Genomic DNA, 115343 nt, shown 5'->3' with positions numbered 1-115343 from the left:
CAATCCGTCGTATTACGAGGCGGCCGTTATTGACGGAGCTAACCGTTACCATATGATGCGGTACATTACGCTGCCTGCCATCTCCTATGTCATCGTTCTGCTTGGGGTGCTAAGCCTGGGCAATGTGCTCAATGCGGGCTTTGACCAAATCTTCAATCTGTATAGTCCGCAGGTATACGAGAGCGGCGATATTTTGGACACCTTTGTATACCGATTCGGACTAATGGACGCACAATTTGGTCCGGCTACCGCCGTAGGATTATTTAAATCGGTTGTTTCCTTTGTTTTTATTACGGTGTCCTATTGGATTGCCGTGCGCTTCGCTAACTATCGCATCTTCTAACGGGAAGGGAGGAAACTCCAATGAACCTATTCAGCCGAAAAAAGCTAAAAGCTTTCGATGTATTCAACGGGTTGTTTCTAACGGCGGCGGTGCTGCTATGCGTATTGCCATTCGTTCATATATTGGCCGTCTCGCTTAGCTCGAGCACGGCTGCTACGAAAGGAGTCGTCACTTTTTGGCCGGTCGAATTCAATTTGTATGCCTATAAATTCGTATTAGGCCGAGTCGACTTTTGGAGGGCCATGTACGTATCCTTAGAGCGTATATTGATTGCCGTGCCGATCTGCATGCTGCTTACTGTTCTTGTGGCGTATCCGTTATCTAAGGATCACTCCATCTTGAAATCGCGTTCGGCATATGTCTGGTTTTTCTTCTTCACGACCATATTTAACGGGGGCCTTATTCCCACTTACTTCATTGTCAAAGAGACGGGACTTATGGATTCCGTTTGGTCGCTCGTATTGCCGGGCGCGGTGCCTGTATTCAACATCATCGTATTGCTTAACTTCTTCCGTCAGTTGCCGAAGGAGATGGACGAAGCTGCCGTCATGGATGGAGCGGGACACTGGACCGTGCTGTGGAAAATATACGTCCCTACCTCGATGCCGTCGCTCGCGACGCTGCTGTTGTTCGTCATCGTATTTCATTGGAATTCCTGGTTTGACGGGATGATCTATATGAACGATCCGATGCATTTTCCAATGCAAACGTATTTAAGGACCGTCGTCACGATGCCGGATCTAAGAAACGTAACGCTCGAAGATTTGGAGAATTTGAAAAACCTATCGGAGCGGACGGTCAAAGCATCGCAAATTCTTGTAGGCGCGCTACCGGTATTGATTACTTATCCGTTCCTGCAACGGTATTTTGTAAAAGGCATGGTTATCGGCAGTGTTAAAGGGTAATCAAACGCCGTCTTAAACGAAAAGCGGGGGGAGAAATCTAAGCAATGATTCTATCTAATTTATTAGTGCAATATTTGGAAAATCCAATCGGCCTGGAGAGCAAGAATCCTTTGCTTAGCTATACGCTGACGTCGGACGTCTCTCATCAAGCGCAAACGGCTTATCGCATTCTAGCCGCTTCGACACAGGAGCATCTACGGCAAGAAGTTGGCGATGTATGGGATTCCGGGAAAGTATTCGATTCAAGACCTTTCGCGATCGAATATGCGGGCAAACCGCTGATGTCCAGACAACGAGTGTTTTGGACAGTGAAAGTATGGGATAAGGACGACATCGAGTCCGAGTGGAGCGAGATCGCGGTTTGGGAAATGGGACTGCTTGATGAGTCGGATTGGACCGCTAACTGGATCGGGCATGGGGACGGCATGAACGCGAATCCGTCCGCGGCGCCGCAGGTTGCGTATGACTTCGAGCTGAAGAGCGAACGGAAGATTGCTCACGCGCGTGCCTATATAAGCGGTTTGGGACTATTCCATGCCACGTTAAACGGCCAGCGGCTGGACGATGCATTCTTTCATCCTGGCGAAAGCGATTATTCGCAGACCGTTTATTATGAAACCTTCGATGTGACGAACATGCTTCGACGCGGCTCGAATGCGATAGGCATCGTCATCGGCAACGGACAATACGTCAATTTCAAGATAAATCCGGTCATGACGCTTGAGGATGGGACGGAAGCGCCCGAGCATCGGTATCAGAAAAGTGACAGCGGCTATACGAGGGAAGGGATCTACGGGGAGAAGAAGGTGCTCGCTCAATTGGAGGTCACCTACGACGACGGGGTGGTCGAGATCGTTGCGGCAACGGACGAGAGTTGGAAGCTGACGGACAGTCCGATTACGTTCAATAACTGGTATGGCGGCGAAGATTACGATGCCACGGCAGAATTGGAAGGCTGGGACTTACCGGGCATGGACCGAAGCGGTTGGAATGATGCGGTCATCATGAAGAAGCCTCTGGGGACATTAAGGGGAAGAGAATTTCTTCCTATAAGGATGATAGAGAAGTTTCCCGCCGCTTCCGTTACGAAGCTGGATAACGGCAATTGGCTCGTCGATATGGGGAGAAACGTAGCCGGATTTCCGGAGCTCGTTCTCCGCGGTACGACTGCGGGCGATCACGGGACCGTTATCTCCATGTATCCGGCGGAGATGCTGAACGAGGAAGGAACAGGCGTCGATCAAGCTTCTTGTACGCAAAGCGAGTCAAAGAAATATAACTGCAGCATTATAAATCGGTATACCGTGAAAGGCGTTGGAGAGGAAGCTTGGCATCCGATCTTTTGTTATCAGGGCTTTCAATTTGTAGAAGTATCGGGATTTCCAGGTGAAGCAACCATAGATAACTTCAATTGCTGCGTACTAAGAGCGGCCAACGAGAAGACGGGGACGTTCGAGACTTCCGATTCGGTTTTGAACAGGATTCATGAATTAACGGAGCGTTCGATTGAAAGCAACATGTATTTTTCATTTACGGACTGCCCGCAAATCGAGAAGTTAGGTTGGCTGGAGACGTCGCATCTCATGTTTCGTTCGATTACTTCCGGGTACGATATCCGGACATGGATTCCAAAGATTACGCAGGATATGATTGATGCGCAAACGACCGAGGAAGATAATCGTAACGGAGATCCGGAAGGCAAGGGGTATGTACCTGCCATAGCGCCCGAATATTATCGGATCGTCGGACTTCACAGAGACCCGAACTGGGGCGGCGCTTGTATTCTGACCCCGTGGGAGTACTATCAAATTTACGGTGACGTCACCCTGTTAAGAAGAGCTTACAAGACGATGACAACGTATCTGGATTATTTGGAAACACATACGCAAGATTCGCTTCTGATCGGTTATGCGCAGATGGGGGATTGGGGGCAGTTGAACGAAAGCACTCCGACCGTATTGGTGGAAAACTGCGCCTATTACTACATGTTAAGCATCATGGTTCGCATCGCGGAGCTGACCGGGCATCACGAGGATACGGCGATTTACCGGTTGAAAGCGGATGAGGTTCAGCGTAAATTCCACAGCCACGCAGATTGTTATCAACCGGAAAGCCGACATTACGGAAATGACAGTCAAGCGAGCTACGGCTGTGTTCTCTTCAGCGGCATCGTATGGAAGGAAAATATTGATACTGCCGTGACGTTTCTGAAAGAAGCGGTTCGGCGCAGGGATGATCATCTCTCCTCTGGGGAAGTGGGATTGAAACAGGTATTCGCCACGTTAGGCCGTTATGGTGCAAGCGATGTCGTCTATCGCATGGTCACGAATGATACGCAGCCAAGCTACAAATACTTTGTCGATAACGGATTAACCACGCTTCCGGAATATTGGAATTATCAAGAATTATGGCACGGCACGATGGTCCGCTCCAGAAATCACGCGATGATGGGGCATGTGAAGGAATGGCTGACCTCTTATGTTCTGGGCATCCGGCCAGAGGAGCCGGGGTATCGGAGGTTGATTATTGAACCGTCGTTAACCGACCTCATCGAAACAGTGAAAGGCAGCATATGGAGTCCTTATGGTCTTATTCGCGTGGAATGCGTTCGCAATGATGCCGGTATAACGTTAGATGTTGAGATTCCGGTTGGAGCGACGGCCGAGATTAGACTGCCTTTCATTCCAGCGGAGCAGTCAGCGATAGGGTCAGGAAAGTTCCGGTTCTCCATCAAGACCGATGGGGTAACGAACAGTTCCTTATTATAAGCAGTCAAACGAGGAGTCTAGGGGATTAGCTGCCTTCTTCATCGTGAAAAAATAAGAGAACGACCAAGCAGACGAGAGGGACCTTGTTCCTCTCGTCTGTTTTTTTGATCTACCTGTTTTGTCAATAGAGGTTGCGCCATGCTGGACAAGGGGCGTCCTTCAGTCATCTATCGATGATTTTTTGGGACAGCCCCTTTGTATTAGGGGGGATCATGACTGAAAATTAAAAGAAAAATGTCGGATTGATGATAGTGAGCGACTTGCGGTTTAGGTATGATGTATGAATAAAGAAACGTAAGGGGAAAGATTTAATAATTGGCAGATCGTAGCGTTCAATACGAGGATGGGCTGCTACTTGTATTTGTTACTAGGTTTAGGAGGCAAAAGAAATGTTTCGGTTATTGATCGTAGATGATGAAGCCATTATCGCAAACGGCATCAAGTCCAGCGTCGAATGGAGAAAGCTGGGCATTGACAGAGTAGAGACGGCTTATAATATGCGTCAAGCGAAAGAGGCTTTTGATTCGGAATCGTTCGACGTGATGATCTGCGATATCGAGATGCCGCAAGGTACGGGCTTCGACTTGTTTTCTTGGGTACGAGAGAATCATCCGAAGACGGAGTGTATTTTTCTTACATGTCACGCGGAATTTGCCTATGCTAAGAGGGCGGTACAGCTTGGAAGCCTGGATTATCTCTTGAAGCCGGTTCCTAGGGAGGAATTGGAAAAGACGATAGACAAGGCGCTTGAGAAAATTCGTCGGGTACGGAATGATGCCGCTAAATTGCTGGAACATTTTTGGTCTGAGGTACTTCGTCAGGAAATACCGGCACGCGTAGATCAAATCTTGGAGCAAGCAAAACGGCACCACCTCCCCTATACAGAAAAAACGATGTTACTGCCTGTGCTTTTCCATCTTGATTATTGGGACAAAAAGCTTGGTCCGCGCGATGAACATATTATGTTTTATGCATTACGGAACGCCTTGGAGGAGCTCGTTTTGATTCATTACGAAGGCTCCCAAGCGGTCTACTTAGGTGATGGCGTCATCGCTGTTATTGTCCCGTCTGAAAGCAAATCGGATCTTCTTGAGGAAGGATTTCGTTTGGGAATACAGGAACGTTGCGCAGCTTATATACAAGCTTGCAATATGTACTTCTATTGCCATCTTTCGTGTTATGTAGGCGATGTAGCCACCATAGATCGGTTGGCCGTCATGTACAATTTGCTCGCCGAAACCCAGCGTAACAAACTGAATACGACCGATCGGGTGCTGGTCCTTAACGAGATGCCGGAAAAGGAGCTGGAGATTTCAAGTCCGAATATGAAGGTTTGGTCTGAGATGCTTCGGAGGTTGGAGAAAGAGCGGATGCTCCAAGCCATGCTGGCGCATTTGGAGGTATGGAAGAACCTTGATCATTTAGATGTGAAGCGGGTTCAATTTTTTTACCAGGGCGTCCTTCAGTTGGTGCTTCACACGTTGCAGGAGACAGGCTTAAGAGCAGAGGATATTTTACACGAGCATCTGGCACCCGAAAGGGCGATGGTCGCGACACGTTCGGTCAGAGATTTGCAACATTGGGTAAGCGAGGTCATCGAAATCGCCGTATCCAGCATGGAAGCTCTGGAATCGAATGAAACGATCGTAGAAAGGATACGACGGTATATTGCGCTGCACTTGGACGAGGAGCTCTCCAGGCAGTATATTGCGGACCATGTCGGGTTAAGTCCCGATTATGTCGTTAAACTATTCAAGAAGGAAGTGGGTTTGTCGATCACAGACTATATTTTAAAGGAGCGTCTGTCTCGGGCGAAAGAGCTTCTGCTGAGATCGGATATGTCGATAAGCGATGTTGCGTTGTCGGTCGGCTACCCGAATTTTTCATATTTCTCGACGCTGTTCCGCAAAGAATCATCGATGACGCCTCAGGAATTTCGCAAGCAGAATACCTGACGGGAATTATGGAATTTGGAATTTTGAGAGCGTTTCGCACTCCTAATAGTGGACTAAGGAGAAGCATTATGTGTTACTCTATTGAACACTTTTACGGGTGCTTTTTGCGTTGACGATCAAGGGAGGAGAAAGACATATGAACAAGAAGACGGGCAAACCCTTTGTCAATTCGATTCGATTTAAGCTGATTGCCGGATTAATCATTTTAATGCTCCCGATTGTGACGTACCTTATCTATAACAACGTTTACTCCATCAAAGTGGTCAGAAACCAGGTCGCCGCTTCGATTAGCAGCACCGTGAGCTTATATATTAATATCGTGGATCAAACTTTGGATTCCGTTGATGATTATTTAGTACGGTTAATTATGGAGGAGAGAGGTTTTCTGCCGCTTGAGAAGGCCGCTTCCAAGGACCTTGATACCTATCAATTGGAAAAATACCGCGTATTCAAAAAGATGGATGATGATATGGTTTATAATCAAGCGCTTGATTTTACCTTTATCTATAATACGTCTAACGACGATATGTTGTTTGTACCGAATCGGCAAAAGGCAAGAACGGATACGCCAAATTGGGATGAGGTACGGAATCCCTTAACCGAGATGACCCGTTCGCACCCGCTGGAGGAGGCGTTCGGGAATTCATGGTTCGACATTAAACTCGGAGATGACTTCTATGTCATGCGCGTGATGAGGTCAGGCAAGCAATATATAGGAATGGGGATTAATATCGATCTCCTGCTAAGCCCAATGGACCTATTGAATCTTGAGGGCGGAGCGCAAGTCGTATTCACCAACGAGCGGAATGTGCCTCTTGGGGATGAGCGGTTTTTTACTGAACATGATATAGATTTAGCTTTCCAAAGCAAAGAATATAGGCTAACCGGGGAAAATAAGAATTATCTCATCGTTGGGGATACATCTTCCAAAGGTCCCTTTCATTTGGTGACGTTAGTGCCGGATGATCTGATTCTTGAACAGCTGCCCTATTTATTGCGAATCACCTACTTGATTGCCGGTGTTTCTATATTAAGCATCGCTTTTGCTCTATATGCGCTGCGAAAGGTTGTACTGTTGCCGATTCATCGGACTCTCGTTGCCATGCGCAAGGTTAAGGAAGGTTTCTTGGATGCACGGATACCCTCCGTTCGTTCTTCCAACGAGTTCGAGTCGATGGGCGATACCTTCAACGGGATGGTAGCTGAAATTCAACAGTTGAAGTTCGACATTTACGAGGAGCAGCTCATGAAACAGAAAGCGGAGCTTCGGCAGCTTCAACTGCAAATTAACCCTCACTTTTTTTTGAATTCCCTTAATATCGTTTACTATCTGGCCTTGGATAAGAAGTTTTCTTTAATCCAAGAGCTTTCTTTGTTATTGATTCAATATTTTCGATTTATGTTTCAAAGCGGCGCGGACTTCGTTTCTCTTCAGGACGAAATCAAGCATACCGTCAATTACTTGCGAATTCAAAGTTTTCGTTTCCCCGGCAGCCTGACCTATGAAGTGGATTTGCCGGAGAAGCTGAATTCCGTTTCTTTGCCGCCCCTTGTCATTCAGACGTTTGTTGAGAATTCAATAAAGTATGCAATCGATACCGATCGGCAAACACATATCGAAATTTCAATCCGGGAATCCTCACACGATGAAATGAGTATCCGAGTTAGGGATACAGGTCCTGGATTTCCAGTGGAGTGGCTTAACAAGCTGCAGCAAAATATAAATCCGATGTCCGATCAAGGGGAACAGATCGGGATATGGAACGTGAAACGCAGGCTTGAATTGCTTTACAACGATCGAGCAACGATTCATTTCAGCAACCAAGACGGAGCGATTGTAGAACTTACTATGCCAATGAAGAAAGTGTAGTAATCACCTCCTGTCTACGCTAATTCGATAATAACGGATAATCAAAAGAACAATGTCGGGTTAGTGAAAGTAAGCCCAACGCGGTTCCGTTATGATGGATTCATGACGAGGCTTACATGAGTAGGATTAGGAGGCGAGAGCGATGCGAATTGGTGCTATTGAAGCAGGAGGAACAAAGTTTATCTGCGGAGTAGGCAACGAAAGAGGAGACATTCTCGAAAAAATCAGTTTCCCGACTACAAGTCCTGAAGAGACTCTTGGTCGAACTGTCGATTACTTGAAAACGCGGCAGGTTGAAGCGATTGGCGTGGGGTCATTCGGTCCAATCAATCTGCAAAAAAGCAGTCCCAAATACGGCTTTATTACCACGACGCCCAAATCAGGATGGTCCGATTGCAATGTGATAGGCATGTTAAGCCATCATTTTAAGGTCCCTTTCGGTTGGGATACGGATGTGAATGCGGCAGCCTTGGGGGAAGCCACGTGGGGAGCGGCAAAGGGATTAAATAACTGTGTTTATTACACGATCGGCACGGGGATTGGTTTAGGTGTTTATATAGAAGACCGTCTTGTTCACGGATTAATGCATCCGGAAGGCGGGCATATTGCCATAAAACGTCACGAGTCGGATTCTTTCAACGGGAACTGTCCGTATCATCAAGACTGTTTGGAGGGAATGGCGGCAGGACCTGCTATCGAGGCAAGATGGAACCGAAAGGCCGAACAATTACCCGAAGATCATGCCGCTTGGGATATGGAAGCTTATTATATTGCTCAGGCCCTTGTAAATATGATCTTAACATTGTCGCCAGAGAAAATAATTTTGGGCGGCGGAGTGATGAAGCAATCGCAACTTTTTGCTTCGATTCATAAACATGTACAACATATGCTTAACGGGTATTTAAATATCGACGCGATTGCTTCCGGGATTGATCGGTATATTGTTCCGCCTGGACTGAAGGAGAATGCCGGTATATGCGGCGCCCTGGCTCTAGGCATTCAAGCTTTAAAGGATGCAAATAAATGAAGCAATGAACTTTATAATTCATAGAACTGAAAATCAAAAGTCGCATAGCTGAATATTGAAAGCGCGTACCTCCCCTAATAGCGGACAATGGAGTGGCAACAAGCGGTCCAATTGAAAACTTATGGAGGAGGTTAAGGGTCGACAACGCGGTCATGCAAGAGCAAGCATTGGACTGGTGAAATTCAACTTTTAGAGGGGGATGAAAAAGATGTTAAAAAAGACATTATCTTATTCGGTTGCCATAGTCATGTTGGTTGTGGTTCTTGCGGGTTGCGCGGGGAATGCCAAAAACGATGGGAAGACTTCTGACGGGGATGGTTCTTCCAAGGACGTATATACGGTCAATTTCGCCTATCATGCGCCGAAGGAGGGCAACCAGCAAGAAGTTAACGAGCTCATCAACGAGTTAACGATGAAAGATTTGAATATGAAAGTGAATCTAATCCCGCTCAGCTGGGATACCTACAACTCGAAATTGCCTATGATGCTTGCGTCGGGTGAACCCATCGATATTTCATTTGCCTTTTCGTTCAGCATGCCAAGCTTCCTCGACGGCGGGTACATTGTAGATGCATCCGATTACGAGGAATATACCAAGGGCATTTACGAGTTGCTCGGCGATGAGGTGAATGCCGGTTATATCGGCGATCAGCTTGCGGGCTTCCCAATGATGAATTCGCGAGCGACTCCTTCCGGAATCTTTGTAAGAAAAGATATCTTTGACGCCCTCGGCTATAAAGTGTCCGACTTTAATGTAACGACAGACGACTATTCCAGCTTTGATAAGATCACGGAAATGTTCGCTAAAGTAAAAGAACAATATCCCGACATGATACCATTCGACGGGTATCGGACATTTGGTTTGAATGCATTAACGTACGTGGATGGATTGGGTGACAGCTTCGGTATCTTGGAGAACTACGGCCAGACGACGACCGTAACGAACTGGTACGAATCGGAGCAGTTCTTGCAATTCGCCAAGCTGAATAGAAAATGGTATTCGGAAGGATACTCGTCCAAGGATATCGCGGTGAATAAAGAATTAGGACAATCCAAAATGAAAGCAGGAAAAACGTTCGCGATTTTTGCTTCATACGGTCCTAACGTCATTACGGAGTTGAAATCGCAAACGGGCTACGATGCCGTTATGATTCCGGTTTCCAATAAAATGAAATCCTCATTGGCGGTCAGCGGCGCAATGAACGTTGTACTGAGTACGTCCAAAGACAAGGCGAAAGCGTTCCAATTTCTGAATTGGGCGTACACGAATGCCGAGTTCAACGATCTCCTCAACTGGGGAGTTCCAGGAAAAGATTGGATCATTAATGACAAAGGACAGGCGGATTACCCGTCGGGCGTTACTTCACAGACTGTCAATTACCATTCGGACTACGGCTTTATATATCCGAATCAGTATTTGATGCATCCGTGGGCTGGAAGTCCGGAGGGAATCTGGGAAACTTACAAAAATTTCGACAGCGATGCATTGATTTCAAAGGCATTCGGATTTACGTTCGACGCAGCTCCTGTGGCCATGGAGGTATCTCAGTTGAATTCGGTTCTTGCCAAATATGAGAATCCGATCAGCTTCGGTGCAGTCGATCCGGAGGCCAATCTTAAAAAGCTAAATGACGAGCTATACGCCGCAGGCTTGCAAAAGGTTATGGATGAAAAACAAAAACAGCTAGATGCTTGGTTGGCCAAGCAATAGGGACCACATTACACGATTCGGAGGCTGCTTCTATCGGAATCAGCCCCGAATCGGTTAAGGGGATATCGATCAACTATGAACAAAAAACTCGCCAACCTTAGAGAATATACGCCGCTCTATATCATGATGTTGCCCTGTGTCATTTATCTTATTATTAACAATTACATTCCGATGGTGGGAATCGTATCCGCATTTAAAAAGTTCCGCAGTTCGGATGGGTTACTTGGCAGTCCGTGGGTTGGTCTGCAAAACTTCGAATACTTGTTTCGCTCAAGCGACTTAGCCATCATTATACGAAATACGATCCTTTATAACGGCGCGTTTATTATCGTAAATACGGTCGTTGGTCTCATTGTAGCCATTTTAATTACAGAAATTAAGAACAAAAGAATGAGAAAACTATATCAAAGCTCCATTCTGTTGCCTTTCACGATGTCGATGGTCGTCATTAGTTATATCGTCTTTGCTTTTCTTAGTCACCAAAACGGCATGCTCAATAATAGTGTTTTCACAACAAATCCCGTTGAATGGTATAGCAATCCGACATGGTGGCCTCTGATTCTGATCGTAGTCGAGTGCTGGAAAAGTGTTGGATATGGCGCTCTGATTTATATTGCGGGCATTACGACTATCGATCGATCCTTAAATGAAGCGGCAGCTATTGACGGCGCGGGTAAATGGAAACAGATTACGAATGTTACGTTGCCTGCGTTGGTTCCTTCGATCATTACGATGTTCCTATTAAGTGTCAGCAAAATCGCTTATTCGGACTTTGGGCTGTTCTATTTAATTCCTCAAAATTCCGGAAGCTTATTCAATGTTACGGCAACGATCGATACGTATGTGTATAGCATGCTGATGGCTCCCGGCGGTATTGGGCGCTCGGCTGCAACAGGATTGCTGCAAGCCGTGGTCGGATTGGTATTGATTATTTCGGCGAACGCGCTTGTCCGCAAATTTAGCTCCAAAGACGCTATTTTTTAGAAGGGGGGCCATACCCGTATGATTGAAAACAAAGGTTACCAGATTTTATTCAACGTTATCCTTTTGATAGTCGCATTGTTCATGATTCTACCATTGCTATTGCTATTCATATCCTCTATCACGGACGAAAATACGTTGATTGCCAATGGCTACTCTTTCTTTCCATCCCGATTGAGTCTTGGCGCCTATGAATATATGGTTTCGAATTCTTCTACCATCTTGCGTGCGTACGGAATTACGATTCTCACAACTGCGCTTGGCACGATCCTTGGCCTTACGATTACGGCTATGATGAGTTTCGGGTTATCGATCAAGGGCTTGCCGGGGAATCGGATCATCAGCTTTTTCATATTTTTCACCATGCTCTTTAACGGCGGGTTAGTGCCGACCTATATCTTGTGGACTAGCTTGGGAGTTGTCAACACGTTAGGGGCCTATGTGTTCCCGTTGTTGTTGACGAATGCCTTCAGTATTATTTTGGTTCGGTCCTACTTAGCGTCGAACATTCCGAATGAATTATACGAATCGGCCAAAATCGACGGCGCCGGTTATTTCAGAATCTTTTTCCAGATGGTTATTCCTCTAGGGAAACCGATTTTGGCTACGATCGGACTTTTCTCGTGCCTGCTCTACTGGAATGATTGGCAGAACGCCCTATATTTTATCACGGATCCGGATCAGCTCAGTATTCAGGCATTGCTGAATAAGATGAATCAGAACATTCAGTCCGTCATCTCGAATTCCGTCTCGTCAAGCACAAGCGCTGTCACTAATTTGCCTCAAGCCTCCATACGGATGGCGATCGCTTTCATAGCGATTCTCCCGATCCTTGTCCTATATCCGTTCCTGCAAAGATACTTTGCAAGCGGAATTATGGGGGGAGCTGTGAAAGGCTAACATTTCGCAAATATCGCTTAAGAGGTGGTTGAAATGGAAAAGAAATTGGCTATTGCTCCAGGAACGCCTAACGATAACAACAGGGAGTATTTGCCTGAAGCCATCAGGAATTCGGATATGGTCGTGAACGAGAATGGCAACAACTCGAAGGTATATCCCGACAGACTGAAGGAGTATACCGATTCATTGGCAGACGGGGTACCGGATACCTGGTATGAATATGTCCCGGCTTCTTATGACGGAACCCGCAAGGTGCCTCTGGTCTTGTCGATGCATGGAGGATTGATGACCGGATGGGGGCAGGCGATCTACTCCTCATGGACGCTCGTAGCGGATAGGGAAGGGTTTATTGTCGTGTTCCCTAACGCTCACGAAAGACGAATATGGATGCTTGAAGTCGAGAAGAAAACGTTCGAGGTGCTAGGTGCGCCAAACCCGAGTGGTTTTTACATGCATACGCCTCCGGAACAGCCGGAAGATAACCATGATTTGAACTTCATGCTTGCTTTGATCAAGAGAATGTCGGACAAGTATAACATTGATGAGTCAAGAATTTTCATGCAGGGCATGTCCATGGGGGAAATCATGACGAATCAGTTCGCCCGGTATCACGGCCAATTGCTGGCGGGGCAAGCAGGGGCTGCCGGCATAACATGGCCGGAGGTGATTTTCGACGAGCAAGGGGACGTCATCAATCGCGCTGGTCCGCTGGCCGTCTGGCAGTCTCGCGTCGAGCATGAGAGCATACCGCTGCATGAAGATGAGACGGAGGCGTTTGTCACAAGAAATCGCGACTATTGGAAGCAAATGAATGGCTGCCAACAATACCCGGAAATCAAAATCGTAGGCGAGGACAACTTTGCTTTCTACAAAGGCGAGCACGCGGACTTCGTATTTCGAGACGTTAAGAATAGAGACCATGGGCAAACCCTGGATGACGCGGAGGTTGTATGGGATTACCTGTTCTCGGGCATTCGGCGCGGGGAGAACGGCGAAATCGTGAACGGCGAACCCTTATGTCCAAGGAGAGGGGATGCTTATGGCATCGCCTTGGCGAAGGGCAGCGCGAATGCGTACGTCAACAATCGCCTGATTAGGATGAGCGGACCAACAAGGAAACATCAAAAGCTGAAATATCACGGCCTGGACGGCGACGCAATCGTAAGAGGCGAGTACTTCATGGTGCCGGTCTCGTTCGTCGGCGAGATTTTTGAAGCGACGTATAGTCCTGCCGATGAAGGGCTTTCCGCCGAATTGGCGCTGAAGGACGGGAGAAGGCTGCAATTTGCCCGAGGCAGCATCGGCTGCGTCGTAGATAACCGCGTTCATTCCATGTATTGCGAAGCAGTATGTAATAACGGGGAACTTTTTGTTCCGATCGAATGGATTTGCAAGAGACTGTTTAACAACCACGTCACTTGCTTCGAAGACGTGCTGTACATTACCGATCACGATGCAGAGCTTTCCTTGAATATGGCCCTTCTTATCCGTGACGAAATTCTAGCATAAAGCGGGTAGGAGGACTCTATGAAAGACCTAAATAAAGAAAGCGTTTCTGACGAAGCAGTCCAAACGGTGTGGAACAAGGCATTTATTAATGTATTTGTCATGAACGTCTTCCTCATGCTGGGACTGTTCATGACAAATGCGCTTGTCCCAACGTATGCCGAGCATGTCGGGGCAACGGCCGCGATCGTAGGCGTAGTAACGAGTATGTTTGCGGTCACCGCACTTGCGGTTCGCCCTATAGTGGGACCATCAACGAGCTATTTTCGGAATAATCGATTACTTGCGGCCGCTATCGTTGTTACGATAGCCGCATTCGTTTGTTATGGATTCTCGGAGAGCGTTTCGATGATCATTGTGGGAAGACTTCTGCACGGAATCGGGATGGGTTTTTTTGCGCCTGTAAGCATGGCTCTTGTCAGCGACACGTTGCCAAGTCGCAAGCTCGCCTCGGGAATCGGGATATTTTCATTAGGGCAGGCAATCGCTACCGCCATCGGTCCAGCTGTTGGACTGGAACTGGTCCAACAATTCGGATATCGGGGAACGTTCTTCATAGGAGCTTTAATTATGGGGTTTGTGCTGGTACTCTCGTTACGGCTGAAATCGGATCCCCCGGAAAAGAAGAACGGCTTCAAGATAAGGCTGGTCGACATTGTTGCCCGTGAATTAACGATTCCTGCGACCATGATGTTTTTTTTAGCAAGTGCTTACTCTTGCATTAACGCTTTTATCCTTATTTACGGCGGGGCGGCAGGCGTCAAAGAAATCGGTCTGTTTTTCACAGCATACGCCGTTTGTTTATTCATTTCCAGACCGATTAGCGGAAGGCTGTCGGACAAGTACGGGGTGGATAAAATTCTTATTCCGGGAATGATTATGTTTGCCCTGTCTTTCCTGTTGCTTAGTTATTCCCGTGCGATTCCAATGTTCTTAATATCGGGTGCCGTGTCGGCTTTCGGCTATGGGATTTGTCAGCCTGCCCTTCAGACGCTTTGCATCCAGATGGTCTCCAAAGAACGGCGCGGCGTGGCTGGGAATACAATCTTCATTGGCGTCGATACCGGATACTTGATAGCGCCATCTGTCGCGGGCTTGATTGTAACGTATATACAAAGCCAAGGCGGAAGCGAGATAGCGGGATATGCTGTCATGTTTCAGTTCATGACCATACCGATTCTTATTGCGCTCATGCTTTTTTTATGGAAACGAAAAAATATCCTTTCAAAAATAAAAGATAGGAATTAATAATCAGGAGGCAACTTCAAATGTCTATCGCAACCTTGAATTTCGAGAGCGAGTACTTGAAATCGAATCATGAAATCAGCATTATTTTGCCCAACAAGCCGCGGGACATTTCCGCCAAGGACTATTACGAAAGCCAAAAGAAGTACAAGGTACTATGGCTTCTCCACGGCACGTACGGCGACCATACGGATTGGCTTCGAAGGACGAACATAGAATTGTACGCTTGCGAGAAAGACCTCATTGTCGTGATGCCGAGCGCCCTTAACAGCAATTATTCGAACTGGGATAGCAGCATGCTTGGATTCGGCATGTACGATTATTTGACCAAGGAGCTCATGCCATTGGTTTACAACTGGTTTCCGGCCTCAGACAAGCGCGAGGACAATTTTATTGCGGGCCTGTCCATGGGTGGACGCGGCACCATAAAATTCGCCGCAAACCATCCTGATAAATTCGCGGCTGCGGCCGTATTATCCGCTGCTCCCGTCAATTTTCAGAGCTTGACGGAAGAGGATTTGCTCAAAGACGACTTTTTTGCCAATCGGATGCGCGGTATGGTGCAAAATGCGGGAGGATTGGATGCATTTAGAAACTCCTCCGAAAATGTGTGGGATATATTGGACTCCCACGCGGGAAGCGGCAGACTGCCCCGGCTTTTATTCGCCTGCGGCACCGATGATGCGATGATATACGAAAACCTGCTTCTCTTTCAAAAACATGCCGATGAAATGAAGCTTGGAGCCGAGTTTTGGACACTGGAAGGGTACGGACATGAATGGAGATTTTGGGACTTGGCCATTCAGCGTGCGCTTGAATTTTTCGGTCTTGAGGATTCTGGGGCAAGCCCATATTAGAGCGAGTAAGAAAGGATCGTGACCACATGAATCAGAAAATCGTCATTATTCCCGGAACGCCAAACGATGAAAATCGCGATTATCTCCCCGAGTTGATCAAAAGCACGGATATGGTCGTGAATGAGAACGGAAACAATTCCCAGGTTTACCCTGCGAGATTGTCCGAATATACGGATGTTGTGTTGGACGGCATGGAACATACGTGGTACGAATACGTTCCGGCATCCTATGACGGAACGAGGGACGTGCCGCTAATCCTATCGATGCACGGAGGATTAATGACAGGCTGGGGGCAAGCCGTCTATACTTCATGGACGCTTGTCGCGGAGCGCGAAGGTTTTATCGTTCTTTTCCCGAATGCCGGCAGAGACAAATTTTGGGTTGTTGAAACGGAGAAGGAAAAAATCGAAGCAGCGCTTGCCTTTAAAGTGGAAGGGAAATCGATGCATGTGCCTCCTGAGAATCCCGAGGACAATCAGGATATGAATATGGTTCTCGTGCTTATCGAACGGGCAAAGAACAAATACAAAATCGACGAGGGCAGAATTTTCATCCAGGGAATGTCGATGGGGAATATGATGACGAGCCAGATGGCGCGGCACCACGGCAAAGTGTTTGCGGGCAAGGCGGGATCCGGCGGGCCATCGAGCCCTGGCGTGTTATTCGATAAGAACGACGAGCTTCTGAATCAAGCAGGGCCGATTGCGGTATGGCAGACTCGGCTTGAGCATGATCAGGTTCCGCCTCACTTCCATGGCGATACGGACTATGTCGTCAAGCGAAATCGGGAGTATTGGAAGCGGATCAATCAGTGCCGAGCATTGCCGGAAATCAAAATCGCGGGAGAGGACAACTTCGCTTTCTACAAAGGCGAGCATGCGGACGTTGTATTCCGCGACGTCAAAAATCGGGACCATGGACAAACCTTCGACGACGCAGAGGTCATATGGGATTATCTATTCTCGGGCATCCGACGCGGAGAGAACGGCGAAATCGTGAATTCCGAACCATTAATACCGAGGAAGGGCGATGACTATGCCATTGCCTTGGCGGCGGGCAGCGCCAAGGCGTATGTTAACAATCGCTTGATCACGATGCGCGGACCTGTTATGAAGCATCAAAAGCTGAAGTATCATGGACTGAGCGGAGATGCCATTGTAAGAGGCGAGTACTTCATGGTGCCTGTCTCATTCCTTGCGGATGTATTCGATGCAACGTTTAGCTCTAAGCACGGCGGGCATTCCGTTGAGCTGCAGCTTAAGGACGGCATGACGATGCAATTTGCCCGTGGCAGTATCGGATGCGTCGTGGATAACCGCGTGCATTCCATGTATTGCGAAGCGGTGTTACAAGATGGGGAGCTCTATGTTCCCATCGAGTGGATATGCAAGAGACTATTCAATAATCACGTCTCTTCCTGCGGGGACGTCCTTTATATTACCGATCACGACGCCGAGCTTTCATTGAATATGGCACTTCTCATCCGGGACGAAATTTTGACAAATGGAGGAGTGTAGTCGATGGCCGTTTTAAAAATGAACTTTCTGTCTCAGGCGCTGAACATGCAAACGAATGTTACGGTTATTATGCCAACCTTCAGCTTTGCCGACAGCATGGAAGGAATCGGCGCGAGCTACGTGCCTGGAATGAAATATCAAGTCATCTATTTACTTCACGGCGGAATGGGAGACGACAGCGATTATGTGAATTTCACCAATATTGTTCGCTACGCGGATAAGCACAAATTGGCTGTCGTTATGCCTGCCGCTAATAATTCAAGCTACACGGATTATGACGGGACGGATTTTTACACGTATATCTCGGAAGAATTGCCTAAGCTTTGCGAAACGATGTTCCCTATATCTTCTCAAAGGGAGGATACGTTTATCGGAGGCCTGTCGATGGGCTCTCATGGGGCAATGAAGATCGCAATGAATCATCCGGAGAGGTTCGCGGCCGTACTATTGATGTCAGGGGCGTCCTATCGCCCTGGCGTTCCAAGCGTAGTCAAAACGGTAGACGGTAATTTTCACTTCGATGTCGACATAACAGTCCCTATAAAGAGTAGCCTTCAGACGAAGCTGGATGATCCTGAATATATTCGAGATACCGTGAATGACGTATATAGCATAGCCAGAAGAAACGCTGGGGAAGGAAAGAAACTTCCCGCTGTATTTTTCCGCGTTGGCGACAGCGATCACGCACTCTATCGTACGATTCAGGCGGAGAAGGATCTTAAAGAGTGGGGCTATGACACAAGAATGGAGATTGTACCCGGAAAGGGACATGATTGGGATTTCTGGGACGAATCGCTGCGTATCGCGATCAGCGATTGGTTGCCTCTGCGACATCAAGTCATCTATCCCCAAAACGAGAAAACGGAGGAAAACGAGTGAAGAAAATAGCAAACCAAGTCATGTTGATCACTTATGCGGACAGCATGGGCAACCATTTAAAGGATTTGTATGCCATACTGGACGAGCACTTCGACGGAGTGTTCGGCGGGGTGCATATTCTCCCCTTCTTTCCCTCCTCGGGCGACAGGGGATTTGCGGTAATCAACTATGACGAAGTCGACCCGGCATTCGGCAATTGGGATGATATCAAGACATTTTCCGAAAAGTACTATCTCATGGCAGATTTCATGATTAACCATGCTTCCATCCGAAGTGAAGAATTTAAGGATTATATGAAGAACGGTGACGGCTCGCCCTACAGCGACATGTTTATCCATTGGAACAAGTTTTGGCCGAATGGCGAGCCTACAGAAGAAGAATTGGAAGCTCTCTATCGCAGGAAGCTTCAGGGTCCTTATAAGGAGTTTACCCGCGATGACGGGAAGGTCGTCAAGATTTGGAATACGTTCTTCGAAGAACAGGTGGATATTGATCCGTGGGCTTCCTCCACACAGGAATACTACGAACGGAATTTGGGACGGATTGCCGAGTATGTCCCGCTCATCCGATTCGATGCCTTTGCCTATGCGTCCAAAAAACCGGGCACGAGCTGCTTCTTTGTCGAACCGGAGGTATGGGACGTGCTGGATATCGGCATGAAGCCGATACGGGAGCGCGGTACGGAAATGCTGCCGGAAATCCACGAGAACTATAAGATTCAGTTGAAAATGGCGGAGCAGGGGCATTGGGTATACGACTTTGCGCTGCCGATGCTCATGCTTCACGCCTTAATGACCGGACGTACGGACCGATTAGTGAATTGGATGAAGATTTGCCCTCGCAAACAATTTACGACTTTGGATACCCATGACGGCATCGGAGTCGTCGACGTGGTTGGGCTGCTCGATGATGAAGAGATTGATTTCGTGAGGGAAAGAGTAAATAAGAAAACCGAAGAGCTTCAGCAATATTACAACCTGCCAGCCGGTGTAGTGAAGATGTCGGGAGCGAAGGCAAGACAATATCAGCTTATGAGCACCTATTACTCGGCTCTCGACGAAGACGATGAAGCCTATCTTCTTGCGCGAATCGTTCAGCTGTACGCTCCCGGTATTCCTCAAGTTTACTATGTAGGAATGCTGGCCGGCGAAAATGATGTTGAATCCCTGAAACAAATAGGCGAGCCGCGGAGTGTGAACCGCCATAATTATAGCAAGGAAGAGATTGAAGAACGGTTGCAAGTTCCGATGCTGCAACGACTGCTTGAAGTTATGCGCTTCCGAAATTCCTATCCGGCCTTCGATGGCGACATTGAGATCGACGAACAGGCGGAGAACGGAACATTAGCGATCACCTGGCGGAATCAGGAGCACTGGACAGCGCTTCATGCGGATTTTGGTACCAAACAATATCAGATTACGTACGCGGACGAGAACGGAACGAAGGCTACTCTATAGGAGGCGGAGCATGGCGATTTTGCGGTACAATTTTCGCTCGGAAATATTGGGCATAAATACGAATGTCACGATATGCTATCCGACGGCTTCCTTGACGACAGGATTAGGATACCGACATCCTATGCTTAAGAGTGAAGACAAAATGCCTTATGAACCAGGCATGAAATTTCAAACGGTATACGTGCTTCACGGCGGCGGGGAAGACGACACAGTACCATACCGTTATACAAGGCTGGAGCAGTATGCCGAAAAAAACATGGTTATGCTAGTCTCTCCTTCCGTAAATGACAGCCTTTATATGAACACGACTTACGGTTACAAGTATTTTGACTATCTAACGCAAGAGCTCCCCATGGTGGTGCAATCCTTATTCGCATCCGCTGTCGGCAAAGAGAACACGTTCGTGATCGGAATGGCGATGGGCGGAAACGGAGCGCTTGGCTTAGGTCTGATGCGTCCCGATCTATATGAAGCGGTTGTCGATTTGTCCGGCGGCATCGGCGTCACGTTGGATCGTGAGGAATATGTACGGAGCCTGCATTGGCATTTCTCCAAGGTTCGCGACACCTTGCTCGGAGAGAGCGAATTCATCGGCTCGGAACATGATTTAAGATGGTTCGCAGAAAAGAATGTGGCGGATGGCGTGAAAGTTCCGCAGCTTTTTATTGGAGTAGGCGAAGAGGACTTTATCCGCGATCGAGTGCATGAAGACTATGCCATTTTGAAACAGTTAGGCTACAACGTATATTACGAAGAAGCCGAAGGCATGAAGCACGACTTCGATATGTGGGATATTTACTTGGATAAGGCGCTGACTACTTGGTTGCCTCTCAAGCGGGAACCCATCTACGAACCAAAGTAGAAATTGATCCGATAGCTAGAGGGAGAAAGAAAAGGAGGAAGGACAGATGGACTTTTTGAGCAAAGTTGATCCGGAGCTGAAACAGGGTTTGGAAGTTTTGCCGGTACTGCGATTGCCCGAGGATTTGCCTATGGCAAGGCAATTTACTCCTCCAGCAGTCGATAAATCCGATGCCGTCCTCACGATAGAGCGACATATTGCTAGTGCGGGGGAGAGCGAGATGCTGGTCAAGATCTACCAGCCGGCTCAAAGGGGGACGGATGAGCTCCCTGCGTTGCTTTGGATTCATGGCGGGGGTTATGTGCTGGGCCATCCTAGCGGAGATGATGCGCTATGCCAACAATTCGTGGAAGCTGCCGGCTGCGTTGTCATTTCCCCGGATTATCGATTGGCCCCGGACCATCCTTATCCGGCAGCCATTGAGGATTGCTACGCCGCATTGGTTTGGACTGCAAGCTCTTCCGAAGAATTGAATATCGATCGATCAAGAATTGCGGTCGGAGGAGCAAGCGCAGGCGGAGGACTGGCTGCGGCGCTAGCTTTGCTGGCTCGCGATAGAGGCGGACCTGCCATCTGTTTTCAAATGCCGTTATACCCCATGATAGACGATCGCAACGTGACTCCTTCCAGCCACGAAATTACGTATCCTCCGGTTTGGAATAGAGCGAATAACGAAGCGGCTTGGAAGTTGTATCTCGGCGAGCTCGCTCACGAAGACATTACGCCTTATGCTGCAGCCAGCCGCGCGACGGATCTGGCTGGCCTGCCTCCTATCTATACTTGCGTTGGACAATTGGATCCGTTCCGAGATGAAACAATTAGTTATATTGCACGTTTAGCGCAAGCTGGCGTCGATGTGGAATTCCATCTTTATCCTGGCGGTTACCATGCATTCGAGGTTTTCATTCCGGAGGCCGAAATCAGTAAACGGGCCAAAAATGGATATATAGATGCGCTAGCGAGAGCGTTTAATCGTTAGATCGAACAATGGCAAACGCCTTGCGAGTTTAAGCAGCCAGTCGTCGGAAATCAACCGATGACTGGTTATTTAGTTTTTGCCGGAAATGCAGCTATACGCTAGTAGGCGATGGCAACGGATTTCCGTTCATGCCGGCCGTTCTCGATAGCATCGAGGAGAAAGGCCGCAACGTCCTCGCATGAAATGCTGCGGCTAGGCTTCGGCGGCAGACCTTCGTAAGCGGATCGCCATTCGCCTTTGCCGGTTTTATCCTGAAATCCCATTGGGCGAGCAATGGTAAAGGATAAGTCTCCATCGCGCAAAGCGGTCACGGCATTGCGAAACGTCTTTATGGAATGCTCCGATTTTAACTTCCATTCGTTCAAAACCATTCGCGGCAACTCCGCTCTATGCGTATATTGCCAAGGATTATGCGATAAGGATCGGCTTGAGAGCCAGGTGCTGGCCCCGCTAACGACTTTGACGGCGATATCAAACGATCCAAGCAAAGGAATTAGCGAGGAAGCATTGGAGACAGTCGCTTTGCCCCGGCCATCTCAGCTTCCCGTCTCTTCCATTCAAGCGGCTTGCACGGTAAACGAGGCTGTGCAAGCGATTCTTAACGGAAGCGCCTTGGTAGTTATGGAGGGATTCCCTCGGCCAATGTTTATCCGTTAGACAAGAGTCCCGTACGATCTCCGGAAGAGCCTTCGGCAGAATCAACCGTAAGAGGAGCACGGGACGGATTTACGGAATCCATCGGAATCAATCTTTCGCTTCTGCGCAAGCGTATGAAAACCCCCGCATTAAAAATGAAAACGATAATAAAAGGCGAGTATACGGGGACGCTGATTTCACTTGTCTATGTTGAAGGAATCACCGACCCTGCGTTAGTCCGGGAGGTTGAAACGCGTCTTGCGGGACTAAAGCTTAAGGATGTTCTCGAGAGCAAATACATTGAAGAGGGAATCATCGATCAACGGTACTCTCCGTTTCCTCAAATGCTGGCGACGGAAAGGCCGGATGTCGTGGCCTCCAACTTAATGGAGGGGCGGTTCGGATTAGTGATAGACGGGACGCCGTGTTGTCTCGTTGCGCCGGTTAATTTTTTCACGATGCTGCAATCGCCCGAGGACTATTATGAAAATATATATATGAGTTTATTCGTTCGATGGCTAAGGTATATCTTTTATGCGAAGTCGCTGCTGCTCCCGTCCGACCTCTTCCATGGTGGTTACGAACGTATTTTGCTTGTTTCTTATCGGAGATCTTACCGACAGCTTTGCCTTTCACAAAGCAGTCATGCCACGACGCCTCAAGTCAGGGGACTTAGCTTGTATAAAGACGGCCGATATGTAAAAACCGTCAAAGAACAGCTAAGCGTCGGCGTTTTGCTACTGTCCAACGAATTGAACAATGAAAGCGGCAGCGGTTATTGGGCTCGTTCTTCTGAGTGCGGCGATCATCATCTTCGAGAAGCGTAAGGGTGGTCAAAAAAACAAGGGGAATGCCGTACGATCTCGATAGGGATAACGGCTCTGTCATTTCTTCTTGCCGTCACGTTGCTCTTCTATCCTAACTTGCCGGGTCCAACCCAACTAGTCAAGCTGATGTTCGGCAAATTTGATCAAATTATAAAGTGAGTGGACGAAGACGATAACGGCCGCGTGCGCAGACCATAGGGGGCGACGCGGCCGTTGTCGTTATGTGCTGAAGTAGATAGTTTTGTACAACAAGAAGTTAGAATTAAACCTTTATCAGGTCCATGAGGATTGCTAGGATAGAAACGAATCCTTTGAGCCAGAGAGAAAGGTAGGTTACCCATGTTAAAACTCCAATATGACTCGCCTGCAGTGCATTGGACAGAAGCGCTCCCCGTTGGCAACGGTAGACTAGGCGCCATGATATTCGGCGGTGTAGAGAGCGAGAGAATTCAGTTAAACGAGGATACGTTGTGGTCCGGGTATCCCCAGGATGGCAATAATCCCGAAGCCAAGGAGATATTGCCGAAAGTAAGGGAACTTATCGCCAAAGGCGAATACGCGGAAGCCGAGCGGCTGAGCAAGGGGATGCTTGGGCCGTATACGCAATCGTATTTGCCATTCGGGGATTTGCGACTGTTCATGGAGCACGGCAATCACGCCAGTTCGTACCTGCGAAACCTTAATCTTGAGCAAGGCATCTGTTCCGTGAATTACAAAATCGGCGATGTGGAATATTCGCGTGAAATGTTCGCCTCGCACCCCGATCAACTGATTGTGATACGTCTTCAATGCAGCCGTACGGGGTACTTAAGCTTCCGAGCGAGGCTGGATAGTCCGCTGCGATATGAAACCTCTGCTTCGGAGGAGGAATACGCTATTCACGGCTTTGCTCCGGAACATGTATCTCCGAGTTATTATTCGACTGACGCCCCGATTCGTTACGGAGATCCGGCGAAATCGGAAGCGTTGCGATTCCACGGTCGTATGTTTGTTGCTCATGAAGGCGGGGAAACTCGGGTTACTCATGACGGTATTCACGTGTCCGGCGCAACCAACGCAACCTTATATTTCAGCGCAGCCACCGACTTCGATACGCGGATTGGCATGGCCAGCGATGACTGCGACCCCGAGCAAACGTCCAAACATTATTTGCAACAAGTTAAACACAAAAGCTACGAGGACGTTCGGGGCTTGCATGTTTCGGATTTTGCCAAGCTGTTCAATAGGGTCACGCTTCGCCTTGGAGAAAGCAAGGCGCCGGAGGGCATGGCGACGGATCGAAGAATTGCCGCTTACGGCGGCAGCGATCCCGGCTTGGTTGAGCTCCTGTTTCACTACGGCCGTTATCTGATGATTTCCAGCTCGCGTCCAGGTACGCAGCCGGCGAATCTGCAAGGGATATGGAACGAGCACACCCGCGCGCCATGGAGCAGCAACTATACGCTCAATATTAATGCGGAAATGAACTATTGGCCTGTGGAATCATGCAATATGGCCGAAATGCACGAGCCTTTTCTTGACTACATCGCCCGCCTAGCGGCAAACGGCAGCAAAACCGCCGAAATCAATTACGGGGCTAAGGGATGGGTCGCGCATCATAATTCGGATTTGTGGGCCCAAACCGCCCCAGTCGGCGACTACGGTCACGGTGACCCGGTGTGGGCGTATTGGCCGATGGGGGGAGTATGGGTATCCCAGCATTTGTGGGAGCATTACGCATTCGGGCGGAATAAACAATATCTTAAGGATAAAGCCTATCCCGTTATGAAAGGCGCGGCCGAATTTTGTCTGGATTGGCTGTACGAAAATGAAGAAGGGCACTTGATTACGGCTCCATCCACTTCGCCCGAGCATAAATTCGTTCATCAAGAGGGTAAATACGGTGTCAGCGCGGCAACTACGATGGATTTGACCTTGATCTGGGATCTGTTCACGAACTGCATCGAAGCCTCCGAGGAGCTTGAGCTCGACGAAGCCTTCCGAAACGAGTTGTCGGCAGCTCTAGACAAGCTCTTGCCGCTGCAAATCGGCAAACACGGACAACTGCAGGAGTGGTCCAAAGATTTCGACGACGAAGACATTCACCATCGGCATGTCTCGCATTTGTTCGGGGTATATCCGGGACGGCAAATAACCGAGGATGCCACTCCGGAGCTTTTTGCAGCCGCCAAAAATTCCCTTGAGCGGAGAGGCGACGGCGGAACGGGCTGGAGTCTCGGCTGGAAGGTCGGATTGTGGGCCAGGTTCGGGGAAGGCAACCGAGCGCAGCAGCTCATTTCGAACTTATTGACGCTTGTTAAGGAAAACGAACCGGATAATTATCACAGCGGCGGAGTTTACGGGAATCTCTTCGATGCTCACCCGCCATTCCAAATTGATGGTAACTTTGCGGCTACAGCCGGAATCGCCGAGATGCTGCTGCAATCCCATCAAGGATATTTGGAGCTTCTTCCGGCTCTGCCCGATGCGTGGCCAAGCGGACTCGTTACTGGATTGAGAGCGCGCGGAGGATTCGAAGTGAGCGTGAAGTGGACGCAAGGGGAGCTGACCGAAGCCGAGATTATTTCGAGCCAAGATCAAACGTGCTCCATAAAATGCGGCCCAGACATCGAGGTTTGGGAAGATCAGCGTCAAATAGAGACGGTTACTGCTTCGAATGAATCGTATCTATTCCCGATGGAGACAGGGAAACGATATCGGATAACGGTAAAGTAACACGCGAGTGCAGGGGCATTATTCACGAAAGCGACACAGGTTTTTGACAGAATGATGAGGGATGGCCGTAGAACGGTACATGAACGATACATTATGGTAACCTATACTAAAAAAATGAGTTATAGGGAGTGTTATCGTCATGCGAGTACAACCCAATACGGCAAGTATCGAACAATTACCGACCTCGGTCACGAAGGTCGTCTTCGAAACGATAAAGATTGGCATCATCAAGTCTAACCTCATCGCTATGATTGCCGGGCTAAGCATGGCGTTGTTCGTCCATGACTTGTCGTTCTTCGACAAGATCGGCAATATCGTGCTGGCTTTGGTAGGTTCTGCCCTTGTTATCGGAGCGGCCGGCGTCTTCAATAATTTATATGATCGCGATATCGACAGCATTATGGAGCGGACGAAAAACAGGCCGACCGTATCCGGAATCGTTGATCTCGGAAGCGGGCTGTTCATTGGAACTTGGATCGCGCTCGGCGGTTTGGTCGCGTTGTATATAGCTTCTCCGCTTTCCGCGTTCTTAGGCTTTCTGGGGCTGTTCCTTTATGTCGTGCCTTACACGATGTGGACGAAGCGCAGAACGATCTATAATACGGAGGTTGGAAGCTTGTCTGGCGCAATGCCGCCATTGATCGGCTGGGCCGCGATTTCGCCCGATATTTTGCATCCCGGAGCCATTGCGTTGTTTCTGTTAATGGTAATTTGGCAAATGCCTCATTTTTACGCGATCGGGATTCGCCGCATGGAGCAATACCGGGCGGCCAACATCCCGATGCTGCCGGTCGTCAAGGGGATTCGGCGGACGTACTTGCAGATGAACTTGTATCTGGTAGCGTTGTTCCTATGCAGCATCTTGTTCTGGTCGTTCAATCCGTTCATCGCCGTGGCGAATGCGCTCCTGACCTTGGGCTGGTTGATCTTGAGCATTAACGGGTACCGTAAGAAGCCGGAGGATAAGTGGGCTCGTTCGATGTTCATTTTCTCATTGAACCACATTACGGTTCTGCTCCTGATGATCGTCGGCTATTCCATAGGTGCTCCATTGTTATAATGAGACGAAGATTTTGAAAGCCGAGAATCCTTGTGAATAAAGGATTCCCGGCTTTTTATTTCATAGAGCCAGAATATTGTACGAGAAATCGTACAATTCAGATAGTTAGTGTTCTTCAGGTAGATGATTTGTATGAATAATCGTATAATACAAGCCGGCAACTGCCGCAAGATATGATTTTAGTGATGACGTAAAATTGTTTGTGTACCAAAATTTGCACTCTAGTCAGGCACAAAAAAAGTAGGGTATTCTCGGGGTTATCGAAGCCACCAGAGAAAGGCCCCTACTCATGACTAATATACCCGAAAACATGCTCACAAATCTATTTGAAAATCTTGTTACGCAATTCGTACAGGAAAATCTCGAAAGCATCATGCGTGCAGAAATCGCAGCTTTTATGACCTCAGACGAGAGCGATCGGCACAACAGCCGCAATGGCTATTACAAGCGAACGTTGCACACGAAATTCGGTAATATTGAGGATTTGACTGTCCCACGGGATCGTAACGGTGGGTTTCAAACCCAAGTCTTCGAACCGTACCAACGCCGTGACGGTTGGCTTGAGGAGGCGGTCATCCAAATGTACAAGAGTGGCATGGGAACCCGAGACGTCGCTCGCTTCATGGAAAGCATGTTTGGTAGCCACTATTCTCCAACCACCGTCAGTAACATTATGGCTACTGTACTCGAAGACATCAAAAACTGGCAAGTACGCCCACTCTCGAAACGCTACTCCGTTATCTATTTAGATGGGTTGTACATCAAGTTAAAGCGTAGCACGGTGAGCGGCGAGGTCATCTATTTTGCTATGGGCATCGATGAAGATGGACGCCGGCAGATCCTCGGATTCTACATCGGAGGACAAGAGAGTTCAAACGGCTGGCGTGAAGTGCTAAAAGATCTTTACAGCCGCGGGGTTCAGGAAGTGTTGCTCGGTGTATTCGACGGCCTGCCTGGGCTGGAAGAGGCGTTTAGGGAGACCTATCCGAAGGCAGATGTCCAGCACTGTATCGTGCACAAGGTTCGTTTGACCTTCCCTAAGATCCGGGTCGAGCACAAGACTAATGTCATTAACGACCTGAAGACGATCTACAACGCGGACGACCATGTCCTGGCACTTGCCGCCTTTGATACGGTGAAAGCCAAGTGGGGCAAGCTTTACCCGAAAGAGATGAAATCCTGGGAAAGCCAACTGTCGACTCTGCTGACGTTCTACAAGTACCCCGCAGCAATTAAGAACGCCATCTATACTTCCAATGCCATCGAGCGCATGAATAAGGAGTTTCGCAAGCGGCTCAAGCCCATGAACAGTTTGACGAACATGGATGCAGCCGAGAAGGTCGTCTACCTGCAAATTATCGAGTACAACGAAAAGTATGCGGAACGCGTCACACCTGGATTCGGTATGCCAGAAGTCAAAGAGAAGCTTGCCGAGTTGTTCGAAGAACGCTACCCACTAACCAATCAATAATGACCAAATTGTGATGAAGAGATACCCCAGCAGCAAATTTTTAAGAACATTCAAAAATAACTCTTATCCATCATCGCGATGAATATTCCTACTGCCTTACACAAACTTCTTTACGCTACCCGTTTGCGCTCTTTTACGCTCATTAGCCTGTATGAAATCCAATCAAAGACAATTTGTGTGGGTGCTGCCCCTTCTGGGACAACTCCTTTTTTGCATGATTAGAAATGCACTAATGCGCTTGGCCGTTTTCCTTCCGGTACTCCCTGGGCGAAAGGCCCGTTTTTTTGCGAAACAGTCTGTTGAAAAAAGTGATATCTTGGTAGCCGACTGAGGAAGCGATGTCCGCGACTTTGCGTTCGGTCGTACGGAGCAATCGGCATGCTTCGTCAATCCGAACCGACTGGACGTACTCGATAAACGTCATGCCGGTTCGGCTTTTGAATTTACGATGAAATTGCCGCTCTCCAAGAGCGGACAGTTCGGCTGCTTCCTTTAAAGTAATGGGGGAATGGAACCGGTTATGGATGATATGGAGCGCTATCTCCATACCTGGCGATTCGGCACCCTGAGCAGCATTAGAAGGCTCCGCCTGATAGCGGTGAAGGTACAGCAGGAGCTCGAACACTGCCAAGTGCAGCTCGGTGTTCCAGCCAGGCCGTTTGGTTGCGTAGGCGTCATAGAGCTTCAGAAATAGCCGCCGGAATTCACCGAACGCGTCGCGGTAATGCCGCCAATCGGGCTCATCCAGCAGCGTTGCAAGCTCCGCTCCTCCGGGAAAGCTCTGCAGCAGAGGTCGAATCGATTCAACAGCCATCAAGCAGTTGTAGACGATGGGCGGGCGGCTGTCCGATGCGGCGGCAGGACGAAATACGTGGGAGACTCCGACAGGAATGAGAAAGATGTCTCCTTGATGCACTTGCAACGCCTGATCGCCGATATAATGAGTGCCTGAGCCCTCCCCGACATAGCTGATCTCCAAAAAATCATGCCGATGCTCGATCTTGTTGAAAGCTTCAATCGCCCGGTTCACAAATATGGGAACATCGGGACGAAAATAATGATCGCCTTTGGACAAGCTGATTGAACGTTGAATCGTCATCCTGATCTCTCCATGGGTCGCACGTATGATGTCCGGAATATCCAGTATAAAAGTCAGAATCGACAGGGTTTTTGGACTCAGCCTCATCTTATAATGAAAAAAATACGAATACAAGCATTACGCGAATAGGAGAAGAGGGAGTGAATAGTTTGCACCAATTAAACGCTTTAAAGAGGGAGTTCATCGCCCCGCCGGCTGAATTTAGCCCGCTGCCGTTCTGGTTCTGGAATGACGAGCTGTCAGCCGAGGAAACCATTAGACAAATCCATGACTTCCGCGCGAAGGAAGTCGACGGCTTCGTTATTCACCCGCGAATGGGCCTGCCAAAGTCGATGCCTTATTTGTCGGAGCCTTACATGGAGCTTGTCGAATTGGCGGTAGCTGAAGCGGATCAGCTGGGCATGAAGGTCATTCTTTATGACGAAGGCATGTATCCTTCCGGCTCAGCCTGCGGAATGGTCGTGAAGGAGAACGGCGATTACGCCAGCCGTGGTTTGCAAGTGAAGGAATATCCTTGCACGGCGAATGGAGAGGCTGTTCAAATCCCGGTGGTGCTGTTGCCAGAAGAAAATCTGGTTTCCGCTCTCGCGGTTCGCAAGCTTTCCGGGGTAGAGATTGACGCCGAGAGCTCGCTTGTGCTTCATCCCGAGCAGGACGGCATTCGGTTTGCCCCTCCGGATTCCCGAGATTGGTCGGTGCTTTTGTTCATCGAGACTCCTTCCAAAGGGACCGTTCGGGGGGTTCATCCCGGTCAGGACGACGGGGAGTCCGACGCTCCTTTGGCCGCCGACTTATTGAATCCCGATGCGGTCCAGACGTTCATCAGGTTGACGCATGAAACGTATTACAAGAAGCTGCGCCGCTTCTTCGGAAGCACGGTTATTGCGATGTTTACGGATGAGCCGGATTTGCTCGGGCGCAGTCATTTGAACGGATTGAAGCCTTGGACCCAAGGCTTCATGGATGAATATATAGAGAGCGGATGCCGGGAACAGGATTTGGCGGCGCTTTGGTTCGAGGCCGGAGAAACGACGGCAACGATTCGCGAAGCTTACGAAACGGTAATCCGTAATCGGCTGGCCCGGACGTATTATAAGGCGTTGGCCGATTGGTGCGAAGCCCACGGGATCGGACTGACCGGTCACCCGGCGGCGAGCAACGATATCGGGCTGTTGGAGCATTTTCATATTCCGGGACAAGATGTGGTTTGGAGATATGTTGCGCCGGAAGCAGGAAAGGCGGTGACAGGCGTGCACAGCACGATGGGCAAGTGCTCGTCTGATTCGGCGCGCCACCGCGGCAAACGAAGAAATATGAATGAAAGCTTCGGCGTCTGCGGAATCGAAGGCGGTTGGTCGCTCAGCGCCGACAATATAAAGTGGTATCTGGACTGGCTGTTCGTCAGAGGCGTCAATTTGATCGTCCCTCATGCCTTCTATTACTCCATTCGCCGGGAACGCAGGGATGAACGGCCGCCGGATGTAGGGCCCAATAATATATGGTGGCAGGATTACGCCCAATTTGCGAGATATATGAAGCGGATGAGTTGGCTGATGACCGACAGCCGAAACGGCGCGGAAACGGCGGTTATCGCCGGGGATGCCGAATTGCCATGGAGAATCGTCAAGCCGCTGTACGAAAGACAGATTGAGTTTAATTATTTGGAAGAAAGCCTGCTAGGCGGCTCCATCGAATGCAAGGATGGGGTATTGTCGATTGCCGGGTACCGCTACAAGGCGGTTTTGGTGGAGAATGGAAAGCGGCTGACGCCGGACAGTTGGCGGATGCTGCGAACCTTTGCGGATCAGGGCGGATTGGTCATCGAGCTATCCGATGACATTCAAACAACGAATGACATCGGCCAAGTTCGGGTTGGAGGCGAGGAAGAAATACCGGAGCTGCTGCTACGTAGACTGGGCCAAAAAGTTCAACTTGAGCCTGCAGTCGATTCCATCCGGATCAGCCGAATAACGAAGCGTGGCATCCTGTTCTACGTTATCGTGAATGAAGGCGAAGCCGGTTACGAAGGAACGCTAGCGATGAACCATTCCGGTTATACGGAATATTGGTTGCCTTGGACCGGAGAAGTTAGGCGGGCAAGAGTAGAGCAGGCTGAGGAAGGCCAGAGACTCCGTGTAAGAGTCGAGCGCCGGGAATGTGTGATTATCGCCGTTGACCCGAATATGGAGCAAGGCGGAATGGATTGTGAACCAGGTGAGGCCGTTGAAATTGCCGATTTATGTGCCCATTGGCGTGTCGTTGAAGGCCTAGGAAGAAATGTTGAACTACCGACTCTTTCCTCCTGGACCGAATGGGATGGTCTGAAGCACTATTCCGGTACGGTTACGTATGAGAAAAGCTTTGAGCTAAGCGATCCGTCTGCATGGGCCGAGGTTAAGCTTGATCTTGGCGAGGCTCCAGATCTGGCACGGCTGTGGGTCAACGATCGGGAAGCGGGAGTGCGCATGTGGAGCCCTTATGTATTTGACATTGGAGGTTATTTAAAGCCAGGAGTAAATGTGCTTAAGGTGGCGGTAACGAACAGCTTGGCTAACCAATACGACGGCAAGTCGTATGCATCCGGGCTGATTGGACCGGTACAGCTTAACGGTGTACGGAAGTAACGATATGGTTTGTATAGCCTCAGTAATGAATTTTTCTGAACTGGCTGGGGCTTAATTGCTCATGCTTCTTGAAGACCGAACAGAAATAAAAGGTTTCATAGGCAAGCAGGAGGTCTGTGCGTATACGCTCAGAACGGCGGAGCCTGCCTCGAGACTGCGCTTTGATGGGGAAGATATCAGACTGGCAGCCGAAGAAGGTTATCAGAAATTATTCACCGTCCGATCATTCGATAAGGAAGGGGTCCCCGTATTCCGCGAAAGCGCGAAGGTAACGTTCCAGGTTACCGGACCGGCGGAGATTATAGCCGTCGATAATGGCGATCTCTGTTCCAGCGAGCCTTATGACCGAAATTGGATGCATATGTACCGAGGCTGCGTCAGCACGATCATCCGGTTCACCGGAGAACGAGGACGCGTTGTGCTGTCGGCTGCAGCAGAAGGAATGTATCCCGCGGAGCTTGTTATTGTTATCGACTAAGGAAACACACGATAAGGATGGCCCATGATTGATCGAGAACATCGATTAATCATGGGCTTTCCTATTAAGGGGTATTAGGAAATTTACTCGGATCAAACCCTTGCGGGAATGTTTCTTCAAAGCGGTCCTTTTTGTCGTATAGGTCATACCAAGCATCTGCAATGACATCCGGATCCCCTTCTGTTCCCGCTTGTATCATGGTACCGATTGAAAGATGTCCGACAAATATGCCTTTATCTTTTAACTCATTGTGCAGGTTCGTTGCATAATTGCGAATACCCGACATAACGATTCCGCCATTACCGACAAAAGATAAAGGGAACATAGCAGATATGCCCGTTGTAAACAGAATTGCACCCGAGCTGTTATTCAACATATCTGGCAATACCTCATTGACTGACAGAACGGCAGGCAGCAAGTAGCTGTTTATTTGGTCTAATACACTTTCAGGCGTTGTTTTGAGCACATGGGTAAATGTATTCCAGCCTGCATAAGGACTGAATTCCAGCACATCGATCGTACCAAAATCTTTTTTAACAGCTTGGAGGGCTTGTTTTAATGCAGCCAAGTCCGTGACATCCGCTACATAAGATTTTGCTTCAATATTTAGCGCTTTTAGTTCACTGACGATAGCCGATAATTTCTCGGGATTACGCGAAATAGCAGCCACGATAAAGCCTTTGCTTCCGAATTTCTTTGCTAACGACAAACCTAAGCCAGGACCTGCGCCTATGATTGCAATAGTTTTCATTTTTTGTGATCTCCTCATCCGTGTTATATTAAAGGAACATGTGTTGCTTTGATGGATAATATACACCTAATGATTTGACGTCACAACCAACAAACGATGGACGAATGTTGCTATAGCAACAAAATAGATAAACTGTCGAGATATGAGGTGAAGAAAAATGGCAACAAAAGCAATGAATATCCGAATGACGCAGACGAAACAGTCTTTGATCAACGCTTTTTTTCAATTAGTATCCAAAAAGGATTTTGAAAAAATAACGGTAGCGGACATAACAAAAGGAGCACATGTTAATCGGGCTACATTTTATGCGCACTTCCATGATAAGTACGAGTTGTTGGACTATATTATGGGAGATTCCGCATCAGCTGCAATCGTAAAACGTACGAACGGCGCCGAGAAATTCGATCAAGACAGCATCGTTCAGCTCGTGTTAGCGGTATGCGATTTTTATGAACAGCCGAACATACAATGTCGCAGCAGCTATATTGGTTTTGTCGTACCGCAGTTGAAAGAAAAGATCATAAATGAGTTGAAAGCTTATTTGTCAAAAAGTTTGGATAACAGCTATGCCGATACAGAGAAAAATTTATACGTACCTATTTATGCGCAAGTCATCCATGAAGGCGCCTTTCAGTGGACTTCCGGAAACGTAATTACTAGTAAAGAGGAAGTAGCCAAAAGGGTTTCATTATTATTAATGAATGGACAATAGATCAGTGAATACCTATCATGCATCATTTACGATTACTCAATAAAATTGGAAAATAGGGTAGTGTGCTTTTCTATGGGCAACCTTTAAGAGAAACGAGGCGGCAGCAGTGAAAAAAGGCGGTACTCTATTAACCTATGTAAGCAAGGGAGACGGAGGATATTTATCTCCGGCAGATTCAAGAAGATCTGATGCTTTATATATTGCAGCGAAAGAAGCAGATTCAGATCATTACACCATTCTTAACAAGGGTAAGCCTATCCTCTATATAAAATGGACAGATTCGGTAGAAAATGAACCAAATGCACAGATGGGTTCTCCCAGCTTATTCCGAAAATCAGATGGCACTTACGGCTTGATATCATCTGAAAATAATAAAGGCACCGGCGTATATGTATGGGACTCAGACGATCTTCTTTCTTTTTACAATCAAAGATGGGTGCAGGTAAATGCTGAAGGGTTGACTGTGGAAGACCCAAAAGTGGTTTATGATGAAGTCGCCCAATCCTATCAGCTATTTTGGAGAAGCTCCAATGGCTCAGCATCCTTTGTTTCTACTTCCGAGGATCTTTTGCATTCGTTTTCCTCAACGATCGTTCATGATTATATGGATACGGGGATTGATGGCATCCTTCCAGAGAATGCCGTCGCTAGCGAGGCTTCACAATTTGAATTGTCCCAGCAGGAATATGAAAGTGTGATTAGAAAATATGCGCCTGTAACCAATACGGGCAGAGAAATGATAGATGATATGACTATTAAAGCAGGAGAAACGCTTCCTGCCTTTAAAGACCGAGTCCAGCTAACGTATAGCGACGGTTCGGAGAAAAGTCTCGGAGTTAAATGGAATCAAGAGGATATCGATGCGATTCATACGTCGAAACCCGGTACATACCAGGTAAGGGGTACTGTAGTGCAATCGGTATTTGATTACCCTTACATACCGGAAAGAGCTGATCCGTTCATTTTTTACAACGAGGATGATCATTACTATTACGCCACAGGGTCTTATTATCCCGAGTCAAATGCAGCAACATGGACCGAAAGCGCAATGGGTGAAGTAGATTATGACAGGGTCACATTGCGAAGAGCCAAGACGCTTGCCGAATTACGGACCGCAGAAGAATATGATGTGTGGATACCAAGAGGCGAGGATGGATTCACGCCTTTTCTATGGGCACCCGAGGTTCATAAGATTAAGGATACATGGTATATCCTAGTTGGTGCCGGGCAAGGCGCTGGCGGAAGAAATTGGTGCTCCACCATGGTGCTTGTTGAATATACCGGCACTATGGAAGACATTCAGCAGGGCGGTATGTTGAACAAAGAAAATTGGAAACCGAAAGCACTTCAGAACTCTCCATGCGGCTTCGACATGACCTTCGCTGAAGTAAATGGAGTCGGATATTATATTTGGCCCCAAAGCGGAAGTCTTCATATACAAAAAGTCGATCCAATCGACCCTGCCAAGCTGACGGGCCAAGCGGTAACAATAAAAAGTATAGAATGGCCCTTTGAGTATGGCAAACATAACGTAGACAACGTAGACCAAGGTATTGTTGAGGGAGCTGCAGTCTTGCAATATCAAAATAAAATATATCTTAGTTATGCGGGGGCTACCGTAGATAAATATTATTGTACAGCCGTTATGATTGCGGATGCCGGAGCGGATATGATGGACCCTGCAAGCTGGACGCACCTGACCTATGCAGCCCTAAGCTCAGAGGATGTCGTGAATGTCGAAGGGATCAATCCTCATTGCGGTCCCGGTCATAACTCGTTTGCCATAGATGAGTATGGAAATCCGATTAATATTTATCACGCAAGACCGGAACCGGATCCTCATTGTGGCATCGGTGCAGGCGGTCTTCATGATCCATGCCGTCACACCATGGTTAGAGCGGCACATGTTGCCTATGATGGCACGTTGATTCTAAATATGACGGCGGAAGAAGAGTTGGCGCCAGCCTATAAAGACATCGTTATGACGGTAAAGGTTTTGTAAGAAAATGAAGAGCGAAGGAGCGGGCGAATACCGTGAAGATAGCAAATATTAAAGAATGTCCGATCAGGTTGGAGGTCGGAGAGTCGTTAAGTCTGCCGCAACATGTCGTTGTGGAGCTGGAGGGCGGCTTCCAAGAGAAGTTTCCTGTTGAATGGGAGACAGTCGACGCGTCGCGTTTGTTGAAGCCGGGAAGCTTTACGGTTGAAGGGAAGATTAGGGAGGATAACTATCCGAACCCCTTGGTTCCGAATCGTGCTGATCCTTACGTGTATAAACATACGGACGGATACTATTATTTTACCGGGTCCGTACCCGAGTATGATCGGTTGGTTCTGCGGCGTTCCCGTACCGTCGCAGGCTTGTCTAGCGCGGAGGAAACGGTGATTTGGACGAAGCATGAAACGGGAGAAATGGGCAACCATATTTGGGCGCCGGAGCTTCATCGAATCGACGGCAAATGGTATATCCATTTTGCGGCCGGATCGGCTGAGGAGAAGTGGGCCATTCGCCCTTACGTACTGGAATGTGAGGATGAGAATCCACTAACCGGTACTTGGACGGAGAAAGGAAAGATCAAGCTCCCGGTCGAGAGCTTCTCCCTCGATGCGACGACCTTCGAACATCATGGACAAAGGTATCTAGCCTGGGCTCAAATTATGGATGCGTCTTGTCTCTATATTGCGAGGATGGATACGCCGTGGTCGATTTGCAGCGAACCGGTCAAGCTTTCGTCTCCGGAATATGACTGGGAGATTCAAGGCCATCGCGTGAACGAAGGGCCTGCCGTGCTGAAGCGGAACGGCAAGTTGTTCATGGCCTACTCTGCCAGCGCTACGGATGACCGCTACTGTATGGGATTGTTAACGGCGGACGATACGAGCGACCTGTTAGATCCAGCATCATGGACGAAATCGAAAGATCCCGTATTCGTAAGCGACGCAACTGCTTCCGAGTATGGTCCGGGGCACAACAGCTTTACGGTGTCAGAAGATGATGCTAGTGATTTGATAATTTATCATGCGCGTCCCTATAAAGAAATTGATGGCGAACCGCTCTATGATCCGAATCGGCATGCTCGTGTTCAACGGTTATTATGGAAGCCGGACGGCAGTCCGTTCTTCGGTACACCGGGGTGGAGATTGGACACAGCGGGGTACACCGCGAAAGCCGTTGTAACGATTCAATAATAAAGGCGAAAATAAATGGTGGTGCTAGGGAGGTTAACCCTGCATCGCCATTTCTGTCTTTCGGTCTATTTGCCTCCTTAAAGCGACCCAACCTTAAGAGTGATTCGATTTTATACAGGCAAATGGGATGAAGGACAAGCCGTTATTTGGCGTTATCGCGGGGGTGAAATGTCTTTATTACTGGGTAACGAAAACGATGCAATTGATATAATTGCTCTAATCGAGCTATGAAAGGATGAGAATGACATGAACAAAAAGCCAACGTGGATATGGTATCCAGGCGATTTTGAGATATACCATCATTTGCTGCTGAACACTAGACGGGAAGAACGCCATTATTACTGGCCGGCGTTTTGGCGTCTCGATGATTGCTTTCACAATGTGCGTTTCCGAAAAGAGGTGTATTGCGATACTTCTGAAGAAATGACCGTACACGCCCATGGTATCGGACATGTTGTGGTCGATGGACGGAAGTTTCCCTTTCGGCAACCGATTATCCTTTCATCCGGCCAACATGAGATTGTCATTAATATTGCCCGTACGGACGGGCTACCTTGCGTCTATGTCGATGGGGAACGGAGTGCCAGCGACTCGTCATGGGAAGCGAATGATTTCAGCTTCGATTGGCTTCCGGCAGGCTGCAACGAATTATATCCGAACCAAGAAGACGACCCTAACATTTTCGCGTTTCAATATAAGGAATTGAAGCCTCTGTCGATAGAAACAAGGCAGGATGGTATTCTATACGACTTCGGGCAAGAAACGTTTGCAGTCCTGTCGTTCGAGCATATTCAGACACCTAACGATATTCTGATATTTTACGGTGAATCGGTAGAGGAAGCTTTGGACACGGAGCACAGTATTCTGATTGATACGGTTCCGGCCGGAAGCGAAGCACATCGATGTCCTCCTCGGGCATTTCGGTATTTGTTCATCCAAGGGGCGGAGATAGAGCAATACAGTCTGACTGCCCTGTATGAATATTTGCCGTTTGACCGTAGAGGAAGCTTTGCTTGTTCCAATGAGATGATCAATCGGATTTGGGATACGGCCGAATATACGTTTCATTTGAACAGCCGGGAGTTCTTCTTGGACGGGATCAAGCGAGACCGCTGGGTATGGTCGGGTGACGCTTATCAGAGTTATTTGATCAACAACTACCTCTATTTTGACGCCGATATTACGAAACGGACGATTATTGCATTGCGCGGGAAGGATCCTATCGTTAAGCATATCAACACGATTCTCGATTACTCTTTCTACTGGATCATGAGTATTAACGAGTATTATCAAGCAACGAAGGATATCGATTTTGTTATGTTTATTTATCCACGGATGAAATCGATAATGGATTATTGTATCTCGCTTGCGGATGATGACGGTTTTATTCGAGGCAGAGAGGGAGATTGGGTGTTCATCGACTGGGCGGAAATCGACAAAACCGGTGCCGTGAGCGCCGAACAAATGCTTTTTGCGGAAAGCTTGAAGGCGACATGGGCATGCGGCGAGCTGCTTGGCCGTGGCGAAGTGCGTTATTTGGAACATTATGAGCAGTTAAAGGTACAGATTAAAGCGTCGTTCTGGGATGAAGAACGGGGGGCGTATATAGACAGCTTCGAATCCGGTAAACGCAATATTACCCGTCATGCCAATATTTTTGCGCTGTTATGGGGGTATACGGATGCTAAGCAGCGGGAGAGCATTATCGAGAACGTGCTTCTGAACGACGCCGTGCCTCGGATCAGCACCCCTTATTTTAAGTTTTACGAGCTGGAGGTCATGTGCAATATCGGCCGGCTGGATACGGTGACTGATCAAATACAGTCATATTGGGGCGGCATGCTTGAATTGGGAGCGACGACTTTCTGGGAGGAGTACAATCCGGAAGTAACCGATCTGGAGCGATACGGCATGTACGGCGAACGGTACGGCAAAAGCTTATGCCATGCTTGGGGCGCGAGTCCGATCTATTTGCTCGGGCGGTATTATCTTGGCGTATACGCCGCCTCGGCTGGATACGATACGTTCGTCGTAGAGCCTCGGCTTGGCGGATTGGAATGGATAAAAGGAACGGTTCCGGTAAACGGCGGGACGGTATCCGTGGAACTGACGCAGCAGTTTCTCGAGGTTGTCGCCGATCAAGAGGGTGGAACGGTACGCTATGATGGAATGGAGTACCCGCTCTCGAAAAATATTCCCTTCAGAATTACGATGAAGTCGGTAGTTCAATGACTTCTGCAGCCGAGAACGAATCGATACAAATGGTATATAAAATGCACCATTTGGTGATTGAGACTCGGCCAGTAACTTTGGATAATGAAGGGAAGTGCCGTATATCTCATAAATAAGTAGATGGGAGACGGGAAAGGAATGGTGACGAATGAACGATTCGAGGCCGAATTTGCTGCTGATTACTGTGGATCAAATGAGAGGCGATTGTCTGAGCATCCTTGGGCACAAGGTCGTCGAGACTCCGAATTTGGATCAATTGGCGCGCAGGGGCATGTTGTTCCGCAATGCGTATTCTTCAACGCCGACCTGCGTGCCGGCGCGGGCGGCGCTGTTTACCGGCATGAGCCCGCGTTCGCACGGGCGCGTCGGTTACGAGGAGAATATTCCTTGGAATTACGAGCACACGCTTCCTGGCGAGTTGGCGAAGGCAGGCTATCATACGCAGTGCGTGGGCAAAATGCATGTCGATCCGGCTCGCAGCTTATGCGGCTTCCATAACGTTGTGCTGCACGACGGCTATTTGCATCATAACCGTTTCAAGCATACGAACACGGTGGCGGAGTCGCATGACAGCTGCGACGATTATTTGCCGTGGCTGCGCGAACGCGCGGGGGCCGGTGCCGATCTCATCGATATCGGTCTCGACTGCAATGCCTCGACCATGGCCCGGCCCTGGCATCTGCCGGAGGCGCTCCATCCGACGAATTGGGTCGTGACGCAATCGATCGATTTCTTGCGCCGGCGCGACCCGCGGAAGCCCTTCTTCCTTTGGAGTTCATTCGTTCGGCCGCATCCGCCGTTCGATCCGCCTCAGGCGTATTGGGACCGTTATGACGGGGCGGACTTTCCGGATCCGGTCGTCGGCGAATGGGCGGCTAAGGACGATCCGGCTCGCAGCGGTCTCGACCCCGTGACTCGATCGGGCGTCGTTCCTAGAAGACGTCTAAGGCGCGCGATGGCTGCCTACTATGCGCTCATCACCCATATCGACGACCAGTTGGGGAGGCTTATGAACGCCATGGAAGAATACGGGGTACTAGACCGTACGATCATCGTCTTCACCTCAGACCACGGGGAGCTGCTCGGCGATCATCACCTGTTCCGTAAGGCGCTCCCTTACGAAGGCAGCGCGAAAGTACCGCTTATCATAGCCGATCCAGGCGGAATGCTAAATGCCCCTCAAGGAGCAACCGTCGATGCTGTCGCGGAACTGCGGGACATCATGCCGACGCTGCTTGACTGCGCGGGCGTGAACATTCCCGCGGTTGTGGACGGCCGAAGCTTGCTGCGCGCGTGGGAACTCTCTCAAGATGGCAGTTGGCGGACCTATATTCACGGGGAGCATGCATACGGCGAACAATCGCATCAATATATGACCGATGGCCGTCAGAAGTATATCTGGTTTACGCAAACGGGAGAAGAGCAGCTGTTCGATCTGGTCCTTGACCCGCAAGAGCTGACGAACAAGGCGGGAGAGGAATCGTATACCGACAGCATGCAGTTGTGGCGCGAGCGCCTCGTCCGCGAGCTGGACGGGCGTGAGGAAGGATACGTGCAAGACGGTAAAATTATCGTCGGACGAAAGCCCTTAACAGTTCTGAGTCATATTTCACCCTAATAGGATCCGAAAGCTTATGCCGGCGGAAGCGGCAGACGTACTCTTACGACGGTGCCGCTTCCGAGCTGGCTGCCCACCTCGATGCCGTAACCCTCGCCGTAATGGAGGCGAATCCGGTCATTCACGTTTTTCATGCCGATATGTTGATAAGCTGTGCGGTCTCTGGAGCGAAGGGTGCTCCTCAGCTGTGCCAATCGTTCCGGCTCGATACCTACGCCGTTGTCCGTCACGATAATTTCCATATGCCGATCTTCCCGGAGCTCTGCTTGAATGACGACCTTGCCGCCGCTCGCATGCGGCTCGAGGCCGTGGGTCAGCGCATTCTCGACAATGGGTTGAACGATCATTTTCGGGATAAGGACGTCATGCAGCCCTTCCGAGGTATACTGCTCGAACTGTATTCTTCCGGGGAACCTGCCTTGATGAATCGTAATATAGGAACCGACGACCTTCAGCTCTTCCTCCAGCCTTACTTCGTTCGACCCCTTTATGCTGTATCGCAGCATCCTGCTTAATGCAGCTGTCATTTCATAGATGTCTTGATTTCCTTTTACAATGGCGATTCCTTTGATTGCATCCAGCGTGTTGCTGAGAAAATGCGGGTTGATCTGACTCTGCAGGAACGACATCTCCGCGCGTTGCCGCTCGATATCGGCTTGGTAGAGCTCGCCTGTCGTCTCCAGCAACTGCTGCGTCAGATCGTTAATCCGGTTTAACATCGTGTTGAACTGGGTCGATATAACCTCGATCTCCGCGTAGCCCTCCAGCTCGACCTTCGTATGCAGCACTTCCAGATTGCCGCTCTTCAGCCGCTTCATGAATGCGATCAGCTTTCCGAGGGGCTTCAATATATTCATCATGAGCACGGAGTAGGGTATCGTAACGAGAAGGAGCGTAACGAACAACATCACGTAGCTTGTTTGCTTAAGCCCTTTCAGCTCCTTAATGAGATTGCCGATAGGCACCGCCGAGATGATGTTGCCTTCGATCTCCGGCAAGTCGAAGGATTGGATCGCGTATGATTTCCCGCCGATCTTCTCGTTGACAGCGCTTTCGCCGTAACCGGAATAGAGTGTCAGACGTTCTGCATCCAGATTCAGCTCCAATCCGTCAGCGTTCGCGTACACCAGATTGCCGTTCGTTCTGAGGTAGAAGCTCGTGCCCGACAGCCTAGGAAACTTTTCGATCTCCGCTTGAATGGATTTGGCGTCCAGGATGACCGTAATTAATCCGATTTTTTCACCGTACCGTGACGTGTCGCGCGATGCGAACAGATTCATGCCGAAGAGGAACGTGTCTCTGGCGAGCAAGGGGTCCGCCTTTTTGAAGCCGCCGTAATGCACGTTCCCTTCGTGATCGATCAGCTCGTCCATCATCTCCCGAGCCAAGCCGATTTTGCCGTTCAGCGAGGTGTGCTTGCCGGAAGCGTTCACGATAATGATGTCTACAATGTCGGGGTTGGTGCTTTTGATGACCCCCATTAAACTTTGCACTTTTTTCGAAAGCTCGTACGTTAGCAGATTGTCATTTTCGGCCAGAAAATCCTGAACCGTCGTATCATAACCGAGATTGACCATAATGCCCGAAATCTTGGCGTAGTTGTCCGATACCCGCTGCTTCAAATTGGACACGAGCTCCATATTGTATTGCGTATTCTGGTTCACGATGACTACGCTGGATTGCCGGAACGCCAAGATGCTGACAAGCGGGATAACGGCAAGGAGGATGGCGCCGATTGCCAGCACCTGCGTTCGGATGGAAAGTTTGCTGAATGCTCTCATTGCGCCTCCCTATACTGCGTAGGCGTCATGCCGTTCAGCCGCTTGAAGATGCGGGTAAAGTAGAAGTAGTCGTTGAAGCCGCATTTTTCGCCGATCTGGCTCACGGTCATATCCGTCTCGGCCAGCAGCCTGCATGCGTACTGAATTCGCTGACGGGACAAGTATTCCACGAAGTTTTCCCCTACTTCTTTCTTGAACAGCTGCGACAAGTAAGTGGGACTTAGGTAAAACTTCTCCGACAAGCTCTGGATCGATATTTCTTGATTGAAGTGATGATGAATGTACGTAAGGATTTCCTTGATGCGATTGTGCGTCACCCCGGCTAACCGGGAGGACAACTCGTCAGACAGATGATTCAGCGTATGCTTGACCAGGTAGTCGATCATAACGTCGGAATGGCCGTAGTCGTAGTATAGCTGGTCATAGCCTTCTAGAAACCGGGTATGCTCCTTTACGCCTTCTCGCGTGAATAAATACATGACGCTATTGAAGATCAGATAGGCGTCCTTGATCGTTAACGCATAGCGGTGGAACAACGGTCTGCAAGACTCCATGACCGACACGAACCGCATACGGTCTTTCAGCGCGAGAGCGCCGGTAAGCTCCCCCAGCAGATCGTCAATGTTCGATTCCGTAGGAGCGACCGGGCGATAGACGCCGCCTTTTCCAGTCGAGAAGGAGCCATATGCCGCCACGGATGCTGCCTCCAGCGCTGCTTCCAGCTCGGCAAGACTGGAGGAAGAGGGGCCTATTCCGACACTGTAATCCACGGCGTTGCCGGACAAGTCGGGCGGACTTAGAAATTTCTCGACCCGATGGCTGTAGACGAGGAGGCCTACGCGCCTGCTGTTCATGCGGAATCGGATATGCTGCATGTCTCCCCGGTATGGCGCCGGCGCATATCCCTGTACGACGATCGGCGTCACGGGCATGCCCGCGCTGAACGGCATGCCGGCAGATTGGAGCTTCTCCGCCAGCAACTGCTCGTTTCCGGAGCATAATATTTCGTATAGTTCTTGGGCGTCGTTCTCCGGCTCGAGCTGTGCCCGATCCTTCAGCGATTGCGCGATTTTGGCTAGCAAGCTCTCGATTTCCTCGATCTCGAAAGGCTTCAGGCAATAGCCGAAGGTGCCGTAATTCAAAGCCTTCTGGGCGTAAGCGAATTCCGCGTGCCCGCTCAGAACGGCGAAGATCGTGTGCGGTGAAATTTCCTTGCCCCGCTTGATGAGCTCAAGACCGTTAACGAGGGGCATCTTAATGTCGGTGAGCACGAAGTCCGGCCGCAGCTTCTCGATCAGCTCTAACCCTTCTTGCCCGTTCTCCGCCGATCCCGCGACTTGAAAGCCGTAATTCTCCCAGCGCACGCCGGCCTTAATGCCTTCAACAATCCAACGTTCATCATCGACGATGACTGCTTTGTACACAGCAACGCCTCCTTTACAGCAATCGTAACCGAGCATCCTTGCGGATTCGTATAGAAAAAAACAAGATAAATATGCATAAAACTATGATTTCAAAGGAAAGAAGCATTTTAATAAAAATAAACAATGAAAATACCGGTTTTATCTATACTCCGCAATCCTGATTGTTCATTATAATATGGCTGAATACATGATGGAAGAGCTTATAGGAAGATGGTCAAGCAGGTAAAAAACGGACTATGCGCTTGATCGCATGCGGACCCGTTATAAGCGCATTTGCTGTAAGCGTTCCCAAGGCGCATGCCAGGAAAGCGATTCGATAAGAGGAAGCAAGCGGTTAGCTTGGCATTCCTCTCACGACAATGACAGAGCGGAGAGTGTTTGGATGGACATTCAGATAAAGGGTTTAACGGAGGATCAACGACAAGCCATATCCGAAGCGGCAAGCGGCTTGCGCGTTGCGTTGTCGGCGGAGGGCATCTCCGTGCAATTCAAACCGGGGAGCGGCGGCATCGCCGTTCAGTACGACGGTCAAAAGGTTGTTGTCGCTTGCGGCGGAGGCTCGCAGTTTGTTCGAGCGTTCGGACTGGCCGTGGAGGGGCTTAGAAAAGGCAAACCTTTCAGCGTGCGGGAGACCCCGTGGTACGACAGTTTGGGCGTTATGATCGACTGCTCGCGCAACGCCGTCCTGCATATGGACGCGTTCAAAACGATGATCAAGCGACTGGCGCTTATGGGCTATACGACGGTTCAGTTATATACGGAAGACACCTACGAGATGAAAGCCTATCCGTACTTCGGCTATATGAGAGGGCGCTACACGCCGGAGCAATTGAAAAGCATGGACCGTTACGCGGCGCTTTTTGGCATCGAGCTGATTCCTTGCATACAGACGCTTGCGCATCTTGGACCTGCGCTGAAGTGGGGGGCCCATGCCGATCTGGTAGATTGCAACGATATATTGCTGATTGACGAGCCGGGGACCTACAAGCTGATCGAAGAGATGTTCCGGACCATGTCGGACAATCTGCGCAGCCGAAGCATTAATATCGGAATGGACGAAGCGCATATGATGGGGCTGGGCAAATATTTGGACAAGCACGGTTATCACGACCGTTCCGCGCTGATGATGAAGCATTTCGCCAAAGTGATGGACATCGCCCGTTCGTACGGATACAAGGCGATGATGTGGAGCGACATGTTCTTCAGGCTTGCGAGCGGCGGCGAATACTACGACCCCGAAAGTCCGATCAGGGCGGATATCGCATCCCATATACCGAAGGATCTGAGACTCGTTTATTGGGATTATTATACGGAAGATCGTGCGAAATACGACGGCATGATGAGCAAGCATAAACAATTGAGCGACAACATCGTATTCGCCGGCGGCGCCTGGAAGTGGACGGGATTCGCCCCGAACAACGCATTCAGCCGTCATATCGGAATCATGGCGCATGAGAGCTGCGTTGCAAGCGGGATACGCGAGACGCTCGTTACGGCATGGGGAGACAATGGGGCGGAATGCTCGCTCTACGCCGTCCTGCCGACCTTGCAGCTGTGGGCGGAGCTTTGCTATAAGAACACGGGAGACGAAGCCGTGCTGCGGGAGCGCTTCGAGACATGCGCGGGCGGCGATTACGGAGATTTCATGTCCTTGGATCTCGCCAACCTAGTTCCCGATAATCCTTCGCCGGGTCTAAGCATGGGCAATCAGGTCAATCCAAGCAAATATTTGTTGTATCAGGATGTATTATACGGGTTGATCGATAAGCATGTTCAGCCGCAAGCTTACAGGGAGCATTATGGCAGAAGCGCAGCGTTATTGGAGATTGCGGCGGCACGCAATCCGCAATGGAACGATCTGTTCGAAACGCAGGCCGCGCTGTGCGGCTTGCTTGAGCTGAAGTCGTCTGTCGGCGTCGAGATAAGAGAGGCGTACCTCGCCGGCAATAAAGAGAAGCTAGGGAAATACGCGGAGTCGTTGCTGCCGGAAATAAGCGCAAGAGCCGAGCGGTTCATGAACGCTTATAAGAAGCAGTGGATGCAGGAAAACAAAATATTCGGCCTGGATATATTCGATCTGCGTATGGGAGGACTCTTGCAGCGGATCAACACCGCGATTGATCGCATTAGCGGGTACGTGCGAGGCGAAATTTCGCATGTGGAGGAGTTGGAAGAACCTATTCTGACGTTCGACGCGAGGGAAGAAAGCGAGCAGAAAGTCATAAGCGTTGCCTTGTGGCATGCGATTGCAACGCCGTCGGTTCTTGCGGGCATATAGACCTAAAGCCATATAGACTGTTATCTGCGAAAAGGAGATGGATGCAACATGAGAATACTTTATTTGGACCTGGATTCGCTTCGTCCCGATCATCTGGGCTGCTACGGCTATCATCGCGCCACGTCGCCCAACATTGACCGCATAGCGGAAGAGGGCACCGTCTTCACCAACTATTATTGCTCCGATGCGCCGTGCATGCCTTCCCGGACGGCTCTTATGTCGGGTAGATTCGGAATCCATACAGGCGTAGCCGGCCATGGCGGCACCGCGGCGGATATGCGGCGGGACGGGGCCGCCCGGGGCTTCGAGGATCGACTTAAGCGGGAGAGCCTCCCCTTCGTATTGAGGGAAGCGGGCTATAAGACGGCGACGATCAGCACGTTCGCGGACCGGCATTCCGCATGGACCTTCAACGCCGGCTTCCATGAGGTTCATAATATCGGGGAGAACGGGTTGGAATCGGCGCATCAAGTACTCCCAACCGCGCTGAAGTGGTTAGAGGACAACGGGCGATCGGATCAATGGTTCCTGCATCTGAACTTCTGGGACCCCCATACGCCTTATCGGGTGCCGGATCAGTACGGTCATCCGTTCGCGGATGAACCGTTGCCGGAATGGCTGACGGAAGAGGTGTTCCGATCCCACCTGCATAAGGAGGGGCAGCACAGCATTGCGGATATGAACGCGCTCGCGAAGTCGCATTACGGCAAGTGGAGCAGGCACGGCGCCGAAATCGAAACCTATGAAGATATAAGACAGATTATCGATAATTACGACTGCGCGATCCGTTACATGGATGATCATATCGGACATGTGCTGTCGCTGCTTGAGCGGCTCGGGGTCTTGGAGGAGACGGCCATACTGGTCAGCGCGGACCATGGGGAGAATATGGGGGAGCTTGGCATCTATTCCGAACACGGCACGGCCGACCAGGGAACCTGCCGCATCCCGATGATCTTCCGCTGGCCGGGCGGCGCGCAAGGCGCGAGGAACGAGGGGCTGCATTACCATCTGGATCTTGCTCCCACTCTGGCCGATCTGATCGGCGCGAAACATCAGGAGCGCTGGGATGGCATCAGTTATGCGGACGGCATATCCGGGGCATCGGACCGGGGAAGGGACTACCTCGTATTGACGCAATGCGCCCATGTCTGCCAGCGGAGCGTCCGGTTCGGGGATTGGCTCTATATTCGCTCTTATCACGACGGCTATCATGGTTTTCCGAAGGAAATGCTGTTCAATCTGAAGGACGATCCTTACGAGCAGCGCAATCTGGCAGAGGAACGGCGGGACGTGTGCAAGGAAGCGGTCTACCTGCTTAACGAATGGCATGACGGCATGATGGCGACGATGGACTGCGATACCGATCCGTTATGGACGGTCATGAAGGAAGGCGGGCCGCTGCACGCCGAGGAATACAGGAGCAAGAAGGACCTATAACGGAGCAGGAGGCCGGCGCATGATGCGCCGGCTTATTTTTTTTTATTGCTGACTAATTAACCTACAACAGCATGTGCAGCCAGACTCATGGATCGTGTAAGAGCATATGTGCGCTTACAGCCTACTTTGGCAAGCTGCAGCTAGTTTCCGTGGTTACTGCGTACTAGTCTCGTTGCAGAAAGTGCAGCGGATAATCGTAATATAGCAACGAGGCTGCTTGTTGATTGCACTTTCTGTAACAGAAAAGCCCGATTAGTGGCTATGTGAGGCTGGTTAGAGCAATTCAGTTGCAGTTAATGCAATGACAGGGGCTGGAGAGTGCGGGAACTGACCAATCTGCTGCAGAAAGTGCAACAGATTCTATGTACATTTGTATGGCGGATATGTCGGATTTTGCGATTGAAAATGATTGAAAGCACTTTCATTACGGAGTCCACATAGAAGGCTGATTATGTCCATACTCCGTTTTCGCCGTCCCTTCTATACTGAAAAAGCAGACTATGATCGCCGGATTTCACAATACTAGAAAAGCAAGGAGTGACTGTTGATGCGCAGCGAGGCGAGCGTTGGAACAACTAAGAAGCTTTGGAAAACGATGCTTCAGCACAAATACTTTTATCTGATGGTTCTGCCGGTTCTTATATGGTACGCGATGTTCGCCTACGCGCCGATGTACGGCGTGACGCTGGCCTTTAAGACGTTCGACTACAGCGGCGGCATTCTAGGCAGTCCCTGGATCGGATTCGAGCATTTCCAAAAGATATGGTCCGACGCGGATTTCCAAACGGCGTTCAAAAACACGATTATCATCAGCTTGATGAAGCTGCTGATCAATTTCCCGATGCCGATCTTCCTAGCCATTCTATTAAACGAATTTTCGAGGAAAACGGCCAAACGGTTTTTCCAGACGGTCCTTACGTTCCCCCACTTCATCTCATGGGTCGTGCTTGCGGGCATCATTACGATGATCCTCAGCCGAGACGGCGTCGTGAACCAAATCATCATGGCCCTCGGATTCGAGTCCATCGCGCCGTTAACGGACAGCGAGTCCTTCCGGCCTCTGCTTTATCTGACGCATATGTGGCGGGAAGTCGGCTGGGATTCGATCATTTACCTGGCAGCGCTGGCGGGCATTAATCCCGAGCTGTACGAAGCGGCCGAGATGGACGGAGCCAACCGGTTCAAGAGACTGCTCCACATTGCATGGCCGGGCATTAAAAGCACGGTGGCGATTCTGCTTATTCTTCATGTAGGGCAGCTTCTTACGCAAGGCGCAAGCTTTGATCAAATCTTCAACCTGTACAGCTCGCCTGTCTATGAGGTGGCCGATGTCATCGATACGTATATCTATCGCACATCGTTCCAGGTAGGCGGAGACTTCGGTTATATGACGGCGGCCGGACTCATCAAGTCCGTCATCAGCCTCGTACTTCTCGTCTTGGCGAACACAATCGTGAAGCGAATGGGCGAAGAAGGACTCTATTAAATTACAGCTTGGAGGTATTCGACTGATGAAGCAAACGCACGCGAACAAAAAAACAAGAATGAGCGCGTTCGACATCGCCGTGTATATCGTGCTCGGACTATTGTCTCTCGTCACGTTTTTCCCGTTCTACAACGTCCTGATCATTTCGTTTGCCAAATTCGAGGTCATCAGCCAGTTCAATCTCTACTTGCTGCCTTTGTCCTTCGATTTAACGGCTTACAAGGTAATCCTGTCCGACGCGAAGTTTTGGAGCTCTACGGTCAATACGCTCATCGTAACCGTCGTTGGCGTAGCGTTCAGCATGACGATATCGGTTGCGGGCGCTTACGCGTTATCCAAGAAAGGGATGCCGGGGCGGAACGCCATGCTGACGCTCATCCTGTTCACGATGTTTTTCAACGGCGGGCTTATTCCGTTCTATCTGATCATCAAATCGCTGGGGCTCGTCAACAGCATATTCGTCATGATCATTCCCGCAGGGTTGAACACGTTCTACTTGATTATTATGAAAAACTACTTCGGCACGCTGCCGGAAAGCTTGGAAGAGTCCGCGAAGCTGGACGGAGCCAACGACCTGTACATTTTGCTCAAAATCATTCTTCCCATCTCCGCGCCGTTCATCGCCACCTTTGGCTTGTTCTACGCGGTAGAGCGTTGGAACGAGTGGTGGTACGCGCTCATCTTTATCAGCGACTCGGCGAAGACGCCGCTCCAGATTTACTTGCGGGAGACGCTCATCACGAGCAATCAGCTGCTCAATACGCTTGCTCAGCAAGCAGCCGACAGCAATTCCAGCAAGGTGTACACGCCTGCCTTGCAGATGGCGACCGTCGTCATCTCCAGCGTGCCTATCCTGATGGTATATCCTTTCCTGCAGAAGCACTTCGCCAAAGGGATACTAGTAGGCTCCATTAAAGGATAAGGGAATTCATATAGATGCTTGTCCTATCCTAGCAAAAGCTTCACAATGACAAAAAAGGGAGGATTCAAAAATGAAAGGAATTAAAAAGTTTGGCTTCATCATGGCCTGCTTGGCTATGATCGCGGGGTTGCTTGCGGCTTGCGGCGGCAATGGGAACGAGAAACCGTCCGAGAGCCCGGCAACGACGAATTCGAGCGCGGGAGGCGAGGACGACCCGTATAAGGACCCGATGGAAATTTCCGTTGCTTTCTGGGATGTAGAAGCGGAAGCCACCAAGATCGAGAAGGACCCGATCGTGCAGGAAATTTTGGAAAAATTCAATATTACCATTAAACCGATCAATACGACTTGGGATGACTATGGCCAAAAAATCCAGATGTGGGCCGCGTCCGGACAACTGCCCGACGTATTCGCGATCGACGCAATCGGCACGCAGTATCAACGCAAGTGGGTCGAGCAAGGCGTCGTTGCTCCTCTGCCGGACTTGGAGAAGTTTCCAAACCTAGCGAAATATTTTGAAGCTCCGGACATTGCGGGGCTGGCCGTCGATGGCAAACAATACACGATTCCGAGAAGGATGTTCCCGAGCACGGACTGGAGCGCGCTTGACCGCGTCGTCTACTACCGTTGGGATTTGGCGCAGGAGGCCGGCATTACGAAGGAGCCGGAAACTTGGGATGAGTTCAATGCAATGCTTGAAGCGATCGTGAAGGCTGATCCGGAAGGCAAGAAGATTACAGGTCTGACAGCGGCACAAGTGAAGATGCTGGGCGGATTGTTCTGGCTGTACGGCAACCCGGTTGCCACGAGCGACGGCAGCGGCGCGGATTTCAAATGGATCAAGGAAGACGGCAAGTTCATTCCGGCCGTATTCTCCAAGAATGCTCTGCCTGCCCTTCAAAACATGAAGAATATGTATGATACCGGTCTGATTGATCCGGATATTGCGCTGACAAGTCCGGATATCGCCTATGACAAATTTGCTTCGGGCAAAGCTGCGGCAATGCTTTCCGGCGGCGGATTCATCAACCTGGATTTGAACGTCAATACGAAGCGTTGGGCTGCCGGCTACCCGGATAAGGATATCTCGGAAACCGTGAAAGTATTGAAGCCTCTGCAAGGACCTGACGGAGAGCGTAATCACGCCATCTTCAAAACGTATTGGTCCGAGAGCTACTTCAGCGGAAAGATCGATCCTAAGAAGCTGGACCGCATCTTGGCGCTGTATGATTACGTGCTGTCCCCGGAGGGCAAAGATCTCCTGACTTATGGCATAGAGGGCGTGGACTACAAAGTAGAAGGCGACAAGAAGGTTATGCTGGATAAGACGCCTCATGTAGAGAAGTATCCGGCTACCGGCTTCCTGAGAGACTTGGTTGCATACGAAACATCGGACCGCTATGACGTTAGCAACCCGGCAATTGCCCATGAAGGCCTTAGAGAAGATGCCGTGGAATACATCGACTGGATTCTGAACAACACGAAAGTGCCGGAATACGACATCCGCTTGACTTACATGTCGACTCCGACCAAGGACAGCTTTACGGTGTTCGATCACGACGATTTGCTCAAAGTGATGATGTCGAAGGATCCCGTGGAGCAATCCTGGCAGAAGATCGTTGACGGCTATAAGTCCAAAGGCCTCGACAAGATGATCGAAGAAGTGAACGCGAAGGCGAAAGAGCAAGGTATCGAATAGGCTCGGCAAACAGGCCACTCGCGACGGGAATCCCGTCCTGAGTGGCCTGTTACTATGTCTACCAAGATGGCTGTCAGAACAAGACAATACCGATGACCGCCGCCCCCGCGATTACGCTGATGGGATGGACTTTATATTTGATAATGGCAAGAAAAGTGATGACGCCTATCAGCAGAGTCGCGAACGTAGACCAATGGTAGATGGCCTCGGATTGGCCTGAGAATCCGAAATGAATCGCGGCGTATACGATCAAGCCCGTAATAATGGGCCGCAAACCGTAAAAAGAGGATTTGACCCATATATTCGTATTCATTTTATAGAAGAAAGCAGCGATTAGAATCACGATGACGAGAGAAGGCAGGACCATTCCTGCCGTAGCAATGACGGAGCCCGGCAAACCTCCCGCCTGATAACCGATTAACGTTGCGCTGTTGGTTGCGACAGGTCCGGGCGACATGCCCGCAAGCGAGACGCTCCGCTGATATTGTTCGGCTGTCAGCCAGCCATATCGCTCCACTTCGTATTGAATCGTAGGAATGACAGCATAGCCGCCGCCAAAGGACAAGAGCCCGATCTTTAGAAAGGAGAGGAATAATTGCCAGTATAGCATGGAACCACCCCTAAATATAATATTCAATCATTGCCGGATTCTCGCTGGGGGATCTTTCGGTTTGAACGGATAGCCCGAGCAGCTTCTTCATGCGGATTAGGATAATGCCTGCAACCAATCCAATCAGAATCATGGCCGTTGGACTTATCCCGGTCAGCAGAAGCAGAGCTAACGAACAGACTGAAATGAGGATAGTACCCAGGTCGAACAATGCTGTTTTTCCCATTTTGAACGCTGCTACGGCGATGAGTCCGATGATTGCGCCATGTATGCCCTTGAAAGCGGCCTCTACCTTAGGCTCGGACTGGAAGGCTGCATAAAAGGCGCTAAGGAGAAAAACGATAATAAAACTGGGAAGCGTAATGCCTAGGGTCGCAGCGATTGCGCCAGGTATCTTGCCCATTCGATAACCCAGAAAGGCAGAAGCGTTCACGCCGACACCCCCTGGCGCCGCGCTCGCCAAAGACATTAAATCATTCATTTCTTGGCGGGTTATCCATTTCCGTTTATCCACCAGTTCTTTTTCAATCATCGGAATCATGGCATATCCACCGCCGAACGTTGCGGGGCCGATTTTGAGAAAAACCCAAAATAATTCATATAAGCGCGATGTACCGTGTTGTGGGCGCATCTCCATGGTTGACACCTCTTCGTACTTGCTTTTTCTTTATTATATCACCTTTATTCCAAATTGGGATAAACTATTGAGGATATCTTTATAAATAAATCTTATTGGGGAGATAAGTAGGAGATAATGAGTTTAGTTTTTGTATATTTGGAATTAAGTCATTTCGGAACATGAAAAAGGCTAAAGCACGAGAAAATGCTTTAGCCTTGTCCGATAAACGTTAATTTACATTGCGAGGTCCTTCCAAATCAGGAGTGCCGAACCTATCGCCACGGCATCCTCGCGAAGAATTCCTTTCGTGAAGCTCGGAACGTAGTCGGGATAATAATAAGTGTTTCGCTGCGCTGTATCTACTGCAGTCTGATAAAACAGTTCATTGCTGTTAATCAAGGTGCCCCCTAGAATAATGGTCTCGGGGTGAAGCACATTAATCAAGTTGGCAAGCCCGATTCCGAAATGCACGGCGGACTGGGTGAAAATTTCCTGCGCATAAGCGCTGCCTGCGTGAAGGCCGTGAAGCAGCATGTCATATGTAATTCGCTCCGGCGATATATGGGCCGCACCCGGTATATCCGTACGTCCGGATTTCGCATCGGCACGGGCACGTTTCACGAGCGCTTGAACGGAGGCGAATGCTTCCCAGGCGCCGTAGTTGCCGCGGTCATGCAAGCGGGGGCCGTCCATCTGAATGACCATTTGTCCTACAGCCCCTTCCATATCGACGGAGCCGTGAACGATATGTCCGTCCGACATCATCGCGGACCGCAGCCCGACGCCGGCATGAACGTAAAGCATATGCTGCAGATTTTCGCTGCGCATCGACCAATGTTCGCCGATCAAGGCGGCGTTCGCTCCGTTCTCTAATCGGGCGGGGATACCGGTTTTCTCCTCCAGAAGGCTGCAGATCGGCACATGGGTCCAGCCTGGGGACGGGAAGTCTGAGGGCTTGGAAATAATTCCTTTGCCGCGTTCAAGCGGTCCAACGGCTCCGACTCCGATACCGATCACTTGATTTCGTTCAATATGGTGGTCTTGCATGATGGACTTGATGCTGCGGACGACATAATCAATCAGTTCAGGAGGGGACATCGCCTCGTCCATCCGCCACCGCATAAGTGCTTTGGCATTCATCTTGGCGTCGAAGAAACCAAGCGTTGACGTACGGCGCGATATGTCCAAACCGAAGAAATAACCGTAATTCGGATTGATATCGTACAAAATCGGTTTTCTGCCTCCGCTGGATTGTCCCTGGAAAGTCAGCAATAATTTATCCGTGAGCATCTCGTCCAGCAGACGGGTCAAAGAGCTGCTTGTCATGCCGGATACGGGCATAAGCTCGGCCTTCGACGTCATGCCATGCTGGGCGACATGCATATAGATGAGCTTCTTCGGAGAAGCGATTTGGTGCGAGAATACGTTCATGCGTTAACCTCATTCCAAGTAATAGCATGGGAATCCCTTTATTATAATCGACTAGCAATTGTTTTTCTATCAACAGCGAAATTCGGTATGCTAAACTGTTTTGGAAGGTTCATGCACGCTAATTAGATGACCACTCAACTTATAGCGAAAGGGACGAGTAAACTGGAGCCTAAACAATCATGTTGTTCCGTCAGCCGAGGTCAAGCTTCGCAAACGGTTGCCATTCCAAAGAAATATGAACCCGAAGAGACGATTGTCTCCTCTCATCCCAATGACAGCTTCATCTCCTTGGAGGGAGGGGAGTTTTTTATGGGGACGGATGCAGCGGACGGATTTCCGGCAGACGGGGAAGGACCCATTCGGAAAGTGAGCGTCGATCCGTTTCGTATCTCGCCATTCGCGGTTACAAACAAACAATTCAGCGCGTTCGTTCGAGAAACCGGTTATGTAACGGAGGCGGAGAAATTCGGCTGGTCCTATGTTTTTCATTTGCTCGCATCGGAAAAAACGCGTCAGCACGTTGTGAACGTGCCGCGGCAAGTACCTTGGTGGCTTGTCGTGGAAGGTGCGTATTGGGAGAAGCCGGAAGGCCCCGATTCGTCAATCGAAGACCGGATGAACCCCCCGGTTATTCACGTTTCATGGCATGACGCCGCGGCGTATTGCGCATGGTCGGGAACTCGTTTGCCGACGGAGGCGGAATGGGAATATGCAGCCAGAGGCGGGTTAAGCAGAAAGACGTATCCATGGGGCGATCTGCTAAAGCCGGACGGCAAGCATATGTGCAACATTTGGCAGGGGAAATTTCCGGTTAAAAACAATGCAAGCGACGGCTATGTGGGTACTGCACCCGTGGACGCCTATGAACCGAACGGATATGGCCTTTATAATATGTCGGGCAATGTATGGGAGTGGTGCGCGGATTGGTTTAGTCCGCATTATCATACAAGAACGAAGGATATAAATCCTCTGTTTGACGAACCAACGGAAAATCGTTCGGTGCGGGGAGGCTCGTATTTATGCCATCGATCTTATTGCAACCGCTATCGGCTTGCGGCTAGAAGCAGCAATACACCGGACAGCTCGACGGGGAATATGGGGTTCCGTGTCGTATTGATTTGAGCTAAGCAATGAAAGCGAGTTTCGAGGTTATATAACCTTCGAGACTCGCTTTCTTTTTGAGAAACCGCCGCTATTAGATGTCATCCGCGCTCTTCCGATACTCTTTGGGTGACATTCCCGTATAGTTTTTGAATGCTCTGGAAAAATGATAAATATTCTCGTAGCCAACCAGATTAGCGACTTCGTTGATACGGACCGTTGGATCTTCAAGCACCCGCTTTGCTTTCTCCATTCTCTGTCTCGTAACGTATGCAGAAAAGGTGAGCCCCGTTTCCATTTTGAACCATGAACTGAAGTACGTATAACTCATGGCTACCAGGTTAGATACATCTGCTAGCGTGACGTCGCCGTCAGGATGCTCTTCGATGTACTGTTTGACTATACCAATTGCTGTTCTGGAGCGCACGCCAGTCTGCCGAACACCTGGATCGATGGCACTCAACTGATTAAAGAGATGAATCCGAATGTTATTGAGTGAATGATGACGATTGAATTCATCTTCGGAGCTAATCATTTCCTCTGGCAACTTATCGCTATGCCATCTGGATATTTCAGATAAGATCATTAGATACATCTGGCGGATATATGCAGAATCAATCGCCCTAAGCCGGGTAGTCTGGAACCAATCGACTATTCCTTGGCGGGCTTCGTCCAAGTTAAGCTGACGGAGATGTTCCATTAGCTGTTCGATCTCTTTTTTGTCAACGGGGAGCCTCTTTTCTTTCCCTTTGCCCTCATTCTCGTCAAGCACGAAGGAGCCTTCATGCAAGATCCGGTAGGATAAAAGATTTACAGCCTTCCTATCCGCATCCTTTACATTCGAAAGGGACCGCGCATCGCTTAGAGCAGCCATAATACGAGCTCCGGTGACTTGTGATAGTTGTTCAACCAAAGCGTGAAGATTTAATTTCAGTATTTCTGTTGAGATGCTTTCACTATGATTAATTGCCAAGATGCCGCCGTCACGATCTGTTCTTAGGATGATAGGGGTAATCGTCTTGCTTTCCCCATTTATGCTGAGCAAGGTGTTAAAGAATTCTTGTATCTTGTCCTCAGTCTGGCTATCTACTGCATCCCGGTTATCATACAGAAACCTGCATATACGCCAAGAGGTTTCTGAATAAGTGTCGTTTAGCTTGTTCACAAGCTGTGGATCAAGATCATCGCCGCTTACGATACGATTAAGCCATTGTCTGCTTTCGTTTGCGAACGAATTGGCAATAGCCGTTGATGACTGTTTAGAAGTATCAGTCGTGTATTGAAGGATGGCTTTGTTCAATTGCATTTCCAGCTCCGATAGTCGGACGGGCTTGAGGAGATAGTCGACGATCCCGTATTTGAACGCTTCCCTGACATAACCATAATCGCCATGACCGCTAAGCACGATGAACTTTACATCGGGGTTTGTTTGCGAGCACTCGCGAATAAGGGTCAAGCCATCCATGCCCGGCATCCGGATATCCGATATGACAATTTCAGGTTTATATTCGCGCAAAAACCGCTTCGCCTCTATACCGTCGGCAGCCAACATAATGTTGCCTATGGCAGGGTGCGAAATACGCGTGATTTTGGATTTGATCTCTTCGCGAATCAGCTCTTCGTCATCCACGATCATAAGATTCAACATAATGGTACCCCTCCTTTGGTTTATGGCAAGGAACGGTTAGCAAGGTTTTGGTAAAACGGCCTTCCATGCTCTCCAGCCTAATTGTATAGGAATCCCCGTAGAAGAGGCGCAGCCGGTTATTAATGTTGCCTAATCCGATACCTGTCCCCATCGAACCGAGTGAAGTCAGAGGCCCAATGACATCTTGCCCGCGTTGGAAATACTGATTCAGTTCAGTTAACCGGGCTGCTGAGATGCCTGAGCCGTTATCCATAATAACGATTACGATCTCGTTGCGATCATTTAAGTTGACGTCTACGGTAATGACCATATCCTTTCGGTTGCTCATCCCATGTGTGATGCTATTTTCCACCACTGGCTGCAAAATGAAACGGATGATTGACTGGCCGAGCAACTCGGAATCGCAAGTCCATTCCATTTGAAGCCGTTCGCCATATTTCAGCTTTTGCAGCCGGAAATAACGTAATACATGATCGATTTCCTGCTTTACTGTTGCATATTCGGACTGGCCGTTCATATTGTAACGGAGCATTTGGCCGAAATCGGCGAACGCTTCCGAGACATCATACAGACCGGCTAATTCCGTCTTGGCGCTGAATACATTGATCGTGTTGTAAATGAAATGAGGATTGATCTGGGCTTGGAGCGCTCTAAGCTGCGCGTCCTTGTGCACCGTTTCCCGCTTGATCATATCGCTTACCAGGCTGTTGATCTGAACAAGAAGCGTATTGAACTTCTCGGAAATAACGCCGATTTCATCATTTCTTTCCACGGGGATCATTTCGACAAATCCCGTGCGGATGGAATAATCCATGGAACGGATGCTAGCTTTGATTTTCACGAAAGTTGTTTTGAGCACCTGATAGAACAGAAAGATGGATAGAACTATCGCCGCAATGAAACCAGCCGTAGTCAGTAGTTGATACGATTGCAGCGAGCGGGGGAGACTCTGTGCCATCCCGACCGTTATATGAAGCCGATTCACTTGATCTTGTATATAGAGTCTCCCGTTCTGCTCGAATTGATCATCGATTAATGAACGATTCACGATTGCAGGCGATAGAAAATCCTCCGTATTGGCATACAATAACCGCTGAGCTGAATCCGCAACAAATACCCCAGAACCGTCTACAGATGTCTCATCCAAAGATGCAAGCAGGCTTTGTTTAAGAAGAGTTACACGGGTGACTCCGAGGAAATGGCCTTCCATGGTAACAATTTTTTGCAAATATTCATACGTGCCCTCCTCGGGAAGGGAGATCCAGAGAGACCTCTTCTCTGATTCAATGAAAGAATCGTACCAGCTCGTTCCCTGAACGGCCGTATCGTGATAGAAGCTTCCGAATCCTTCGGGGATGCTGTAATTGTTCATATAAACTTTAATGCTCGTTATGTCCACCTGATTGTATTGCACGCCATAAAAAACAATAGGGTTGATGAACTGGAGATATTCCTCCATGGAGCCGTTCTGATTCTCGAATGGATCCTCTAGAAAGACATGCAATCTCGCATTATAGGTAATGCTTTGGCTGACGCTCTCCACTAGATCCAGCTTTCCTTCCATGCCGCTCTTAAGAATAGAAAGCGTCTGCTTCATATTACTGGCCGTTTGTTCCTTTTGGTATGTTCGGCTTTGAATATAGGAATGCACGGATAATAGGCAGAACGGAATGAGTATGAAGATGATGTAAGAGACGGTAAGACGCTGTTTGATGCTAAGTTTATCCCAGCTATATGGCCGCATGATGTGTTCACCAAATTCCTGTCGAAGTGTTTTATTGAAGTATACAACGTTCGGAAGCGTTTTCACAGCAAACCTGAAATCAGGGTATCATTTCGAAAACTGTGATATTTTTTTGAGGACCTCTGCTGGATTATGATGATAACGAGCTTGCAAGCGGTAACATTTTAAGAATAGCAAGGAGGTGGAAATAATGAGTAGTGTGGTGAAAACGGCAAAGCAGGCCGAGAATACGGAAATACGTTCGGGAAGATGGTATCGACTGATAACGCAGTTTGAACTGCAGAGTATGGTATGGCCAGCACTCATTTTTCTTTTCGTATTCGCTTACATCCCTATGTACGGTATTTTGATCGCATTCAAGGACTATGACATGTTTCTAGGGGTGACAGGCTCTCCCTGGGTCGGACTCGATCATTTCAAAGAGTTTTTCACAGATCCAAACTTCATGCAGGTCATGCGTAATACGCTGGCTATCAACGGATTGAATTTGCTAATCGGATTTCCGGCTCCGATCATTTTTGCCCTACTGTTGAATGAAATCTCCAGTCAGAAGTTCAAACGGTTTGTGCAGACGATCTCTTATCTGCCGCACTTTGTTTCGTGGGTTGTGTTCGGGGGTCTGATTATTACGATCCTGTCGCCGTCAAACGGAATACTTAATTTCTTGCTGCTCAAGCTGGGAGTGCTGTCCGAACCGATTAACTTCCTTGGAGTTGCCGATAATTTCTGGATCATTCTTGTCGCTGGTGAAGTGCTTAAAGGGCTCGGCTGGGGAGCCATTATTTATATCGCGGCCATCTCGGGCGTAGATCAAGAAATGTATGAAGCGGCAACGATCGACGGGGCGGGACGGCTGCAGAAGATGTGGTATGTCACCATTCCAAGCATTATGGGTACGGTCGTTATTATGTTGATTTTTGCAATAAGCGCCATTCTCAATACAGGGTTTGAACAAATTCTAGTTCTACAAAACCCTTTAAATTTGGATACGAGCGAAACGATTGATACCTATGTATACAAAACCGGCATGCAGCAGATGAGATATTCGTACTCGACTGCGGTAGGCGTCGCTAAATCAATTGTTGCTGTCCTACTGCTGCTTGGCGCAAATTACGTGTCCAAAAAAATTACCGACAAAGGCTTGTTCTAAAGGAGGGACGGAAATGACCGTAAAAAGCAGTGGGGAAAAGGTATTCGAAATATTCAACGGGGTCGTAATGATCGCGATCATGGTTCTAACCATCGCTCCGTTTTGGTTCTCCTTGGTAGGCTCATTAAATGAGGGTCTTGATTACATGAGAGGCGGCGTCTACTTTTGGCCGAGGGAGTTTACGTTGGCCAACTACATAGGGGTGTTTTCCGATCCATCCATTTATAATGCCTATTTGGTTACGGCGGCGCGCACCTTGCTGGGTACATTGCTGCATGTATTATTCACGGCATTGGTGGCCTATGGCCTATCGCGTCCGAACTTAAAGGGCAAGTCGGTTTATATGATCTACATTATGATCACCATGTTTTTCGCGGGCGGTCTTGTACCTACTTATTTGCTCTATAGGGATCTCGGATTGTTGGACAACTTTCTCGTGTTTATCATACCGGGGATGTTCGGCGTGTGGGATCTGATGATCTTGTTATCGTTCTTTCGTTCCATTCCAGAGTCGATTATCGAATCGGCTAAGATCGACGGAGCCGGAGAGTATAGAATATTTTGGCGGTTTATTTTACCGCTTGCGATGCCTGCTTGTGCAGCTATCGCGCTGTTTAACGGTGTCGGTCACTGGAATTCGTATTTCGATTCTCTTATGTTCACAACGTCGGAATCGCTTCAGACGGTCCAGCTGTTTCTCATGAGGGTTGTGACGGACGCTTCTTTCGCAACCGGAATGGGCGCTCAAGCAGCCAATGCTGTGCCGGAACAGGCCAAAAAATTGAGTCCGGAGACGCTTAAACTTGCGATGATGATCGCGACGACGGCACCTATACTCGTCATTTATCCTTTCTTGCAGCGTTACTTTGTCAAAGGAATCATGATTGGCTCCATTAAAGGTTAATCTCCGCATTCCAATCAAGGGAAGCGGATTAACAAATATACAATTATACTTAGATTAAGGGGAGGCAAAAGAATGCGCAAGATGAGTAAGTCAATGACATTGATGTTAATTATGGCTTTATTCGCTACATTATTGGCGGCATGCTCGGGAGAAAAGGAAAATTCGGGTAACAACAAGGTCGCAAATGCCGGGAACGAGCAGCAGGAGGGTAATAAAACCGAAGATGAGAAGGTCGACAATACGCCGGTTAAGATCAAATGGTTCGTGGCAGCCGATTGGTACACGAAGCAATGGGACGTCGAGAACGTTCTAGTCGACAAAATGGTTACGGACGCAACAGGTGTTACTGTCGAATTTATAAGCGGCAATGAGGAAAAATTGAGCGCGATGATTGCTTCCGGCAGCATCCCCGACGTAGTGACAGTGTGGAATATCGCTCCTCAAAGAAAAGTACTGGAGAAATCGGGACTGGTCGTACCGCTGGATGAATTGATTGCGAAGTACACGCCGGACTTCAAAGTCCCGCAGTCCATTCAAGACTGGTATCGGAATGAAGATGGCCATTTCTATGGACTTCCTAACTTCTTCTACGCCAAGGAGCAGATGCAGGAGGGCGTCGATACGCTGGCGACTCACGTCGATATGGTTGCCCGCAAAGATATCATGGATCAACTCGGCATCAAGCCAGAGGATTTCAATACGAAACAAGGTACGATCGATGCATTGAAAAAAGTGAAGGATGCCGGTATCAAATATAACGGCTTTAACATGGTTCCTGCGTATCTTGATCATTACAACCTTATGCAATTTTTCGGTGCTTCGCCAGAATCGAAGGATGGCAATTGGCAGGATACGATTCGGACGCCGGAGTCGCTTGAAGCCTTTAAATTCCTGAACCAATTGTACAGGGAAGGTCTGCTGCCGCAAGACAGCTTGACATTGACGGACGAACAGAAGGTCGAGAAAGTATCGGCGGGAAGCGTATTTGCCAAGTCGGGATCGCTTCTGAAATGGGATGCGCTCTATGCGAATGACAATAATGCCGTGTATGTTCCGGTTGGACCAATGAAAGGCGATGCGGGGAACGAATGGAATTTCACGCCAAGTCCTTTGTCCGGATGGATGTTATCGTTAATCGGAAGCCAGAGCAAATATCAAGAGCGAATTGTTCGCTTGTTCGAATATTTGTCGACCGATGAAATGTCGCTTAACATCTTCTATGGACCGAAAGGCGTCGCGTGGGATTATGACGAGGATGGCAGAGTCAAATATACGGAACAACGTATCAATGATTTCGCTGCAGACGCGGATGCCGCAAAACGCAAATACGGCAACGACACGTTCGGATGGCTATTGAACTGGGTACCGATCAAACGTACGTCGCCAGCTCCGCTCAACGATTTCGATAAGCTAGTAGCCCAGCATGATCAATATTTTGAGCAATTCGCGTATGACGATCTAGCCTTCGAGGCGACGACGGTACAGGGCGGAACGACCGAAGCGGGTATTGAGGCAAAAATCAAGGATTACCGTGCAAAAATGACGGCTAAAATCATTTTGGCCAAGAGCGAAGCAGAAGTGGAGACGCTGTTCCAAGAGATGCCGGCGCAGGAAGACAAGCTCGGTTATCAACAATTGTTCGATTATAAAAACAAAGCGTTCCAGGAAGCGAAGACGAAGCTGGGTATCAAGTTCGCTTGGCCTTCCAATCAATAATAATTAGAATCCATATAGGCAACCAAGCAGGCGGGACTTCTGTTCCGCTCTGTTTGGCTATCTACTGAGAGGAGCTTCGTAATGGAATATATGATTAATGCCCCAATTACCCCTAAATCGATTTATCCATCATCGCTACGGCTTGGAGGTACGAATCCTGAAGGAGTCGGGATCGGATTTACGAATTACTACATGGAGCTTGGCGATAAACCGTTTTTTGCGATTTGCGGAGAATTCCATTACTCGCGGTATCCGGAGTCCGACTGGGGGACGGAAATCGCAAAGATGAAAATATCGGGGATCAACGTCATGGCCTTCTATATCTTCTGGAATCACCATGAAGAAACGGAAGGCAGCTTCAACTGGCAGGGAAACCGAGACTTACGTAAATTCATAAAGCTTTGCGAGCGGCACGGACTCTATGTTATTCTCAGGGTTGGTCCATTCTGTCATGGCGAAGTACGCAATGGCGGGTTGCCGGATTGGCTGTTCGGCAGGACGTTCGACGTCCGTTCCAACGATGAAGGGTATATGCATTATGTTCGCCGCTTGTTTGATGAAATCGGCAAGCAGGCGGAGGGAATGATGTACAAGGACGGAGGCCCTGTAATCGGCATTCAGCTTGAGAATGAGCTCTACGCGGCATCTGCGCTATGGGAGCTGACGGCCAAGCAAGGGGATGAGTACCTAAGCGGAGGACGCGGAGGCAGTGAAGGCAGAGAACATATGAGGCTGCTGAAACAGGTTGCGGTCGAAGCGGGCTTGGTTGCTCCGATCTATACCAGTACGGGATGGGGGGCAGCGCCGTTGTTGGAGGACGAAGTTCTGCCTCTATACGGCGGATACGCCTATACGCCTTGGAGTATTAGCGCTGATAATCCTCATCAGAAGCCTACTGGTGAGTATGTGTTCGTCAGCTATCACGACGAGGAATCCGTGAGCCGCGAGTTTCAGCCGAAGTATCCGAAATCGAAATACCCATTTGCGTGCTGCGAGATGGGCGGAGGGATGCAGACCTGGTATTTGTCGCGATTTCAGGTAGAACCAGTGAGTGTCGTCGCGATGAGCTTGGTGAAGATCGCAGGCGGCTGTAATTTCGTAGGCTACTATATGTTCCACGGCGGGACGAATCCGATCGGGAAGACCGGTTATTTGAACGAGAGCACCACCCCGCGAATCACTTACGATTTCCAGGCGCCGATCGGCGAGTTTGGCCAAATCCGGCCATCCAATGATCTGCTGCGCCCCCTGCATTATTTCCTGCATCGGTTCGGCGATCGTCTGGCACCGCTCGCTACGGTGCTCCCGGATGGAGCGGAGTCAATCACGCCGGACAATACGGACGTGCTTAGATATGCGATTCGTTCTGACGGCAATTCAGGTTATTTGTTTATTAATAATTATCAAGATCACGTCAACATGCGCACGCACGAGAATGTGCGCTTCACGGTCGGTCTCGGGGAACATAAACTTTCGTTCCCGCGCAATTCGTCGCTCGACATACGTCGGAATACTGCTATGATGCTGCCGTTCAACTTCGATCTGGACGGATTGAATTTGCAATATGCAACCGCGCAGCCTGTTACGTTCCTGGAGTCGGACCTTGCGGTGACGTTTTTCTTCGGCTTGGCGGAAGGTATAGACGGAGAGTTTACATTCGACACAGGAGACCTCGATCATATTTGTGTTGAAGGGGGCAAGGTAGAGCGTGAACCCAGTGGTACTTCTACCGTGGTCGTAGAGCGCGACTCTTCCGGCTTGATTCGTATCACGCGTGAGGGCAAACGGGAAATAAGGCTTTACGTTATGTCGGCCAAGGAAGCCGCTGCACTGTGGGAAACAGAAGTGGCTGGGAAGCGGCGTGTTTTCTTCTCCGAGGTTCCGCTAATCGCAAATGGATCGACACTGGAGTTCCTCGTAACTGGAGAGAAGCAGTTTGCTTTCAGAGAGTTTATTCAAGATGATTCGGCAGCTTTATGGAAGTCGATCTCGAATTCAGACAAGCTTAACTCGGAAGAAGAAGGCCAGTTCCGTACGTATACAATCCAAATGCCGGTTGTTCATGACTCGCTTGTTGTCGAACGGCTGCATGACCACAAAGTAGTTGTGAGATTCGATGGCAGCATGCTGCAGGATGTGGACGATATTCTCTTAAGTATCGAGTATACGGGGAATGTAGGTTATGCCTTTTCCGGAGGGCAGTTGTTCCACGATCATTTCCACAATGGAGCGCCATGGGAGATCGGCTTGTCGCGATTCCGCGATCAGATTCGGGACGGTGAAATCGTTCTGGAAACGACGCCGCTCCGCAAGGGAACAACTACGATTGATGCCGACGCGGCCATGGCGGTGGAGAAACATTTTACCGGGGAGAAACAAGCCGTTTTCCATCGAATTACTTCAAAACCAATTCGCCGAATAACCTTGCATACCGTGGAGTCAGCGAATGTATAGCAGCATGGATTCTTAATACTTTAATGTTGGAGGAAAGCATATGTCATTCGATCCGTTGAAAGATCAACCGTTTGAAGCCTATCTGTTTGTTTACTTTACCGTTGAGGATGAAGGCGGCGAACAAGTTTATTTTTCCTTGAGTCAAGACGGGCTGCATTGGAAGGATTTGAATAATGGCCAGCCTGTATTGAAATCTGCCATTGGGGAATGCGGAGTGCGAGACCCGTTCATTATTCGTTCTCCATTGGATCAGAAATTTTACATCATTGCAACGGATTTGCGTATTGCCGGCGGGAAGGGCTGGGACGTCGCACAATATAGCGGAAGCCGCGCAATCATTGTCTGGGAATCCTCGGATCTTGTTCATTGGTCTCAGGAAAGAAGCATTGAGATAGATCTTCCCGGTGCAGGATGTGTATGGGCGCCAGAATCCATTTACGACGAGGAAACTGAGGAACATTTGATATTTTGGGCATCCATGGTCGAAAAGGATGAGCAACCGGCCAAACAAATCATATACAGTTCCAGAACGAAAGATTTTAAGAGTTTCTCTAAGCCAGAAATCTACATCGAACGAGAAAATCATATTATTGATACAACAATCATCAAGGAGGGGGGCGTTTATTACCGCTTCTCCAAAGATGAAACGAAGAAGTGCATAGCCGTTGAACATAGCCGTTCGTTGTCCCGCTCATCGTTCGTTGATCTGAATTCTCCGATGTTGGATAGCATTCTTGGGGTGGAAGGGCCGGCTGTATTCAAATTCAATGACCGAAACGAGTGGTGTCTGCTGATCGATCAATTTGCGGCTCAGAAAGGCTATTTGCCATTAGTCACTGATGATTTATCCAGCGGTCGCTTCCGAGTTCTGAGCGAGAATGAATATGATTTTGGAGATACGCTCAAAAGGCATGGTTCCATCTTGAATATTACTCGAGCTGAATACGAATCCTTAGCGAGTGCTTGGAGCTCCCTATAAAAATGAAGCATCGTTAAGGCCAATATGCCCGACGATGCTTTTTTTTAATATATTATTCTTCGCCTATCCTATGGAGGCTTCGGAATTGTAACGGCGTCATCCCCTCTAGCTGACGGAAGCATGCACTAAAGTAGCTGGCTTGCGAGAAGCCTGTATCCAGCGCGATCTGCTTTACGGACAGCTGGGTTGAGGCGAGAAGGCGTTTGGCTTGGATAAGACGGGCTTCCAGTAAAAAATCCGGAAAAGATTTTCCGAACGTCTGGCCGAATTTGCGACTGAAGTAATGCGTGCTGTATCCAGCGAGCGCAGCTGCTTTGTCGATAGAGAAGGACTCATGACTATGGGATCGAACGTAATTCGCGACAGCTCGGATTTTATCGGAAGCATGATTAATAGGCACGTTCAGCCGATCGGATGTAGTCTGCAGCCTTGTTAACAGTTCATACAAAGCAGAAGCTACGGTATATTCATCATCAATCTGATAGGTTCTGCCCAATGACAGCAATTTTTCGATTAAGCTCTCGATGGACGATAAGTTGGATAAGGAAAACAACCAAGGCTCATCAAGCCCTCTGCTATCTAATAGCTCCTCTAGCCGCTCACCGTAAAAATGAATCCACCGAATGTTCCAAGGCTCACTTGAATCAGAGTAATATTTTTGTCTCATGCCTGGTCCATATAAGAAACCTTGTCCTTTCCCTAATTCATAACGTTTGCCTTCCGTGACAAGGTAGCCTTTGCCATCCAGCACGACATGCAAATTATAATTGCGATGGAGATTAAATTCTTGCGTTTGGAACTCGCGATTGACAAGATGATCGGGAAATTCGCTGAAACCTCCGATATAATCCGGAAAGCATACATGTCTAGGGAATAATGGCTTTGGCAGAAAGATATGTTCGTTCATGAATAACTCCTTACGCCGCAATATTTTGATTTAATTGAATGTGATCTCTATTAATTTAGTTTGTTTCTAACATCCCAATGACAATATTTTAATACAGGTCGCATGTTTTTGTCATTTATCCAAGTCCAATCGTCCTTTAAAATAAAGGTAGGAAAATCAACATGATGATTTTAAAGGAGAGATGGACGGTGCAACAACAACTCTATTATGGCGTCGCTTACTATGACGAATATATGCCCTATGAGCGCCTTGAGGAAGACATTCGAATGATGAAGGCTGCCGGTATTAATGTCGTCCGCATTGCGGAATCGACATGGAGTACTCATGAACCGCAAAATGGGGTCTTCGACTTTACGAGTGTTGATCGCGTGCTTGATGCTTTGCATAAAGCGGGTATTCATGTGATCGTCGGCACGCCAACATATGCCGTGCCGACTTGGATGGTTAAGGAGCATCCGGACGTGCTGGCCGAGACACCGAGCGGGCCGGGACGTTACGGAGCAAGACAGATTATGGATATCATCAATCCGACTTATCTCTTCTATTCGGAGAGGATTATCCGCAAGCTGATAAGCCGAGTATGCAGCCACCCTGCCGTTATCGGTTACCAGGTGGATAACGAGACCAAGCATTACCATACGAGCGGTCCTAATGTTCAGCATCGGTTCATTAAGTATATGAAGGAAAAATTCGGGACGGTGGAGCGGCTTAATCAGGAATTCGGCTTCGACTATTGGAGTAACCGAATCAACAGCTGGGAGGATTTCCCTTCTACTGTCGGCACGATCAATGGCAGTCTCGGCGCGGAATTTTCACGATTCCAGCGTCAGTTGGTTACTGATTTTCTAGCTTGGCAAGTTTCCATTGTGAATGAGTATAAGCAGCCCAATCAGTTTGTGACGCATAACTTCGATTTTGATTGGCGGGGCCATTCGTTCGGTGTCCAGAAGGATGTCGATCACTTCGAAGCAGCAAAGGCGCTCGATATAGCTGGCGTTGATATTTATCATCCCTCGCAGGACGAGCTGACAGGGAAGGAAATCTCGTTTGGCGGCGACTCTACTCGTTCTCTGAAGGGGAATAATTACTTCGTGCTTGAGACGCAAGCCCAAGCGTTTCCGAATTGGACGCCTTATCCGGGCCAGCTTCGGCTTCAAGCCTTCAGCCATCTGGCCTCCGGAGCTAACATGGTCGCATACTGGCACTGGCATTCAATCCATAACTCCGCTGAAACGTATTGGAAGGGCTTGCTCAGCCATGATATGGGGACGAATCCAACCTATGAGGAAGCGATAACGGTTGGTCGCGATTTCAAGCGGCTATCTGCTAATCTCATCAATTTGCAGAAGGCGAACCGGGCGGCCCTCCTTGTCAGTAACGAGGCGTTAACCGCGCTTGAATGGTTCAAGTTGCCTGGAGGAAAAGTCGGTTATAACGAAATGGTTCGTCTGCTCTATGACCGGTTATATGAGATGAATATTGGTTGCGATCTGCTGTATCCAAGCTCTTATGACTTGTTCGAGAACTATGATCTCATTGTCGTACCGGCGCTTTATGCAGCTTCGGACGAACTTCTCGATAAGCTGAACCAATACGTGGAAAATGGCGGCCATGTTGTGTATACGTTTAAGAGCGGGTTTGCCAACGAGCATATCAAGGTTCGGACTAGCATTCAGCCGGCTATTATAGAAAAGGCATGCGGTATTCAATATAGTCAGTTCGTACAGCCGAATAAGGTATCGCTCAAAGGCAATCCTTTTGGTATTGACGAGGAGTCTAACAAGGTTGACGTCTGGATGGAGCTCCTCACTCCGACTACGGCTGAGGTACTCGCCTGGTATGATCATCCTTACTGGGGCAAATATGCAGCGATTACGGAAAACCAATACGGTCTTGGTACTTCCACCTATATCGGTTACGTGCCAAGTCCGGAGGTTGCGGGGAAAGTGTTAGAGCGAGCTTGCAAGGCAGCGGGCTTATATGGCCCGGACCAAGAGCTTCGCTTTCCATTGATCGTCAAGAGTGGCGTAAATGAAGCGGGGCGAACCATTCGTTATTACTTTAACTATTCTAGTGATCGGCAGTCTTTCTCCTACCCCTATGGGAACGGGATCGAGCTGTTGTCCGATCGGAGCATCGATTCCGGCGAGCAAATCGAGTTAGACGGCTGGGGTTTTGCGATTGTCGAGGAAAGCGGAACAACGGTGAGATAGCAAATAGGTTTCAGTTGGCGAAAGAGCGCACCAGCACTGGTGTGCTCTTTTTTCGTGCTTCCAGTGTACATAAAATGTCAATTCGATTGGATGGCAGATGTTAATGATTTTAGAAATATTTAGACTATCATATTTCTTGAAGGAAGCGCTTTCAAATGTGTGAAGGGGGCGAGCAGCTAACTAGTCAGTAGGAGTCAGAAGTCATTTTAAACGAAGAGGTGTAGCGATGAAATTAGCTTTTGGCAAAAGTAAGGTTGTGTATACGCTCATTCTGATTGCAACGATCCTATGGGCCTTGGTCGTTCCGAGCCCAGAAGTGGAGGCGGCTGACGCAGAGACAAGTGCGTTTGCTTCCGAGAGTTACCAGTGGAAGAGCGTACAGATTAATGGCGGCGGCTATGTGCCCGCTGTCGTATACGGTACTGCGGAGAACGGCTTGTTATATGCGCGCACGGACGTTGGCGGGGCCTACCGTTGGGAACCCCAGTCCAAAACCTGGATACCGCTAAATGATGATATCGGGCGGACGGACGTGAACGACACGGGCATACTTAGCGTCGCGCCGGATCCTACCGATCCGGACAAAGTTTATTTGATGACAGGGCTGTATTACGAGTCATGGGCGGGTTACGGCTCCCTGCTTGCTTCATCCGATAAAGGAGCTACATGGACGAGAACGCCGTTGCCATTCAAAGTGGGAGGAAATCAGCTTGGGAGAGGGAACGGTGAAAGGCTGCAGGTAGACTCGAATCTTCCGAATGTGCTTTGGATGGGTTCTAACAAGGACGGATTGTGGAAAAGTACGGATTCAGGGGCTTCATGGAACAAAGTAACGTCCTTTCCGGCAGCAGGAACTTCTTTCGTGTTTATTGATTCTTCCAGTTCGTCATCGGGCACAGCGAGCCAGCGAATAATCGTAGGTGCTACAGACGAATCAGCAGGCAGCCTCTATAGAAGCAATGACGGCGGCAGTACATGGAGCTCCATCGGGGGTCAGCCAGAAGAGTACGTTCCAATGCGTTATGCGGTTAACGGCGATATGATGTACATTACGTATTCCGGGTTTTCGAACCCAGGCTCGTTAGGCGGTCCATACGACGCAACTAGCGGAGCCGTCTACAAATACAACTTGTCTACCGGCGTATGGACCGACATTACACCGCCCGGTACAGGTGCAACGCATGGCTTTAGCGGAATATCTTTGGACAAGCAAAACCCGGACACATTGATCCTGTCCACGCTTTGTCGTTATACGCCGACGGATGAAATATTCAGAACGACGGATGGCGGCAGCAGCTGGACCGGTATTTTGACAACGGGCATTCGCGATGAAACTAGAACGGCTTATCCAAGCTTGGTTACCGGGATGGGGCCTCATTGGATTACGAGCGTGGAGATTGATCCTTTTGACAGCAACAAAGCCATTTTCGTTACTGGTTACGGCACTTATATGACGGAAAATCTCGAAGATGCAGATTCCAATGATCCGGTTGTATGGTCATTCGAGACGGTTGGCATGGAAGAAACGGTACCGGTTGAGATCAAGAGTCCTCCGGTAGGCCCTTACTTGTTCAGTGCAATGGGAGATGTGACCGGATTCCGACACGACAATCTCGACGCTTCGCCTTCAAGCGGTCCTTACAGTCCGCAATTCAGCAGTAATGAAAGCATCGACTACGCGGAATTGGCGACTAACATTGTCGTCAGGACAAGTAAGTATTCCGCTGGCGGATTTGTTAATGGACTTATATCCACAGATAGAGGCATAACCTGGCGTAACTTCGAGACAGAGCCTCCCGGAGTAACCAGCGGCGGGAAAATTGCGATTAATGCCGATGGAACGAGAATCTTATGGAGTCCGGTAGGCAAAGGGGTTTACGTTTCTTCCGATTCAGGAGCTACATGGACGCCTAGCTCAGGGGTAACGGCGACCGGAGTGAGACCGGTCACTGACAAGGTGGACCCGAATAAGGCTTATATTTATGTTCCGTCTAACGGTAAAGTGTACGTGTCGACGAATGGCGGCTCATCGTTTGTGGAATCGTCGGCTAGCGTACCCGCCCTTCAAAGCTGGCTTCTAGACGATGGAGTATTGAAGTCTGTATTTGGGCAGGAGGGGCATCTTTGGCTAACCGGAGGGTCAAGCGGACTTTACCGATCCACCGACTCAGGAGCGACATTTACAAAGATAAGTAACGTGACCGATGCGTTTAGACTGGGGTTTGGCAAGTCTGCACCGTCTAAGTCCTATCCATCCCTATTTATTACAGGAACAATAGATGGCGTGTATGGTTTCTTCCGATCCGATGATGAAGGCGCGACTTGGGTGAGGGTGAATGATGAGCAGCATCAATTCGGCAGCATTCAGGATATTACCGGAGATCCGAAGGTATACGGACGTCTTTATGTGGGAACCAATGGCCGAGGCATTCTTTACGGTGATCCAGCCGGGTACGAGGACTTGAATGCGGTCATTGCGCCGATGACAGCGGCCTATGATCCGGAATCTCCATCCGATATTACCGTCGACATGACGTTGAAGGGCAACGCCTTAATCGAAATTGTGAATGGTTCGACTATTTTGGCTGAAGGAACCGACTATTCGGTGTCGGGAACTGCCGTTACGATCAATGAGAGTTACTTGGACGCATTGGCGGCAGGCACGACTATTTTAACATTCAATATGGATAACGGGATTGATCCCGTCCTTGATATTGTGGTTAAGAATACAGCTATTGTTCCGGATACGTCTACCTACAATTTCGAAGCGGATTTAGAAGGAGTAACTGCAACCCATGCCGAGCTATCGCAAGACACAACCAAGTTCTACCTAGGGGCAGCATCGTTAAAAATCGAATACGCCAGCAGCGCAGAGGAGTCCGCTCCTGACGTGAAATTGGACGCAGCCGATCTGCGGCCGGGGGATCTAGTAACTTACCGTATTTTCATAGATCGTCTCGAAGATGCGAACACGTTGGAGTTTTATGGCACACATGACGGTGATCAGCAGACCGTGCTCGGAACAGAAAGCACCACTCTGAAAAATTGGTGGTATACGTATACATGGTTGGTGCCCTATGACTGGAATACGATAGAGTCATTCGGCTTCAGAATAATAGGAAACGGCGATGAAGGAGCTGCTTGGGTTGACAGCATACAGCTCACACGAGGCTCGATGATCACCCCGTTGACAGCCGAGTTTGATAAAGCGGAAGGCAATCAAACGGATATTGAGGTTGCAATGACGCTTAACGGGAATTCTTTGGTTGGGGTAAGAAACGGCAGTCAATCGCTTACCGAAGGGTCTGACTATACAGTATCAGGAACGACGGTTACTCTTCTCAAGAGTTATCTCGCAGGGCAACTCTCAGGAACGACTGCAATAACATTCGATTTCAGTTCGGGCAACGATCCGGTTCTGACTATTAATATTTACAACTCATCCAGTGTGCCGGACACGGCAACCTACCACTTTGAATCGAGTCTTCAAGGCTGGAAGGTTGAACACGCAACCGGTACGCAAGATATGACGAAGGCTTATGCCGGGGAGTCATCTTTAAAGATACAATTCTCAACCATAACAGACGTCTTAGTGCCGAACGTTTCTCCAGCCGTAAGTGAGATGAGGCCTGGTGACGTGGTTACGTATCGCGTATATATTGACGGAAGTTCTGATGTAACGGCTTTACAATTCGCAGGCATGCATGACGGATGGCAGTGGGTAGATTTTCCTGAAGGACATATTCAGAATCCTCCGAAGGATCAGTGGATATCCTATACCTTTACTATTCCATCGGATTGGGTGGAAATCCATACCGCTGGTATGTATATAAGAGGGAACGGCGGTCCGGGAACGGTATGGGTGGACAGCGTGGATGTAACGAACGGAACGACGGTTGAGCCTGAACCAGATTTAGCGACCTTTAACTTCGAAGAGGGGCTGCAAGGATGGACGGTAAGCGAGGCAACGGGGACAAAGGATGGGAGGCAGACTTACGCTGGTGAATATGCTTTGAAGGTTGAATATTCAACGAATATAGACCCTGGCATCCCTGTTATCTCTGCACCTGCAAGCGAACTGCAACCAGGCGACGAGATTACGTACCATGTGTACATCGACGAAGCGGCGGACGCGACAGCCTTGCAAGTGGACTCGCTGCATGATGGTTGGCAATGGCATCAGCTCGGCTGGGTATCCGATCCGGTCAAAGGGGAGTGGCTGGCCTTAACGTACACGATCCCTTCGAACTGGAACGAAGTCCAATCACTTAGTTTGAAAGTGCTCGGAAACGGCGGATCGGGAACGGTATGGATAGATAGCGTGAATGTAATAAATGGAAATAACGAGCCTGAACTCGCAGCAATCGGCAACAAGACAGTGAGGGAAGGTAAGAAATTGTCATTCCAGATCACAGCGTTAGATACGGATAGTGACGAATTAACCTTCACTGCAATCGATCTTCCCGCTGGGGCAAGCTTCAATCCTGACACACGGACCTTCCGTTGGAAGCCTAATCATAAGCAGGCAGGATCGTATAACGTAACTTTCCAAGTGTTCGACGGGACAGACATCGTCAGCGAAACCATTGTTATTACCGTACAAAACGGTTCTACCCATAATAATCAGGGTCATGGCAATCCGTCTCCCCATGGCGAAGCGGGAGGTCATGGAGGGGGACGGCAACAACATCATTAGTTACAAACATAAGTTGCCAGAAGGACTGAACGTCTAGTTCGGTCCTTTTGGCATTTGTTTTCGATATTGATTTGGCGAAACGCCGTATGCCTTTTTGAACGTTCGAATAAAGTGAGTGTTGTTTTCAAAGCCAATCGACTCGCTGATATTGTGAATTTTCATATCGGAGCTGTCAAGCAGTTCTATCGCTTTGTGCAGCTTGATGGTTTGCAGAATTTCACTGAACGTGAGGCCCGAGGATGCCTTTATCAATTTGCTTAAATAGGATTCGGTAAAATGGAAACGATGCGATAGCTCGCCTAAGGTAACCGTCTTATAGTTGTTTTGCATATAGCTTAAAATGGAAAGCATTTTTTCGCTCTTTGGCAAGCTTTTTGGCAGCACGGCGTTTCCTTCGTGTTCTCTTAGCAAATAACCGAAAAACAACATAAGCAGATTGTACAAAATGTTGGAGGAATATTTTTTGCTGTCTTGATGTTCACAATAAAGCTTTCCAATAAGCTCTTTCAGGTTGCGATCCCGGTTTGTTTTGAAAATAATATAATTACTGAAGTCTTCGGTATACAATACTTTATTGAAGAATGAGGAGAGAACGGTTTCATGTTTGAGAATTTCCAGAAACGTGTCGTTGAAGGTGCTCCGTTTGATCAGTACGTTCAGAATAATGCTTTCGTCAAAAACTTCGATAGCGTGTTCTACTTTGGGAGGGATAATGCATAAGTCGCCTTCCGACAGTAAAATCGTTTCTTCCGCAATCGCTTGCGTACATTGCCCCGAGTACACGTAAATCATCTCGAAAAACTCATGCTTGTGTCTGAAAACCGGCGTATACCGGTTATGTTTGAGCACCATGATATCGGTGTTGTAGCTTGCGGTAAAATAATCTTCCTCTTTAATGAGAGTTGAAATATGACTGGTACGGATTTCGGGCACGACGAGAAACCGTTCTTCGATATAGGAAACGTCAATATGCTCCAAGAAAGCTTGCAGCTTGGCAGCGTCTTTTTTGGCTTCGTAATAATCCCGATAAAACAATTCGTGTTCCGTATATACGGTTAGCGATTTCTCCAGTTCTTCTATCTGCATTAAGCTTCGACTCCCCTTCAAGGAATTGCAAATTATTATATAAGAAAATTGAATGCCAATCCACCGAAGAACATAAAATGTTAACTTTTGAAGATGAAATAGGTCAGTGCTATTGATAGCGCTTAAAAATATGATAGAACTGAAAGCGATTTAATGATAGTAAAACCTCAGAACTCGCATAAAGAAGGTGGAGAATGATGAGTTACACGATAACGGATATAACGATCATGCATGAACGCGAGCCCATAGGAATAGACGAGGGAAAGCCTGTTATTGCCTGGAAGTTTGCATCCGAAGAGAACAACATGAAACAAACCTCGGCGAGGATTATCGTAGGAAGCACACCGAACGGGCATGATCTGTGGGACAGCGGCCCAATGCACACGGATTGCTCCACTGGAACAGTCTATGCAGGCGATGAGCTGCAGCCATGTACGGAATACTTTGTCGCGATTACGACGGTTAACCAAAACGAGGAAACGGCAACGGCATCGACAAAGTTTGAAACCGGGCTTATGAATCCAGGAATTGAAGCGTGGGATGGCGCCAAATGGATTGGAGCGCCGGAATATTACGTCTTTAGCGAAGCGATGAGCGTCTTCGCCTTGACCGGCACAATCACGATTATGCCAGGCGGTACTAGGGCCGGGCTTGTATTCGGGGCCAATGATAAGAGATTGCTAAACCGAGAAAGAAACGAATCCTTGCTGCAAGGCGATAACTACATTCGCTATGAAATAAACGTGGAAGATAAGCTTCCGAAGCTCAATATCTACCGAGTTGGCTACCATAAGGATGACCGCAATGATATCCCGTTTGTTACCGCAACTCTCGCTCCGATCATAACGGAAGCTAACCTTTTCAGCCCTCATTGCTTGAGAATTGAAGTAACCGGCAACAACGCTATCGCTTATGTGGACGGTATATTGGTTGACGACGGAAGGCAGCTGAATCCGCTTGGGAACAATGATATTACAACATTCCCGAGACTTTGCGATATCGGGTACTTTGCGGGAGCAGATACGACGGCGCATTTTGATGGCATCCGTTTAAGCTTTCTTCGTCATCCTTCAAACACTTTTTATGAAATGGATACGGAGTTTGGTATGGAGTTGTGCGCGGAGGAGCGTGATGTGCAGCTTACCAAAAGTCCCGATTGTCATGCGATCCCGATGCTTCGCCGGGATTTTGAGGTAAGAAAACCGCTTAAGAAGGCTAGGCTCTACGCAACTGCGAGAGGCATCTACGAGTGCAAGATTAATGGCAAAGAGATTGATCATCAGTTTTTTGCGCCGGGTTCCAGCCAGTATGACAAGCATCTGATGTACCAAACGTATGATGTTACGCCGCACCTGACTGAGGGAGTTAACGGCATTGGCTTCACATTGTCCTCCGGCTGGTGGAGCGGTTCACAAACCTTTGTATTGCGGAACTATAATTACTGGGGAGACAAAGAAAGTTTACTAGCCAAGCTCGTGCTGCACTATGAGGATGGCACATCTGATCTCTTCGTGTCCAACGATGAAGAATGGTCGTATTTCGGCGAAGGTCCTTACCGCTTTGCGGGATTTTTCCAGGGAGAGATTTATGATGCGAATCTTTCCTATATTTACGAGGACTTTTCTAAACCGGGCTTTGCGCTGGCAGGCATGAAGAAGCCTGAGATTATCGAAGCCGTTCCAATCGGAGAATTCGATTCCTTGCCGGGGGCTTTCCTGCCGTGGCCTGCGGTAAACGAGTCGGAACCGGAATTGATCGGCCATTATAATGCGCCGGTGAAGCAGGTTGAAACTTTTGTAGCCTTAAGCATGACCGAGCCGGCTCCAGGCGTATATATTTATGACTTGGGGCAGGAGATTGCCGGCGTCCCTATCCTGAGGATGAAAGGTGAAGCAGGAAGCGAAGCGCGGATCCGTTATGCGGAGATTCTTTACCCGGAACTCAAGGAATACGGGGAGCTGCATGGCAGGCTGCTTCAGGCTAACTTGAGGGATGCCTCCAGCACCGACATTTATACATTCCGAGGAGATCCGGAAGGCGAAACGTACATGCCTAAGTTCACTTTCCATGGCTATCGCTATATCGAGATTACTGGCGTTAATGAAGCTCCGGCATTGGAAGATGTGCAAAGCATCCAGCTTTCCAGTATTGCTGCGATCACGGGCAAGGTAGAAGTAGATCACGCATTGGTCAATAGACTCGTGCAAAACGTGAAATACAGTCAGCTTAGCAATTTCATCAGTGTTCCTACGGACTGTCCTCAGCGTAACGAACGGATGGGCTGGACAGGCGACGGTCATGTATTCATGCGAACAGCCGCTTATCAGAGCGATGCTAGAACCTTCTATCTTCGCTACCTGCAGGCTGTACGAGATGGTCAGCTAGCTGACGGCAATTTGCCGAACATAGCGCCGGTGGGCAGCGGTTTCGGGGGTATTACTTACGGCAGCTGCGTTCACTTAATCGTATGGGAGATGTATCAGCAATACGGAGATCTGGGCGTAGTTGCCGAATATTATGACACGATGAAACGGTTTATGGTTTATCTAGAGGACAAGGGAATGCCCGGTCCTGCTTATATGGGACCTATCGATGATTGGCTTGCGCCAAGTAAAACGGACAGCAATCTGGTTTGGAACGCTTTTTACGGGAGAGACGTGTACTTGATGAGAGTCTACGCAGAGCTTCTAGGGAAACAAGATGATGCTGTTTATTATAAGGAGAAAGCTGTCCAAGCGAAGAAATACTGGAACGAAACATTCGTGGATTCGGTAACCGGCAAAACGTTGAATATGGACGGTACGGTGGGCGATACGCAGGGAGGCTATGCCATCGGTTTGAATTTCGATATGTTCGATCCGGTCAGCCGGCTCAAAGCGTTCGATAACCTTGCGGAAAAGACGAAGGAAGCGGGCTGCACGGTAACGACCGGATTTTTCGGGACGGGACCGCTAAACCCGATGCTCAGCGAAGGCGGGTATCCGGAACTGGCCTATGAGTTGATTACTCAAACCGCTTATCCAAGCTGGCTTTATCCGGTCACCCAAGGTGCTACGACGATATGGGAGCATTGGGACAGCTATACGGTTGAGAGAGGCTTCGGCGGACGAAATGCCATGAACAGCTTTAATCATTATTCACTAGGGAGCGTCGTTAGCTGGCTGTATGAATACGTGCTCGGGATACGGAGGGATGAACAGAATCCGGGATTCTCACATTTCATGCTGAAGCCTGAATGGACGGGATTTACGAAAGCGACCGGCGGTTTCGAGACAGCGTTTGGAACGATTGAAAGCAGCTATTCCATTAGAGGAGACGAGGTTACGTACCGTTGTACGATTCCGGCCAACACGACGGCGACGCTTGTACTCCCGGGAAGAACGGAGAAGCTGGGAAGCGGAACGTATGAATATGCCTTCCTCTTGAAGTCGACATCCTACGAAGTACTTCAATAAGGGAGACGGGACGATGAAGCTTAACCGACAATGGCAAGCAAAGTGGATTTGGAGCGATACACCTTTGAATACGCCCAATGTGTATTCGGAAGCTCGAACCCTTTTTTCGATCAATTCCAATCTTAGGACAGCTTCGCTGCATATATCCGCAAATCAGGAATACCGGCTTTATGTGAACGGTTCGTGGGTCGGCTCAGGGCCTTCCCCTTGTGACAATGCTTGGCAGTATTATGATTCATACGATGTGGCGGATTTATTGCATCAAGGTCCGAATTGCATAGCCATCGTTGCCTACAACTTCGGCGATAACCCTATTTACAATAGCCAGCGGCAAGGCCCGGGAGGCATAATCGCTCAATTGGACATGCGCACAGACGAAGGCGATGCAGTTGTCTTTACGGACGAGCGGTGGAAATGCCGTCGATCAGCGCGTTGGGTACATAAGGTGTCGAGAATGCATGCTTGGAACGGATTTAAGGAGATCTATTTGGCGGAACAAGAGGACGGTTGGGAAAAGGTCGAATACGATGACTCCGATTGGTCGGCGGCAGCAATCGTAGCCGAGGCGGAAGCGCAAGACTCCCCATGGCCGCATTTGATTCCGCGCGAAATTCCGGTTCTTGCCCGGGAAGACATTAAGCCCTTATCCGTGCTGCGAGTGGAAGAAAACTATGGCATCGTACACGGTGCCGCTCAGCTTTTGAAGGGGGCCGCAGGAGCCATGCAGATGGATGCCTCCGTACCGGGATCCATGCCGGCGGTTGTGTTCGACTTTGCTGCGGAGAAGGTCGGTTATCCGATGATGGATATCGTTGCTCCCGAAGGCGGCGTCGTACAATTGTGTTATGGAGAGTCACTGGACATGGTGCTGCTCGACACGTTTGTGCTGAAGAAGGGGTTCAATCGGGTGTCGCCGTTCGGAAGGCGGGCTTTCCGATATTTGAAGTTATCGGTCCAAGCAGCAGCTTCCCCGCTGCTCATCTCGGATTTCAGAGTTCAGAATCTGTCATATCCGTTCAAGCAAGAAGGTTCGTTCGCTTGCAATGATGCGCTGCTGAATCAAATATGGGATATCGGGCGTTATACCACGCGCGTGAACAGCCAAGACCATCTAGAGGATTGCCCTTATCGCGAGCAGGCGCTTTGGGTTGTAGACGCCGTCGTCATGGGCAAAGTCATTTACCAGACGTTCGGCGACACCGCTCTCCTTCGGAAATGTTTGCTGCAGCTTGCCAGAATCCAAAACGAAGACGGCTCGATACCAGGCACGGGGCCGGAACGCAACTATCAGCTCCTTCCCGATTTCAATGCTTATTGGCTGCTTGGCGTATATGATTATTGGATGTACTCAGGCGACAAGGGTTTCATATTGGAACTGGAAGCGACGATTCGGAAGTTGATTGGCTGGTTCCGGGAACAGGAAGACGATGACGGATTGTTCGCCAAGGCAGATCGGGGCGGCTGGTGGTGTTTCGTCGATTGGGCAGACTATATCGATAAGCGGGACCGGGTAACCGCCGTCTCCTGTTTGTATTACAAAGTATTGAGAAGTACGGCAGAATTGGCAAATGTATTTGAAGATGCCGCGTTCTCACTTGAATGCGGTGAACTCGCGGAACGGCTGCACATAGCTGTACGTTCGCTGTTACGCGATCAAGAGAAGGGGCTGTACGCGGATTGCTTAACCGACGAGGGTCTATCGGGCAGCTTTACTTACCAGACCAATTTCATTGCGCTTTGGTCCGGTATGATGACTGATGACGAAGCGGATGATTTTATTCAAAACGTCTTCGCGGCAGGGCAATGCCCGGAATTGAAAGGCGCATTCTTTTATCATATCGTTCTTGAATCGCTGTTTACCCGCGGATATGCCAATATGGCGTTGAACATTATGCGTAATTATTGGGGAGGAATGGTCGCCCGCGGAGCAACCACTTGGTGGGAAACGTTCGATCCCTCTTCCTCGCCATGTACGATTCCAAGTCCTTATCAAGGGAATACGCCGTCCTATCTATCGGACGACACGCCGGTAAGTCTTTGTCATGGCTGGGGAGCGGCACCGACGTATCTGTTGCCATCGCGGATTTTGGGCATCGACATAAGCAATCTTTCTTCGGGGGAGTTTGTTTTCAATCCCGTATTAGGCGACCTAACATGGGCTAAGGGGATTGTGCCGACTCCCTACGGCTACATACGTGTGGAGCTGGCTAAGGAGTCTGACGGCTCTGTCACGATTGATATGGAGTATCCGGAGCCGCTTGCCGTTCGTTTCATGGTACTTATGGAACAAATCGAGGTTAATCGCAGCGAGGGAGCCGTCGTTGCACGCGGTAAGATCTTGGACGTAACTTGAAATATAGGAAAGCTATAAGTTTTACTGGGCAGCGTGTGAGAAGGCGGCTATGTTGGATAATTACAGTAACTATTCGCTGTTTTGGGCTTTGACGAGGGCTATGTTGGATATCTGCAATATAGCCCGCTGCTTTATGCCGAAAATGTGGTCAAACGCTGAAAGTTACTGCAGAAATCCAACATAGCCCCTCGATCCGGCTCATTCGATCTAAAGTTACTGCGAAAATCCAACATAGCTCATAGCACCACATGTGGTGGATAGTGTGAGTGTGGGTTCGTGCGTAGCGACAGCCGTTTACGCTAGCGCAAGCGCATAGCGACAAAGAAATACGTAAAAAAATAGCGATCATCCCTTAGCATGTGCTAGGGAATGATCGCTATTTTTTACCATATCAGATTGTTTAAGTACTTTACAGCGATAAAGCGTAAAGAAGATCATTCTGATTGGCGAAAAAAATCCGATTAAACGCAGTCGTACATCCCCGAAGTACTCCGATAGAAGCTTTTCGCATAGTTTGTGAGAACATAAAATGTCAACTTTAGAAGACGGATAGTGTCAGTGATTTTAAGGGTTGAAAGCGCTACAATTTTCGATGTAGAGAACATTCGAGGAGGATAAGGAAGGGTAGTGGGGTGCTGCTGTATAGCAGGACATAAAATGTAAACTGTGGATTGGGAGCAGGCAAACATATTCGTTAGTAGCGATCACTTAAACACTGATCAAGCTATATACGCAAGGAGGTCACCTGGAATTGGAAACAGCAAGAAATAGATTACAACCGTCAAAGAGGGAAAGAAGCAAACAATTTTTGCGTAACGCTCTGCGTAATCGTTATCTGTACGCCATGTCGTTGCCATTCGTCATTTGGGCTTTTGTATTCAGCTATTTGCCGCTTTGGGGATGGACGATGGCATTTCAGAAATACCGTCCGGGACGTTCGTTCTGGGAGCAGGAATGGGTAGGATTCGATCACTTTGCGGCATTATTCCGTGATGATATGTTCTATATCGTTTTGCGCAACACGCTTGCCATGAGTTTCATGGGATTAATCGCTGGTTTTACGATACCGATCCTATTCGCCGTCATCTTGAACGAAATAAGGTCAATGGCTTTCAAGCGTTTTGCCCAGACCGTCTCTTATTTGCCCCACTTCGTATCTTGGGTTGTTGTCGCCGGGATCGTTACGAAGATGCTTTCAACGGAGAATGGCGCTATCAACGATATTCTGCTTTGGCTCGGGTTTATCCAAGAGCCCGTTCAGTTCATGGCGAAAGGCGAGCTGTTCTGGGGAATCGTTACAGTGTCCGATATGTGGAAAGAAATGGGCTGGAACGCCATTATTTATTTGGCCGCGATTTCGGGCATTGGTCCTGAGCTATACGAGGCGGCTAAAGTCGATGGGGCGAACAGAATCCGGCAGATCTGGCATATTACGCTGCCGGGCATACGGACAACCATCGTTATTTTGTTAATTATGTCGATCGGTCACCTGATTAGTATCGGATTCGAGAAGCAGTTCCTGCTCGGCAACAGCCTCGTACGCGACTACTCGCAGGTACTTGATTTATATGCTCTGAATTACGGTCTTAATATGGGCCGATTCTCCTTCGGTACGGCAGTCAATATTTTCAATTCGGTTGTAAGTGTCCTGCTGCTGCTGACAGCGAACGGCATTTTCAAACGTGTCACTAAAGAAAGCATTATGTAGGGAGGCGCCAACATGTCTAAGCCACTAAAGCGTCGAGAGGTGTCTGCTTCAGATCGAGTGTTTACTATATTCGTCTACACCTTTGTTATTATCGTGACCATCGGAACCCTATATCCGTTCCTTAACGTTGCGGCAATCTCGTTCAATGACTCCATCGACAGCGTACGAGGCGGAATCACAATCTATCCTCGGGTATTTACGCTCGAAAACTATAAGATCATCTTCACTTACGAAGGACTGTTGACCGGCTTTAAAAACTCTGCGCTGCGTACCGTACTCGGTACGATCGCCGGGCTGATCAGCGCCTCGATGCTCGCCTACACGCTCAGTCGCGGCGACTTCCAAGGCAGAAGATTCGTATCCGTCTTTCTGGCACTCACGATGTACGTGTCCGGCGGTTTGATTCCAGGTTTCCTTCTCGTTCGGGATCTCGGCATGATGAACTCGTTTGCGGTCTATATTTTACCCGGCATCGTTAGCGCGTTCAACGTATTCGTCATCCGCTCGTTTATCGACGGTCTTCCATACGCGCTGCAGGAATCCGCCAAGCTGGACGGAGCGAATGATTTCACCATTTACTGGCGCATTATATTGCCACTCACCAAGCCTGCCCTGGCTACGATTGCATTGTTTCTGGCAGTTGGCCAATGGAATTCCTGGTTTGACACATTCCTGTTCAACTCGTCCAAAGAGCATTTGACAACGTTGCAATACGAGCTGATGAAGGTACTGCAAAGTACACAGGCAAGCACGGATTACCGTTCGCAGAACATGTCTGAGGTTATATCCAAAATATCGCCGGAGTCGGTCAAGATGGCGATTACGATGGTGGTTACGCTGCCCATTCTTGTTATCTACCCATTCTTGCAAAAGTACTTCGTGAAGGGTATGACGCTTGGCGCGGTAAAGAGCTAGTCCTTACTCCGGTATTGGCAGGGAAACCTGTTTATACGATATAAGCAGTTGCTATTATAAAGAGGAGGGTACGGAATGAACAGCAAAAGAAAGTGGGTTGGCCTCGCGTTGTCCGCAGCGCTGGTTATCGGCTTGTTGGCAGGTTGCTCCGGCAACAACAATGAAGGCAATACAGGGAATACAGGAAACACGGGAAACAAAGGGAACGCAGAAAACTCCGGCAATGCTGAGGTCGAATCGTTGGATCCGATCACGTTCAGCCTGTATGGCGCTGACGAAAGTCCGAATTGGCAAAAGATGCAGGATGCCGTCGGCAAAGAGATTACGAAAGCAACCGGCGTTACGCTTGACGGGGAATTCGCAGTCGGCGATTCATCACAGAAAATATCACTGATTGCGGCATCGGGCGAGTATCCAGACCTAATCAGTCCGAAGGGTGAGCTTAGCAAGCTTGTTGAAGCAGGTGCGATGATTGATTTGACTGACCTGATCGAGAAGCACGCTCCGAATATTAAGAAGTTGTTCGGCGATGAAATGAAACGTCTGCGTTACAGCAACGAAGACAAGTCGATTTACGTCATCCCTACGTATTCAGCTGTAGGCGGAGGCGCATTCGAGACGGATGGCGGCTTCAAGCTCCAGCACCGTGTCCTTAAGGAACTTGGTTACCCTAAGATCAATACGGTTCAAGATTTTGAGAACGCGATCAAGGCATACTTGGAGAAGCACCCAACTGACGAGAACGGTAACCCGAACATCGGCCTCACGCTGAACGCCGACGACTGGCGCATCCTCATCTCCGTTACGAACCCGGCATTCTGGTCAACCGGCGCTCCGGATGACGGCGAGTATAACATCAACATCGAAACGCAGGAAGTTATTTACCACTATCGCCGTCCGGAAGAGAAAGAGTACTTCCGTTGGTTGAACCATATGTACCTGGAAGGATTGTTAGATCCGAACAGCTTCGTACAGAAGTATGATCAATACAAGGCAAAGATCGCTTCCGGTCGCGTGATAGGATTGATCGATCAGGTGTGGGATTATGCTGAAGCGGAGAACGCGCTAAAGACAGAAGGCAAGTTCGATTACGGTTATGGCCGTTTCCCTGTAACTTTGTCGGATGAATACAAGGACGGAACTCTATGGCCATCAGGTTTTATGGCAGGTTGGGGTATTGGGATTACAGTGGACAACCCGGATCCGGTACGAGCAATTAAGTTTTTGGATTACCTGGCTTCCGAACAAGGACAGATCCTCCTTAATTGGGGTGTCGAGGGCCAGCATTACAACATAGAGAATGGTAAGCGCGTTATTCCGCAAGAGATCAATGACAAGAAGAAGAACGACCCTACGGGCTTCCAAAAGGAAAGCGGTATCGGCTTCTATACCAACTTCGGCGCTCGTTATGGAGACGGTGTATTAGACTCTTCTGGCAACTACTATACGACCAGCTTCCCGGAGCAGATCATTGCAACCCAGAACGAAGTAGAGAAAGAAACGCTTGCCGCTTACGGCGTGTCAACCTGGAAGGAATTGTTCCCGCAGCCTGAAGAGTTCCCGGTTCGTCCGTGGGGCGCGGCATGGAACATCACGGTTCCGGCCGACAGCGAAACGAACGTTCTCCAAGAGCGGATGATGAGAGACATTACTTGGAAACGTATCCCGCAAGCTATTTTGGCGAAAGCGGGAGAGTTCGACAGTATTTGGGACAAATATCAGAAAGATTTGATCGATGCCGGCGTAGAGAAGATGGAAGACGGCTACGAGGCTCTCGTGAAAGAACGCGTATCGCTATGGAATGATTAATCGCATCGAATGACAAGGCGGGGGTGTCCCTATAAGGGACCACAGCACCCCGACTTGGAATGAAAACGACTAAAAAACAATAAAAAACCAGTTAGGTCAAAACAGTTGATCTAACTGGTTTTTATTTTAGGCTCATCAGAAAGATTCGTGTTCGTAATTAAAGAGGGCCATTCCCTCATTGCATAGCCGCATGATTGTATCGATCTCATCCTGCGGGCGGGTGCTTCGTGTACTGTTCAGTTGTACGGACAATACCTGATGAATCTCATCCAGGGAAACAAGAGCAAGCTCCGACAATAATTGCAGCGTCTTTACGTTACGTTCGACTAAGTCCTCGTAACGAATCAGAACGGTACCCGGCATCTCCCCCTCAAGTTCTCGATATTGTTTGGCGCGTTCGTTCCAAATTTGTCCGAAGGCCTCTGCATCGTCTGCCCAATATGCCGTCTCGCTTCTCCAAATATCAATGGGATTCCTGACTACAAGGATAATAGCGCTGTCCGGAAAACATTTCCGCAGCAGCATAAGCTCGCTTTTCCCGTAACGTACCTCTTTGAAGCCAATCCGGTCATGCTTATGACGGTGTTGGATATACATGTGATCAAACAGAGTTTTAATTGACTGAGCGACAGCAACTTCAATGTAAGGTTCATCAGGCGTCATATTCGCCGTCCATAAGTTAGGGTCTTTGCCGTTTTGGAAGAAATCATCTTTCTCGTCTTTGCTGATCTTAGAGAAATAGGAGGCGAGATCGGCGATTCTTACAAACTCTGATACAATTCCCCCATGCTCGCCCCAAATCAATGTATTCTTTCGACAATTGAAAATCCGTTGAACCAGCGTCGAACCCGTTCGTTGCGTCAAAGCGGATATGATTACATCCATACCAGTTCCCCTTCTTCATTGAACAAGGCTTGAACGTTGAGCGGCAAATCCGCATGGGCAGATCTGTCGCTAATGACTATATCAGGAGCCGAATGAGACGTTTCATCCCAGCTCATCCATTGTAATCGACCAAAGCTGGAGTGGCGCACTGCTGCCGATCCTTCTTTCAATTTGATATAAAGGAGATTCCCTTCGCTCAAGAGCCGAATGATCGTTTTGACGATGCCATCGTTTTGCGGGTAGTTGGACAAATAAATTTCTATCAAAAGGCTTTTCCCGTCCGCGACGCGAAGGTTTTGTTTGTCGCGGAGCATCGAATCGATTAACTTTGACCACTGACGTTCCCAGCTTTGTTTGGAAAAGCTTTGTGAAACGGCCTGTGCTCTTTGTTTGAATAAAGCCCGCTTGGAAGGATTTTCGATTAAGTCCGCAACGGCTTCTTTTAGCGCATGTGCATGGGGCTCGATTAATAAGCCGTTGTAATCGTGAATGACGAGATCCGACAACCCGCCGACTCTGGTTGCAATAACGGCATTTCCGCAGGACATGGCTTCCAGACAGGAGAGGCTCGTTCCTTCGCTGTACAGCGTAGGGATTAAGGAAATATCCGCTTGGTTGTAAGCCTCGGACATTTTATCGAAAGGCAGCGTATAGTGTTTAATCCGTCCTGGCCAACGGTTTATTTTCATCTTGACCATGCGAATATCGTCGGATTCGCCCTGACCGCAGAAATGAAAATCCACTTGCGGATATTTGATTAGAATTTCGTCGATAACTTGCAGCACAAGCTGAAGTCCTCTAGCATGATAAAGTCTGCGGGGGTATAAAATAACGATTCTATCCTCCGACTTCTTGGGATCCGAATTTGGATAAAACTCAGTCGGATCAACGTAATTCGCGATTACTTTCATTTTGTTGCGAAGGGTATAGTCTATGGTTTGAAACCAGTTTGCCGAATTGTTATCTACGGAAACCAGCCTGCCGCAAAGCTTTGCCCCCTCGATAAACCGACGGTTCGTTTCCCAGAACGAGGAGCCGTCCTCATAACGGCAAGCGGGGTTATCCCATGCAACGCCATGAATAATGCCAATGCTTGAATACCCGAACTCGAAAGGCCATGCATTAAAGAATGCAGAATATACGTTTAAAATGGAGCGCTCAGCCGTTTGTTCATGGAATAATCGGCTATAGATTTTCACTGTACTGATGCTTAATTCTTTGGCATGCTGCCCCCCTCTGGATAAGGAGACAATATCTACTCCTTGAAACCTGCGTATCCACGAAAAATTCCCATATTGATAGATCGTGGACGAATACCCTTTTTGCTCGAACAATCGAGACAGATCAATCAAATATCTTTCCGCTCCGCCAGAGTAAAATTTATCACCTTCAAAATCCAAAAAGGTTGTTGCCATAACCGCAATTTTCCCGGATGAATCGTAGTTCGCGAATGCTTGCCAAACGGCAGGCCGACTGAGCAAGAGCTCTTCAATGCGGTCGGCACGAGCTGTCCATTGATTTTGACTGGCTAATTTCGTTCCAGATTTCTTCGCCTTGCGTGCAACTTCGGGTTTTAACCCTTTCATAATCGCGGCCTCGAAGCCGGCGATATTTCTTGCAGCAAAGACCCAGTCGGATTGGTATGGCAGAATCTCGGAAATGGGGGTTGATACGATTGGCAGGCCAAGGGAGGCATACTCATAAAATTTTACCGGGGAGACGGAATTCGTTAAATCATTTACTAAAAAAGGAATGATAGCGACGCGAAAAAATTGACCGTATTGAGCGAGGAGCCGGTAGGGTTTCATACCAAGCAGATGAATGTTAGGGGCTTGCAGCTCCGTTTCATCGATACCGATATGGCCCAAAATAACAAACTGCCAATCGGGTCTTCTAGCCGCCAGACCTTTCACTAAATGCGATGCAAACCATTCTTCTACGGCTCCGAAATAGCCGATAATCGGTGATCCGGTGGCGACTATGGAAGCAAGATCCTCCGGTACGGACACGGCGGGTGATAGAAAGTCTTCGATTCTTGCAGCGTTTGGCAATAATACGGCATCGCTTCTGTCTGTAACGTAACGCTTTAAAGCCGTTGCGGAGTAAGTAACGATATCTGCCTGCTTCACGATTTGATTATGTTTTTGTTCCATTTGATCGTCAAACAACGAGAAAAACTCCAGCTGGTCCAATATATCGTACCAGAGCGTTTTGTGAGGCAAGAAATCCGCCCACGCCATCTGCACCAGCCAACTGCATAGAACGATGACGGATTGGCTTCTAAGCACGGACAGAAGATATTTTTCACCTTGTACGATAAACAGATTGGGTTCTACTTCCCGCAAGCTGAAAGGTCCTGAGGAGTCTTCGCAAAAAAAACAAAGATATCCCCGCTTGGCCAACTCTATCAGCAAATGCTGAGGGCGCTGATTCGGCTCCCAAAGAACGGCCTCCGGATAAACCACGATTGCTTTGTAAGTCCTCTCCGCTAAAACGTTCATCAATTCCAAAGACTGCGAAGATAACGGACCATGTATATATTCGTTGTAGATTTGTTGGCGATTTAAATAATGGGACCGAAAATCAATGGTTCCGGCAGTCAAAGGATTTGACCTCCTTCTAACTATTTTCAAGAAAAAGCACCGGCTTCTCGCAAAGCCTAACTCATTTAGCCATAATATGTCCCCTGCCGCTAATTAGGAATAGGTTGTTTGCTTAATTTACCGTAGACAAGTTCCCATGTTTTTGTAAGTCCATAAACTTACAGCATAACTCATTAAGGAGCGTGTTAGTGGCATGTATATTGTCAAGAAACGACTTCGAGCAGTTCCGTGCTATACGGGTCGCTGGAAAAAGCCGCGCGAAAAAAAGAAAGCCTCCCGAGTAAGGAGACCTTCTCTTTTAAATAAGTTTACAGCCTTGAGCAGAAGATTCGTAAGGTATGTAGGGCGAATTAACAGTCGAATCGGGACACTGACCGCAATAATAAGAAGATTGTCCAATGAAACGAATCAACTGCAGCGCCAGGTAAGCCAGCTGGAAAGACAGGTAAACCTGCTTGCGGCGGGAGTAAGTACCCTTGTTGCGCCAACTCAAAGAGCGCGCGCCATATTGGAAGCAAAAATCGGAGCGGTTGCTTCGATTGAGACAAACGCAGGCAATATCTCCGGAACGGTAGTCGCGGTTGGCATCGATTTCGTGCATATCCTGGAGCCTACGGGCGATATTATACTCCTTCCTATAAGTAGTATTACCGCAATAAATTAACGAAATGGAGGTAGTGGTTTTATGACTTTTACTGAGATTTTAAGCGGTTTTGTTGGACGAAGCATTGAAGCCTTTTTGACCAACCAATTTGTCCAAGGTACGCTCATTAGCGTTGGTGATGGATTTTTCACCGTACAGGTCGCCAGCCCAAATTACAATACTCCGATTACACAATCTACTATTTTGGTCCAAAATGTTGAGTTTGTCCGCATCCTATCGGCCTAGTTCCGAACGAATGAAATCCAGCATCCAGCGAGTCCAGGTTTTGTAGTTGTCCGGATGACGGTGAGTGATGCTTGATGAACGTATTCTACGGTGGTATAGAATCTTCGGAATGTAGGATACAGGTCGGGATAGCATAATGCGGGCAAGCATTTGAACGTCTTCGTATAGCCGCCCTTGGAAAGGATCGGCAACGCTCCAGCCTCCTAAAGCACTTATGGCTTTCATGCTGTACATTCTTGGCGCAAGGGGAAGAGCGTCACGAAGCAATTGTTCCACCGTCATTTGGCCTTGGTCATATTGCGGTGCGTTCAGCACTAAACTTTTGTCCCGCCGTTCAATCCAATTCATATGATCAGCATAGATAACTCCGGCTTCAGGCGATAGTAGACTTTGATTGACTAGCGTTTGCAGGCATGTCGGATCAAGCCAATCGTCCGAATCAAGCTCGAGCAGCCATTGTCCATTAGCGGCAAGCAGAGCCTGATTCAAGCAGAATGCTTTTCCGCTGTTTATTTCGTTTCTCATAAAACGTATTCCTGGATGCGATGCAAACGGGCCAGCCAGCCATTTTTCATGAGTCCCGTCCGTTGAACCGTCATCGACAATCATGATTTCCCATGTTCGATAAGACTGCTTGCAAACGGTGCGCACCGCCCACAGCAAGTAATCCGCATTATTGAACGTGCAGATGACAACAGTTATAAGGGGAAGAATCGCAGGCGATTCCTCGTAATGCTTCGTTTGCAGAATGGGAAGGATGAACCTCTCTTCGCTTTCGAGCTTTCGCCAGTGCTCGTTGCTTTTGGGCCTTGGCAGCCATTTATTCGATTTGCGGAGTTGGCATTCCCACATTCCCTCTAGCTCATATTGCTTATCCGCTAACACATATCTCTCAAACGGAAGAAGTTCAGTGGTCTGGAATCCATTTGAACTTCCGGATTTCACAGCCCTCGTGCGCCATAATAAGGGGCCTCGTGGCGGAGGGCCATCGATGATTGCGATTCCGGCATCACGATCGGACATACATGAGATCCAGTGCTCTAATTGGTTGTCAAAGCCTGGCACCAACTGCTCCCCCGCAAAAAGCGTAAGAAAAAAGGGCTCGTCGTACTCTGCAAGCATACGGTTCATTTGAATGGCATAATCAAATTCAATAAGGACGCATGAGCAATCAGGCATAACCGACTGCACACTGCGTTCTGTTTGTCTGGCAGCCGCAATGTTCTTCGAGTCTAGAACGAATACAAGCATAGAGGGGGGGCGGCCTCCTTTAATACGGAACGCGATGCTGCGTCTGATATAGGATATGACGTTAACCCATATATGGTTATCACTTTATAGATGACCTCTTTTTTTATTGACGCTTATATGAATAAACTTTACGCTAAGATTGCCGATAAAATAGAGTGAAGAAATCAGCCTTACAATTAACGAAGAGGTGTGTACCTATGAAAAATACCGCAACGGCTTTGCTTTTGCTTGCTTTGCAGATCGTATTTGCCCTTTGTACCTTGTTTTGGGCGTTTTATGTGCTCATGACGATGCTTATGGCCGATCAAATCGAAGATATAAGCAGTCTTCAGACTGTGTCGATGGTTGCCATTTGGCTGTTCCCTCTCGCGTATATCGGCACGGCGGTCGCTAGCTGGATCCTGTATCATAAGCGCAAGTTCAAGGCAGCGGCCTGGATAGGATTGATCCCTGTGCTATGGGTTTTTCCGTTTTTTGGTTTCTTTGAATAGGGTAAAGGCTATGAAACGCTCCTCATACGGTAGACAGGTGAAATAGTAAAACCTGCTGCTGTATGGGGAGTTTTTTATTGAAATCGCGTACTAAAGGAATATTCAATTGATCGATAGAAAAAGTCTATTAGTGCGATTGAACAGTAGATGATACATTAGTATTAAGTTAATTCATACTAATATTATAGGAATTATATACATTGGTATATGGAGAGGTGATGTTGTGAGTGAATTGTTCAGGCAAGCCGGCGTAGAGGATGCACAGCGTCTGCATGAAATCATCTATGAAGCTTATTCGCTTATTAGGGAGCTTAAGCTGCAATGGCCGGCGGCGAACGCCGACCTGGCTCAAATACGAGATAACATCACGCAAAATGAATGTTATGTGCTGGAGGCTGACGGCACAATCGTCGCAACGGTAACGTTGTCGAAGAACGGCGAGGTAAAGGAGATAACGGATTTGCCGTTTATCAAATGGTTCGCCGTCCATCCAAGCGAGCAGGGCAAACGGTACGGGGATAAGCTGCTTACTTGGGTGGAGGATTCGATTATTCGCGATAAGCTTGGTGCGCCGGGAGTGACGCTCGGAACGGCCGAGAAACATCCGTGGCTGCTGCCGATGTACGAGCGAAGAGGTTATGAAAGCATTCGATCATTCGATTCAGGTAACGGCGACGGGACGATGCATCTGCTGCGCAAGGTCGTCAATAATCGTGTGGAAGCAACAGCATCGACAACAAATGGAGGTAATGTGTAATGGCTAAACGTAAACAATTGAAGCTCGGCGCTATGCTTCACGGTGTCGGCAGCAGCACTTCGTTATGGAGACATCCGGACATTCCGTCCGATGCAAGCGTTAATTTCGAATTGTACAAATCGTGGGTCGAGAAGGCGGAGGCGGGCAAGTTCGATCTGGCCTTCATTGCCGACGGTCTCTATATTAACGAGAAGTCGATTCCGCATTTCCTGAACCGATTCGAGCCTCTGACCATTCTGAGCGCACTGGCGGCAGTAAGCAAGCGGATCGGGCTCGTAGGTACATTGTCCACCTCATACAGCGAGCCGTTCACCGTTGCGCGCCAGTTCGGCTCGCTGGACATGATCAGCGGCGGCCGGGCCGGCTGGAATATCGTGACTTCGCCGCTGGAGGGCTCTGCGCTCAATTACAGTAAGAAGGAGCATCCCGACCATAGCAGGCGGTATCGTATCGCGACGGAATATGTGGAAGTAACGCGCGGATTGTGGGATTCCTGGGAGGATGACGCCTTCGTTCGCGACAAAGAGGCAGGCGTGTTCTTCGATCCGGCCAAAATGCATGCGCTGAATCATGAAGGCGAATTTTTCTCTGTCAAAGGTCCGCTTAACATCGCCCGCTCGAAGCAAGGGCAGCCGGTTATCTTTCAAGCAGGCGCTTCCGAAGTCGGCAAAGATTATGCCGCGAAGCAAGCAGATGCGATCTTCACCGGTCATGAGACTTTAGAGGAAGCAGTCGCTTTCTATGAAGACGTTAAGCGTCGTGCGGCAGCATTCGGGCGAAACCCGGATAACGTGCTGGTGTTCCCGGGCATCGGACCGGTTATCGGCAGCACGGAAGAGGAAGCGGAACGCAAATATCAGGAAGTCGTCGATCTCGTATCGCCAGCTAACGCACTGCTCTATCTCGGACGGTACTTCGAGCATCATGACTTCTCCCAATACGATCTGGACGCGCCGTTCCCGGAACTTGGCGAGCTCGGCCGCAACAGCTTCCAAAGCACCACGGACAAAATCAAACAGATAGCCAAAGAGCGCAGCCTAACGCTTCGCCAGGTAGCGCTGTCAGTCGCGACGCCTCGTCCGGTCTTCATCGGCACGCCGGAGCAAGTCGCAGACCGGGTACAGCAGTGGTTCGAAGCCGGCGCCGCCGACGGATTTATGGTCGGCTCATCCGTGCCGCACGGGCTTGAAGATTTCATCGAACACGTTGTGCCGATCTTGCAAGAGCGCGGCTTGTTCCGTACCGAATACGAGGAAGAAACGCTGCGCGGCAATCTAGGGCTGCCGATTCCGGAGAACCGGTATACGAAATCGGCCGAGCACGTGTGACCTTGCGTATGAGGGAGACGGAAATCGTACGGCATCGGGAAGAGGCGCTCAGCGCGATGCTTGCCTTCGCCGGTACGTTGCAGGAGGAGCTTGTCTCCGTTCGGCGCGATTTGCACCGCCACCCTGAGCTGCTGTACAGCACGGATCGTACAGCTGGCATCGTGGCGCAATTGCTGGGGGAGTGGGGGATCGACGTTCGTTTAGACGTAGGTCCCCATTTCGGCAAAGGGGTTGTCGGCGTGCTGCGCGGCGGGTTGGAAGGCGGCCGAACGATTGTGCTGCGAGCGGACATGGATGCGCTTCCGATAACGGAGCTGAATGATGTAGAGTATAAATCGACTGTCGACGGCGTGATGCACGCTTGCGGCCATGATGCTCATACGGCGATGCTGCTTGGCGCGGCGAAGACGCTGGCCGCTTATAGGGAGAGCTTCGCAGGCGAAATCCGATTCGTCTTTCAGCCGGCCGAAGAGGGCGCGCTTCCGAGTCCGCTGGACGGACGGTTGCTCTCGGGCGGACGTGATTTGCTTGAAGCGGGTATTCTGGAAGGGGTTGACCGCTGCTACGCCCTTCATGTATGGCCGGAGCTTGAAGCGGGAACGATTGGCATCCATTCGCATTACGCGATGGCGGCCTCTTCTCATTTTCACGTCAAGTTTCATGGAAAGAACGGGCATCACAGCACACCTCATCTCGCCGTAGACGCGATTCAAATGACGGCGGCTTATATTGCCGCAGTGAATAGTATGATGGCGAATCACATCGATCCGCTGGAACAGGCCGTGCTTGCTTTCGGAACGCTGCGCGCCGGAACAGTCATTAACGCGATTGCGGAGCAGAGTGTGATAACAGGTACGTTCCGAGCGTTCAGCAAAACGACGGTCGCCGCGATTAAGGGCGGACTGGAACGGCATGCCAATGCGGCTGCGCTTTCATACGGAGGCTCCTATGAGATCGTTCATCGCGAGGGGATTGCCGTAGTTAATGACGCTCAGGCCGTGAGTGAGGTAGTCCGCGCCGGAGCAGCCGTGCTCGGGCAGGAGAAGGTGATCCAGCTTCACGCGCCAAGTCTTGCCGGAGAGGATTTTGGCTGGTATCTTGACCGTGTGCCTGGGGCGTTCATTCTGCTTGGATGCGGCAATGAGGCGCTTGGTATCCGAGAGGGGCTGCACACCCCTAAGTTCAATCTAGACGAAGCCGCGCTCGTGCACGGTGTAAGACTATTCGTTCAGCTCGCCGCAGGAATAGAAACGGCTTAACCCGTAACGCTCATTAACACCAACAGTCCGGCAGGTTTGCCGGCGGTCGGTGTTTTATTTTTAATCGGAACCCTAGTAAAGAATGAAATAGAGAGAAGGAATGAAGTTGGGAGCACTGCTTGGTATCCAGAAGGAAAAGTACATACAGGAGAAGCCAACACAGTATCCGGCGTTCTGGCCGGTGCTCGCCGCGATATTCATAGGTTCCTTCGTTGGCATGTATCATGTGGTCTCGCTCAACGTGTCGCTTCCCGGCTTTATTCATATATTCGGCACGGAGCTGCGCACCGTCCAGTGGATGTTAACCGGCTTTACGCTCGCCAGCGGCATTGTTATTCCGATCAGCGGTTTTGCGATGGAACGGTTTGGCTGTAAACGGCTGTTCCTATTCGCGATCGGGGGAATTACGGTGAGCTCGCTGCTGTGCGCGTTGTCGTGGAATATTCAAGCACTGATCGTATTTCGAATTATACAAGGGCTATTTTGCGGACTTATTCAACCGGTTTCGCTGGCTCTGATTTACCGGACGATCCGCAAAGAAAAGCAGACCTTCGCCCTAAGCGTTTGGTCGTTCTCCACTGTGCTGGGGACGGCGATTGGCCCAACACTGAGCGGTTGGCTGCAAAGCTTCGACTGGCATCTTATCTTTCTAGTGACCGTGCCGGTGGGCATCATCGCATGGGCCGTGGGTGCAGCTGTTATTCCGAGGGATCAGTCGAATGGCCTTGCAAGGCTCGATTGGCGTGGTTTGCTGCTTGCTACCGGCGGAAGTCTGGCTTTGCTGCTGTTGTTCGGGAATATGAGCGAGTGGGGCTGGAGCAGCGTACTCACTTGGACAACGTTGTTGGCCGGTGTCTGCTGCATCGTTGCCTTCGTTCGGCAGACACGGCGCAGCGAACATCCTCTCCTGCAGCTTAGGCTGCTGCGCAACCCTAGATTTGCGCTTAGTCTTGCCGCATCGTTGATTTTATCGTTCGGACTATACGCCGTCGTTTATTTCATGCCGTTGTTTCTTGTCGAACTGAAAGGTCTGACCCCATTCAAGGTCGGTCTGCTCTTCCTTCCTGCTGCCGGCTGCTTAACCGCTGCCACCTTCGCAGCGGGCAAATGGTATGGGAAGCTCGGCCCTGCCAGGCTTATTATGATCGGATGTTTCATTTTGTTCATCAGCACCTATTATTTTAGCGGATTGCGCCCGGAGACAAGTCTGATAGCGATTATGCTCTGGATGGGAATCCGCAATATCGGAACCGGGCTTGCTTCGACGCCGGCGACGAACGCAAGTATGTCGTCTGTTCCTCCGGAATTGCTGGGACATGCATCGGCATTGCTTAATTGGCTGAGGCAGGTGTTCAGCGCGATGGCGCTTGGCGTCTGCACCTCGCTGTATTATTGGCGAATGGAGGTTCATCAGGCGGCGCTGGGAGGCTCGGTCGAAGGAACCGCCCCTTATCGCCTCGCGCTTATGCTCAGTATTCATGATGTGTTTCTGGTATCGAGCATCATCGTCGCATTCGGCATTCCGATTGGGCTGCTGCTTGGCAGACGGCTGCCGGTATCCACAATCCACTCTCCGAAGGGAAGCGAAAGCTTATGAAATTCATTTGGTTTAGCCTTGTCATGAATTTGGCGAATCCGGTCACGGGGGAGCATTTTACGACAAAGGAAAAATTCGAAAACATCATTAAGCAAGCCGAACTCGCCGAGAAACTGGGCTTCGAGGGTTATGGCATCGGAGAGCGGCACGGCGCTCCGTTCTTGTCGTCTTCACCGCCGCTGCTGCTCACCGCGATCGCCTCAAGAACCTCCCGCATCCGGCTGCTTACCGCCGTCACGGTGCTTAGCGTATTGGATCCCGTTCGGGTTGCGGAGGATTACGCGACGCTCGATCATTTGTCGGGCGGCCGTCTGGAGATGATTATCGGCAAAGGGAATGATCCGCGCCATTATCCACTTTTCGGGATAACCGAGGAGGAGCAGTGGGATTCGATGGAAGAGCGGTATGCGTTACTTAAACGGCTATGGCAGGAGGAAGATGTGAACTGGCAGGGACATTACCGGCCGCCGCTTCATCAGGTGACGACGCAGCCGAGGCCGCTGCAGCGGCCGATTCCGATCTGGCACGGGAGTGCCTCCAGCACTCGATCGACTGAGCTTGCGGCTCGGTACGGGGAGCCGTTATTTTCCTCGAACAGCTTCCATCCGCAAGCGAAATATAAAGACTTAATCGATCATTATCGCGAGAGGCTGGCTTACTATGGTCACGATCCTAAGAAAGCAGTGGTTGGCGCAGGAGCGGGCAGCTTATATATCGCAGGTACAACGGAAGAAGCGATCCGGCGTTATCGTCCCTATTACGATGCCTTCCAAGCGACGGCAGCCGCGCAGCATAATCAATCGCCATTTGCTTCATTGGAGGATCACATCGCGAGAGGCCCGAGTCTGATTGGCAGCGCGGAGCAGGTTATCGAGAAAATATTGAATTATCAAGCCGCATTCGGTCATCAGGTTCTGTCGCTTAGCGTAGACGGTTTGTCCGAAGCCGAGCAGCGGGAACAGATGGAGCGGTTTGCGGCGGACGTTGCCCCCGTTCTGCGCAGGGAAGTGCCGAGCAGCGTGTGGGAGGGGCTTCATTCACCGGTTATATGAGTGCCAATCTTCAACCCTTACTACCTTGAAGAAATCTCTTTCTATATCCCTGGGGAGATAACCGCTCGGCCTGCTGGAACGCCCTGGAGAAGTGGTGCTGATCCGGGTAGCCGATCATTCTCGCAATTTCCTTCACGGGATAGGAAGTCAGCATTAGCAAGTCCCGCGCTCTTTGCAGGCGGACATGCCGGACGTATTTGACGGGCGAGATGCCGTAGGTCGCTTGAAAAAGCGTGCGAAGCTGCTCCTTGCTGAGCGAAACGAGGGCGGCCATCTCGTCGAGCGTTGGCGGCTCGTGCAGACGTTGTTCCACATAGTCGCATACCTCGAACACCCGGTTATCGAAGTCGACGGGGTAATCCGGCAGCCGGGGCTGCAGCGTTTGGAACAGCTGCTGAACCCACAATGTACCCTTCGCCCGAATCCGCAAATGCCTGATCGTCTGGTCCGTATTCAGCATGAACATCGGAAAATGCTCGCCGAACCCCTTCTCCATGGACTTGACGTCTTTATCGTCGAACAGCTGAATGAAATCGTTGTATTCGTCCGCCAAGCTTCTCCAGTCGGCGACGAGCCCATCGATTTCTCCTAGCGGCATATCGGACACGACGTGTGGAAAGCGATAGGAACGGATAAGATCGATGACCCCGATTGTAGCCTCGCACGCAAGTGACAAGTAGCAGAACGGCTCCCCATGCCCAACCTCCTTCCATGATTGCGCCGACTTCGACGGAATCGACACGATATCGCCTGGCTTCAGCGCATAGGGAGCGTGATTCAGCTCGATTGTCGCCGTACCGGACAATACGATCCAGAAGGCGGTATACGGAAAGATGAACAAGTGCCGGTGATGGACGTCCGTTAGCTTCCATTCTTTCAACCACCGAATGTTGATGTTGGCATGATCAAGCGAGCTTTGATTGCTGAATTCCATAAAGTTGTTCATGTCCGCCACCCCCAAATTTCAAAATCTGCATTTTTGAAACATTTATCTTCATTTCTGATAAATACGTACTGAGCTCTCGATGCTATAATACTAAACATTGATAAGCATAAAGGCAAGTATTCCAGTAGGAATAACTAACTTGTATTTCAGACCGGTTAACCGGATGGCACGCTGCTTGTCTCAACATTTTATTGGCAGGGGGAAGCCTAGGTGAAAAAAATAACGGTCGCACTTGCAACAGTGCTAACGGCAACATCCATTTTATCCGCATGCTCATCGGGAGCGGGCAATACGGAGAACGGCACGAACAACGCCGGTTCCGGTGCAACGACGAAAGACGAGAAAGTCACGTTGAAGTTTTGGTATCCGGGCACGGACGAGATTTTGATGGGAGCGGTCAAGGAGCTCATCGCGAAATTCGAGCAAGGCCATCCTGATATTCACGTCGAACCGACGTTCATTCCTTGGGCGGACTACTTTCAGAAATTGACCGTCGCTTATTCGGGAGGATTGCAGCCGGACGTTCACGGTCTAGGCTTCGGTCAACTCATCTCGACGGTGAATCAAGGCAAATACTTGAATTTGACGCCATATATTCAAGAAGCTAAGTGGGCAGGCGAGAAGGATTTCTTCCCGGATATTCTTGAGGCAGGCCAATACGAAGGCGGACAATACGGTCTTCTTCTTCCGGAAATTCGTCCGCTTGTTTGGCGCAAAGATTTCTTCAAGGAAGCCGGCCTCGATCCCGAGAGTCCGCCGAAGACGTTCGACGAGATTTTTGAATTTGCGGATAAGCTCAAAGTCGTGGAGAACGGCCAAACCGTACGCGGCGGCATCGATATCCAAACGAGCAACGGGGAGCAGTCCTACTTGTCGCTGCTGCTTCTGCTCGGCGAAGACTTCTATGATGCAGAAGGCAATCCGACTTTCGATTCACCGGCATCGGTAGGGCTGGTGCAGAAGATGGTGGATTTGTATAAGTCAGGGGCGATTATTCCGTCCAGTCAGCAGCAATTAAACGGTACGCCGTTCCAGAACAGCCTAGCCGCATTAACGTTCACATCTGCACAAGGTGCAGCGGAGCTAAGGAAGACGGTCGGGGAAGAGAACATCGGATGGGCGCTGCCGCCGGAAGGTCCGGAAGGGAAGCGGACGGCTCTCATGCTCGGCACGTTCTTGACGGCCGCTCAGAAGACGAAGCACCCGCAAGCGGCTTGGGAGTTCATTCAATTCTGGTTCGAGGGTGCGAGCGTGCTGGAGTTTACGACGAAGACGGGCGCGATTCCGCCGCTTCAATCGTTGAAGGATGATTACACGAAGCTCGGACCTGCGTACGCGGCGGCATTCGAGGCGCTGAATGATGCCAGAGGGTATGGCGCTTCCGGCAATTGGGCGATCAACGTCAAATATTTGCGCCTTGCGCTGGAAGAATCATATAACGGCATACGTCCTGTAGAGGAAGCGCTGAAAGCGAACGCGGAGCTGGCGAGGGAGGAGATCGCGGGCCAATGAACAGGGGGTTAAACCGTTTCATACCTTACCTGCTTATAACGCCAAGCGTCGTCCTGTTTACGATATTTATTTTGCTGCCGATTCTATGGGTGCTTTATTTAAGCTTTACGAACTATACGATGCTAAATGCCCCGGAATGGGTCGGCTTCAAAAACTTCGAACGTCTGTGGGGCGACGAAATTTTCCATCGGGCGATCAAAAACACGGCACTGTACTGGATCGGCACGGTCGTTCCGAGCATGGCCATCGGCCTCGTTCTAGCCAATCTGCTGGCCATGAAGCTCCGGGGACTCGCCGTATTCCGCGCACTTCTGTACTTGCCGGGTGTCATTTCATCCGTAGCGGTAGCGATGACTTGGCTATGGCTGTTCGATCCGCGCCAAGGCCCGATCAACGGTTTTCTGAAGCTGTTCGGGCTCGAGGGCCGGAACTGGCTGCAGGACCCGAACACTTCGCTCGGTTCCGTCATTCTGATCGGCATTTGGGTCGGAATCGGCTACGCTATGATTATTTTTCTCGCCGGCATCCAGAGCATTTCCGAAAGCCTGTACGAAGCGGCCAGTCTGGACGGAGCGTCGGCCTTGCGCAAGTTCTGGCATATTACGGTCCCGCTGCTGAAGCCAATGACGCTGTTTCTGTTCATTACGGCTACGATCCGTTCCTTTCAGGTGTTCGACCTTGTCTTCGTGCTGACGGGGGGCGGACCCGCGAATTCCAGCACGACGGTCGTTACCCAAATCGTAGGGGCAAGCTTTCAGGAGTACAAGATGGGCTACGCATCCGCAATGGCCGTATTCCTTCTCGCCGCTACGTTCGTCGTGACGGTTATCCAATACATCGTGGGCAGTCGCAACGCGTCGACCGAATAGAGGTGAATGATGAGACTTACTAAAATAGAACAAAGCTCGGCATATGCCGTTCTCGTCTTGATATCCGCGATCACCGTCCTGCCGCTGCTGATCGCATTCTTCACCTCCATGAAGGGGGATGCGGAGTTTTCGCTTGGCGCCGTGAATCTCCTTCCCGATGCTTGGCATTGGGACAACTACGCGAAGGCGCTGCAGATGGGGGATTGGCCGACTTATTTCAAAAATTCCGCAGTCGTCACAATCGCCGTCGTGGCCGGAAGCCTGCTGATCAACGCGCTCGCCGGCTTCACATTCGCACGCATTGCGTTCAAGGGCAATGTGCCGATCTTTCTGACGATGCTCGCCGGGATGATGGTTCCGGCGCAGGTCGTCATAATTCCGCAGTTTCTGATCATGAAGTCGATCCCGCTGTTCGGCGGCAATGATTGGCTCGGCGCCGGAGGCAACGGCTGGCTGGACAGCTACTACGCCTTGATCGTGCCGGAGCTCGCGGGAGCGTTCGGCATCTTTATGGCGCGCCAATTTTACTTGCAGTTCCCGAAGGCGCTCGACGAGGCGGCTTATATTGACGGGGCGGGGTATCTACGGTTGTTTTTTGCGATCTACTTGCCGCAGAGCGGCCCGCTGGTCGCGACGCTCGGCATATTCAAATTCGTCAGCGTCTGGAATGACTTCTTCCATCCGTTAATTTACACGAACAGCGAGTCTATGCGTACGCTTCAGCTCGGCCTGCAAGTGTTCCGGGGCGAACATGGAGTTCAATACAATTTGTTGATGGCGGCTTCCTTGCTCGTATCGCTGCCGATCATCGTCATGTTTTTCGTGTTCCAAAAGCAGTTCATTCGCAGCGTTATGGCATCTAGTGTGAAAGGATGAGCAATTAATGAAAGCCATTATGGTTATGTTCGATACGTTGAACCGGCATATGTTATCTCCTTACGGCGGACCGGATTGGATTCGGACGCCCAACTTCAAGCGGTTGGCCGAACGGACGGTCGTGTTCGACAACAGCTACGTCGGAAGCATGCCCTGCATGCCGGCCCGCAGGGAGCTTCATACAGGAAGGCATAACTTCCTGCATCGCAGCTGGGGGCCGCTTGAGCCCTTCGACGATTCCGCCATCGAGAAGCTGGGAGAAGCGGGCGTGTATACCCATTTGATTACCGACCATCAGCATTATTGGGAGGACGGCGGCGGGACATATCATCCGCGTTACCAGTCTTTCGAGCTGATACGCGGTCAAGAAGGGGATCCATGGAAGGGCGAGGTTCGCCATCCGGACGGCCTTAATCTGGAGAACCTTCATCCAATCGCGCGCAAAATGTTCCGTCATGACCAAATTAACCGCAAATATATCGTGGAGACCGATCAATTTCCCCAGGCGCAGACATTCGCCGGCGGCTTGGAATTCATCGAGCAGAATCATAAAGAGGACCATTGGTTTCTCCAAATCGAGACATTCGACCCGCATGAGCCTTTCTTCAGTCCCGAGGAATTCAAGAAGCTGTACGCTCACGAGTACGAAGGGCGGCTTGCCGATTGGCCGGTGTACGGTCCCGTCACGGAGTCGGCGGAGGACGTGGAGCATATGCGTCTCGAATACGCCGCTCTGTTGACGATGTGCGATCATTATTTGGGGAAAGTGCTGGATACGATGGACCGTCTCGATTTGTGGGAGGATACGCTGCTGATCGTGAACACGGACCACGGATTCCTGCTTGGCGAGCACGATCAATGGGCCAAATGCGTGCAGCCGTTCTACAATGAAGTGGCGCATACGCCAATGTTTATCTGGGATCCTCGAAGCGGGGTGAAGGGCGAGCGAAGGGCTAGCTTGGTGCAAACGATCGATCTTCCGGCGACGCTGCTCGACTTCTTCCAAGTGGAACTGCCGAAGGATATGCAAGGAAAGCCATTGCGGAGCACGATAGAGAAGGACGAGCCGGTTCGGGAAGCGGCGCTGTTCGGCATTCACGGCGGACACGTCAACGTGACGGACGGCCGCTACGTCTATATGAGGTCGGCCGCTGCCAAAGAAAACGGACCGTTGTACGACTATACGTTAATGCCGACCCATATGCGCAGCAGGTTCCATACGAGTGAGCTGCAGCAGTTGGAACTGGCGGAACCCTTTGCTTTCACGAAGGGCGTCAAGCCGCTTAAGATCCCGGCGCGAACCTACGGGAATCTGCACGAATACGGCACGCTGCTGTACGATGTCGTCGAGGATCCGCAGCAGGCCAAGCCGCTGGCTGATGCGGAGATCGAAGCACGGATGGTTGCTCATTTGAAAAAGCTTATGAAAGAGAACGAAGCGCCGGTGGAGCAATACGAGCGCCTTGGAATCAAAGCGGAAGACGAGTAGAGAATCAGCATTACCTCGCCAAGCCGGGTTCCGTTCAACGATGGGTACGATACGGTCAGCGGCAAGCAGATCGGCTTTCAGAATCGTTCGGTAGTGATAAAGGCCTCGATCCGCTTGATGCGGGTCGAGGCCTTTTCGAGTCATTTATTTTTCTCGCAACGCTTGACATGGAAAAATCTGTTCGACTATAATCGTAATAATTACGAATAACGAAAGGGTGAATGACATGCGCGTTACGATTACGCTTGCTTGCACGGAAACCGGAGACAGAAACTACACGACGACGAAAAATAAAAGAACGACGCCTCACCGGCTTGAGCTTCGCAAATACAGTCCGAGGTTGAAGCGGGTTACTTTGCATAGGGAAACGAGATAGCGGGATTTGATTAGACTGGATTTGATCCAATCTAACGGCTAGGATTGAGACATTTTCAGAGTTTGATTGGATTTAAAGCAGTCAAATGGACGCAAAATGGTTGCTTAGGGCTAAAATGCCGGCTATGACTGTATAATTTCCACTCAAAAGTTACTCGCTGACGATTTTGGACGATTAGACTGTATGAAATACAGGCAAACGCAACCTCAGTGAGTCCGGCAGCAGGGAGTTCTTTTTTTTGAACCATAATCGTAATAATTACGCTTTAGTGATTGAACTATAGGAGGATTTATTGTGAAAAGAAGAAATAAAACTCGTTTCATGCTTTTGTTTATCGTTTCCATCATTCTGCTAGCCGGCTGCAGCCAAAGCAAAACGGAAGAGGCTGACGGATCTGCAGATTTAGAAGAAGCTGCCGAATTAGTCTATGCATCGTCCAAAGACATCAATGACATGAATCCCCATTTGTACGCGGGATCGATGCCGGCCCAAGGGATGGTGTATGAATCGTTGGTCGAGAACACGGCAGAAGGCATCAAGCCTCTTCTCGCCGAGTCCTGGGACATCTCGAACGACGGCAAAACATACACGTTCCATTTGAGGAAAGACGTGAAGTTCCATGACGGGGAGCCGTTCAACGCCGAAGCGGTGAAACAAAACCTAGAAGCCGTACAAAGCAATGCGGAGAAGCACGCTTGGATCAAACTATCGACGAAATTAGTCAAGGTAACGGCAGTAGACGAATATACCGCCGAGCTGGAGCTGTCGGAGCCCTACTACCCGACTTTATTGGAGCTCTCCATGACGAGGCCGTTCGTATTCATTTCGCCGAAGGATTTTATTAACGGGGGTACCAAAGAGGGGGTAAGCGGCTATCACGGCACCGGGCCTTACAAGCTCGCCGATCATAAAGTCGATGAGTATGCGACGTTCGAAGCGAACGAGAGCTATTGGAACGGCGCGCCCGCGATTAAGAAAGTGACCTCGAAGGTGCTGCCGGCAGGAGAAACGACGTTGCTCGCCTTGCAGAAAGGGGAGGTCAACTTCGTGTTTACGGATGATCGCGGCGCGGACAGCATCGACGTGGAAGCGATGAACCGATTAGTGGAGTCCGGCGACTATCAGCTCGTTCGAAGCGATCCCATGAACACGAAAATGATTGTCGCTAATAGCAGCAAATCGGAAAGTCCGGTAAGCGAAACGGCCGTTCGCGAAGCGATTTGGAATGCGATCGATAGAGAAACGATCAGCGACGCTATTTTTAACGGCACGGAGGCAGCAGCGAATACGCTATTCTCTTCCAATGTAAATTATGCGGATGTCGATCTGAAGAAGCGGGATTATGATTTGGATCAAGCCAAACAGTTACTTACGCAGGCGGGCTGGAAACACGAGAACGATGCCGCAGTAAGAACGAAAGCAGGCCGCACTCTAACGCTTCAATTGTATTATGATTCGAATTCGTCCTCGCAAAAAACGCAGGCCGAGTTTATCCAAAGCTCATTGCAAGAAATCGGCATGCAGCTGGACATTATCGGCGAGGAATCGACGTCGATCGCGAACAGAAGATCAACCGGGGAATATGACTTGTTGTTTAATCAAACATGGGGACTAGCGTATGATCCGCAAAGCACGATCGCGGCGTTTACTTCCAGCTCTGCCTACCTGCATACGACGAGCGGTATTGCCAGGGCGGAAGAACTGTACAAGAGCATTGAGGAAGTGATGGTAGAGACGGACGAGGCCAAGCGGAAGGCGTTATACGCCCGCATCTTGACGATCGTCCATGACGAGGCTGTCTTTATTCCGATTACGAACGGCAGCGTTACGGTCGTGGCGCGGGCGGACGTAACCGGCATATCTTTCAAGCAGACGCAATTCGAGCTGCCGTTCGAACGGCTGAAATTCGAATAAGAGTCTTCGATGGGAACCTATTTGGCAAGAAGGCTGTTCATGGCCGTTCCATTGCTTATCGTTATCTCTTTTTTGACGTTTATATTAATCAATTTATCGCCCATGGATCCCGCCGAGGTCGTCTTGCACGCGCAGGAGATTCCTCAGATAACGGAAGAATTGATTGCTCAGAAGAACGAGGAGCTGGGCTTCGACAGACCGTTTATGATTCGGTATTTCGATTGGCTGCTATCCTGTCTCCGATTGGATTTCGGAAGCTCGTACATAACGGGGCAGCCCGTCTGGTCGTTGATAGGCCCGGCCTTTCTTAATACATTAAAGCTGACGATGGTTTCCTCTATTGCGATCATTGCTTTGTCTGTCTTATTGGGTGTGATATGCGCCATGAGAGAAGGCGGAGTTGTAGACAAAACGGTCAGAGGAACGGCGTTTCTTCTGACCGCTATGCCGTCTTATTGGCTGGCCGCGATGATGATTTGGTATTTTTCCGTTCGATTAGACCTGCTGCCGACAAGCGGGATGGAATCCGGGCTGAGCTATATTTTGCCGGTAACCGTTATTACGATCGGCTATGCAGGTATGTACTTCCGGAACGTCAGAAGCTCTGTTATAAGCAACATGAACGAAGATTATGTGCTGTATGGAAGAGCATGCGGCATATCGGAGAGAAAAATCACGATGCATATTTTGCGAAATTCATTGCAAGTTTCGATTTCGATATTTTGCATGGCGATCCCGATTGTGCTCGGCAGCACGGTCGTCATCGAAAACGTGTTTGCGTGGCCCGGCTTAGGAAGGTTAAGCGTCAAATCGATCCTGAGCAGAGATTTTCCGATCATCCAAGCTTACGTGCTTCTATTGGCCGTGGCATTCGTGCTGTTCAATACGGTTTCCGATATCGTGGGCGCAGCGCTGAATCCGAAGCTAAGAAGGGATATGTGATGGGGGTATTACGACGTTTGTGCAAGGATAAGCTCGCCGCAATCTCTTTGTTCGTCATTGCGATCGTCTTGGCGGCAGGCGCGTTCGCGCCGGTCATAGCGCCGCATGACCCTTATGCCGTCAATATGAAGCTTCGGTTCGCGGGCTCGTCATGGGCGTATCTTCTGGGCAACGATCATTTGGGGAGATGTATTTTATCCCGATTGATTTACGGCATCAGGCCTAGCGTGCTATGGGTGCTTGCGGCGTTGATGCTTTCGGTGGGAGTTGGATCAATAGTCGGCTTTGTCGCCGGATATGCGAAGGGGATTATCGATGCCGTCATCATGCGGATTTGCGACGTGATGCTCTCGTTCCCGGGCTACGTGATGACGTTGGCCGTTGTCGGTATTTTAGGCGCCGGTCTGGAAAATATATTGATCGCTTTCGCGGTTATGAAATGGGCTTGGTTCGCCCGAGTCATTCGAACGTCCGTCATGCAATATACCGAGACGGATTATGTAAGGTTCGCCAAGGCATCCGGCATTAGCCCTATCCGAACGATATACAAGCACATCGTTCCCGTGACGTTATCCGATATCGCGGTCATTGCCAGCAGCTCGATCTGTTCAATGGTTTTGCAAATATCCGGTCTCTCCTTCCTCGGATTGGGCATTCAAGCTCCGCATGCCGAATGGGGGATGATGCTGAACGAGGCGAGGGAGGTCATGTTCACGAGACCCGAGCTTATGCTGGCCCCCGGTCTTGCCATTGTCGTCGTGGTGTCGGCTTTCAATTTTGTGGCGGATGGTCTTCAAGCGGCTCTTGATCCCAAGTTAAGGTCATCGAAAAACAAGCATCATGAAACCGAAGCAAAGGAGTCCGCTTATGGCTTTGTTAGAGGTTAGAGGCTTAAGGATCCAGGATATGAACACGGGGAAAGTCGTAATCCCGCATAGCTCCTTTCAATTAGGGCGGGGCAGCACGCTGGCGATCGTGGGAGAGAGCGGAAGCGGGAAGTCCGTAACCTGCAGAGCCGTGATGAGATTAAACAAACCATGGCTGAGGCAATCCGGCGACATTGTATTCCGAGGCGACAATCTAAACGAGCTTTCCGAAAAAGACATGAGAAGAAAACGAGGCAAGCAGCTGTGCATGATCCTTCAAAACGGGATGTCCGCATTTGATCCCTCTTGCGTCGTCGGGGTTCATTTGAAGCAAACGCTGCGCCAGCACTTTGACTGGAGCACCACCGAGGCCGTCCATCAGATGAAGCATGCGATGGAAAACGTCCTGCTCAAAAATCCGCTAGAAATCATGCGCAAATATCCGCATCAGCTGTCGGGCGGCATGCTGCAGCGGATTATGATTGCGTTATCGTTGGTACTGAAGCCCGATCTGATTATCGCCGATGAACCGACGACGGCGCTGGATACGATCGCGCAATACGAGGTCGTCGAGCAGTTGTTGAAGCTGAGGGAGAGGGATTGCTCCATGATCTACATTTCGCATGACTTAGCCGTGGTTCAGAAAATTGCCGACGACGTGCTGGTCATGAAGGATGGGGAAATTGTCGAGCGCGGAAGCATCGCTAGCGTTTTTCGTAATCCCCAGCATCTCTATACCAAGCATCTGGTTTCTACCCGATCGGCGTTAAGCAATTATTTTAAGCGCTTGATGAGGGAGGAGATCCGTTGCTGAAGGTCGCGGGGGTTGATAAAGCGTACGGAAGAGGAGGACTCTTGGCTAAAGAAAAGCAGCAGGTTTTGCGCAACGTCAGCTTTGAATGCGAGAGCGGGGAATGCCTCGGCATTATCGGAGAAAGCGGGAGCGGGAAGTCTACGCTTGGTCGTTTGATATTGGGCATGGAGTGGCCCGATCGCGGAACGATTCTTTTCGAAGGACAGAACGTCGGGGATCGCAAAGTCAGATTAGGGAGCATGAGTGCCGTGTTCCAGGATTATACGTCTTCCATAAATCCTTTCTTTACGGTGGAACAAGCGATTGCGGAACCGTTGGAAGCTCTGAGAAGGACAAAGGCGGATCGTGAGGGCAAGGTCGCTCATTTGCTGCAAGCAGTAGGCTTGAACGCCTCATACAAAAGCAAATACGCCCATGAGCTGTCGGGCGGAGAGGCGCAGCGAGTCTGCATTGCCAGAGCGCTCGCGACGGACCCCTCGTTCCTTCTATTAGATGAAGCAATCAGCTCTCTCGACGTTTCCGTTCAAATGCAGGTTCTGGAATTGTTGAAGGAGCTCAAGGACGTCTACCAAATGAGCTATGTTTTCATTACGCATGATATTCAGGCGGCAGCTTACATTTGCGATAGGATCGTTATTTTCCACGAGGGGCAGGTCGAAGAAATCGTTCCTGCGAAGCATCTGAAGGACGTTCAGTCTCCCTATGCGAGAAGGCTGCTGCGCCACATCATAACGTTCTAAAGGAGTACATAAAGTGAGCGGAGCAATGTCCTGGCCTTTTCTGCGGTTATATCTGTTGGCTTTGCTTTATTTCAGCGCCAATTCCATATTGAATGTCATCATCCCGTTACGCGGGGAATCGGCAGGGGCCAGCAGCACGACCATCGGCTTGATCATGGGAGCCTACATGCTGGCCTCGATGTGCTTCCGGCCTTGGGCAGGCGCTATTGTCGAGAAGTACGGGCCGATTAAAGTACTGCGATTTATCCTTATTATGAATGGCTGCGCTTTGATCTTATATACGGTAACCGGATTGGAGGGTTATTTCGCCGCCCGTATGTTGCAAGGCGTATGCACCGCTTTCTTTTCCATGGCTTTGCATATCGGCATCATTGACGCTTTGCCGGAGAAGGAGCGCTCTCAGGGCATTTCCTTCTATTCGTTGTTTACGTATATCCCAGGCATGATCGGGCCGCTCTTGGCTCTTGGAATCTGGCAATCCGGCAGCATGGATGCCTTTGCCATAACGATGGTGACGATTGCGGTCTTCACCGGATTATTCGGTTATACGGTCAAGCTGGATCAATCCACGAATGTCGCTGCTGCGAATGGGGATCGGACCGTGCAGCGAATGAGCACGTTAGGTTCGCTCGGCCAGCTGGTCAAAAATCGCGATTTGTTCAGATGCAGCGTATTGATGGTTGCGGCTTCTATCGTATTTGGTTCTATTACGACCTTTATGCCTCTGTACGCTGCGCAATTGAAAAGCGGCAATGCGGGCGTTTATTTGATGCTTCAGGCAGGTGCAGTCGTCATTGCCCGGTACGCGTTAAGCAAGAGGATTCCTTCCGATGGGAGGTGGCATTCCCTCTTCATCATGGGAACGATGTGCCTAATAGCTGCTGCGGCGTTTTGCGTGAGTGCTTCATTATGGTGGGGAGCCGCGCCTTTCTATGCAGGCGCCTTGCTAATGGGACTGGGGCAAGCGCTCCTCTATCCGACGTTGACTACGTATCTCTCCTTCGCCTTGCCCCAGACGAACCGGAACGTGATGATCGGGTTATTTATTGCGATGACTGATTTAGGTGTTTCGTTAGGCGGTATCATTATGGGGCCGGTAGCGGATGTATCCTCGTACTCCTTTATGTACATGGTCTGTGCATTCTTGGCTGCTTCGACGGTTGTTATTGCTTTCCGAAATTACCACACGAACTTTGAGGGCGGTACTTTGTAATATTTTTTGAATGCCTTCGAGAAGCTGTACGGATCGGGGTATCCGAGCAATCCTGCGATTTGCTGGATCGAATACGTTCTGCTGTACAACAACTCGCGGGCCCGATTCATTTTCAATTGGTAAATATACGAACCCGGAGTAATGCCCAAAGCCTGTTTGAAATAAAGGATGAAATACTTCTCGGACATGCCCGCTAGTTCAGCAAGCTCTCCAATGCGAATCGGCTGATGCAGACGATCTTGGATAAACGCAAATACAGGCTGCAGCGCCTGCAGATTCGTGTTTCGATTCCGAGCAGGGACATGTTTCGCAAATCCCCCTTGGTAATCCCCGCGCCCATAACATTCCAAGATCTTTGCAATTAGAATCGTGAGCGCTCCTTTCAATCGGATCGCCGACATCGGAATGCCGTGCATATGTTGGTTGAAAGTGTCTAGGTACAAGCCCATTTCCTCCTGTACTAGCGAGCTTGCCATAATGCCTTCCAGTGAATAATTGTCTAGAATTCTAAGGTGATTTCCCAGACTAAAATGAAAGTGAGTGAAAATAAAGCTGCATTCGGCACCTAGGTTCGTAGCCGTATAGGCAACCTTCGGACTAAAAAGAATCAAATCTCCTTCCGATGCCAGGTGGACTTGTTCGTCAATCCGGATTTCAATGTTCCCTTTGCGAATAAACCATAGGTCGTAATCGGGATGCTGTTTGTTTTCGATCCAGCCATCAGAATGAATGGCTTCTCCGCAAGCATAGATGCGAAGCATGACATGCTCTGAAAGCTCATCGAATAAGTTCAAGCTGCTCACGGTCCAAGCTCCCTTATGTTTTGACATCGTACGAAATGACATGTTCAGGTTACTATGAAGCATTCCGGTTCCTTATCACCATCTTATAATGGAAGTAAGAAACAAATAAAGGGGCGGTAACATGTATTCGTTCGGATGGTGTAAAGGGATTGACGAGGCGGAGACGCTTCGCTCGCTGGGATTTGACTACATCGAATGCACGGTCACCTCGTTAATGCTCGAGAATCAATCGGAATTCGAGAAGATATTGCCGAAGTTTATCGATAGTCCGCTGCCGGCGCTAGCGTTTAACGTCTTTTTTCCGAACGGCTTGCCGGTTGTCGGTCCGGATACCGATTCGGAACGCACACGCCGCTATGTGTCGAAGGCAGCTGCGGCATTGAACCGAATCGGCGCTCGTATTGTGGTACTCGGCAGCGGTCGTGCAAGGCATATACCGGATGGCTGGGATAGGGGACGCGCGGAAGAGCAATTCTCGCGGCTGCTTGGCTGGATGGGCGACGAATTCGATGGGACCGGCGTTACGGTAGCGATTGAACCGCTGAATAGGAAAGAAACGAATCTTATCAATAGCGTTGCGGAGGCAGTCGCTTTCGCGGGACAGGCTAACCGCCGATCCATACGTGTATTGGCCGATTTTTACCATATGGATGAGGAGAACGAACCGCTGGATACGCTGGTGGAGCATAAGGACTGGCTGGCTCATATTCATGTGGCGGATACGGGGCGGTTAAGTCCGGGAACGGGGCAATACCCGTATGGACCGTTCGTGGAGTCGCTGAAGAAGGCAGGTTACTCCGGTCTTATTTCCGCAGAGTGCAATACGAATCATCCGGAGGAAGAGCTTCCGGCGGCTCTGGCTTTTATGAAACAGAAGTTTAAGTGAATAGTAGATGGCAGTCTGACCTCAGGGTCAGGCTGTTTTTTTGTTATTTAGGAAATTAAGGACCTCTAAGATTTGTGGATAACTCGTGGTGCGATTTGGTGCTTAAATAAATGGAAAGGGGGGTGAGCTCCTACACGTCATAAGGCGGTACGCTCCAAAAGACAGCTAATCCGCTATAGTGTCATTCTAGGCAACTAATTAGTCTTGTACCAAGCGAGCTGCCTGTATAGTTCGATATCAGGCAACTAAACGGGCTAGTTTGGTGAGTGGGTGGTGAATCGGCCGAATTAGTTCGATGAAAAGCAACTATCGAGCTCGCAACCGTGTGCCAACTAAGATTAGTTCGACGAAATGCACCTAATAAGCGCTGTAACCTTCGGCTAGTACGATAATTCACCGTTAGGTGATTTTGTTCTTCAAATCAAGTCCTAAAATTATGCGCAACGATCAAAAATATGACGGTATACTGCCCTGTTTTGCGAGTGTTAGTATTATCACAGCAAAAGGAAAGGGGAGAGCAAAAACGGGTTTACACTGCGTATCGAAGCATCAAGGGGCAAACAAAACGGCAAATGCAGCATCTATATTTTCAAGAGAGGGAGTTTGGCGTGATGTTCAAAATGCGTAGAGGTATGAAGGCAATTTATGTCCTGCTTATGTCTATTGTTTTATTTGCAAGCGCTGTCATTCGTCATTAGCTACTGGTTCACGTACCAGATCGGCACGACGCAGAAGGATACGACGCAATGGGGCTACAGCTATACGCATACCTCCGTTGTTACCTCGGCGGCAACGCCGACCTTCACCCCGGCAGGGGGAACGTACAGGGGCCCGCAGACCGTGACGATTGCAAGCGCTACAAGCGGAGCGACCATCTACTATACGACGAACGGCTCGAATCCGAGTACGAGCTCGACCGTATACAGCTCGCCGATCACCGTGTCGAGCAGCTTAACGGTTAAAGCGATTGCCGTGAAGTCCGCCCTGACGAACTCCGCGATCGGAAGCGCGGCTTATACGATCGGAGCGCCTTCGGGGCTGGCGAAATTCGAGCCGACAGATGGAAAGACGCTGATTGCGATCGGTCAGACGAAGAGCGAAATGGATGCTTACCATACGTTGACCGACGTTCCCGATCCAGCCGGTTATATGATCTATACATCGATAACCGATGCGGGCGGGATGACGGGACCGGTTAAGGTTTCGCAGATCGGCTTTCTGGCCTTGCATGAGTCTCCGCTCGAGAGCCCGTCCAATGTGAAGGTGGAGGCGTTCGGGTCTGCGGCACGAATCACTTGGGATAAGGTCGAGGATGCTCGAATCTATAACGTTTACAAGGACAATCAGCTTATCGGAATGACGGATACGGATGACTTTACCGACAGCCATTCTAGCGGCCGGCCAAGCATTTATAGCATTTCCGGATACGAGCCGCACAGAGGCGAGGGCGCAATGAGCGTCCCTGCAAGTTCGTAGCTCGATTCTGCAGGAGCTTTGTTATTTTGGAAATACTACCCTATTTAGTCGCAGACCTACCCGTCATGGGTAGGTCATTTTTTTGGATTCAAACCCTATAATTGAATTTGGAATTGTTATGGAAACGTCGATTTTCTTTTCGTAAAAATATTCGATTATAAGGAGGAATGCGGTCAATATGAAGCTTCTAATGCGCAGAACGATGATATATCTGTTATTGGCAAGTCTAATTATTCCCTTTCTACCGCCCGGAACGGCAAAGGCGGCAGCCTCTAACTGGGTGATGGCGGATGGCGGCGGCGCTAACGGCTTGAACGTGAATCCGGCTTATGGCTCATGGCTAAATACGCGTACAGCCGTATACAACAATGTCCTTTATGCGGCATGGACCGAAAAGTCCGCAACGGTCGATCAGATCCGCGTTAAGAGCTATAACGGGACATCATGGAGCAGCGTTGACGGCGGCGGTGCGACCGGATTAAATATCGATACGTCGCTGTCAGCGATTAATCCTGACCTTGCTGTCTACAGTAACGTCTTATTTGCGGCATGGCAGGAAAGCGGGAAAATACGAGTAAAGAGGTATAACGGAGGCAGCAGTTGGACCAGCGTAGATGGCGGAGGGCTTATTGGGAACGCATCGGGAAGCGCAAACGCTCCCCGTCTGGCCGTGGCAAATAACGTCTTATATGTCAGTTGGTATGAGTCGGTTAACGGTGTCTATCAAATTCGTGTTATGAGCTTTAACGGCGCCAGTTGGATCAGCGCAGACGGCGGAGGCTTAACCGGATTGAACATCAATACCGCCAATTCTGCGATGTATCCTACAATGGCGGTATTCGGCAATGCCTTATATCTAGCTTGGTATGAAAGCGATACTGCCTTCTTCCAGGTACGAGTGAAGAAATATAACGGCACTAGCTGGACGAGCGCGGATGGCGGCGGGGCAACCGGCTTGAACGCGGATCCGGCTTATGCCCACGGAATAATGCCCGAATTGGTTGAATTCAACGGCGCTCTATATGCAACATGGTCTGAAAGTAATCAGATCAGGGTTAAGAAATATGATGGAGCAAGCTGGACGTTCGCAGACGGTGGCGGTTCGAGCGGATTGAACGTAAATGCCGCGAGGAACGCATCCGTACCTAAATTGACCGTGTACAATAATGCTCTATATGCAATATGGCTTGAAAGTAACGCATCGATTGCTCAGGTTCGGGTAAAAAAGTACGACGGCACGACTTGGTCAAGTATGGATGATGGCGGTACGACCGGTCTTAACGTGAATACAGGCATCAACGCAGCGTACCCTTCCCTTCAAGTATTTAATGGTAGTTTATATGCATTTTGGATGGAGAATAACGGATCCATTAGTCAAGTCAGGGCTGCTACGCTGTTGACCAATGCAGCAACGCCGAGCATTGGGACGCAGCCGACGGGGCGGACGGTGGACGTGGGCGGAACGGCGACGCTTAGCGTGGCGGCCAGCGTGAGCGACGGCGGAGCGTTAAGTTATCAGTGGTACAGCAACACGGCGAACAGTACGTCCGGAGGCACGCTTGTGAGCGGAGCCAGCAGTTCGAGCTATAACGCGCCGACGACAGCGGCTGGTACGAGATATTACTACGTCATCGTTACGAACACGAACGCGAGCGCGAACGGGACGAAGACGGCTACGGTGACGAGCAGCGTAGCTTCGGTTGTTGTAAATCCCATCGTGAACGCGGCAACGCCAACGATCGGAACGCAGCCGACGGCTAAGACAGTGAATGTAGGCGGAACAGCGACGCTAAGCGTGGCGGCAAAC

The 115343-nt window shown here is 49.6% G+C and carries 83 protein-coding genes and 2 pseudogenes (1 of these 85 running past the window's edge); 68 read left to right on the top strand and 17 right to left on the bottom strand.

Features of this window, described 5'->3' with window-relative positions; genetic code table 11:
• From V8F51_RS09350 to V8F51_RS09270, 17 genes are all read left to right on the top strand, one after another.
• Positions 1-343 carry the final stretch of an ABC transporter permease gene (locus tag V8F51_RS09350; RefSeq protein ID WP_337099926.1) on the top strand. 560 nt of this gene lie to the left of the window's left edge, so only the last 343 of its 903 coding nucleotides appear in the window; its start codon lies off the left edge, out of view; it ends in the stop codon at positions 341-343.
• 20 nt (positions 344-363) lie between these two features.
• Positions 364-1248 (top strand): carbohydrate ABC transporter permease, encoded by an 885-nt coding sequence (locus V8F51_RS09345; RefSeq protein ID WP_337099925.1) that lies wholly within the window; start codon positions 364-366, stop codon positions 1246-1248.
• 44 nt (positions 1249-1292) lie between these two features.
• Positions 1293-4016, top strand: coding sequence for a family 78 glycoside hydrolase catalytic domain (locus V8F51_RS09340; protein WP_337099923.1), 2724 nt, complete (start codon positions 1293-1295; stop codon positions 4014-4016).
• Positions 4017-4405: 389 nt separating this feature from the next.
• Positions 4406-5971: a response regulator gene (locus V8F51_RS09335; RefSeq protein WP_337099922.1), complete on the top strand. Its 1566-nt coding sequence runs from the start codon at positions 4406-4408 to the stop codon at positions 5969-5971.
• Between the two features lie 136 nt (positions 5972-6107).
• On the top strand, positions 6108-7841 hold the full coding sequence (locus tag V8F51_RS09330) for a sensor histidine kinase (RefSeq protein ID WP_337099920.1): 1734 nt from the start codon (positions 6108-6110) through the stop codon (positions 7839-7841).
• Between the two features lie 142 nt (positions 7842-7983).
• Positions 7984-8868, top strand: a complete 885-nt coding sequence (locus tag V8F51_RS09325) for an ROK family protein (RefSeq protein WP_337099919.1) — start codon at positions 7984-7986, stop codon at positions 8866-8868.
• A 208-nt stretch (positions 8869-9076) separates the two neighbouring features.
• A complete protein-coding gene (locus tag V8F51_RS09320; protein ID WP_337099918.1) occupies positions 9077-10579 on the top strand; it encodes an ABC transporter substrate-binding protein in 1503 nt (500 codons plus the stop codon).
• A gap of 75 nt (positions 10580-10654) precedes the next feature.
• The gene (locus V8F51_RS09315; RefSeq protein WP_337099917.1) at positions 10655-11563 is read left to right on the top strand and encodes an ABC transporter permease; all 909 of its coding nucleotides are present in this window, start codon (positions 10655-10657) and stop codon (positions 11561-11563) included.
• 18 nt (positions 11564-11581) lie between these two features.
• Complete coding sequence (locus V8F51_RS09310; protein ID WP_337099916.1) at positions 11582-12460, top strand: carbohydrate ABC transporter permease; 879 nt, start codon at positions 11582-11584, stop codon at positions 12458-12460.
• Positions 12461-12493: 33 nt separating this feature from the next.
• Complete coding sequence (locus V8F51_RS09305) at positions 12494-13969, top strand: alpha/beta hydrolase family esterase (RefSeq protein ID WP_337099915.1); 1476 nt, start codon at positions 12494-12496, stop codon at positions 13967-13969.
• Between the two features lie 18 nt (positions 13970-13987).
• On the top strand, positions 13988-15214 hold the full coding sequence (locus V8F51_RS09300; protein WP_337099914.1) for an MFS transporter: 1227 nt from the start codon (positions 13988-13990) through the stop codon (positions 15212-15214).
• Positions 15215-15234: 20 nt separating this feature from the next.
• Positions 15235-16068, top strand: coding sequence for an alpha/beta hydrolase (locus V8F51_RS09295; protein ID WP_337099912.1), 834 nt, complete (start codon positions 15235-15237; stop codon positions 16066-16068).
• A gap of 26 nt (positions 16069-16094) precedes the next feature.
• Positions 16095-17585, top strand: a complete 1491-nt coding sequence (locus V8F51_RS09290) for an alpha/beta hydrolase family esterase (protein WP_337099911.1) — start codon at positions 16095-16097, stop codon at positions 17583-17585.
• Positions 17586-17588: 3 nt separating this feature from the next.
• On the top strand, positions 17589-18464 hold the full coding sequence (locus V8F51_RS09285; protein ID WP_337099909.1) for an alpha/beta hydrolase: 876 nt from the start codon (positions 17589-17591) through the stop codon (positions 18462-18464).
• Positions 18461-19921 (top strand): sucrose phosphorylase, encoded by a 1461-nt coding sequence (gtfA, locus tag V8F51_RS09280; protein ID WP_337099908.1) that lies wholly within the window; start codon positions 18461-18463, stop codon positions 19919-19921. The genes V8F51_RS09285 and gtfA overlap by 4 nt, the downstream gene beginning before the upstream one ends.
• Positions 19922-19931: 10 nt before the next feature.
• The gene (locus V8F51_RS09275) at positions 19932-20783 is read left to right on the top strand and encodes an alpha/beta hydrolase-fold protein (protein ID WP_337099906.1); all 852 of its coding nucleotides are present in this window, start codon (positions 19932-19934) and stop codon (positions 20781-20783) included.
• A 46-nt stretch (positions 20784-20829) separates the two neighbouring features.
• On the top strand, positions 20830-21762 hold the full coding sequence (locus V8F51_RS09270) for an alpha/beta hydrolase (protein ID WP_337099905.1): 933 nt from the start codon (positions 20830-20832) through the stop codon (positions 21760-21762).
• 98 nt (positions 21763-21860) lie between these two features.
• On the opposite strand, the gene V8F51_RS09265 is transcribed toward V8F51_RS09270, so the two are convergent.
• Positions 21861-22133 (bottom strand): NAD(P)H-binding protein, encoded by a 273-nt coding sequence (locus V8F51_RS09265; RefSeq protein WP_337099904.1) that lies wholly within the window; start codon positions 22131-22133, stop codon positions 21861-21863.
• On the opposite strand from V8F51_RS09265, the pseudogene V8F51_RS09255 reads away from it, so the two are divergent.
• From V8F51_RS09255 to V8F51_RS09240, 4 genes and pseudogenes are all read left to right on the top strand, one after another.
• Positions 22036-23225, top strand: a pseudogene (locus V8F51_RS09255) (spore germination protein). The gene V8F51_RS09265 and the pseudogene V8F51_RS09255 overlap by 98 nt on opposite strands.
• Before the next feature lie 339 nt (positions 23226-23564).
• Positions 23565-25940 carry a glycoside hydrolase family 95 protein gene (locus V8F51_RS09250; protein ID WP_337099902.1) on the top strand — a complete coding sequence of 792 codons (2376 nt, stop codon included), beginning with the start codon at positions 23565-23567 and terminating at the stop codon, positions 25938-25940.
• A gap of 139 nt (positions 25941-26079) precedes the next feature.
• Positions 26080-27000, top strand: a complete 921-nt coding sequence (gene cyoE / locus V8F51_RS09245) for a heme o synthase (RefSeq protein WP_337099901.1) — start codon at positions 26080-26082, stop codon at positions 26998-27000.
• Positions 27001-27289: 289 nt separating this feature from the next.
• Positions 27290-28471, top strand: coding sequence for an IS256 family transposase (locus V8F51_RS09240; RefSeq protein ID WP_337099900.1), 1182 nt, complete (start codon positions 27290-27292; stop codon positions 28469-28471).
• Between the two features lie 229 nt (positions 28472-28700).
• Here V8F51_RS09240 and V8F51_RS09235 read toward each other — a convergent pair whose 3' ends face one another.
• The gene (locus tag V8F51_RS09235; protein ID WP_337099899.1) at positions 28701-29570 is read right to left on the bottom strand and encodes an AraC family transcriptional regulator; all 870 of its coding nucleotides are present in this window, start codon (positions 29568-29570) and stop codon (positions 28701-28703) included.
• Positions 29571-29710: 140 nt separating this feature from the next.
• Between V8F51_RS09235 and V8F51_RS09230 the strand changes: the two genes are divergently transcribed.
• Both V8F51_RS09230 and V8F51_RS09225 read left to right on the top strand, forming a co-directional pair.
• Complete coding sequence (locus V8F51_RS09230) at positions 29711-32194, top strand: glycosylhydrolase-like jelly roll fold domain-containing protein (RefSeq protein ID WP_337099898.1); 2484 nt, start codon at positions 29711-29713, stop codon at positions 32192-32194.
• Between the two features lie 61 nt (positions 32195-32255).
• On the top strand, positions 32256-32672 hold the full coding sequence (locus V8F51_RS09225) for a hypothetical protein (RefSeq protein WP_337099897.1): 417 nt from the start codon (positions 32256-32258) through the stop codon (positions 32670-32672).
• A 64-nt stretch (positions 32673-32736) separates the two neighbouring features.
• Here the strand turns inward: V8F51_RS09225 and V8F51_RS09220 are convergent, their stop codons facing one another.
• Positions 32737-33423, bottom strand: a complete 687-nt coding sequence (locus V8F51_RS09220) for an SDR family NAD(P)-dependent oxidoreductase (RefSeq protein ID WP_337099896.1) — start codon at positions 33421-33423, stop codon at positions 32737-32739.
• Positions 33424-33580: 157 nt separating this feature from the next.
• On the opposite strand from V8F51_RS09220, the gene V8F51_RS09215 reads away from it, so the two are divergent.
• The 5 genes from V8F51_RS09215 (at position 33581) to V8F51_RS09195 (ending at position 41174) form a co-directional block, all read left to right on the top strand.
• On the top strand, positions 33581-34135 hold the full coding sequence (locus tag V8F51_RS09215; RefSeq protein WP_337099894.1) for a TetR/AcrR family transcriptional regulator: 555 nt from the start codon (positions 33581-33583) through the stop codon (positions 34133-34135).
• Between the two features lie 106 nt (positions 34136-34241).
• Complete coding sequence (locus V8F51_RS09210; protein WP_337099893.1) at positions 34242-36137, top strand: family 43 glycosylhydrolase; 1896 nt, start codon at positions 34242-34244, stop codon at positions 36135-36137.
• Positions 36138-36169: 32 nt separating this feature from the next.
• Complete coding sequence (locus V8F51_RS09205; RefSeq protein WP_337099892.1) at positions 36170-37324, top strand: family 43 glycosylhydrolase; 1155 nt, start codon at positions 36170-36172, stop codon at positions 37322-37324.
• A 246-nt stretch (positions 37325-37570) separates the two neighbouring features.
• Positions 37571-39556: an alpha-L-rhamnosidase-related protein gene (locus V8F51_RS09200; protein ID WP_337099891.1), complete on the top strand. Its 1986-nt coding sequence runs from the start codon at positions 37571-37573 to the stop codon at positions 39554-39556.
• A gap of 148 nt (positions 39557-39704) precedes the next feature.
• Complete coding sequence (locus V8F51_RS09195; RefSeq protein ID WP_337099890.1) at positions 39705-41174, top strand: arylsulfatase; 1470 nt, start codon at positions 39705-39707, stop codon at positions 41172-41174.
• 14 nt (positions 41175-41188) lie between these two features.
• Here the strand turns inward: V8F51_RS09195 and V8F51_RS09190 are convergent, their stop codons facing one another.
• Both V8F51_RS09190 and V8F51_RS09185 read right to left on the bottom strand, forming a co-directional pair.
• Positions 41189-42955, bottom strand: a complete 1767-nt coding sequence (locus tag V8F51_RS09190) for a sensor histidine kinase (protein ID WP_337099889.1) — start codon at positions 42953-42955, stop codon at positions 41189-41191.
• On the bottom strand, positions 42952-44379 hold the full coding sequence (locus V8F51_RS09185) for a helix-turn-helix domain-containing protein (protein ID WP_337099888.1): 1428 nt from the start codon (positions 44377-44379) through the stop codon (positions 42952-42954). The genes V8F51_RS09190 and V8F51_RS09185 overlap by 4 nt, the downstream gene beginning before the upstream one ends.
• A gap of 382 nt (positions 44380-44761) precedes the next feature.
• Between V8F51_RS09185 and V8F51_RS09180 the strand changes: the two genes are divergently transcribed.
• The 5 genes from V8F51_RS09180 (at position 44762) to V8F51_RS09160 (ending at position 52204) form a co-directional block, all read left to right on the top strand.
• The gene (locus V8F51_RS09180; RefSeq protein ID WP_337099887.1) at positions 44762-46657 is read left to right on the top strand and encodes a beta-N-acetylhexosaminidase; all 1896 of its coding nucleotides are present in this window, start codon (positions 44762-44764) and stop codon (positions 46655-46657) included.
• A 48-nt stretch (positions 46658-46705) separates the two neighbouring features.
• Positions 46706-48097: a sulfatase family protein gene (locus V8F51_RS09175; RefSeq protein ID WP_337099886.1), complete on the top strand. Its 1392-nt coding sequence runs from the start codon at positions 46706-46708 to the stop codon at positions 48095-48097.
• 547 nt (positions 48098-48644) lie between these two features.
• Positions 48645-49583 (top strand): ABC transporter permease, encoded by a 939-nt coding sequence (locus V8F51_RS09170; RefSeq protein ID WP_337099885.1) that lies wholly within the window; start codon positions 48645-48647, stop codon positions 49581-49583.
• 25 nt (positions 49584-49608) lie between these two features.
• Positions 49609-50505 (top strand): carbohydrate ABC transporter permease, encoded by an 897-nt coding sequence (locus V8F51_RS09165; protein WP_337099884.1) that lies wholly within the window; start codon positions 49609-49611, stop codon positions 50503-50505.
• Between the two features lie 70 nt (positions 50506-50575).
• On the top strand, positions 50576-52204 hold the full coding sequence (locus tag V8F51_RS09160; RefSeq protein WP_337099883.1) for an extracellular solute-binding protein: 1629 nt from the start codon (positions 50576-50578) through the stop codon (positions 52202-52204).
• Between the two features lie 73 nt (positions 52205-52277).
• Here V8F51_RS09160 and V8F51_RS09155 read toward each other — a convergent pair whose 3' ends face one another.
• The 3 genes from V8F51_RS09155 to V8F51_RS09145 form a co-directional block, all read right to left on the bottom strand.
• On the bottom strand, positions 52278-52814 hold the full coding sequence (locus V8F51_RS09155) for a chromate transporter (protein WP_337099882.1): 537 nt from the start codon (positions 52812-52814) through the stop codon (positions 52278-52280).
• Positions 52815-52824: 10 nt separating this feature from the next.
• Entirely contained in the window at positions 52825-53451 is a 627-nt protein-coding gene (locus tag V8F51_RS09150) for a chromate transporter (protein ID WP_337099881.1), read from the bottom strand.
• Between the two features lie 216 nt (positions 53452-53667).
• The gene (locus V8F51_RS09145) at positions 53668-54864 is read right to left on the bottom strand and encodes an ROK family protein (protein WP_337099880.1); all 1197 of its coding nucleotides are present in this window, start codon (positions 54862-54864) and stop codon (positions 53668-53670) included.
• A 126-nt stretch (positions 54865-54990) separates the two neighbouring features.
• Here V8F51_RS09145 and V8F51_RS09140 point away from each other — a divergent pair, with 126 nt between their 5' ends.
• Positions 54991-55986 (top strand): formylglycine-generating enzyme family protein, encoded by a 996-nt coding sequence (locus tag V8F51_RS09140; protein WP_337099879.1) that lies wholly within the window; start codon positions 54991-54993, stop codon positions 55984-55986.
• A gap of 73 nt (positions 55987-56059) precedes the next feature.
• On the opposite strand, the gene V8F51_RS09135 is transcribed toward V8F51_RS09140, so the two are convergent.
• Positions 56060-57613 (bottom strand): response regulator transcription factor, encoded by a 1554-nt coding sequence (locus V8F51_RS09135; RefSeq protein WP_337099878.1) that lies wholly within the window; start codon positions 57611-57613, stop codon positions 56060-56062.
• Complete coding sequence (locus tag V8F51_RS09130) at positions 57588-59210, bottom strand: sensor histidine kinase (RefSeq protein ID WP_337099877.1); 1623 nt, start codon at positions 59208-59210, stop codon at positions 57588-57590. The genes V8F51_RS09135 and V8F51_RS09130 overlap by 26 nt, the downstream gene beginning before the upstream one ends.
• A 337-nt stretch (positions 59211-59547) precedes the next feature.
• On the opposite strand from V8F51_RS09130, the gene V8F51_RS09125 reads away from it, so the two are divergent.
• The 5 genes from V8F51_RS09125 (at position 59548) to V8F51_RS09105 (ending at position 66560) form a co-directional block, all read left to right on the top strand.
• Positions 59548-60507 carry an ABC transporter permease gene (locus V8F51_RS09125; protein ID WP_337099876.1) on the top strand — a complete coding sequence of 320 codons (960 nt, stop codon included), beginning with the start codon at positions 59548-59550 and terminating at the stop codon, positions 60505-60507.
• Between the two features lie 13 nt (positions 60508-60520).
• Positions 60521-61411, top strand: coding sequence for a carbohydrate ABC transporter permease (locus V8F51_RS09120; RefSeq protein ID WP_337099875.1), 891 nt, complete (start codon positions 60521-60523; stop codon positions 61409-61411).
• Between the two features lie 72 nt (positions 61412-61483).
• Positions 61484-63127 (top strand): extracellular solute-binding protein, encoded by a 1644-nt coding sequence (locus tag V8F51_RS09115; protein ID WP_337099874.1) that lies wholly within the window; start codon positions 61484-61486, stop codon positions 63125-63127.
• An 81-nt stretch (positions 63128-63208) separates the two neighbouring features.
• Positions 63209-65581 (top strand): beta-galactosidase, encoded by a 2373-nt coding sequence (locus V8F51_RS09110; RefSeq protein ID WP_337099873.1) that lies wholly within the window; start codon positions 63209-63211, stop codon positions 65579-65581.
• Positions 65582-65621: 40 nt separating this feature from the next.
• Entirely contained in the window at positions 65622-66560 is a 939-nt protein-coding gene (locus V8F51_RS09105) for a glycoside hydrolase family 43 protein (protein ID WP_337099872.1), read from the top strand.
• A 52-nt stretch (positions 66561-66612) separates the two neighbouring features.
• On the opposite strand, the gene V8F51_RS09100 is transcribed toward V8F51_RS09105, so the two are convergent.
• Complete coding sequence (locus V8F51_RS09100) at positions 66613-67467, bottom strand: AraC family transcriptional regulator (RefSeq protein WP_337099871.1); 855 nt, start codon at positions 67465-67467, stop codon at positions 66613-66615.
• Between the two features lie 188 nt (positions 67468-67655).
• On the opposite strand from V8F51_RS09100, the gene V8F51_RS09095 reads away from it, so the two are divergent.
• Positions 67656-69680 carry a beta-galactosidase gene (locus V8F51_RS09095; protein ID WP_337099870.1) on the top strand — a complete coding sequence of 675 codons (2025 nt, stop codon included), beginning with the start codon at positions 67656-67658 and terminating at the stop codon, positions 69678-69680.
• A 226-nt stretch (positions 69681-69906) separates the two neighbouring features.
• Positions 69907-74376: a X2-like carbohydrate binding domain-containing protein gene (locus V8F51_RS09090; protein WP_337099869.1), complete on the top strand. Its 4470-nt coding sequence runs from the start codon at positions 69907-69909 to the stop codon at positions 74374-74376.
• 33 nt (positions 74377-74409) lie between these two features.
• Here V8F51_RS09090 and V8F51_RS09085 read toward each other — a convergent pair whose 3' ends face one another.
• The gene (locus V8F51_RS09085) at positions 74410-75462 is read right to left on the bottom strand and encodes an AraC family transcriptional regulator (RefSeq protein WP_337099868.1); all 1053 of its coding nucleotides are present in this window, start codon (positions 75460-75462) and stop codon (positions 74410-74412) included.
• A 197-nt stretch (positions 75463-75659) separates the two neighbouring features.
• On the opposite strand from V8F51_RS09085, the gene V8F51_RS09080 reads away from it, so the two are divergent.
• The 5 genes from V8F51_RS09080 to V8F51_RS09060 all read left to right on the top strand — a co-directional run bounded on the left by V8F51_RS09080 (position 75660) and on the right by V8F51_RS09060 (position 85702).
• Positions 75660-78917: an alpha-L-rhamnosidase gene (locus V8F51_RS09080; protein ID WP_337099867.1), complete on the top strand. Its 3258-nt coding sequence runs from the start codon at positions 75660-75662 to the stop codon at positions 78915-78917.
• Between the two features lie 13 nt (positions 78918-78930).
• Entirely contained in the window at positions 78931-81270 is a 2340-nt protein-coding gene (locus V8F51_RS09075) for an alpha-L-rhamnosidase-related protein (protein WP_337099866.1), read from the top strand.
• An 844-nt stretch (positions 81271-82114) separates the two neighbouring features.
• Positions 82115-82978, top strand: a complete 864-nt coding sequence (locus tag V8F51_RS09070; protein ID WP_442956417.1) for an ABC transporter permease — start codon at positions 82115-82117, stop codon at positions 82976-82978.
• Between the two features lie 12 nt (positions 82979-82990).
• Complete coding sequence (locus tag V8F51_RS09065; RefSeq protein WP_337099864.1) at positions 82991-83893, top strand: carbohydrate ABC transporter permease; 903 nt, start codon at positions 82991-82993, stop codon at positions 83891-83893.
• A 75-nt stretch (positions 83894-83968) separates the two neighbouring features.
• Positions 83969-85702, top strand: coding sequence for an ABC transporter substrate-binding protein (locus V8F51_RS09060; RefSeq protein ID WP_337099863.1), 1734 nt, complete (start codon positions 83969-83971; stop codon positions 85700-85702).
• A gap of 135 nt (positions 85703-85837) precedes the next feature.
• Here V8F51_RS09060 and V8F51_RS09055 read toward each other — a convergent pair whose 3' ends face one another.
• Positions 85838-86587, bottom strand: a complete 750-nt coding sequence (locus tag V8F51_RS09055) for a sulfotransferase (protein WP_337099862.1) — start codon at positions 86585-86587, stop codon at positions 85838-85840.
• A complete protein-coding gene (locus V8F51_RS09050) occupies positions 86578-88932 on the bottom strand; it encodes a glycosyltransferase (protein WP_337099861.1) in 2355 nt (784 codons plus the stop codon). The genes V8F51_RS09055 and V8F51_RS09050 overlap by 10 nt, the downstream gene beginning before the upstream one ends.
• A 649-nt stretch (positions 88933-89581) precedes the next feature.
• Between V8F51_RS09050 and V8F51_RS09045 the strand changes: the two genes are divergently transcribed.
• A complete protein-coding gene (locus V8F51_RS09045; RefSeq protein WP_337099860.1) occupies positions 89582-89854 on the top strand; it encodes a hypothetical protein in 273 nt (90 codons plus the stop codon).
• A 21-nt stretch (positions 89855-89875) separates the two neighbouring features.
• Positions 89876-90079: a hypothetical protein gene (locus V8F51_RS09040; RefSeq protein WP_337099859.1), complete on the top strand. Its 204-nt coding sequence runs from the start codon at positions 89876-89878 to the stop codon at positions 90077-90079.
• Here the strand turns inward: V8F51_RS09040 and V8F51_RS09035 are convergent.
• On the bottom strand, positions 90068-91330 hold the full coding sequence (locus V8F51_RS09035) for a glycosyltransferase family 2 protein (protein ID WP_337099858.1): 1263 nt from the start codon (positions 91328-91330) through the stop codon (positions 90068-90070). The two genes, V8F51_RS09040 and V8F51_RS09035, sit on opposite strands and share 12 nt — an antisense overlap.
• A 197-nt stretch (positions 91331-91527) precedes the next feature.
• On the opposite strand from V8F51_RS09035, the gene V8F51_RS09030 reads away from it, so the two are divergent.
• From V8F51_RS09030 to V8F51_RS09005, 6 genes are all read left to right on the top strand, one after another.
• Complete coding sequence (locus tag V8F51_RS09030; RefSeq protein WP_337099857.1) at positions 91528-91821, top strand: hypothetical protein; 294 nt, start codon at positions 91528-91530, stop codon at positions 91819-91821.
• A gap of 223 nt (positions 91822-92044) precedes the next feature.
• Positions 92045-92578, top strand: coding sequence for a GNAT family N-acetyltransferase (locus V8F51_RS09025; protein ID WP_337099856.1), 534 nt, complete (start codon positions 92045-92047; stop codon positions 92576-92578).
• The gene (locus V8F51_RS09020) at positions 92578-93906 is read left to right on the top strand and encodes an LLM class flavin-dependent oxidoreductase (RefSeq protein ID WP_337099855.1); all 1329 of its coding nucleotides are present in this window, start codon (positions 92578-92580) and stop codon (positions 93904-93906) included. Before V8F51_RS09025 ends, V8F51_RS09020 begins: the two co-directional genes overlap by 1 nt.
• An 8-nt stretch (positions 93907-93914) precedes the next feature.
• The gene (locus V8F51_RS09015; protein ID WP_337099854.1) at positions 93915-95165 is read left to right on the top strand and encodes a M20 metallopeptidase family protein; all 1251 of its coding nucleotides are present in this window, start codon (positions 93915-93917) and stop codon (positions 95163-95165) included.
• A 100-nt stretch (positions 95166-95265) separates the two neighbouring features.
• The gene (locus V8F51_RS09010; protein WP_337099853.1) at positions 95266-96762 is read left to right on the top strand and encodes a DHA2 family efflux MFS transporter permease subunit; all 1497 of its coding nucleotides are present in this window, start codon (positions 95266-95268) and stop codon (positions 96760-96762) included.
• Positions 96759-97814, top strand: coding sequence for an LLM class flavin-dependent oxidoreductase (locus V8F51_RS09005; RefSeq protein WP_337099852.1), 1056 nt, complete (start codon positions 96759-96761; stop codon positions 97812-97814). The genes V8F51_RS09010 and V8F51_RS09005 overlap by 4 nt, the downstream gene beginning before the upstream one ends.
• Positions 97815-97824: 10 nt before the next feature.
• Here the strand turns inward: V8F51_RS09005 and V8F51_RS09000 are convergent, their stop codons facing one another.
• Entirely contained in the window at positions 97825-98760 is a 936-nt protein-coding gene (locus V8F51_RS09000; RefSeq protein ID WP_337099851.1) for an AraC family transcriptional regulator, read from the bottom strand.
• A gap of 210 nt (positions 98761-98970) precedes the next feature.
• On the opposite strand from V8F51_RS09000, the gene V8F51_RS08995 reads away from it, so the two are divergent.
• The 11 genes from V8F51_RS08995 to cntE all read left to right on the top strand — a co-directional run bounded on the left by V8F51_RS08995 (position 98971) and on the right by cntE (position 110371).
• The gene (locus V8F51_RS08995; protein WP_337099850.1) at positions 98971-100272 is read left to right on the top strand and encodes an ABC transporter substrate-binding protein; all 1302 of its coding nucleotides are present in this window, start codon (positions 98971-98973) and stop codon (positions 100270-100272) included.
• Positions 100269-101141 (top strand): carbohydrate ABC transporter permease, encoded by an 873-nt coding sequence (locus V8F51_RS08990; protein WP_337099849.1) that lies wholly within the window; start codon positions 100269-100271, stop codon positions 101139-101141. The genes V8F51_RS08995 and V8F51_RS08990 overlap by 4 nt, the downstream gene beginning before the upstream one ends.
• A 9-nt stretch (positions 101142-101150) precedes the next feature.
• Positions 101151-102017 carry a carbohydrate ABC transporter permease gene (locus V8F51_RS08985; RefSeq protein WP_337099848.1) on the top strand — a complete coding sequence of 289 codons (867 nt, stop codon included), beginning with the start codon at positions 101151-101153 and terminating at the stop codon, positions 102015-102017.
• Between the two features lie 7 nt (positions 102018-102024).
• Entirely contained in the window at positions 102025-103506 is a 1482-nt protein-coding gene (locus V8F51_RS08980; RefSeq protein ID WP_337099847.1) for a sulfatase, read from the top strand.
• 226 nt (positions 103507-103732) lie between these two features.
• Complete coding sequence (gene rpmG / locus V8F51_RS08975; RefSeq protein ID WP_337099846.1) at positions 103733-103882, top strand: 50S ribosomal protein L33; 150 nt, start codon at positions 103733-103735, stop codon at positions 103880-103882.
• Positions 103883-104176: 294 nt separating this feature from the next.
• Positions 104177-105796, top strand: a complete 1620-nt coding sequence (gene cntA, locus V8F51_RS08970) for a staphylopine-dependent metal ABC transporter substrate-binding lipoprotein (protein ID WP_442956411.1) — start codon at positions 104177-104179, stop codon at positions 105794-105796.
• 9 nt (positions 105797-105805) lie between these two features.
• Positions 105806-106738: a nickel/cobalt ABC transporter permease gene (gene opp1B / locus V8F51_RS08965; protein WP_337099845.1), complete on the top strand. Its 933-nt coding sequence runs from the start codon at positions 105806-105808 to the stop codon at positions 106736-106738.
• Complete coding sequence (cntC, locus tag V8F51_RS08960) at positions 106738-107625, top strand: staphylopine uptake ABC transporter permease subunit CntC (RefSeq protein WP_337099844.1); 888 nt, start codon at positions 106738-106740, stop codon at positions 107623-107625. Before opp1B ends, cntC begins: the two co-directional genes overlap by 1 nt.
• Positions 107606-108418, top strand: coding sequence for a staphylopine uptake ABC transporter ATP-binding protein CntD (gene cntD / locus V8F51_RS08955; RefSeq protein WP_337099843.1), 813 nt, complete (start codon positions 107606-107608; stop codon positions 108416-108418). Before cntC ends, cntD begins: the two co-directional genes overlap by 20 nt.
• The gene (locus tag V8F51_RS08950; RefSeq protein ID WP_337099842.1) at positions 108412-109158 is read left to right on the top strand and encodes an ABC transporter ATP-binding protein; all 747 of its coding nucleotides are present in this window, start codon (positions 108412-108414) and stop codon (positions 109156-109158) included. Before cntD ends, V8F51_RS08950 begins: the two co-directional genes overlap by 7 nt.
• Before the next feature lie 13 nt (positions 109159-109171).
• Positions 109172-110371 (top strand): staphylopine family metallophore export MFS transporter CntE, encoded by a 1200-nt coding sequence (gene cntE, locus V8F51_RS08945; protein WP_337099841.1) that lies wholly within the window; start codon positions 109172-109174, stop codon positions 110369-110371.
• On the opposite strand, the gene V8F51_RS08940 is transcribed toward cntE, so the two are convergent.
• Complete coding sequence (locus tag V8F51_RS08940; RefSeq protein WP_337099840.1) at positions 110338-111201, bottom strand: AraC family transcriptional regulator; 864 nt, start codon at positions 111199-111201, stop codon at positions 110338-110340. The two genes, cntE and V8F51_RS08940, sit on opposite strands and share 34 nt — an antisense overlap.
• 94 nt (positions 111202-111295) lie before the next feature.
• On the opposite strand from V8F51_RS08940, the gene V8F51_RS08935 reads away from it, so the two are divergent.
• The 3 genes and pseudogenes from V8F51_RS08935 to V8F51_RS08925 all read left to right on the top strand — a co-directional run.
• Complete coding sequence (locus V8F51_RS08935) at positions 111296-112060, top strand: sugar phosphate isomerase/epimerase family protein (RefSeq protein ID WP_337099839.1); 765 nt, start codon at positions 111296-111298, stop codon at positions 112058-112060.
• Positions 112061-112723: 663 nt separating this feature from the next.
• Positions 112724-113536: a chitobiase/beta-hexosaminidase C-terminal domain-containing protein gene (locus V8F51_RS08930; protein WP_337099838.1), complete on the top strand. Its 813-nt coding sequence runs from the start codon at positions 112724-112726 to the stop codon at positions 113534-113536.
• A 178-nt stretch (positions 113537-113714) separates the two neighbouring features.
• Positions 113715-115343 (top strand): annotated as a pseudogene (locus V8F51_RS08925) (hypothetical protein); the annotation flags it as partial.

Source organism: Paenibacillus sp. YIM B09110 (genome assembly GCF_037167145.1).
Taxonomy (GTDB): domain Bacteria; phylum Bacillota; class Bacilli; order Paenibacillales; family Paenibacillaceae; genus Pristimantibacillus.
The sequence above is the reverse complement of the archived record's forward strand: the minus strand, read 5'-3'. Positions and strand labels throughout refer to the sequence as shown.

Excerpts from the sequence above, each read along its gene's own strand:
- V8F51_RS09325 (WP_337099919.1), top strand. The coding sequence starts at position 7,984 with ATGCGAATTGGTGCTATTGAAGCAGGAGGAACAAAGTTTATCTGCGGA.
- V8F51_RS09215 (WP_337099894.1), top strand. The coding sequence starts at position 33,581 with ATGGCAACAAAAGCAATGAATATCCGAATGACGCAGACGAAACAGTCT.
- V8F51_RS09000 (WP_337099851.1), bottom strand. The coding sequence starts at position 98,760 with ATGAACAACTTTATGGAATTCAGCAATCAAAGCTCGCTTGATCATGCC.
- V8F51_RS09040 (WP_337099859.1), top strand. The coding sequence starts at position 89,876 with ATGACTTTTACTGAGATTTTAAGCGGTTTTGTTGGACGAAGCATTGAA.
- V8F51_RS09275 (WP_337099906.1), top strand. The coding sequence starts at position 19,932 with ATGGCGATTTTGCGGTACAATTTTCGCTCGGAAATATTGGGCATAAAT.
- V8F51_RS09290 (WP_337099911.1), top strand. The coding sequence starts at position 16,095 with ATGAATCAGAAAATCGTCATTATTCCCGGAACGCCAAACGATGAAAAT.
- V8F51_RS09170 (WP_337099885.1), top strand. The coding sequence starts at position 48,645 with ATGCGCAGCGAGGCGAGCGTTGGAACAACTAAGAAGCTTTGGAAAACG.
- V8F51_RS09265 (WP_337099904.1), bottom strand. The coding sequence starts at position 22,133 with ATGGTTTTGAACGAATGGAAGTTAAAATCGGAGCATTCCATAAAGACG.
- V8F51_RS09180 (WP_337099887.1), top strand. The coding sequence starts at position 44,762 with ATGGACATTCAGATAAAGGGTTTAACGGAGGATCAACGACAAGCCATA.
- V8F51_RS09005 (WP_337099852.1), top strand. The coding sequence starts at position 96,759 with ATGAAATTCATTTGGTTTAGCCTTGTCATGAATTTGGCGAATCCGGTC.
- V8F51_RS09105 (WP_337099872.1), top strand. The coding sequence starts at position 65,622 with ATGTCATTCGATCCGTTGAAAGATCAACCGTTTGAAGCCTATCTGTTT.
- V8F51_RS09020 (WP_337099855.1), top strand. The coding sequence starts at position 92,578 with ATGGCTAAACGTAAACAATTGAAGCTCGGCGCTATGCTTCACGGTGTC.
- V8F51_RS09220 (WP_337099896.1), bottom strand. The coding sequence starts at position 33,423 with ATGAAAACTATTGCAATCATAGGCGCAGGTCCTGGCTTAGGTTTGTCG.
- V8F51_RS09295 (WP_337099912.1), top strand. The coding sequence starts at position 15,235 with ATGTCTATCGCAACCTTGAATTTCGAGAGCGAGTACTTGAAATCGAAT.
- V8F51_RS09270 (WP_337099905.1), top strand. The coding sequence starts at position 20,830 with ATGGACTTTTTGAGCAAAGTTGATCCGGAGCTGAAACAGGGTTTGGAA.
- V8F51_RS08980 (WP_337099847.1), top strand. The coding sequence starts at position 102,025 with ATGAAAGCCATTATGGTTATGTTCGATACGTTGAACCGGCATATGTTA.
- V8F51_RS09250 (WP_337099902.1), top strand. The coding sequence starts at position 23,565 with ATGTTAAAACTCCAATATGACTCGCCTGCAGTGCATTGGACAGAAGCG.
- V8F51_RS09110 (WP_337099873.1), top strand. The coding sequence starts at position 63,209 with ATGGAATATATGATTAATGCCCCAATTACCCCTAAATCGATTTATCCA.
- V8F51_RS09090 (WP_337099869.1), top strand. The coding sequence starts at position 69,907 with ATGAAATTAGCTTTTGGCAAAAGTAAGGTTGTGTATACGCTCATTCTG.
- V8F51_RS09225 (WP_337099897.1), top strand. The coding sequence starts at position 32,256 with ATGCTTCTTGAAGACCGAACAGAAATAAAAGGTTTCATAGGCAAGCAG.
- V8F51_RS09120 (WP_337099875.1), top strand. The coding sequence starts at position 60,521 with ATGACCGTAAAAAGCAGTGGGGAAAAGGTATTCGAAATATTCAACGGG.
- V8F51_RS09315 (WP_337099917.1), top strand. The coding sequence starts at position 10,655 with ATGAACAAAAAACTCGCCAACCTTAGAGAATATACGCCGCTCTATATC.
- V8F51_RS09070 (WP_442956417.1), top strand. The coding sequence starts at position 82,115 with ATGTCGTTGCCATTCGTCATTTGGGCTTTTGTATTCAGCTATTTGCCG.
- V8F51_RS09100 (WP_337099871.1), bottom strand. The coding sequence starts at position 67,467 with ATGAACGAACATATCTTTCTGCCAAAGCCATTATTCCCTAGACATGTA.
- V8F51_RS09155 (WP_337099882.1), bottom strand. The coding sequence starts at position 52,814 with ATGCTATACTGGCAATTATTCCTCTCCTTTCTAAAGATCGGGCTCTTG.
- V8F51_RS09130 (WP_337099877.1), bottom strand. The coding sequence starts at position 59,210 with ATGAAGCAGACGCTTTCTATTCTTAAGAGCGGCATGGAAGGAAAGCTG.
- V8F51_RS09140 (WP_337099879.1), top strand. The coding sequence starts at position 54,991 with ATGACCACTCAACTTATAGCGAAAGGGACGAGTAAACTGGAGCCTAAA.
- V8F51_RS09135 (WP_337099878.1), bottom strand. The coding sequence starts at position 57,613 with ATGTTGAATCTTATGATCGTGGATGACGAAGAGCTGATTCGCGAAGAG.
- V8F51_RS08940 (WP_337099840.1), bottom strand. The coding sequence starts at position 111,201 with ATGTCAAAACATAAGGGAGCTTGGACCGTGAGCAGCTTGAACTTATTC.
- rpmG (WP_337099846.1), top strand. The coding sequence starts at position 103,733 with ATGCGCGTTACGATTACGCTTGCTTGCACGGAAACCGGAGACAGAAAC.
- cntD (WP_337099843.1), top strand. The coding sequence starts at position 107,606 with ATGGCTTTGTTAGAGGTTAGAGGCTTAAGGATCCAGGATATGAACACG.
- V8F51_RS09300 (WP_337099914.1), top strand. The coding sequence starts at position 13,988 with ATGAAAGACCTAAATAAAGAAAGCGTTTCTGACGAAGCAGTCCAAACG.
- V8F51_RS08985 (WP_337099848.1), top strand. The coding sequence starts at position 101,151 with ATGAGACTTACTAAAATAGAACAAAGCTCGGCATATGCCGTTCTCGTC.
- V8F51_RS09330 (WP_337099920.1), top strand. The coding sequence starts at position 6,108 with ATGAACAAGAAGACGGGCAAACCCTTTGTCAATTCGATTCGATTTAAG.
- V8F51_RS09345 (WP_337099925.1), top strand. The coding sequence starts at position 364 with ATGAACCTATTCAGCCGAAAAAAGCTAAAAGCTTTCGATGTATTCAAC.
- opp1B (WP_337099845.1), top strand. The coding sequence starts at position 105,806 with ATGGGAACCTATTTGGCAAGAAGGCTGTTCATGGCCGTTCCATTGCTT.
- V8F51_RS09340 (WP_337099923.1), top strand. The coding sequence starts at position 1,293 with ATGATTCTATCTAATTTATTAGTGCAATATTTGGAAAATCCAATCGGC.
- V8F51_RS09115 (WP_337099874.1), top strand. The coding sequence starts at position 61,484 with ATGCGCAAGATGAGTAAGTCAATGACATTGATGTTAATTATGGCTTTA.
- V8F51_RS09320 (WP_337099918.1), top strand. The coding sequence starts at position 9,077 with ATGTTAAAAAAGACATTATCTTATTCGGTTGCCATAGTCATGTTGGTT.
- V8F51_RS09310 (WP_337099916.1), top strand. The coding sequence starts at position 11,582 with ATGATTGAAAACAAAGGTTACCAGATTTTATTCAACGTTATCCTTTTG.
- V8F51_RS09285 (WP_337099909.1), top strand. The coding sequence starts at position 17,589 with ATGGCCGTTTTAAAAATGAACTTTCTGTCTCAGGCGCTGAACATGCAA.
- V8F51_RS09145 (WP_337099880.1), bottom strand. The coding sequence starts at position 54,864 with ATGAACGTATTCTCGCACCAAATCGCTTCTCCGAAGAAGCTCATCTAT.
- V8F51_RS08990 (WP_337099849.1), top strand. The coding sequence starts at position 100,269 with ATGAACAGGGGGTTAAACCGTTTCATACCTTACCTGCTTATAACGCCA.
- V8F51_RS09335 (WP_337099922.1), top strand. The coding sequence starts at position 4,406 with ATGTTTCGGTTATTGATCGTAGATGATGAAGCCATTATCGCAAACGGC.
- V8F51_RS09175 (WP_337099886.1), top strand. The coding sequence starts at position 46,706 with ATGAGAATACTTTATTTGGACCTGGATTCGCTTCGTCCCGATCATCTG.
- V8F51_RS09125 (WP_337099876.1), top strand. The coding sequence starts at position 59,548 with ATGAGTAGTGTGGTGAAAACGGCAAAGCAGGCCGAGAATACGGAAATA.
- V8F51_RS09065 (WP_337099864.1), top strand. The coding sequence starts at position 82,991 with ATGTCTAAGCCACTAAAGCGTCGAGAGGTGTCTGCTTCAGATCGAGTG.
- V8F51_RS09195 (WP_337099890.1), top strand. The coding sequence starts at position 39,705 with ATGAACGATTCGAGGCCGAATTTGCTGCTGATTACTGTGGATCAAATG.
- V8F51_RS09200 (WP_337099891.1), top strand. The coding sequence starts at position 37,571 with ATGAACAAAAAGCCAACGTGGATATGGTATCCAGGCGATTTTGAGATA.
- V8F51_RS09015 (WP_337099854.1), top strand. The coding sequence starts at position 93,915 with ATGAGGGAGACGGAAATCGTACGGCATCGGGAAGAGGCGCTCAGCGCG.
- V8F51_RS08935 (WP_337099839.1), top strand. The coding sequence starts at position 111,296 with ATGTATTCGTTCGGATGGTGTAAAGGGATTGACGAGGCGGAGACGCTT.
- V8F51_RS09240 (WP_337099900.1), top strand. The coding sequence starts at position 27,290 with ATGACTAATATACCCGAAAACATGCTCACAAATCTATTTGAAAATCTT.
- V8F51_RS09080 (WP_337099867.1), top strand. The coding sequence starts at position 75,660 with ATGAGTTACACGATAACGGATATAACGATCATGCATGAACGCGAGCCC.
- cyoE (WP_337099901.1), top strand. The coding sequence starts at position 26,080 with ATGCGAGTACAACCCAATACGGCAAGTATCGAACAATTACCGACCTCG.
- V8F51_RS09085 (WP_337099868.1), bottom strand. The coding sequence starts at position 75,462 with ATGCAGATAGAAGAACTGGAGAAATCGCTAACCGTATATACGGAACAC.
- V8F51_RS09165 (WP_337099884.1), top strand. The coding sequence starts at position 49,609 with ATGAAGCAAACGCACGCGAACAAAAAAACAAGAATGAGCGCGTTCGAC.
- V8F51_RS09190 (WP_337099889.1), bottom strand. The coding sequence starts at position 42,955 with ATGAGAGCATTCAGCAAACTTTCCATCCGAACGCAGGTGCTGGCAATC.
- V8F51_RS09010 (WP_337099853.1), top strand. The coding sequence starts at position 95,266 with ATGAAGTTGGGAGCACTGCTTGGTATCCAGAAGGAAAAGTACATACAG.
- V8F51_RS09160 (WP_337099883.1), top strand. The coding sequence starts at position 50,576 with ATGAAAGGAATTAAAAAGTTTGGCTTCATCATGGCCTGCTTGGCTATG.
- V8F51_RS09305 (WP_337099915.1), top strand. The coding sequence starts at position 12,494 with ATGGAAAAGAAATTGGCTATTGCTCCAGGAACGCCTAACGATAACAAC.
- V8F51_RS09075 (WP_337099866.1), top strand. The coding sequence starts at position 78,931 with ATGAAGCTTAACCGACAATGGCAAGCAAAGTGGATTTGGAGCGATACA.
- V8F51_RS09060 (WP_337099863.1), top strand. The coding sequence starts at position 83,969 with ATGAACAGCAAAAGAAAGTGGGTTGGCCTCGCGTTGTCCGCAGCGCTG.
- V8F51_RS09035 (WP_337099858.1), bottom strand. The coding sequence starts at position 91,330 with ATGCTTGTATTCGTTCTAGACTCGAAGAACATTGCGGCTGCCAGACAA.
- V8F51_RS09150 (WP_337099881.1), bottom strand. The coding sequence starts at position 53,451 with ATGGAGATGCGCCCACAACACGGTACATCGCGCTTATATGAATTATTT.
- V8F51_RS09030 (WP_337099857.1), top strand. The coding sequence starts at position 91,528 with ATGAAAAATACCGCAACGGCTTTGCTTTTGCTTGCTTTGCAGATCGTA.
- cntC (WP_337099844.1), top strand. The coding sequence starts at position 106,738 with ATGGGGGTATTACGACGTTTGTGCAAGGATAAGCTCGCCGCAATCTCT.
- V8F51_RS09055 (WP_337099862.1), bottom strand. The coding sequence starts at position 86,587 with ATGGATGTAATCATATCCGCTTTGACGCAACGAACGGGTTCGACGCTG.
- V8F51_RS09235 (WP_337099899.1), bottom strand. The coding sequence starts at position 29,570 with ATGACGATTCAACGTTCAATCAGCTTGTCCAAAGGCGATCATTATTTT.